Raw genomic sequence first — 115,343 nt, forward strand, 5'->3', positions numbered from 1 at the left:
CCCTATGCCAATCCCGACGCGCCGAAAGGCGGCCGCATGGTCCAGGGCGTGCTCGGCACCTTCGACAGCCTCAATCCCTTCATCGTCCGGGGCATCGCGGTGCCGCAGATGCGCGGCTATGTGATCGAAAGCCTGATGGCCCGCGGCCAGGACGAGGCCTTCACGCTCTATGGCCTGCTCGCCGAGAGCGTCGAGACCGATGACGCGAGAAGCTTCGTCACCTTCCGGATCAATCCCCAGGCCAAATTCTCCGACGGCAAACCCGTCCTGGCTGCAGACGTGCTGTTCTCCTGGCAATTGCTGCGCGACAAGGGCCGGCCCAATCACCGGCAGTATTATTCGAAAGTCGCCAAGGCCGAGGCGCTGGATGAGCGCACGGTGCGGTTCGACTTCGGCGGCCAGGCGGATCGCGAATTGCCGCTGATCCTCGGGCTGATGCCGGTGCTGCCGAAACACGCCGTCAATCCCGACACGTTCGAGGAAACCTCGATGGCGCCGCCGCTGGGCTCCGGGCCCTATACGGTGACGGGTGTGAAACCCGGCGCGGCGGTGACCCTCACCCGCAATCCCGCCTATTGGGGCCGCGATCTGCCGATCAATCGCGGGCTGTGGAATTTCGACGAGATCCGCCTCGACTACTATCGCGAGGCCAACACCCATTTCGAAGCCTTCAAGCGCGGCCTCTACGACTTCCGCGTCGAGAACGAACCGCTGCGCTGGCACGACGGCTACACATTCCCGGCCGCCATGTCCGGCGAGGTGATCCGCGACAGCATCAAGACCGGCCTGCCGAAGCCGTCGGAATTTCTGGTGTTCAACACGCGGCGGCCGATGTTCGCCGATATCCGCGTACGTCAGGCGCTGACGCTGCTGTTCGATTTCGAATGGATCAACCGCACCTATTTCTTCGGCCTCTATGCCCGTTCGGCCGGCTTCTTCGCGGGCTCGGATCTCTCCGCTTATATGCGCGCCGCGGATGATCGCGAACGGACACTGCTGCAGCCCTACGCCTCAAATATAGCCGCCAATATTCTCGATGGCAGCTACCGCTTGCCGGTCAGCGATGGCTCGGGCCGTGACCGTCCCGCGCTGCGAACTGCGCTGGCACTGCTGAAGGATGCCGGCTACGTGCTCGATAACAACGTGCTGCGGCGGCAGTCGGACAAAACGCCCCTCGCCTTCGAGATCCTCGTCACCACCCGCGATCAGGAACGCATCGCGCTGGCCTATGCACGCGATCTCAAGCGCGCCGGCATCATTGCCAATATCCGCTCCATCGATGCCGTGCAGTTCGACCAGCGCCGCATCAATTTCGAATTCGACATGATCCAGAATCGCTGGGACCAGTCGCTGTCGCCGGGCAACGAGCAGTCGTTCTACTGGGGCTCGGAAGCCGCCGACAATCCCGGCACCCGCAACTATATGGGCGCGAAGAATCCCGCGGTCGACGCCATGATCTCCGCCATGCTGGAGGCCCGCGACCACGGCCCCTTCGTCGATGCCGTCCGCGCCATGGACCGTGCGCTGATCGCCGGTTTCTACGCTATCCCGCTCTACTATGTCGGCGAGCAATGGATTGCGCGATGGAATCGGATAGAACGACCTTCGACCATCGCACTCTCAGGCTATTTGCCGGAGACTTGGTGGGCCAGAACGCTGCCAGCTTCGCCGCCGAACCGGAAGTGACACCGTGACCTCACCCACGCCGAATGCCTCGCCCACCCTCGACGGCCTGTTTCGCCGCATCCTCAGCCGGCAGCCGCAGGCGCTGGCGCTGGTCGACCCCGCCGACAAGCTGCGCATCACCGCAACCGAGCCGCAGCGGCTGACCTTTGCGGATGCCGACCGGGCGATCTCGGCACTGACGGCGCATTTCATGGAGGCCGGCCTCCCCGCCAATTCGGTCATCGCCGTCCAGCTGCCGAATACCGTCGAATTCGTACTGACCGTGCTGGCTGCGCATCGCGCCGGCCTCGTCGTCGCGCTGCTGCCGCAGCTCTGGCGCCAGGCCGACCTGACCATGGCCCTGAATCGCTGCAGCGCGCGGGCGCTGGTGACGTCGAGCAAGATCGACGGCGTCAGCCATGCCGACCTGATCATGAACGCTGCGGCCGAAGCCTTCTCGATCCGCTATGTCGGCGGCTTCGGCAGCGACCTGCCGGAAGGCATGACCCCGCTCGATGCTGTGTTGTCCAGCGAGTTCGTGGAGCCCACGCCCGTGACGCAGGACGCCCGCCGCGCGGCTATCGTCTCCTTCGATGTCACCTCCGATGGCTTCCGCGCAGTGCCGCGCACGCATCTCAACCTGATTTCCGGTGGCCTCGCCGTCTTCCTCGAAAGCGGCATGCCACAGGGCGCCACGATCATGTCGGCGATGGTGCCGTCGTCTTTCGCCAGTATCGCCTCGTCGCTGGTGACCTGGCTGCTGTCTGGCGGCGTGCTCGCTTTGCATCATCCGTTCGACAATGCGGTGCTGGAACGTAGCATCGCCGCCAATGCCTGCGACGTGCTGGTGGCGCCCGCGCCGCTGGCGCAGCGCCTCGCCGAAGGCGGACTGCTCGATCGGTCTCCCGTGCTGCGTTATGTGCTCGGCCTCTGGCGTGCGCCTGAACAGGTCGCCGCCTCGCCTGCGTGGCCGGGCTCGCAGGCATCGTTCACCGACATCTATCTGTTCGGCGAAGCCGGCCTGTTCGGCGCCGTCCGCGGCGACGACGGCTTGCCCGTCGCCGTCATGCCGGGCCCGCACGGCGCGCCGCGCGCCCAGCAAGGCTCCTCCATTGCCGGCGATATCATGCTGACGCCCAGGGGCACGCTGGGCCTCCGCGGCCCGATGGTGCCGGTGCTGGCCTATACGGCCCAGGCCGACGCCAGCAACGCGCTGATCCCCGCCCAGCCGCTCGATTATGTCGATACCGGCTATATGGCCCGGCTCGACCGCGCGACCGGCGCGATCAATATCACCGCGCCGCCCTCGGGCATCATGGCCGTCGGCGGCTATCGCTTCCTGGCGCAGGACCTCAACGAATGGGCCAAGCGGCTCGGCGAGAATGCGATGCTGACGGCGCTACCAGATCGTCTCAGCGGCTACCGCCTCGCCGGCCGCGCCAGCAATAACGGCCGCGCCCGCGACGCCCTCACCGAACTCGGCCTCAATCCGCTGATGGTCGAGGCCTTTCGCGACCGAGCGATGGCGGACTAGCTACCGCAAAGTCGTTGCTGTGCCATCTTCCGAAACACGGGGTGCCGCTACCGGCATCAACTGTTCAGCCCTTGTTCACCCGCCAAGGTTGCGCGATATTCCCTAGCGTTGGTGGGGGAGAATCATGAGTGAGCGTGTAGTTGGTGTCGTCGCTTCTGGTGACGCCGTTATTGTGGTCGATGCGGATGTTCCAAACGAGGGCGCAATCACAATAGTTGCTGATGCGACATTCAAACTCCAAAAGGGAGATAGGGCGGGTGCATATCAGCTAATGCATCAGCGAATTGCCGACTATGTCCGAGAGAAAAAGATCAAAAGGGCGGTAATCAAAGCGAGCGCGGTCAGTCAGGCCGGAAAACCGACGTTAGCACATTTCCAATCCGCAGAACTTCGGGGCGTAGCTATGTCTGCGCTACATCATGGCGGCGCTAACGTTGATATCCGTTCGAAGGCCAACATCAGCAAAACTTTCGGAGAGCGAAAGGCGGATGAATACGTCAAAGACGATGACTTTTGGGACGAGTCCATTACAGGAAAAGATCTACGTGGTGGCAGTCGTGAGGCGGCGCTTTTGATCCTCGCGAGTCGCGACAAATGAGCGATTTCAAATCTGGCCTCGTTCTCGGTAACGAAATTGCGTCAGGCTTCTTCGGCAAGGTGTTCGAGGCCACCGATCCGGCTCATGGCTTAGTAGCCGTCAAAAAACTCCATCAATATGACGGCGAAAGCGATAAGGCGTGGGCGATCAGGAAAGAAACGCTGCTCGATGAAGCTCAACGGCTAGTGCTAGCTGAACACGCAAATATCGTCAGGGTCCATCAAATTGTGCGTCACGCAAGTGATGACACTCTTTATCTGGTCATGGAGTTCTGCCACGGAGGCTCACTGCAACAGGCATTTGAAACGGGGCCCCTTTCTCTTCATACCGCTCGAAAAGTATCGTCCGAGACGTTGTTGGGCCTCGGCGCTCTGCACGCGCGCGATATGCTTCACCGAGACATAAAGCCTGGCAATTTATTGTTGGACAAGCATGGCGCGGTAAAAATCGGCGACTTCGGATTGGTGACCGACGATCTCATTCTTGGTTACGGTTCCTATGCTGGGTACCTCAACCATCTAGCGCCCGAGGTGTTCGAGAACAAAATTACAAGTATGAAATCTGATGTATGGGCTGTTGCCATGACGATTTATCGTCTGCTGCATGGCCGCCAATGGTGCCTAAGCAATATGGGCAATACAGCGGAGGACGTCAAAAGGGGCGGATATGCTCAGCGACTTAACTGGTTGCCTCATATCCCGGATAGCTGGCGACGAGTTCTGAGAAAAGCCATGCACGACGATACAACGCAACGATACCAAAACGCCGAACAATTCCTAAATGCAATCTCTTCTCTAGAGTGCGATCCCGATTGGCAATGCGTAGTTGGCGCTGGCCACACCTCGTGGGAACGGAAGAGTGCCAATCGGCACTTTAAAGTGAAGTGGACTGAACATTCTTCAAAAAAACATGAGTGGTCAGCCACTAGTTATCCCCTTGCAGATGGGAACAAGAGAAACCTCGGAGCTGCAATCGGTAGCAAAAGCGATTGCCTCCGCGCTCTCACAAATTTCTTTGCTAGCGCGTAATAGTTTTCTTCTGAGAGAATGACCTCGGCAGCACGTATCCACCAGCAACGCGCGTTGGCTCATCAGAACTTGAAAAAATACGTCGAGCTTTTTCACGCCTCTCGTTTGCGCACTTCGAACAGTATGCCTCTTCAGCACAAACCAGCTCAATCGGTCGCCAAGAGCGACCACAATGGCGGCATTTGGGCAATTTGAACATTTCGATGCCTCCAAACCACGACGGAACATAACAAGAACAACGATTCGGGCAAAGCGATAGTTCGACGTATAGTTGTGGAAGAGCTAACGAAGGGTTGCTGGGTTCCGGGGCCGTCAATTCTCTACGCTGGTCACGCATCCGCGCCATAAGATGCGTTGCAGGCTTGGTTCAACTGAGACGCGGCTGTTCAACATATCTTAGGCCAGATTAACCGCTGTCCACAAACGGTAGTCTTCAATAGCAAGACCTTGAATAGCAACAGCAACGTCTCTCTCTCACAATCAGTATGCGTCCCAAAAGGACATGAACCTCTCTTAGCGATGACACGAGCTGAATTGCTAAAAAACGAATGAAATCAATCTCAGAAGCTTGGTGCCGCATTGACCGCACATTAAGGACGTCGGGCTAGCCTGCCGCGATCAGTTTCGCGTCAGAGGTAGCAGCCAAGCATGTCCGACCAGGCCACGATCGTCGCCGTCTCCAACCAGCAGCCGGCCGCGTTTGCGACAGCCCTGGCGGAGAGCAACATCTTCCCGGTTGTCGATGCGACATGGGCCGAGGCACTGGATGCGGTGGCGCGGGTACAGCCGGCCGCCGTCGTGGTGTCGGCTTCCGCTGACGACATGCCGACCTTCCAGGCGCTGGCGAAGCGCCTTGGCGCCAAGCAACCTTATGTGCCGCTGATCGCGATCGATCCCGCCACGGACTTGCCCGGCCATGCGATCCCGCTCACGCAAACCGACGGCAATTTCGACCGGCTCAGCGCGCGGCTACGCAACGCGCTGCGTGTGCGCACGCTGCACGCCACGGTCATGCGACGCCTGACCGCCGAAAACCTGCATCGCATGTCCCTGCAGTCGGACCCGCTGGACGATGCGACGGTGATGCTGATCGGCCGCGGCGGTGGTTATGCCGCGCTGTCGGTTGCGCTCGGCGAACGCGTCGGCGTGGTCGGCGCGCTCAGCATCGAGGCTGCCGCCAAGCACCTCAATGCGCGCGACCTCGATGGTATCGTCATCGGCGAAGGCTTCAGCACACGCGTCGTTGACGCGTTTCTCACTGTCCTCACCGAGGACGCACGCTTCCGCAATCTGCCCGTTGTCGTCACCGTGCCCGGCCTGACGCCAAACTACGATCTCGCCAATCTCGAAATGGTCGTCGGAGACGCCGACACAGTCGCGGCCACGGCGCTCCCGCTGCTGCGCCAGCACGCCTTTGAAGCGCGTCTCGGCCGCACGTTGAAGTCGATCGAATCCGACGGGTTGCTCGATCCCGCCACCGGCCTGCTGACGACTGCAGCCTTCGAACGCGACATCGCGACCGCCGTCTATCACACCCAGACCCGCGGCGGCGGATTGTCGATGGCCCGGTTCGCATTCGACAATATCCCGCTACGCGCGCAGCGCGACGCTGCGCGGATCATCAGCCGGCTGATGCGGCGGATGGACTTCGGCACGCTGCAGAGTGACGGCTCGATCGTGGTCGCTTTCGCCGAAACCGACCAACGCAACGCCCATATGATCGCCAGGCGGCTCTCCAGCGTGATGAAGCACACCATGCACGGACCCAAGCGCGATGCGCGCAACGATCCCCACGTCACCGTGATCACGATGGAGCCAACGGATACCGCGAAGTCGCTGCTGGCGCGCCTGCATGGCGAGGACGCGCAACGCGCAGCGTCATAAGTTCCAGAAATAAAATCAGGAACGAAGTATCGAACGTCGCATTGTAGGTGCATCTGCAATGGAGACAACGATAATGAAAAAGCTCGCACTGATCACCGCTTCCCTCGCCCTTCTCGCCACGCCGGTTCTCGCGCAGTCGACAGTCACGACGGGCGCTGCACCCGCCGAGGCAAAGTTTTCGACCGTCTCCAAGGAGGAGATGTTCTCGTCCAAGCTCAAGGGCCTGAACATCACCAACCAGAAGGATGAAACGATCGGCGAGATCAGCGATCTCGCAATCAAGAACAATCAGGTCGACGCGCTGATCCTGTCGGTCGGCGGCTTCCTGGGCATGGGCGAACACTACGTCGCAGTCTCGCCGGCTTCGGTGAAGGTGAGCCTGAACAAGGACAACAAGTGGGTGGCGTCGATGAACACCACCAAGGAGGCCTTGAAGGCCGCTCCGGAATTCAAGTATCCGAAGTAAGCGTCGCTTAGTTCAACGAACGGCCGTCGGCAAGCAATGCCGTCGGCTGTTTTGTTTTGCGGCATGCTCTGTCCTCATCCTGAGGAGCCGCACTTTGGCGGCGTCTCGAAGGATGCGTGTTCGGCGCTGACTTCGCAGCCATCCTTCGAGGAGCAGCGCCATCGGCGCTGCTCCTCAGGATGAGGACGGAGCGAAAGCGCCTAAGCCGCCTTCTTGCTCTCCGCGAGCCCCGCCAGCGCGCGCAGGATTTCCGTTGCGCCTTCGAGACGTTCTTCCGGTGTTCCCCAATCCTGCAGGAACACCACCTTCATGTCCGGGCGCACCTTGGCGGCCTGGCCATACTGCTTGATGAAGAATACCAGCCTGTCCGGCTGCGCGAACGAGTTGTCGCGGAACGAGATGACAACGCCCTTCGGACCGGCATCGACCTTCTCGACATTGGCGCGGCGGCAATAGGCCTTGATGGCCGCGATCTTGAACAGATAGCGCACCTCGTCCGGCAACACGCCGAAACGGTCACGCAGTTCGGCGGCGAAGGCAGCGATCTCGTCGTCGGTTTCGAGATCGGCGAGCCGGCGATACAGCGACAGCCGCACCGCAAGATCGGCGACGAAGTCGTCGGGGATCATCACCGGCATGCCGAGCGTGATGGTCGGCGACCACCTGTCGGCGACCGGCTCGGAAATACCCGACTTGAGCGCCAGGATCGCCTCTTCCAGCATCGATTGATACAGCTCGAAGCCGACTTCCTTGATGTGGCCGGACTGTTCTTCGCCGAGCAGATTGCCGGCGCCGCGGATATCCAGATCGTGCGAGGCGAGCTGGAAACCGGCGCCGAGGTTCTCCAGCGACTGCAGTACTTTCAGCCGGCGTTCCGCCTGGCCGGTGATCTTGTGCGTCGACGGCAGCGTGAACAGCGCATAGGCGCGCAGCTTCGAGCGACCAACGCGGCCACGCAGCTGATAGAGCTGCGCGAGACCGAACATGTCGGCGCGGTGAATGATGAGCGTGTTGGCGTTGGGAATATCGAGACCCGACTCCACGATCGTGGTCGACAGCAGGATGTCGTATTTGCCGTCATAGAACGCCGACATGATGTCCTCGATGACCGTCGGCGCCATCTGGCCATGAGCGACGGCGACCTTCATCTCCGGCACGTGCTTGTCGAGGAAGTCCTTCACCTCGGCGAGGTCGTCGATCCGCGGCACCACATAGAACGCCTGACCGCCGCGATAGCGTTCGCGCAGCAGCGCTTCGCGGATCATCAAGGGATCATGCGGCGCGACGAAGGTCCGCACGGCGAGACGATCGACCGGCGCCGAGGCGATGATCGACAGATCGCGCACGCCGGTAAGAGCGAGCTGCAGCGTGCGCGGGATCGGCGTCGCGGACAGCGTCAGCACATGGACATTGGCGCGGAGCTGCTTCAGCCGCTCCTTATGCGTCACGCCGAAGTGCTGCTCCTCGTCGACCACGACGAGGCCGAGGTCCTTGAACTTGATCGACTTGCCGAGCAGCGCATGCGTGCCCACGACGATGTCGATGGAGCCATCCGCAAGGCCCTTCTTGGTCGCCGTCAGCTCTTTCGGCGCTACCAGCCGCGAGGCCTGCGCGACATTCACCGGAAAGCCCTTGAAGCGCTCGGTGAAGTTCTTCGCGTGCTGGCGCGCCAGCAGCGTGGTTGGCACCACGACGGCGACCTGCTTGCCTTCCATGGCCACGGCGAAGGTCGCGCGCATGGCCACTTCCGTTTTGCCGAAGCCGACATCGCCGCAGATCAGGCGATCCATCGGCTTGCCATGTTCGAGATCGTGCAGCGCGGCGTTGATCGCGGTCTGCTGGTCCTCGGTTTCCTCATAGGGAAAGCGCGCGCAGAATTCGTCATACTGCTCGCGCGGTACGACGATCCGCTCGGTCTCGCGCAGATGCCGCTCGGCGGCGATCTTGATGAGTTCGCCGGCAATTTCCTGAATGCGGTTCTTGAGCTTGGCCTTGCGGGCCTGCCAGCCCGAACCGCCGAGCTTGTCGAGTTCGACATTGGTCGCGTCGGAGCCGTAGCGCGACAGCAGCTCGATATTCTCGACGGGGAGAAACAGCTTGGTCTCGTTGGCGTAGCGCAATTCGAGGCAGTCATGCGGCGCGCCGCCGACCTGCAGCGTCTGCAACCCGACGAACCGGCCAATGCCGTGCTCCACATGAACCACGATGTCGCCGGCCGCGAGGCTCGTCACTTCCGAGATGAAATTGTCGAGCTTGCGGCTCGCCTTGCGCGGCCGTACCAGGCGGTCGCCAAGGATGTCCTGTTCGCTGATAACAGCGATCTGGTCGGTCTCGAAACCGCTCTCCATGCCGACCACGGCCAGCATGGTCTCGTTGCGGGGCGTCGCCTGCACCGCGCGCCAGGAATTCACCATCTGCTGGTTGAGCAGCTTGTGATCCTTCAACATGCTCGCCATGCGGTCGCGCGAGCCTTCGCTCCACAGCGCGACAACGACCTTCTTGCGCTCCGCCTGCAGCGCCTGGATATGGGCGACCACGCGCTCGAACACGTTCACATTGGCGTCGGCACGTTCCGGTGCGAAATTGCGGCCTGCCCGCGCACCCGCGTCGACCACGCCCGGCGTGCCGTCCGGCACGGCGAACGGCGACAACCGCGCCATTGCGAGATCTTCCAGCCGCTTGTGCCATTCGCTGTCGGTCAGATAGAGCCGGTCCGGCGGCAGCGGCTTGTAGATCGCGCCGCCGCCGGGGATGCCCATGGCTTCGCGGCGCGCCTCGTAATAATCGCCGATCTGCTTGAAGCGTTCGGTGGCGGCATCTTCGCCCTGCGGCTCGATGGCAACCGGCGTGCCCGGCAGATAATCGAACAGCGTGTCCATGCGGTCCTGGAACAGCGGCAGCCAGTGCTCCATGCCGGGATGACGGCGGCCTTCGCTGACCGCTTCATAGAGTTGGTCGTCGCGTTCCGGCGCGCCGAACTGCGCGACATAGCCCATGCGGAAGCGGCGGATAGTTTCGGTGATGAGCTGGAATTCAGACACCGGCACCAGATCCAGCGCGCGCATATCCATCAGCGTGCGTTGCGTCTCGGCATCGAAGGCCCGGATCGATTCCAGGCTGTCGCCGAAGAAGTCGAACCGCACGGGCTGGTCGAGGCCCGCCGGAAACAGATCGAGGATGCCGCCGCGCACGGCATATTCGCCGGGCTCGCGCACCGTACCGGAGCGGGTGTAGCCGTTGTGTTCGAGCCAGGCGACAATGGAGTCCATCGGCACCACATGGCCGGGCGCAACCGACAGCGCCTGCGCCGCCACGATCTCGCGGGCCGGCACGCGCTGGACGACGGCATTGACCGTGGTCAGCACGATCATCGGCTTGTCGCTGCCGGTGAGGCGCGACAGCCGCGCCAGCGTGGTCATGCGATGCGCGAGAATGCCGCCATGGGGCGAGACGCGGTCGTAGGGCTGGCAGTCCCAGGCCGGGAATTGCAGCACCGGCAGATCCGGCGCGAAGAATTCCAGCGAGCGCGCGAGCTGCTGCATCCGCGGACCGTCACGGCAGATCACGGTGAGGCTCACCGCCGGCGGTTTCGGCTTGGCCGCAACTGCGCGTGCCAGATCGGCAACGATCAGGCCTTCGGCACCCTCGGCGACATTGGCAAAGGTCAGCGCACGGCCGGGCGCAAGCTGCGCGGCCGGCGAGGCAACGGGGGATTTCATAGAGGCTTGTCCAGATTCCGGAACAGCTTGATGCGCTCGAACAGCGGCGTGCGGTACTGCTCGTCCAATTGGGTATCACCGACAAAGGCCGGATAAAGCTCGGGGTCTTCGAGGCCGATCAGGTCTTCGAGCTGCTTGAGTTCGAGGTCCGCCAGAATGCCGATCTCGGCATCTGCAAAGCGGCCTAGAATGAGATCCATCTCCCGCGTGCCGCGGTGCCAGCAGCGGAACAGCAGCCGCTTGCGGCGGTCATCCAGGCCATTGCTCGATCGTGTCGTTCCCGTCATCTGTCCATCCCGCCCAAAGCCCGCAAACGCAGAAAGCCCGGACGTGCCGGGCAGGCTCATATAGCCTCCGCTTCCGCCCCTGTCAGCACCTCATAACGCATTGCTTTCGCCTTGAAATGCATCCAAGTCTCGCAAATACCGTAGCTCTCTCGCCGTGCTGGCCACCTGAGTCGTCCTGATGCGCCCTGAAGTGCTCAATCCCCTGTTCGTCCCAGTCACCAGCATGTCGGGCATCGGGCCGAAGCAGGACAAGCTGCTGCGCTTCCTGCTGGACCGCGCCGAGACGCCGCGCATCGTCGATCTCCTGCTGCATCTGCCGGCCAGCGTGATCGACCGCCGCGACAGGCCGAAGATCAACGAGGCCGAGATCGGCGCCATGGTGACCCTCGAAGTCACCGTCGATCGCCATCGCGAACCGCCGCCCGGCCGCTCCCGCGCCCCGCATCTGGTCTATGCCCACGACGACACCGGCACGGTGATCCTGACCTATTTCCGCACTTATCCGGGCCAGATCGAAAAGCTGCTACCGGTCGGCGAGAAGCGCTACGTCTCCGGCACAACACAGCTGTTCGACGGCATGCTGCAAATCACCCATCCCGACCGTGTGGTCGACGAGGAAGGCTTCGCCAAACTCACGGGCATCGACGCGGTCTATCCGCTGACCCAGGGCCTCGCCATCACCTCACTGCGCAAGGCCATCGCGCAGGCGCTGACCAAGCTGCCGGCGCTGCCGGAATGGATCAGCCCCGAAGTGATCCGCCGCTGCAAGTTCCCGTCGCTGGCGGAGGCGCTGCAGCGCGTCCATGTGCCGGTGGAGATCACCGACGTCCTTCCGGAAGGGCCGTTCTGGTCGCGTCTCGCTTTCGACGAATTGCTCGCCGGCCAACTGGCACTGGCGCTGGTGCGCGCGCAACTCCGTCGCCCCGCAGGGGATCGCAATGCTGGCGATGGTCACATCCGCCGCAAGATCATCGACGCCCTGCCCTATGCGCTGACGCAATCGCAGCAGCAGGCGACCGCAGCCATCGCCGATGATCTCACCAAGCCACTGCGCATGCTGCGGCTGCTGCAAGGCGATGTCGGCTCGGGCAAGACCGTCGTGGCGCTGCTTGCCGCTGCGGCCGCCGCCGAGGTCGGCAAGCAGACAGCCTTGATGGCGCCGACGGAAATTCTCGCGCGCCAGCACATCAAGACCATCACGCCGCTGGCCGAACGCGCAGGCCTGCGCGTCGCCATCCTCACCGGCCGCGAGAAAGGCCGCGAGCGCAAGGATATCCTGGCGCGGCTCGCCGCAGGCGAGATCGATTTCATCGTCGGCACCCACGCACTGATCCAGGACGACGTCGAGTTCAAGGCGCTCGCGCTGGCTGTCGTCGACGAGCAGCACCGCTTCGGCGTCCGCGAACGCCTCACGCTCACCAACAAGGGCAGCGCGGTGGATGTGCTGGTGCTGTCGGCGACGCCGATCCCACGCACATTGGTGCTGACTTACTTTGGCGACATGGACATTTCCGAACTACGCGAAAAGCCCGCCGGACGCCAGCCGATCGAAACGCGCACCATGTCGGCGAGCCGGCTGCAGGAGGTCATCGACGGCATCGGCCGCGCCGTGGACAACGGCAAGCTGATCTACTGGATCGTACCGCTGGTGGAAGAGTCCGAGATGGACGGCCCGAAACTCACCAATGCGGAAGAGCGCTTTGAAAGCCTGCAGCAACGGTTCGGCGACAAGGTTGGGATCGTGCATGGCCGGATGAAGGGGGCGGAGAAGGACGCCGCGATGGCACGCTTCGCTGCCGGCGAGACGCAGATCCTTGTCGCCACGACCGTGGTCGAAGTCGGCGTCGACGTCCCAGCCGCCACCATCATGGTGATCGAGAATGCCGAGCGTTTCGGTCTCGCGCAGTTGCATCAGCTCCGCGGCCGTATCGGGCGCGGCTCCGAGGCGTCCACATGCCTCCTGCTCTATCGCGAACCGCTCGGCGAGATCGCCACCAAGCGCCTCAAGGTCATCAAAGACTCCACTGACGGTTTTCGCATTGCCGAGGAAGACCTCAAGCTGCGCGGCGAAGGCGATGTGCTCGGCACGCGTCAATCAGGCATGCCCGGCTTCCGCATCGCGCGGTCGGAGGTTCATGCACAGCTGATCACGCAGGCCCGCGATGAGGCGCTGCGGATCCTGCAGGACAATCCGAAACTGACAGGCGAGCGCGGCAAAGCGCTGCGCTGCCTGCTGTATCTTTACGAGCGCGACGAGGCGATCCCGTTGATTGGTGCAGGATAGCCGCTCCGGATCACCGACGTCGTTTCGTAACGTTGACGCAATGTTCCCCACCTAGGTTCGACGCTTGGCTTGAGGCGAAAGGGTAGTTGTGTGCGCGTGCTTCTCGTCGAGGACGAACCGGAAATGGCAGCGGCGCTCGCGGCCGCGCTCAAGGGCCACGATATGGTGGTCGACCGCGTGGCGACGATCGGCATGGCCGAGGAGGCTCTGCTCACCAACAGCTATGGAGCCATCCTGCTCGACCGCCAGTTGCCCGACGGCGACGGGCTCTCGCTGATACCCAAATTAAGAGCGAGTGGCGTGCAGGCGCCCATCATCGTGTTGACGGCGCGGGGCGACCTCGCCGATCGCGTGGCCGGGTTGGATACCGGCGCTGACGACTATCTCGGCAAGCCATTTGCGATCGAGGAACTGTTGGCGCGGCTGCGCGCCGTGCTGCGCCGGCCCAGCGACATGCCGGCCGAAATCCTGCAACTCGGCCGTCTCGCCTACAGCGCCGAACACCGGCAGGCGAGCGTTGCCGGTATCGCCCTCACCTTGCCGCGCCGCGAGTTGCTGGTGCTCGAAACGCTGCTGCGGCGCTCCGGCCGAACCGTCCCGCGGTCCGCGCTCGAAGAAGCGGTCTACGGCTTCGACGACGAAATCCAGTCCAACGCCCTCGACACCCATGTCTCGCGCCTTCGCCGCAAACTGGCCGATGCCAGCGCGGATGTAGAAATTCACGCCATTCGTGGCATCGGCTACCTGATCAAGCGCACACCATGAACCGAATTCGCGGCAAGTCATTGCGATGGTTGTTGGTCAGCCGACTCGTCGGCCTGCAGGCGTTGATGCTGACCGGACTGGTGTTGACGATCGTGGGTGTGTTGTGGGGCGGCGGCTATATCGTCTCACTGGAGCCCGAAGACGAGACCATCAATGTGATCGAAAACGCCATCGCGCGTGATCAGGCCGGCGTCATGATCGTGCGCGATACGCCCGCGCTGGCGCGGCAGCGCGCCAGAATGCCCGAGCTGTGGTTTCTCGTCAGAGACAAGGACGGCCATCGCGTTTCGCAAGGCGACGTACCGCCCGAATTCGCGCGCATAGGCGATGCGCTCGATGACGTCGGCCAGGCTCGTCTCGGCTGGAATATCGGCGATGCTCCGCGCGCCACGGCCCGCATGCGCTGGGTCGGCAGCGCCGCAGGCCGCGTTCAAATTCTCACCGGCTCCGGAGGCGCCGTGCCCTGGCATCGCTTCGCCGCCGCCATCGCAACGCTGTTTCTCAGCGCGGTGCTGCCGATTCTCGCCGTCATGGCCCTGACGACTCTCGTTGCCACGCCCATCGTGGTCAGGCGGGCGCTGCTCGGTCTCGGCCACGCGGCAGCGCAGGCCAAACGGATCGACACCGACAAACGCGGCGCGCGCCTCACGCTGGACCAGGTGCCTAACGAGATCGTTCCGCTGGTCGTGGCCATCAACGACGCGCTGCGCCGCCTCGACGAAGGATTCGATCGCCGCCAGCGCTTTCTGGTCGATGCCGCCCACGAATTGCGGACGCCGATTGCGATCCTGCAAACCCGGATCGAGTCGACCGAACCCGGACCGCAAACAGCACGTTTGCTCGAGGATGTCCGCCGTCTGTCGACGCTCGCCGACCAGCTGCTGGACACCGAACGGTTGAAGCAGACCGCCGCGCCGCAATCGGATATCGACCTCGTCGAGGTCGCGCAGCATGTGACGTCGGATCTTGCGCCGCTTGCCATCGCAGCAGGATACGAGATCGCCTTCGAGAGCAGCGTGAAGCAGGCCCCCTTGTCAGGAGATCAAGGGGCACTGGAGCGCGCACTGGCGAACCTGATTCACAATGCGATCGAATACGGCGGACGTCGTGGAAAAATAGTCGTCAGCGTCACCGCGTCTTCGGTCTCGGTGACCGATGAAGGCCCCGGCATCCCGCCGAACGATCGAGAACGCGTCTTCGAGCCGTTCTACCGGCTCAATAACGGCTCGCGCGGCGCCGGCCTCGGACTCAATCTGGTTCGCGAGATCGTTCGGCTCCATGACGGCATGATCGATATTCAGGACGGCCCGAACGGTGGCACGCGCGTCACCATGGCCTTCGGCATCCGGCATGCCCAACGCTAGCAGCGATGCACGTTGAATATCGCCGCCGCTTTATTGCAGCGTCAAAGACATCACGTCATGTTCTCTCAATCTCCACTGCACATACCACGGCACTGCCGACGACCGTCGGCGTCGATGCATTTGCAATGGATAGTTCACATGACTGCAAACGGCCTCCTGCTCTTCTTCCGATCGCTCGCCTCAGCCCCCCGAACCGTCGGGGCAATTGCGCCGTCGGGGTCTGCCCTCGCCGATATGATCACCCGCGATATCAACGGCGCGACCGGCAAGGTGCTCGAACTCGGCCCCGGCACCGGCGTCTTTACGAAAGCACTGCTGAAGCAAGGTGTGAAGGAAGGCGATTTGACGCTCATCGAATATGGCTCCGACTTCATGCGGCTGTTGCAGCAGCGATTTCCGCATGCGCGCGTGCTATGGATGGACGCTTCATGGATCGCGCCACAAAAGGTGTTCGAACCCGCGACGTTCGGCGCCGTCGTCAGCGGACTTCCGTTGCTGAACATGGCACAAAACAAGGTCGATGCGATCCTGGCCGGTGTTTTCAACAGCCTCCGCTCCGACGGCGTAATGTATCAGTTCACCTACGGCGTCCGCTGTCCGATCAGTCATCTGCAACTCCAACAATTCGGCCTCGAGGCGTCCTGTGTCGGTCGCGTTCTGATGAACGTTCCGCCAGCCTCGGTCTATCGCATCACGCGGCGCCAGTCCGCCGTCCAGGTGGCAGAATGAGCGTGATGGCCACAGAACTATCCGATCTTCTGATTAACTGCGTTCATGTCGGCCCAATCGGGATCATCGGGCTTGGCATCGCCGAGAAGCTGTTTCCGTTCGTGCCGTCTTACGTCGCGTTCGTGGTCATCGGCATCGTCGTCGCTGCAAAGCAGAGCGATCTCGCTTCAGCCATCCTGGCGCTCGCGATCGGCTCGACGGCCGGTTCGCTGTGCTGGTATGGCGCTGGCCTGATCCTGGGAGAACGACGCAGCGCGACATTCGTGAGACGCTTCGGTCCCTATATCGGACTGACCTCTGCGCGCTACCAGCGCGCAGCGGGTGCATTTCAACGAAACCTGTTCGTGATCCTCGCGGTCGGCCAGACGCTGCCCGTGATCCGAGTCTATATGGCGATCCCCGCCGGGGTGCTCGGCGTATCCCTCGCGCAATTTCTGCTGGGAACGTTTATCGGCAGTCTCGCATGGGCCGGGCCACTGCTCGCCCTCGGCTTCTGGATCGGGGACACCAGTTCGGACCCGGCATCTGCGGCGCTGATCGTCGTGGCGACATTGATCGGACTGGAAGCGCTGATCGTATGGGGCTGGCGCCGCTTCAACCGGCGCACATCACGACGCCGTCCGGCAGCCAGCTAGAACTATGTCATGGCCAAAACGGCCGTCCGAAGCAGGCTGGACTGAGCCCGGAATCTCGATCCAAGCTCGTCATTCCGGGGCGCGGCCGGCACTTGCCGGTCGCGAACCTCAGCCATTCCACTTGGAATGGTGGGGAATCCCGGAGTGTCTGGCTCTACGGTGACTCCCATGTCGGGATTCCGGGTTCGATCCCGTCGCCTTCGGCGCCGCTCCCGCCCCGGAATGACGAACGTGGGACAAGCCCGCACCAAACATTTTTTCCTATCCTCGGTTGACAGCATCTCCATCAGGTTTATATTCCCCTCCGTCCTGCCCCACCGAGAGGGGCGATCGCGATCGTCACGTTCGCGGGGCAGGATGCGGTGGACGCCGGAGATGCGGCGTCACGCGGTTCATGGGGGGCGTCTGTCTTCGGGCAGGACGGATCTGCGCCAGCACTGCCACTGGCAAGGAGACGTTTGGCCTTGGGATGGAAAGACTCCGGGACAGTGTGACGGACGACCAAATCGAAACGCGTTCGGCCAAGTGCTTTGCGGCTACCCTGTCCCTCCGCCCTGGGACATTAATTTTGGTGATGGGACCGTTCGCCATGGCAGATGTGCAAGCAACCGAAAAAACACCGCAGGCGGAACGTCGGGCACTTGCCTGACGCCTCCGAAAGTCCTGATGCACTCTCAATTGCGGAAGACCGCATTCGCATCAGGCCCAAGGGTGCAACGGGCACCCGGCGTTCCGCACGCCCTCTCACAGGGGGCAGGGAATGCAAAGGACGACGGCGCCCCCGCGCCGCAAACAATGGGGGCGATGACGCATGTCTGAAGGGTCGTGGCTGTTTGACAGTTGAATCTGAACTAGCGTGGCGCGCGAACGCTCAAAACAAACTCCGTCATGCCCGGCGCATGCCGGGTATCCACGCCTTGGCGACATCCACAGCACGGCGTGGATGGCCGGAACATCTAGCGAAGCTCGCTTCGCGCCATCCGGCCATGACGACCGAGAGCGTTACGAGGCATCGATTGATAGGTTTCGCGAAGACGCTCATCCCATCAACAAAGCCGTGGTGCCTCAATCCACCTGTGCTGGCTGCTTCGCTGGCGGAGCATTCGCGATACCCGCTGCCGTTGCCATCTGCGCCAATGCCGCGATCTTCTTCTGCGAATCGGAACCCGGTTGGACGACGCCCGCCGACATAATCAGCGTCGCGGCATCCTCGGCGGACATGTCGATGTCGATGATCTTGCTCTTCGGCACATAGAAGAAGAATCCCGTCGTCGGATTCGGCGCGCAGGGCAGGAACACCGAGATGTGTTCCTCCTGCCCCGGCAGGCTCTTCGCCACTTCGGTGCTCGGCGGCTGCGAGATCAGCACGATCGACCACATGCCCGGCGACGGAAACTCGACGAGGCCTACTTTACGGAAACTCGATCCCGAACCCGAGAACAATGTCTCGAACACCTGCTTCAGCCCGCGATAGATCGCGCGCACCACCGGCATGCGGCCGAGCAGGTTCTCGCCGAGATCGACCAGCGAGCGGCCGATCAGGTTGGCGGTGAGGAAACCCAGCAGGGTCAGCGCCACGAAAGCGACGATCAGGCCGGAGCCCGGAATACCGTAAGGCAGGTACTGTTCGGGCCGATAGGCCTCCGGTACCAGCGGCCGCACGATCGCATCGACCCAGGTGACGAACCACCAGGTGAGGTAAAAGGTAATCGCGACCGGACCGGCAACGATCAGGCCGGTGAGGAAATAGTTGCGGATCCGGGCCATGAAGCCGCGCGGCGCCTCGGGTGGCGGGTCGCCAACGGGCGGGGTCAACGGCAAATCGGGGCGTTCCATCAGCGTTTCAAATCCATCTGGCGCGGCGCGCGAAACCGCGCCGTCAGTCCTTATGGGTATCCTAGCAGGATTTCGCCAGTGCGGGGGAAGCCACTTGTGCGGCGCCAGGCGGCCAAACCGGCCGCCTGCGACAATCTTGCCGCCTCGCCGGCCTATTCCACCGTGACCGACTTCGCCAGATTGCGCGGCTGGTCGACGTCAGTGCCCATCACCACGGCTGTGTGATAAGCGAGCAACTGCACCGGCACGGCATAAACCAGTGGTGTGAAGGCTGCGTCCATGTCCGGCATCACAATGGTCACCATGGAGTCCACGGTGGCCTCCTCCGCGCCCTTGGCGTCGGTCATCAGAATGATGTTGCCGCCGCGCGCCGCGACCTCCTGCATGTTCGACACGGTCTTGTCGAACACCCGGTCATAAGGCGCGATCACGACCACCGGCATGGTCTCGTCGATCAGCGCGATCGGACCATGCTTGAGTTCGCCGGCCGCGTAACCCTCAGCGTGGATGTAGGAGATTTCCTTCAGCTTCAGCGCGCCCTCCAGTGCCAGCGGATAACTGGTGCCGCGGCCGAGATAGAGCACGTCCTTCGACTTGGCGATGTCGCGCGCCAGCTTCTCGATCGCAGCTTCGTGCGTCAGCGCATCCGTCATCAGACGGGGGACCTTGACGAGACCGTGAACCAGTTTGGCTTCGTCGGCGTCGGACAGTTCGCCGCGGGCCTTGCCGGCTGCGATCGCAAGCGTCGCCAGCGCCATCAACTGGCAGGTGAAAGCCTTGGTAGAAGCCACGCCGATTTCCGGACCAGCCAGTGTCGGCATCACGGTCTCGCTCTCGCGCGCGATCGTCGAGGTCGTGACGTTGACGACAGCGAGCGTGTGCATGCCCTGCTCTTTGGCGTAACGCAGCGCTGCCAGCGTATCGGCCGTCTCGCCGGACTGTGAGATGAAGATCGCCAGATCGCCCTTGCGCACGGGGGCTTCGCGATAGCGGAATTCGGAGGCGACATCGACTTCCACCGGCACGCGCGCAAAGCGTTCGAACCAGTATTTAGCGATGAAACCCGCGTAGCTCGCAGTGCCGCAGGCGGTGATAGAAATGCGCTGGATGTCCTTGAAGTCGAACGGCAGCGTCATCGGCAGCGCAACGCGCTCGTTCGCCAGATCAACATAACGCGCCAGCGTGTGACCGACGACTTCCGGCTGCTCGTGAATTTCCTTGGCCATGAAGTGGCGATAGTTGGCCTTATCGACCATAAAGGCTGACGCGCCGGATTTCAGCACGTCGCGCTTCACGACCTTGCCGGATTCATCGTGGATCTCGCAGCCCTTGCGGGTCAGCACCACCCAGTCACCGTCTTCGAGATAGCTGATGTCGTCGGTGAACGGCGCCAGCGCAATCGCGTCGGAGCCAAGATACATCTCGCCTTCACCATAGCCCACTGCGAGCGGCGAGCCTTTGCGGGCGCCGATCATCAGGTTGTCGTGATCCTTGAACACGAAAGCCAATGCGAACGCGCCCTTGAGCCTTGGCAGCGCCTGCTTCACGGCATCGACCGGCGATGCACCCTTCTGCAGATAGGAACTGACGAGATGCGCGACGACTTCGGTGTCGGTCTCGCTCGCGAACTTGGCGCCGCCCTTTTCGAGCTCGAGGCGCAATTCGCGGAAATTCTCGATGATGCCGTTATGCACGACCGCGACGCCTTCGGCGGCGTGCGGATGCGCATTGGCTTCGGTCGGCTTGCCATGCGTCGCCCAGCGCGTGTGACCGATGCCGATATGACCTGCCAGCGGCGACTTGCCTAGCTTGGCTTCGAGATTCTTCAGCTTGCCTTCGGCGCGGCGGCGATCGATATGCGCGCCTTCCAGCGTGGCGACGCCAGCGGAATCGTAGCCGCGATATTCGAGGCGCTTCAGCGAGTCCACGATCTGGTCAGCAACCGGACCGCGTCCCAAAATTCCGACGATGCCGCACATGCGGGGTTATCTCTCCAAGTGGTATCAAATTGCCCAGAAATACTGGAACTCTCTTAGCGAGAATCGCAAATCGACTGTTACTCAATAATTATTGCCGATTGAGACAAGTTACCGCGGTTGTAGGGGCATTTTGCGCGACGCGTTTAACAAACCATCAACGTGTTTGCGGAAGCATCTACGCCTGACCGGAGTAGACGTCCATGTGGGAGGAGCGAGACCCCAGAGCCCCCCGATCGATCGCCGGATCACGGCTGCGACATGTCGAGATGTCGCAGAGCAAACTGGCGCATTGGCCGCCGCCGCAGCGTGATATTGCGGTCAAACCGCATGTCGCCGAGCCCCATACGCCGCAGGAAGAAATTGTCGCCAAGCGTCCGATCCGTCGTGGCTGGCACCTGAAGACCCCGGTGACCTGACGTCATCGCGAACACGCGCGCTCACTTCGGCTTCTTGTTCGCCGCGTTCTTGTCGCGGAAGCGCTTGCCCCAGCCTTCCTTCATCGACACTTCGTTGCGCTCTACCGCAAGCGCATCGTCCGGCACGTCGCGGGTGATCACCGAGCCCGAACCGATGTAAGCGCCGGCACCGATCTTCACCGGTGCGACCAGCGACGAATTCGAGCCGACAAAGGCGCCGGCGCCGATGACCGTCTTGTGCTTGTTGAAACCATCGTAATTGCAGGTGATCGTGCCTGCGCCGATATTGGCGCCGGCGCCGATATGCGTGTCGCCTACATAGGTCAGGTGGTTGACCTTCACGCCCGCTTCCAGAATGGCCGCCTTGGCTTCAACGAAGTTGCCGATCCGCGCACCCTCGCCGACCGACGTTCCCGGCCGGATGCGTGCGTAAGGACCGATCGAGGCCTTCTTGCCGATGGCCGCCTGTACGATGTGCGAGAAGGCGTGAATAACAGCGCCGTCGGCGATACTGACGCCGGGCCCGATCACCACATACTGCTCGATGGTGACGTCGTTGCCGAACGTCGTATCGGCCGCGAGATGCACGGTCTCCGGCGCGACGATGGTCACGCCCGCATCAAGCGCGGCCTTGCGCAGCCTTGCCTGCATGATCGCTTCGGCTTCCGCGAGCTGCGCCTTGGTGTTGATGCCGCGGACTTCATCCTCACTCGTCTCGATCACACTCGCCCGCAAGCCCATGCTGCGCACGATCTCGACGGCGTCGGTGAGATAGTATTCGCCCTTGCTGTTGGACGTGCCGATCTGCTCGATGATTGTGAGCGCGGTCTTGCCGGCGAATGCCATCACGCCGGCATTGCAGAGATCCACCTCGCGTTCGGCCAATGTGGCATCCGCATGTTCACGGATCGCGACGAGCTGATCGCCTTCGACCAGCAGCCGGCCATAACCGGTCGGATCGGCCGCACGAAAGCCGAGCACGGTCAGCGCAGCACCTGCCTTCAAGGGCGCACGCAGGCGCTCGAACGTCTCGGCCGAAATCAGCGGCGTGTCGCCGAAGGCGATCAGCAGATCGTCCACGCCCTTTGCAATGGCGTCCTTTGCCGCCAGCACGGCATGGGCGGTGCCGAGACGCTCGCGCTGAACGAATGTTGCGGCATCGGGCCGCACTCGCCTGGCTTCATCCGCCACGTCCTGACGATCGGGACCGACAACGACGGCCAGCGCAGAGCCTGCGCCATGAGGCGCTGCCGCGAGCACATGGCCCAGCAGCGACTGGCTGGCGACCTGATGCAGCACTTTCGGCGTCGAGGACCGCATCCGCGTTCCCTCGCCGGCCGCGAGCACGATGGTGAGGCTGGTTCTGCCCGTCATCCGAATCCCCGTTGTGGCGACGCTCATGCGCCGCGGCCGTCTTAAATGGTTTTGGGCCAATCTGGAAACCGGTTTGGTTCGCCGTGTGGCCCGACAACCTCAGGTTCCCGCCGGTTTCCTGATAATGTTGAACTGTGATTCGCAGGGGCGATGGGGCGACGCAGACGTCGAATGGCGGATAAGCACGACAAGTGGGCCGATACTCTCTCAGCCGAGCATAGCGGTTGGCTGACCGGATTTCTGGCTGAGGAAGACAAGGTTGACCGCCGCATGATGTGGCGGCTGGGTTCCTGGGGCGTTGCCGCCGTGGGCGCGGTGGTGGTTGCCATTCTGGCCAGCCAGTCGCAGGTCCAGTTGCGTCGCGATCAGGTCGCCACAGCCGATACCTTTGCGCGGCAGTCGCAGCAGATCCAGGTCGTTGCCAAGGAGACCCAGGCCGAGGCCCGGCGCCTGACGCTGGCCATCGAGACGCTGAACAGCGATCGCGACCGGCTCTATGCCCGCGTCACCTCGGTCGAGCAGGGCCTGGATTCAGTCACCGGTTCGATCAAGCGTCAGACCATTCCGACGCCGACAGCCGCCACAACCACGCCAGCACCGCAGCCATCTGCCACCGCATCCGTCGTTGCCCCGCCGGCAGCCACCGAGCCAAAGCCGGTGGCAGAGCTTCCGAGCATTCCGTCGACGCCGGTCATCGGTCCCGTGGCCGCCATCGCGCCGCCTGCCGAAACGACACCCGCCAAACCGGCGCAAACAGCGGCTTCATCGATAATCAATCCACCAGCCTCTGCGCCGCTCGTTGCATGGAAATCGATGACGGCGCCGCCCGATGCCGCGGCCGCCAAATTGAGCGAACCGGCACCGACCATGGAAACTCCTCCGACCGCTCCGGAGACAACGGCATCGGTCCAACCGGCCGCGCCCGAGCCCGCCCCTGCAGTCGTCGAAGCCGTGGCGACGCCGGTCGCGCGCACGGAGTTCGGCGTTGATATCGGCGGCGCCAATTCGGTGGACGGCCTGCGCGCGATCTGGCGCGGCATGTCCAAGTCCCGCGCGCTGCACGGACTGCGCCCGATCATGATGGTGAAGGAACGACCGACCGGACTCGGCATGCAACTGCGCCTGGTCGCCGGCCCGCTCACCGACGCGGCTGCCGCTGCGAAGATCTGCGCCGCGCTGACCGAAAGCAGCCGGCCCTGCGAGACGTCGATCTTCGATGGTCAGCGCCTTGCTATGAAGGCCGAGACGGCGCCCGCGGAAGCTGCGCCTGCACCAGCCAGACCGGCGCCACGCAGGCGCGCCGCGCCGAAGCCACAGGAGCGCACCGAACAAGCGCCGCCGCCCAAACCCGTTGAAGAAGTTGCGCCGCCCAAGCCGCAATCGTCGCTGACCTCGTTCCTGGGGCTGCGTTAAGGATCAAAAGATCAGATTTTCAATCTCTTGGCGTGCGCGGCTGAAGTGTTATCTAGGTCCGACCTCTCACCGCGACCGCATGCCGGGTTGTTCCGCACCGCGTTTTGAACCATGGTTTCCGCATGAAAAAAGATCCGTTCAAGCTCACCGCCCGTCAGGTGCAATGGCTTCTCATCGTCGGCTTCCTGTCCGTCGGCTACGCCATCTATCTGCGTTATCTGGCTATCGAATTGTCGACGACGGCGCTCGCCTGCGACGCCGGCCTGCAGAGCACCTTGTGCAAGAGCCGGCTGGTGATGACCTATCTGTTCAAGAATTCGGTGTTCGGCATCGCCGCGATCGTCATTGCGACGCTGAATCTGCTGCGGCCATCGATCGTGCTCATCACTGTCGCGCTGATCGCAGCCGGTTTCGGGATCGTGCTCTATAACGTTGCCCTGTCGGGCATCGCGATCGGCCTGCTCATTCTGGGCTTTGCACGGCCCGCGCCCGCCACAGCGTGATGCCGAACAGCAGATAGATCGCGCAGGTCCACAGCGACTGCCAGTTATCCGGCCCTTCGTTGAAGCCGATATACAGGGCCGACAGTACGAGCACTCCGGCAAACACCGACTCGGCGATCGGCCGCACACCTTCCTGCGGACGGTTGACAGCCATCAGTCCGGCGAACGGCACCACCGCCATGGTCAGCGCCGCGAACGGAAAGTCGCGGTAACGCGGATCGAACACGAAACCGAGCGCGGTCTCGGCGCCGATCAGCGCCGCCACAGCCAAGGTCAGCCCGAGCAGGACGGTCGACCACGAACGGGCCAGGAACCGGCTCGGTCCGACCAGTTGGAGGAAGGTCGGTAGCGAGCGGCCGGACATCGTCGCATAGGCGCACAGCAGCGGCGACGCAACACCGGCGGCCAGCAGCGCGCTCCACTGGATCCAGCGGCCGACGCCATAGCTTTCATAGATCAGCTTGTCTGCGGCAACGCCCAGCAGGACGCCGGCCACCGTGGCCGATACGGCAACGGTCAGCCAGGCCGACAGACGCGGCGACCAAGGCCGTCGACGGAGCGTCAACATGCCCGTCACGAAAACCAGGAAGCTCAGGCCCATGCCGAGCCCCATCTGCAGCTTCCACGACGGATAATTGGTAATCGGAACGCCCGGCGGATACTTCAATTCGCGCGGCTCATCGTAGATCAGGCCCCAATAGCCGCCGACTGTACCTTCAAGGTCGCGCTTCCACGGCTGGTCATAGGCTTCGATCAGATTGACACGGAATCCCTCGCGCTTGGCCAGATCGAGGATTTCGGACACGACCCGTGCCTGGTTGGTGCGCGACGGCAACGCGCCATCACGCATCCGCCCGGCGCTCGGCCAACCTGTTTCGCCGATCAGGATTTCCTTGGATGGGAACGCCACGGCGAGACGCTTGCGGATCGAATCCACATGGGCGGCCGCGCTCTTCGCGCGAATTGGGAAGTCCTCCCAATAGGGCAGGATGTGGATCGTGACGAAATCCACCGCGTCATAGATCTCGCGATTCTTCAGCCAGAACTCCCAGACATCGGCATAGGTCACGGGGATCTTGCCGACCTGCGCCTTCACCGAGCGGATATTGCCGACGAGATCGGCCGCCGTCATCTCGCCGCGCAACAGCACCTCGTTGCCGACGACCACGCTGGTGATCACATTCGGAAAGCGCTTGGTGAGGTCCACGACGCCGGCGATCTGCGCCAGGTTCTTGAGCCGGTTGCTCCCGAGCCATACGCCCTGAATGACCTTCAGTCCGACCTTGCCGGCCAGTTCCGGCACCTGATCAAGGCCGTTATCGATCGAATAGGTCCGCACGCATTTGGTGATCTGCGCCAGCTGCGCCATGTCGGCGGCAATCTGGCTCGCCGGAATGATGGCGGTCGAGTTCAGCGGCGTTTGCTCGCCGCGGAACGGCGCATAGGAGACGCATTCCAATTTGGCGGCGGGATCGATCGGCGCGCGCACCAGCGTGACCGGCGTGGCGAGCCACCACCAAACCGCTGCGATCGTACCAAGGGAAAGGATGAGAAGCGCCAGCGGCGTGCGGGTGGAAATTGGTTCCGTCCTCCAAAGTCGTCCGTCGATTAGCCGGTCATCGCCAATCTGCCAAGTGCGTCATGCCGGCAATCACGGACTTGTCGGCCCGACACGCCACGAAAATCAGACAAACTTCCGGCGTTGCTGGACAAAATCAAAAATGTCCGTCATGGGATTCAGCCGTGGTCGCCGCCGTATTGGGGGCCCATTTGAACGGCATCTGGCGAGGGCGTCAGAACTGCCTGGCAGCCAACTTATCGGGGACTTTATGCGTCGACTGGTGTTCGGGTTCCAATCTGCGGTTCTGCGTTGTCTCGCCGTTCCAGGCCTTGCTCTGCTGCTGGGTGTTGGCTGCGCATTGGCCCAGAGCGGCCCAGTTCGCGCACAGGATCAGAAGCCTGCGGCAAATGCGCCCGTGACGCCTGCCGACGTTGCCCGTGAGAGCCAGAAGAAGTCTGACGAATTCGTCGAGGCGACCCAGGCGATCAATGGTCCCGCCGGCAATCCCGAATGCGTCTGGCTTGGCCGCCGCGTCGTGGTGCTGATGTGGCGCGACGATCTCGACACCGCGTTCCGTCACCTCGATCTCTACGACCGATTCGGTTGCCCCGGTGGCCATGTGCAGGCAACGTTCCGCTGCCTGGTCAAATTCGGCCCGCTCATTGATCCGAAAATTGCAGACAGCCTCAACAGCCGCGTCCATGGCTGCTGGATCAATCCGAATGCGCAGCCGCAGCCTGCCGCGCTGAGCCAGCCCGCAGCGCCTTTGCCTGCCGGTGGCGGCGCAGCAGCGCCGGCAGCCACTCCGCAGCCGGACGCCAAACCGCCTGCTGAAGCGCCGAAGTAATGTGGCGCGCTCTGTTCAGGCGGCATTCAGCTGGCGGCGCCTAATCGCATTTGAATAATGGTGCCGCCCTCAAAAGGCCACGGCAGCGTATGAGTTGTTAATTCGTGTGGCGGATATAGTCTCCGTTACCGTTGTACTGGTCGGACCTCGGGGACGGGTCCGCTTCCCGGCCACGCTCGCCCCGTTATGGTTCAGTTGCGATGCGCGCTGTCGTCGCCGTTTTATTGTTCGTGACCGCCGTTCATGCCGCCCTATGGGGCGTATTGCGCGAGAAGCAGGAAGCTCCCGATTTCAAGGGCATGATTCCCAGCCTCTCCTATGCGCCGTTCGAGGGCACGGCGCATCCCGACGTGGACAACATTCCGACCGTCGAGAAGATTCGCGCCGACCTCAAGAAGCTGTCGACCATCACCCGTGCCATCCGTCTGTATTCGTCGACCGGCGGTGTGGAAATGGTACCCGCCATCGCCAACGAGTTCGGCCTCAAGGTCACCGTCGGCGCCTGGATCGACAAGAACGCGGATCGCAACGAGCGCGAAATTGCCTCCGCCGTTGAGCTTGCGAAGAAGAACCCGAATGTCATCGGCATCGTGGTCGGCAACGAAACGCTCTATCGCGATGAACTCAAGCTCGAGGACCTCGTCGAATATATCCGCCGGGTAAAGCGCCAGGTCACCGTTCCCGTCACGACCGGTGAAATCTGGAACATCTGGCGCGACAATCCGCAGCTCGCCTCGTCGGTGGACTTCATCGCCGCGCACATCCTGCCCTATTGGGAAAACTTCACCGACACCCAGGCCGTCGACCAGGCCGTTCATCTCTACGGCGTGCTGCGCGAGACCTTTCCCGGCAAACGCATCGTGATCGCGGAATTCGGCTGGCCGAGCGAAGGCTACAATCTGCGCAGGGCCGTGCCCGGCCCGTTCAGGCAGGCCGTCGTGCTGCGCAACTTCGTGACCCGCGCCGAAGCGATCGGCATGGACTACAACATCGTCGAAGCCATCGATCAGCCCTGGAAATTCTTCGAAGGCGGCGTCGGCCCCTATTGGGGCGTTCTCAACGCCTCGCGTGAGCCGAAATTCCCATGGACCGGTCCGGTCGTGGATCCGGACCACTGGAAGAACGCCAGTATTGCGCTTCTGGTTGGCATCCTGCTGTCGCTGCCGATCCTGCAGATCGTTGGCGCGACAGCGATGCAGGCTCTCGTGCTCTCGGCCGCAGCCAATGCCGTTGGCGCCTGGGCAGCAACCATCTTCGCCTATCAGCAGACCCACTATTTCGTCTGGGGATCGGCCTTTGCCCTCACACTCGGCTGCATCCTGCTGATCCCGCTGCTCCTGATCGCATTGGCGCGCATCGAGGAGATTGCGGCCATCGCCTTCGGCCGGAAGCCATTGCGGCTGCTGACAGCCGAACGCAGCGAAAAGCTGCGTGCCGCTGCAGACGCCGAGCAGAACTACCCGAAGGTCTCGATCCACATTCCGGCCTATCGCGAACAGCCCGACATGCTGAAGCTGACATTGGATGCGGTTGCCCGGCTCGACTATCCGAATTTCGAATGCGTGGTGATCATCAACAACACGCCGGATCCGGCCTATTGGCAGCCGATCCAGGATCATTGCCGCATGCTCGGCGAACGCTTCATCTTCATCAATGCGGAGAAGGTCGAGGGCTTCAAGGCCGGCGCCCTGCGCATCGCCATGGACCGCACCGCGGCGGATGCCGAAGTGATCGGCATCATCGACGCCGACTATGTGGTGGAGCCGAATTGGCTGAAGGATCTCGTCCCAGCCTTCAACGATCCGCGTGTCGGCCTCGTGCAGGCGCCGCAGGACCACCGCGATGGCGACCGTTCACTGATGCACTACATCATGAACGGCGAATATGCCGGGTTCTTCGACATCGGCATGGTCCAGCGCAACGAGGCCAATGCGATCATCGTCCATGGCACTATGTGCCTCATTCGTCGCTCCGCGATGGACATGGCGGGCGGCTGGGCCGGCGACACCATCTGCGAGGACTCGGATCTCGGCCTCGCCATCATGCAGCATGGCTGGCTGACGCATTACACGAAGGAACGTTACGGCTACGGCGTGCTGCCGGACACCTATGAGGCGTTCAAGAAACAGCGTCATCGCTGGGCCTATGGCGGCTTCCAGATCATCAAGAAGCACTGGCGCCGTTTCATGCCCGGCGCGAGCCGCATGACCCAGGACCAGAAGCGCGAATTCGGCATGGGCTGGCTGAACTGGCTCGGCGCCGAAAGCCTCGGCGTCGTGGTGGCGATCCTCAACATCATCTGGGTGCCGATCATCGCCTTCGCCGATATCGCCATCCCCGACAAGATCCTGACGCTGCCGATCATCGCCTCCTTCGTGGTGTCGCTGGCGCACTTCATCGTCTTGTACCGGCTGCGCGTGAGGATCGGCCTGTGGCAGATGCTGGGCGCGATGATCGCCGCCATGTCGGTGCAGTGGACCGTGTCGCGCGCCGTCGCCGATGGCCTGATCAAGGATCACCTGCCCTTCACCGTGACGTCCAAGGGCGGCAAGTCGACCATGTCGATCGAATTCCAAGCCTTCTGGGAAGCCGTGATCGGAGTGCTTCTGCTGATCAGCTGCGGCGTGCTGGTGTTCTCCAACAACTCCAAGCAGGTCACCGAGATCTACATCTTCGCTGGCGTGCTGGTGCTGCAGAGCCTGCCGTTCCTGTCGGCGGTGATGATTGCCATCCTGGAGAATTCACGCGCCAACGACTTCCAGTGGTGGCGCAACACGACGGTCCGCACGGCCGAGCTGATCGGCCTTCGCCCGGTGGCGATGCCGCCGATCGACGTGTCCCGTCCCGAGGCCCAGCGCGAAGCAAGCTGAACCGCGCCAATGGGGCGCGGTTCATGTCCATAACATCAAGCCCTGCCCTTGACCCCGGCGGACCCGCCTTTTACACAGCCGGTCACGCGATACGCTGCATTGCGGGCGCCATCGCGGCCGTGGCTGATCGGCCTCACCGCGCCCCGCAAGGGTCGGTTTCCTCCGTTCAGCTTCGTCAATACGGCACTTTAGGGCGGGTAGCTCAGTGGTAGAGCATTCGACTTTTAATCGACTGGTCGAGGGTTCGATCCCCTCCCCGCCCACCATCGCCGCAATGAGCCACGCCGGAACTTCCGGTTTTCACACCATCCTCAGCCTCTGAACACCGGACATTCGAACATGCGGATTACCCTCGTCGGCTCCAAACACTTCGGCGTCACGACCCTCGATATGCTGAAGACCCACAACGTCGAGATCGCGTCCGTGGTGGTTGCAGATGCCGAGGACCGTCTCGCCGCAGCCGCCAAGGCTGCCGGCATCCCGGTGACCGTTCAGGCCAACCCGAAGCTCGTCGTGGCCTCCGAGATCGCCGAGGGCACCGAGCTGATCATTACGGCGCACAGCCACGCCCGCATCGGCAAGGATGCGCTCGCCGCAGCCAGCCTTGGCGGCATTGGCTACCATCCGTCACTGTTGCCCCGTCACCGTGGCATCGCTGCCGTGGAATGGACCATCAAGGAAGGCGATCCGATCGCCGGCGGCACCATCTATCACCTTGCCGATGTCATGGACGGTGGCGCCATCGCCGCGCAGGAATGGTGCTTCGTGAAAAAAGGCGAAACCGCTCGCGAACTTTGGGAGCGCGCGTTGGCGCCGCTGGGCCTCAAGCTGCTCGGCGAGGTCGTGGACTTCGCGACTGTCCACAAGCGTTTGCCCGCAACCTACCAGGACGAGCAATTCGCGACCAATGCGCCAAAATTGGCCTAGAAGCCTCCAAAACTGGTTAAAAAGGCGCCCGAACCCGCCCGAATCAACCAAATCTGTCAATAAAGGGAACCAATTTGCCCGTCGCGGCTTGCATCCCGTGAGTTGTTTTGGGTCTATGCGGCAACGCAGCAAATTTTGGACACATTACCCCCCAATAAGGTGGCCATCACAACATCGAGGATTTGATTCAATGCGTTTTGACCGCATCCGTTCCGCCTTGTCCGTTTCGCTGATTGCCAGCGCAGCGTTGATTTCGGCTCCTTCGTTCGCAGCCGACAATGCCTATGACGGGCTCTGGAATGTGACCATCGTTACCAAGACCGGCAGCTGCGAGCCGACGGCTCGCTATCCGTTGACCGTCACCGAAGGGCGCATCACTGCGCCCGGCGCCGACGTCAACGGCAAGGTTGGCCGCGAAGGCACCGTACGCGTATCGATCGGACCTGCTTTCGCCAACGGCCAGTTGTCCGGAAACACCGGATCGGGCAAGTGGAACGGCGCCTCGGGCGGCGTCCCCTGCAGCGGCCGGTGGGAAGCTTCGCGTCAGTAATCCCCAACCAGGAATGCTCCCCATGATGCCTACCTCGACCTCTCCGCGTTCGCTCGTTCGGACCGCGGTGCTCTGCGCGGCGCTCGGTCTGACGTCCGCGTCGGCATATGCCCAGTCAGCGCCGTTCGCCGGTATGGCCGGGGTGTGGTCGGGTAACGGGACGATCTCGCTCGAGGACGGCTCCAAGGAGCGCATTCGCTGCAAGGCGACCTATGCCGTGAGCGGCGACGGCGCGGGACTGAACCAGTCCCTGCTCTGCGCCAGCGACAGCTACAAGTTCGAGCTGAAGAGCGACGTGAAGGCCAGAGGCGGCGAGCTGTCTGGCAGCTGGGCTGAGACGACTCGCGGCGTGACAGGGTCGCTTGAGGGCCGGGCAACCGCCGGCAAGTTCAATGTTGACGTTTCATCGCCAGCCTTCAGCGCGAAACTGATCCTGACGACGACCGGCAACAAGCAGCAGGTCTCGATCACCTCCGAAGGCCAGTTCAGGGGCGCCAGCATTTCGCTCAGCCGCAGCTGATCGTTCCGCACGTTTGGAATTCGAACCCCGGTTGTTTCAAACAGCCGGGGTTTTGTTTTGCCGATATATCCTCTGCCTGAGAGCGTCCGCACGATCTCTCGCAACGCAGCCCCACCGGATTCGTCCGTTGCAAAGCCCGGCGATGTCGCCGATAGAGCCAGTTCTAAGGCTGACACCGCTGCGTGAATCATTGCAGCGCAAGAAACTGGTTCTCAGGGATTATGGATCGCCCCCCGTCGAAGGCCCGCGCCGCGCTGTGGATGTCCGGCTGGCTGCTTCTGATGCTGTTCGTCGCCATCGGCGGTCGCGAGACGCTGCGCGAACTCAATGTCTTCCAGGTGATGGAGATCCGATCCGTCTTCGGCTTCGTCATGCTGTTGCCGATCCTGTATTTCAACGGCGGCTTTGGCGCCATGAAGACCACTCGGCCGCTGGCGCATTTGTCGCGCAACCTCGTGCATTACGGCGCGCAGCTCGGCTGGTTCTACGCACTTACGCTCATTCCCCTGAGCCAGCTCGTCTCCATCGAGTTCACCATGCCGATCTGGATCGCGATCATGGCGGCGTTCTTTCTCGGCGAGCGCATGACACTCTGGAAGATCGTGGCCATCGTGCTCGGCCTGATCGGCGTGATCGTCATCGTTCGCCCGACCACGGGCGTCGTCAATCCCGGTCAGCTGATTGCGCTAGCCGCCGCATTCGGCTTCGGCATCTCGATCACATTGATCAAGTCACTGACGCGGACAGACAGCGCGCTGAAGATCATCTTCTGGATGATCGTGGTGCAGTCGGTGGCCGGCGTTTTCCCCGCGCTATACTCCTGGCAGTGGCCATCGGCCTATGTCTGGGGCTGGCTTGTCGTGGTCGCCTTCTGCGGGACGTTTTCTCACTTCTGCATGGCGCGCGCGATGCTCTATGCCGATGCGACGGTGGTCGTGCCGATGGACTTTCTGCGCGTACCACTCAGTGCCACCATCGGATGGTTACTATACTCTGAACGGCTCGACATGTTTACACTGCTCGGCGCAGCTCTCATTCTCGCCGGCAACACGCTGAACCTGCTCAGTACCGATCGACCGCCGGTGCGTGCGGCGGCCTGACGCATCGGGTTCCCCCTTTTTCGATTTTATTCTCCGAGTGCGTGTCTCGACATTTTGGCGCACGCCCGCAATTGGTACTTTTCCCAATGTGTCTAGGGTCGAATGACCGGATTCGTGGGGGAGATCGTATCGTGCGCCATTTCGCTTTTGCCCTGTCTGCGCTGTCCATCCTGTTCAGCGCGGATGCAGCGCTCGCCGACAAGCGCGTCGCTTTCGTCGTTGGCAATGGCAGCTACAAGAATGTCGATCCGTTGCCGAACCCGCCGATCGACGCGAAGGCCATGGCCAGCGCGCTGCGCAATGTCGGCTTCGACGTCATCGAAGGATCGAACCTGACGCGCGACGGCATGACCGAAAAGCTGCTCGATTTCGGCCGCAAGGCGCAGGGCGCCGATGTCGCGGTGTTCTTCTATGCCGGTCACGGTATCTCGGTGAACAACATCAACTACCTTTTGCCGATCGATGCCAATCTGAAGTCGGAGATGGACGTCAAGCTCGGCGCAGCGATCAATGTCGAGACCACCCTCGACCAGACCATGGGCGATGCCAAGGTGAAGCTGGTATTCCTCGATGCCTGCCGCGACAATCCGTTTGCCGCCAAGATCCGCTCCAGCGGATCTGCCACGCGTAGCGTCGCGGTGTCGTCCGGTCTTGCGGAGATGAAATCCGGCGAAGGCACGCTGATCGCATTTGCCACCAGCCCCGGCCAGACCGCCCTCGACGGCAAGAGCGGCGGCAACAGCCCGTTTACCCGCGCGCTGCTCAACAACATCACCACGCCCGGCGCCGAGATCCAGCAGGCGATGACGAAAGTGCGCGCACAGGTGCAGGAAGAAACCAACAAGGGCCAGCTGCCCTGGGGCCACACCAATCTGATCGGCGCAGTCTATCTCAATCCAGACGTGCAGGCGCAGGTCGCCGTTGCCGCGGCCAGCCCCACCGCCACCATGCCCGCAGCCGCCACCGCCGGTTCCGATGTCGAGCTTGAGTTCTGGCGCTCGATCAAGGACTCCAACCGGCCGGAGGAACTGAACGCCTACATCTCCATGTACCCGAACGGCCAGTTCAAGCCGCTCGCCCTCGCCCGTATCGCCGCGCTACAGGAAGCCGCCACTGCGCCGCGTACCGCTGCGCCGGGCGTCGACAAGGCCGTGTTTACCGAGGAAGCCAACCAGCTCACCGAGGACAAGATCGGCCTCGACAAGGTCAAGCGCCGCGACGTGCAGCGCCGCCTCAACGGCCTTGGCTTCGACACCCAGGCGACCGGCAGCTTCGATGCCGGGACCCGTGGCGTGATCACGCGGTGGCAGGCGGCACGCGGTTACCCGACGTCGGGCTATCTCAACAAGGTGCAGCACGCCGCACTGCTCACCGAGGTCGTCGCGCTGAAGGAGGAACCGGCACCCGCACCGAAGCCGGTGCGCCGCCAGGTGCAACAGCAGACCTATGAGGAAGCGCCCGTGGTCCGGCGCCAGGCCGCACCCGCGCCCGCCCCGGCCATCGATCCTGCCGGTCCCGGCCGGTTCATCGGCGGCGTGGTTGGCGGCTTCCTCAACCGCTAGCCCGCTACCTGGAACGGCAGCCTACTTGCCTGCCGCCTTGCGCAGCGCGTCGTTCATGCGGTCCTGCCAGCCCGGTCCGTCCTGCTGGAAATATTCCAGCACATCCTGATCGATCCGCAGCGACACCAGTTCGCGAACGCCGGGAACGGCTGCCTTGGCGACCGGTGCCTCGACCGGTTTGGTGGTCGTCTTCTTGAACGCCGCCTCCGCCTCGGTGCGGGCATCCTGGAGCGTGCGCGGGCGTCGCGGGGGCTGTGCCATCTCGGTCAGATTCCTTCCAACATTGCCGTCGAGAGATAGCGCCCGCTGAGCGGCTGCACAATCGCTTCCACGGTGTTGCCGAAGATGCGTCCGCACAAGGGGGCGACGTGGCGGCTACTCGCCTCTGCTGCACGACCGGCAATGTCGGCAAATTTTACAAATGTCATTCATCGTAACAGGCGCATTCTTCGTGACGCACGTGGCATCGCACAAAGGTGACCGCGCTGCGGCACAAACATGCGCTGACTTAAAAAACTTCAAAGCAACGCATTTGTGTTGCGACACGGTCAAACAAATCGGATTAGGATCGTGTCATGTCCGATGAGACGACGAAGGAGGTCACGATGTCAGCATCAGCTGAAGTCCGTACGACCAAAACGTCCCATCCCGCGCCGCGTGGCAGCGATCTTCCGACCTGCCCGGTTTGTGCGGACTCGATGATTGCTGCCGAGGCGTCAGCCTTTCTCACCGATGACGTCGTCAGCTATCTCTGGACCTGCGATACCTGCGGCTATGGCTTCGTAACTAAGCATGCCTTTCGCCGGACAGTCTGCAACTAGCTGTTGAGGCCTGACTAGTGCGTCCACCCTGCACGTGCAGACGACCTTTCGCGAAGCGATCTCGCTCCATAGCGAAGAGCTTTGAAGGGAACGCAGATAAACGTCGAGCCGCGATGGTCGGCTGCAGTCATCTATCCTGATCGCGATTGCTCGCGAAACTGCCGCGGCGTCACACCGGAAATTCGGCGGAAGGCGCGGCTGAAATGTGCCGGATCCGTGTAACCGGACGAAAATGCGATATCGATAATCTTGGAATTACTGTCGCGCAAAAGCTTGCTCGCATTCTCATATCTGACGGTGTCAAGCAGATCAGAATAGCTCAGGCCAACATGCGCGAGCTTGCGCTGAAAGCTGCGTGTGCTGACGCCCGCCATTTCAGCAACTTCAGCAAGAGCCGGAATTCCGTCGTCCAGATAGGACGGCAGCATCAGTTTCAGCAGCTCAACGATGTCGTAGCCGGAAGGGCCGTCCTCGTGAGCTTGCGGCGCTGGGCTCACGTCTTTCTGATGGTTGGCGAGACTGAGATACGAGATCGGCACGTCGATCCACGCCGCATGCTGGCCTGACAGGAACCGCACATTGGGCCACAAGGATTGCGTTGCGGGCCGCGGCGTGTAGCGCGCCTCAAACGCGATCGTCGCCGGCATCCAGTCCGCCCCCGCGAACTGCCGGACGATGTGTATCGAGAAGATGTTCTGGATCCATTGCAGATGCTCCATATGCAGGAGTCCGTTTGTCCCGGCGAGCGTGGTGCAAATCCGCGCGTGATCGTTGTCGTGCTCGATCCACATGCTCAGGATCGTATCCTCCCGCGGCGCCCATGTGCAGGCGTGCCGCAGCGCAACGAGCAGTGTCGGAGAGTGAGCGATCAGGGCCCGCGTTTTCTCGCGCATATGGGAGAAATGCAGCCGCTGGCTGGCCAGGAAGCCGAATTCTTCAATGCCCTGGCTTCTCCGGGCGGTTTCCATGAAGCGGATTGCCGGCATCAGCGGGACATAGAGATCGCTCTTGTCGACCAGAGACGACGGAAGTCGAAACTTTGTCAGAAGCGAACTCGTCGGCGCACCGGTCTCGTCGAGAATCCCGACGAAGGGCAGAAGAAACTGGCAGCGCGTCAAAGGGATGTTGGCCATTGGGTCTCGTTGCGATCATCAGTAGGTACTTTGCATCAGCCACAATTTCATTCGAATCGCTACTGGTGAGCCCGGAGAATGTCACCGTTCTCTTGCCGGCACCTGTCGGCCTCGAATTGCAACGGTCGCCGCGTCGTGTGCATGCGGCAAGAATTCACCTGCAAATGACATGATCGGCAGCGATTGGCGCGAGGTGGCAAGACGGCCGGCCCTCGTCTGTACGAAATGACCCGGACAGGGTGCACCTGTCGATCGGAAGGCAACCGGGCCGGGCGCAGGCCCCGGCTCCCCCAAGATTCCGCCCACGGAACGTCGGCACCGGCCCGGCTTTGCTTCCACCTTCACAATGAATCCGACAAGTAAACTGGAATCACCATATTGAGAATGCTGACCTGCGCCGAAACGGCTCAGACGGATTTGCGATCGGAGCGCGTACGAGACGGCATGATCTTCGTGAGTGCCGGAACGTTCTGGATGGGTTCGGATCGGCACTACCCCGAAGAGAGGCCGGCTCACCCCGTCAGTGTCGATGGGTTCTTCATTGACGAGACTCCTGTCACCAATACTCAGTTTGCCGAGTTCGTGGCCGCAACCGGATATCGCACGGTTGCCGAATCCGTGCCCGATCCAAAAGATTATCCCGGCATAATGCCGGAGATGTTGTATGCGGGCTCGCTGGTTTTTCGCGAGCCGACCGGGCGTGTCGGTCTTGATGACTGGTCGCAGTGGTGGTCGTTTCTCGAGGGCGCCAACTGGCGTCGTCCCTATGGTCCGGTTAGCAGCATCGAAGGACGAGATGATCATCCCGTCGTCCACGTCACCCACCAGGACGCGCTGGCCTATGCACGATGGAAGGGCAAGGATCTTCCTACAGAAGCCGAGTGGGAGTTCGCCGCCAGAGGCGGTCTCGAACAGGCCGAATTCGCATGGGGATCGGAGTTAATCCCCGCTGGCCGACATATGGCCAATACCTGGCAAGGATCGTTTCCGACGGTCAATCATAACCAGGACGGATACGCCCGCACGTCACCTGTGAAAGCCTTTCCGCCCAACGGATACGGTCTCTACGACATGATCGGAAACGTCTGGGAGTGGACATCTGACTGGTACTCTTCGCAGCACGAAGTAGACATGACGAAGGCCTGCTGTGTACCCAGGAATCCCCGCGGGGGGCTTGAGTCTGCCAGCTACGATCCATGTCTCCCCGAAATAAGAATACCGCGGAAGGTCCTCAAAGGCGGCTCGCATTTGTGCGCCCCGAATTATTGCCGCCGCTATCGGCCTGCAGCTCGCCATCCGGAAGCAATCGATACTTCGACAAGTCATGTCGGGTTCCGATGCATTGTTCGAGACGGAGAATCGAATGAATAAGCCTATTAACAATCATCTCAGGACACGCTGGTTGGGCGTGAGCACGACTCTCCTGTTGTTGGGAACGCCCGCTGTCGCCCAGGAATCGCTGCCGTTCCCGCCCACGCCATCAGGAAGCAAGGCTGGTCCGACGATCGCGCGGTCGACCTACAACCCGGTGCCGCCGCAATCGCGCCTTCCAGCCAATGCACCGAACATCGTCGTCATCATGCTCGACGACGTTGGTCCGGCACTCCCCAGCACCTATGGCGGCGTGATCAAGACAGACACGTTGAGCCGTGTTGCCGAAGGCGGCGTGTCGTACAATCGCTTCCACAATGCGGCGATGTGCTCCCCAACGCGCGCAGCGTTGCTGACCGGGCGTAATCATCACCGCGTGGGGTTTGGCCAGATCGCCGAACTGGCAAATGATTGGGATGGCTACTCCGGCCACATCCCGGCGACATCCGCGGCCGCGGGTCCCTATACGAACTGGCCAGCGGGGCGCGGCGTTGGTTTCGACTACTTCTACGGCTTCCTTGCCGGGGAATCCTCCCAATGGGAGCCCGCGGTCGTTGAAAACACGGTTCGCCTGGATCCATCCGCGGGCAAGAAAGAATATCACTTCACCGGGGACATGACCGACAAGGCTGTCTCATGGATCAAGCAGGTCCATGCGCTGACGCCGGATCGTCCGTTCTTCATGTACTGGACTCCTGGCGCCTCCCATGGTCCGCATCACATTTTCAAGAACTGGGCGGACAAATATAAGGGCAAGTTCGACGACGGCTGGGATGTCATGCGCGAGCGCGTCTTCGCCCGTCAGAAAGAACTCGGATGGATACCGAAAGACACCGAGCTGACGCCGCGGCCAAAAACGCTTGCGGCATGGGCCGATATCCCCGACGAGGAAAAGCCATTTCAGCGTCGGCTCATGGAAGTGTTCGCCGGATACACCGAGCATGCGGACGCCCAGGCCGGTCGACTGATCGATACGCTCGACGAACTCGGCATTCGTGAAAACACCCTCATATACGTCTGGGGCGACAACGGGTCGAGCGCCGAAGGTCAGAACGGGACCATCAGCGAACTTCTGGCACAGAATGGCATTGCTTCCGAGATGAAGGATCACCTCCGCACCCTGAAGGAGCTGGGCGGTCTGGATGTGCTCGGATCGCCCAAGGTCGATAACATGTACCATGCCGGCTGGGCTTGGGCTGGCTCTACGCCTTATCAGTCCACCAAACTGATCGCCGCGCATTTCGGCGGGACGCGCTCGCCGATGGCGGTTTCCTGGCCAAGCAAGATCAAGCCGAACAAGACACCGCATCCGCAGTTTCATCATGTCAACGATATCGTGCCGACGATTTACGACATCCTGAAAATCACTCCGCCGAAGCTTGTCGATGGCGTCACCCAGGATCCGCTCGACGGCATCAGCATGGTCTACTCCTTCGGGGCGCCAACCGCGCCCGGACAGAAAAAAGAACAGTATTTCGAGGTGATGGGCAGCCGCGCGATCTATAAGGACGAGTGGATTGCTTCCGTGTTCGGACCGCGCATCCCCTGGAAGGCAGGTCTCGATCCGGCGATCGCGCAATGGACGCCTGAGAACGATGTGTGGGAACTCTACGATCTTCGAAAGGACTTTTCGCAGGCGAAGGATATCGCATCTGCCAATCCCAAAAAAGTCGAGGAGATGAAGAAGACGTTCGATGCAAACGCGAAGGCCAACAAGGTCTATCCTGTCGGCGGCGGCTTGTGGTCCGTTGTCTTCCATCCCGAAGACGCGCCATCCAATCCGGCCAAGGTGTTCGACTATACGCAGGAAGTCGTTGCCGTTCCGGAGTTCACCGCACCGAAACTCGGGTCACGAAGCAGCCTTGTCAGCATCGACGCAGAACTGAAGCCGGACTCGAAGGGCGTGCTTTATGCACTGGGTGCGATCTCGGGAGGGATTTCGCTGTGGGTCGAAGACGGCAAGCTCAGCTTTGAGTACAATCTGTTCGAGATAGAACGGACAAGGCTCGATACGACCGCTCCGCTCCCGACCGGAACGGTCAAGATCGACGTCGAAACACGCGTGGCCAGCAGCGTACACGCAGGTCCTCTCGGTATCGTCATCCGCGTCGACGGCAAGGAAGTCTCCAAGGGCCGGGTGCCTCGCTCAACCTCGCTCGGGTTTACTGCCAATGACGCTTTTGACGTCGGCCGTGACAGCTATTCGCCGGTCTCGTTCGCTTACTACGACCGCAAGCCATTTGCGTTTAACGGAAAGATCAATCGCTTACGGGTTGAGTATCTGAACTGAGTGGTCCGTTTAACCACGTCGAGTAAGTCGGCTGGGAGCGGAGATCGAAGGTGTTCGCCGCTCCCGGCCGAGAACAAACGTCACCCCCTGCAGATAACGCCTGCTGAATCACGAAAGGAACGTTCAATGATGAAGCAACTTGCTTTTGTTCTTGCTGTTGCGTGCGCAGTACCGCTGGGCTCGGCTCAAGCCCAAACCGAGTTGAAAGCCTATGCCGACGCGGATGGTTACATCAACGTGCAGAAGCTGACTTGCGCGCAACTCGCCGGAACGTATCAGGAAGACGCGAACTTTCTCGGCGTTTGGTACAGCGGTTGGTACAATGGCCTCGGAAAGAAGTCTTCCATCAACTTGCCGAGAGTTCGAGAAGGGATTCACGAGTTGATCGTCTACTGCAAGGCCAATCAAGGCACGACGATCATCAAGGCCATCGATGTTCTTCTGAAGGCTGAAAAGGTCCGCACTGCCAAATGAATGTTGGTCTCCCCATCATTCCGACTTGTCGGCCCAGCTAACTAACAATAAACAGGACTCATCTCTTGAAAAGCCAATCCAGAACGCCCTTGAATGCGGCACGCCGTTCGATCCGCTCTGTTGCCGCACTCCTGATCGCGTCGGGTTTATCTGCGACATGCATCGGAGCTGGCGCTGCCCACGCGGATGATGCTGCATCGATCCTGCGCGCAATGTCGGACTACATCGCGAATCAAAAGAATGTTTCGATATCGTATGATTCCGATATCGAGATCATGACCCCGGACATGCAGAAGATTCAGTTTGCCAGTTCCGGGCAACTCACCCTCCATCGGCCGGACAAGCTCCGCGTGACACGGACCGGCGGCTACGCCGACGTTGAGCTCGTGTACGATGGCGCCAACTTCACCGTTTCTGATCGTGCCCGCAAAGTCTACGGGCAGATGCCAGCCCCCGGTACGATTGATCAACTCGTCGACAGCATTCGTGACAAGTCCGGCATCGAGGCGCCGGGTGCCGATCTTCTTCTCGCCAATTCCTATGCAGCCTTGATCGATGGGGTCTATGACGCCAAGCATATCGGCAGGGGCGTCATAGATGGCCATGAGTGTGAACACTTGGCTTTCCGTACGCCGGATGCCGACTGGCAGATCTGGATAGGTTCAGGCGCGACGCCGATTCCGCACAAATACATCATCACCACCAAAACGGTGACGGGCGCGCCTCAGTACACGCTCCGAATTAGCAGCTGGAAAACCAGCTCCGACACCACTGCCGATACATTCGCTTTCAAGCCGAGCGCAGACATGAAGAAGCGCGAGATTCAGAATCTCGGCCATATCGATGAGATTCCCCCAGGAATCAGCCCCAGCGGAGAGAAGAAATGACTGGATTGAAAAGCAAGTTGCTGAAGATCGCCCTCGGAACGAGCGTGGCCATCCTGTGTCTGTCGGTCAGCGAACAGGCGTCGCTCACGCGTGGCGGTACCTTCATGACCTCGGCTGAGGCACTCATCGGAGCTCCGCTCACACCCCTGAGTTACGCCGGCGTAGCACGGCGAACGACGCGCCGAGTCATCGTGGGTGGAGCCATCGTGGGCGGAGCAGTCGCGGGTGCAGCCGTCGTAGCCATGCCACCCTCTTGCGTTCAGGCGGTCGACGTCTACGGCCGAATTTATAACCGATGCTACTTGATCGCACTCTGACCGAGAGCTATTTCAGCAGGCCGTTGTTGTCGATCCACGTCGAACAGTGACTGCTACGGTGTTCTCAACGTTCCTGAAAATGCTGGAGCGCGTTCCCATCGGAAAGCGCTCCAGCTTTTTTGACACATCCCGTCTCAGAGCGAATGCGTTTGTGCTGGAATGGCCCGATTCAAGATCGGGTCCCTTAGCGTGGTGTAGCTTTTCGACGTAAACGCAACACCCTGCGAATAATGTAAGTAGCGCGGGAATTCGGTGTGACGAATATCGATTTGCGCGTATGTCGATCCAATTTTGATTTGTGCTGTTTTGCCACGCGGAGTTTGTTGATGCGCTTCTCTTTGACGATGACGGTCGCTGCCAGCGCCATGCTGTGCTGGTCACAAACGCCAGTCATAGCAGCCGAAGGCGGCGTAAGTGTCTCCCTCCTCGGGTCACACGCAACCGGCGCAGGCATTACGCCGCCGCCCGGCGTCTTCTTTCAGAACGACTTTTATTATTACGACGGCAAACTCAGCGGCGGTCGAACTCTGCCGACCGGTGGTCTTCTCGTTGCAGACGTCTCGGCCCAGAGCTGGATCGAATTGCCAACAACACTCTGGGTTACACCTGCCAAGATTCTCGGCGGCAATCTCGCATTCTCGTTGACGGTGCCTGTTGGTGAGCCGCGCGTGAATGCAAATCTGCTGGTGAACTCGCCGCGCTTCGGGCCGATCGGTGTCGGCGTGACGGACAAGAATGCTAACCTCAGCGACTTCTTTCTCCAGTCCTTTGTCGGGTGGCAGTCGGGCAATTTTCACTGGCAGCTCGGCGTCGGCGGTGTGATCCCGTCCGGAACGTACGTCGCCGGTCAACTGTCGAACGCCTCGCTGAACAGACCCGCGCTCGACGTCTTCGGCAATTTCACATGGCTAGATTCTGCCATTGGCTGGGATCTCTCCGCCGCGGTGGGCGTCACCTTCAACCAGACCAACACGGCGACCGACTACAAGAGTGGCGATGAATTCCACCTCGAATGGGCGGCAACCAAATACATCACCAAGGAATTCACGCTCGGGCTCGTCGGTTACTATTACCAGCAACTGACGGCGGACTCCGGAACAGGCGCGAGGCTGGGCGCCTTTGAAGGTCGTGTCATCGCACTCGGCGGCTCGATTGGGTACACGTTCGAGGTCGGGAAGCTCCCGATTTCAACGCGCCTGAAAATCTATCGTGAATTCGATGCCGTAAACCGCATGGAAGGCACTGCCGGATACTTTACCGTGTCTGTGCCCGTCGCGTTGGATACCAATGTAATGGCGCTCGCCGATGGGCGCTCGATAAAAACAAAATTCTAGCTCCTTCGACTGGGAAGCCTCCAGGCTTGTTCTTTGTCGATGTTCTGAGGAACGATGGATAGGATTGATGACGGGTATATCAGTCAGGACACACCGGCTCACAAATTTCGAAGAACTCAATGCCGCCGTTTATGGAGCACACATCAGCGGGACGTAGAGATCGCTAAATGGCTTGACCGGTCGCGATTGGCGCGAAGTGGCAAGACGGTTGGCCTTCGTCTGCACGAAATGGCCGGATAGGATTCGCCTGTCGATCAGAGGCAATCGGGCCGGACGCAGGCATCGGCGTCCGCGAACAATCCGCTCCACGGAACGTCGGCACCGGCCCGGCTTTGCTTCTGCCTTCCCAAGGATTCCGACAATTAAACTGGAACCACAATCTTTACCGCCTCCGCTTCGATTACTTTTTCACGGGGCAACTGGTTGTGCCGAAAAAGTCAGGTGGCAACCATGTTCAGAGCACTGATCATTGCAGCAACCTACCGTTTTTGATCGGCGGCTCTGACTTACCTTCTAAGGGGCGGCTCGGTCAGATGGCGGGAACCCGCATTCGAGGAAACTCAGTCGCCTGATGATCCCGGCACTCTTGAAATGAATAGAGACTATCCATGACCGCAAACCTGGTTCGATCCGCAGGCGCATCCATCTTCGTGCTGCTTATGATTTGCGGGCAGGCCGTCGCGCAATCGGACGAAGCCCAATCGAAGGTCACCGATCCCCATTTCAAAATAGCGCCCGGTTATCTGAAGCCGGCCGACCTGCCGAATAGCCTGGTCCTGCTCGGTCCGCCCCCCGAGAAGGATTCGGCCGCGCTTGCCAGGGACGAAGAAGCACGCAAGGTAACGTTCCCCCTGCGCGGCACCGACCGCTGGAAGCAGGCCTCCACCGACGCCGATCTTGCCTTCCCGCAGGCCGCCGATAATTTTTCCTGCGCGATGGGGATCAAGATCGACAAGGAACAGACCCCGCGCCTCTATGCCATGATGCAGAAGATGCTGTCCGACCTCGGACTGTCGACCTATGGCGTGAAGAACAAGTACAACCGCACCCGCCCCTTCGTCGTTCACAACGAAGCCACATGCCGGACGGATCAGGAAGCAATCCTGCGGACAGACGGCTCCTATCCGTCAGGCCATACGGCTGCGGGATGGGGATGGGCCCTCGTCTTCGCGCAGATCAATCCCGAGCGTTCCAATGAGTTGTTCACGCGCGGCATCGCTTTCGGCCAGAGCCGCGTGATCTGCGATGCGCATTGGCAGAGCGATGTCGATGCGGGCCGCATCATGGGGGCAGCGACCGTCTCGCGCTTGCAGACCAACGCGACCTTCCTTGCCGACCTCAAAGCTGCGAAGGTGGAGGTAAAAGCAGCGAGGGCGAGGCGCGCTGCACCGGCTTGTGCGGCCGAAACAACAGCCTTGTCCACGCAATAAGCGGGCCTCGACCTTGAGCAACGGACGTCTTCGACCGACCTATGGATGGCTTCTGGTTTGCGCCGTTTGCATCGGGGTGACCGATGCTGCCTTCGGCCAGGACGACAACGATCAAGCGGCTCAATTCACCCCGCCAAGCGTCTATCTGGATCTCCGAACCACCTACGCGACAGCCCCCAGCGGTGCGATCGGAATAGGCTTCGGCAACACGTCGCTGTTTTCGGTTCTGGGGGCGATCGCGCTTGCGGCCGGCCACACGCCATCGACCGTGCCGCCCCATAAAAAACTGCCGGCGGTGCACGCGGTCACAGTCGATATCCCGCTCACGGTCGACCTGAACGATCGGGTGTCGGTCTATGGCGGTATTTCAGTGAACGCCAACACGATGCCGCTCAGCGGCTGGACGGATATCGACATCGCGAGCTGGAATGTCGGATTTCAGGCCGATCTCTATAAGCAAAACGGTGGCATGCTCCCCACCACCACCGTGCAATCGACCATCACGCAATCACTGCCGAGCGGGCCGTTCGCGACGACGAATTTCAACAACGTTATCGAGTTCGACTATGCATTGGACGAGGATCAGACGAGGGGACTTCTCCTTGGCTTCCAAGACACCCGCGTCGCGATCCAAAGTGCAGCAGCGGAGGTCCGTCCGAGTATGATCGGATATGCCGGTGGCTACTACCAGTGGCCAAGCAACTGGAAAATTTTCGCGCGCGTCGGCGTGCAATCATTCGGCGGCGTTGAACTCCTGAACCGAACGCTGATCCAGCCCTTTACCCAGCCCGTCCTACGCCTTGACCTCGACCGAATGGACGACAACGACAATCGCTTGTTCGGTTTGATGTTGCAGATCCAATGGATCCCGCTGCCGTCTTATCAATTGACGTTCAGGACGCCGCTTTATCTGACGCAGAACTAGCCAGCGCGCCCCCCCACGCGGGGCCGGATGTCCATTGGCGCGAAATGGCAAGACAAGTGATCCGAGATGCTCGAAACGCTCGGAGGCAGTGCCTACCGATTACGCGTTGATCGCTTGGATGGCATTTAAGCATCAAGGGGCCGCGCCTGTGGAATGCCCCTGCGTCGCCAGTCAGATTGAATGAAGAGGTATGTCGATGTTTCGCTCGGTTGGGATTGGTTTCGCATTGGCTTCGGTCGCACTGGCCGGAGGAGCGTTCGCCCAGGCTCTGGACGGCAAACTGCCTGTCACCGTCGATAATTTTGCCCGCGCCGAGACCGACCGCTACCTCGCGGTGAATGCAACGGCCATCGGCGGACTCGGCAAATTCCAACACTCGCGAGAGCCTGTATCCATCGACAAACAAGCAGTGATCCGAATGAACCGGGATACGCTGTACTCATTTGCGGTGTTTGATCTTGCTGGCGGGCCCGTAACGCTCTCGCTTCCCGACACGGGCAAGCGCTATATGTCGATGATGGTGGTCGATCAGGACCACTACCTGCCAATCGTCGCCTATGGCACGAAGCCGGTGACGCTGACGCAGAAATCAGTTGGTACGCGATACGCCTTTGTCGCTGTCCGAACGCTGGTTGATCCCAACGATCCAAAGGATCTCGCCGAGGTTCACAAACTTCAGGATGCCATCAAGGTCAGCCAGAAGAAGATAGGCACGCTGGACCTTCCAAACTGGGATCAGGAGAAGCTAACCGACATCCGCAATGCGCTGCTCGCGCTGGCAAAATATCAGACGTCGTATCACGGTGCATTTGGAGCCCATGGCCAGGTCGATCCGATCCAGCACTTGATTGGCACGGCCTCCGGTTGGGGTGGCATTCCGGAAAAGGACGCCATGTATCCGAGTTTCACTCCCGCGAAGAACGACGGCAAAACGGTCTACACCCTCGATGTGCCAAAGACCGTGCCGGTGAAGGCTTTCTGGTCGATCAGCGTCTACAACGCAAAAGGCTTCTTCGAGAAAAACGCCTATAATGCCTATTCGATCAACAACATCACCGCGAAGAAAAATGCGGACGGCTCGGTCAAAGTCCAGTTCGGCGGCTGTGACGGCAAGATCCCGAACTGCCTGCCGATCGTTGAGGGCTGGAACTACACCATACGGCTTTATCGCCCTGAACAGCCGATCGTCAGAGGCAAGTGGAAACTTCCGGAGGCCAAGCCTTTAAACTGAGACTTATCGGGCATGCGGCGACCTGGCGAGAGCGCGGGCAAAGCGATAGACAAAATACGACTGTAACGGGACAATCGATCCGTCTTAGAGAACTGGTTTGCTACATCCAGACTGACACCGGGCGCCTCGCGCGGCGACTTTTCCCCGCACGCACACCACGCCGTTATGAATTGAATCGGTTCGGACGCGTCCGCACCTTGATGGAACGACGTCCGCTTTGCGCCAGGAGCGGACGTCGCGTATGCGGAACACCCCAATGGGAATCTGAACGAAGTGATGACGATAGGCGCGCTAGTGCGCGGTCGGTTATTCTCGATTCGGTTCGAGGTCGGTCAAGCGCTGGGCGACTACGAGCTGATCGCGGGAATATCTCCAAGGTCATAACATCTGGCACTAAGACCTTCGGGCGTGGGCGTGCCCTGAAGCGAATGACAGTTGCGAGACCGTGAAGAAGCCATGGCGGCAGCTTGGACAAACGTCACGGCCGAAACCATCGCCGCCGAGCGCTGGCGGCATGAATGGACCGCCAACAATTATACTCTGCACAATGCTGGTTACAGTGAGCCAGATTAGCCGTCGACGTCTCGTCAGAGTCCGAAATGCGACAGAAGCGGTCTTTTGGTCTGCAAGGGTTTGGTTCGCCTCACCTGCGAAAGCAGAAGCCCAAGAGTTTCGAAGCGTTTCGGCTCAGCGGCGGGTTACCGACATTTCGCCTTCTGCCAGATGGGGTACGCGGCCCCTGCTCAAATTTATCGTTGCTTAAACCGGCCGCTAATTCACCGTTGCCAAGTACAAACCGGAATCGAAATAATCCGTGGCCGGCGCCGCCGTCGTCACGCCAGATTCGGTCATGAAGAAGTCGCTGACCTGCTGGAGCCATTTGACGACTGTCCCGTCGGAATAGAGTCGCTTCCACTCCCGTGAAGAAAACATCTTCTGCGCCTTGAGCGCCTCGGCGATGTCGGCAATCGATGCCCGTTGGTAGTGCCGCTGCTGCAGCGCCTCGGCCGCTGGCTTGGGATTGCGGACCATGTAGTCGTTGGCGTCCACCCAGCCTCGGATGATCCGCTGCAAGACGCCCCTGTTGGCGGCATAATACTCATGCCGCGCAACCCAGCCGCCAACAACCGCCGACTGCGGATAGAAGGCGGAGGCATCCACTAGCTTGATAGCATCCGGCAGCTTGTCGCGGACGCTGAGGTTAAACGGCACCCACAACGCGACGGCAGGCACCTCTCCGGCAATGAACGCACCCACGGCTTGCGACATGCTGCTATTGATCACCTGAACATCGGTGAGGCCAAGGCCGTTGGCGCGCAAAGCGCGGTCGAGAAAGATATGCGCCGTGGTCTTTGTCGTTGTCGCGATGCGCTTGCCGCGGAGGTCGGCGAAGGATTTGACCCCGCGGTCCGGCCGAACCCAGAGCTGCGCGGTCGCGATCTCGATATCGTTGATCAGAAAGCCGCGACCGGCGCCGAGCGCGAGATAGTTTGAAATCACTCCGCCGGCCGACAGCACGTCCACCTCTCCCCGCGCCATGGCCTCAAATACCTCCGGCCCGGTATTGCACTCGACGAGCTCAAAGTCGATGCCCTGCTTGTCGAACGAGCCAAGATCAAGGCCGGTGAAGATCTGGCCGTCGACGGCGACGACATGAAGGTAGCCCAGCCGGACGCGTGTTCGCGCTTGTGCAATCGCAGGAGCGGCAAAGGCGGCGCCTGCTGCAAGCCCACCGGCCAGGACCTGACGCCTGTTGAAAGAACGGAGCACGCGCGTCATTGCATTTCTCCGCTCGCAACACGACGCGGCGCTTGCAATTCCACGCGAAGCCGTTTCGCATGGTATTGCGCAACACCGTCGTCGGGATACTGGGCAAGAAAGTCGGTGACGCCCACGAGTGCTGCGGCCGGCTGATCCTGCCGGATCGCAGCGTAGACGATTTCCCAGCGCTGGCAGAAGGCATGCTCCGAAGCCCCATCCGCCTCGCAACGCAGTTCAAAGATCCGTATGTCCTCCGCAAAGCCCTTCGGCTTGATCTCGTCGATGCTGCGGAAAGCAAAGCGTCCTTCGACGCGTTCCTTCACGGCGGCGCTGACCAACACCTGCGTCCCGTAATTTTTGTTGAGCCCCTCCAGGCGCGCGGCGAGGTTAACGGTCGCGCCGAGCGCGGTGTAGTTCATGCGGTCGGAGGAACCGACATTGCCGACGACCGCATCGCCTGCATGCAAACCAAAGCGGGTGCCATAGGCGGGCCACCCGGCGCCGCGGAACTGTTCGTTCAGCTCGCTATTGCGTTTAACGCAGGCAAGAACAGCTTCGCAGGCGTGGACGACATGATCGGGGTCATCATCGGGCGCGTTCCAGAATGCCATCACGGCATCGCCGATGAACTTATCGATCGTGCCGTGATGTTTCATGATAACCTCGGACAGCGCCGCGAAATAGCGCGACGTGAAGATCATGACCTCGGAAGGATCAGCCTTTTCCGTTTTGGCAGTGAAATCGGCCACGTCAGTGAAGAGCACGGTGACTTCCCGCCGCGCTCCTCCGAGCTCGATCGATGCTCCGGACTCAATGAGCTGCCGCACGATCGGCCGCGGCACGAAGTTTGAAAAATTGCGGATCGCCGTCCGCATCGTGAAGACCGACAGGCCGAGGTCGTTGATCTCATCGATGACCGAATGCAGGCGCGGACGATCCGCGAGCCGAAAATGCTGGATCTCGTCGGTTTGTTGGGCGAGGCTGCGCAGCGACCGCGCGAGCATCGAGCCAAGCCAGATCGCGAGCGGCAGCATGCCGAGCACAAAACCGAGAGCCAGCGCAAACAAGCCGCGGCGCTCCGAAAGGATCTTCGCGAAAAATTCGTCGAGCGGCGCGATCACGGCGAGCTTGATACCGGCATTGCCCGCTGTCTCGATGCCGTGGAAGGCGGCGACATGGGTTCGCCCGACATCATCCGCAAAAAACTGCTGAGACGCGCCGCCCTTTCGCCACGTCTCAACCGCCCGCGAAAGACCGGGCAGCCTGATCGCACTCATTGACGGCAGCTCGTTGCCGCGCTCGGGAATTTCCTCCATCAGCCGGCTCATCTCGGGATGCGCAACGATCCGCGCCGAATCATTGAATAGAAAGGCAACCCCGGAGTCACCGAGCCTTTGCTCGTCCAGCATCACCTCAAGGCGATTGAGCAGGAGATCGGCGGCCACCACGCCGCGGCGGCCCTCCTTCAGCGCTGTGCGGAAAGTATAACCGGGCTGGCCGGTCGCAAAGAACACATACGGCCCGGTCAGCAGTGTTTTCTCGTCCTTGAAGGCGTCGACGTACCAGGGCCGCTGACGCGGATCATAAGTCGCGGGGCCCTTGGTTTCGGCAACCTGGATCAGATTATCCGAAAGGAAGATGGTGACGGGCGACAGTGATGCGTTGCCGGTGCGTGAAATGACGACCACGCGGAAGGCGGCATCCACATCCACGCCGAGGCCTGCTCGGAAAGCCGGCTTGGCGCGGTCGATCACATCCATTTCAAGGAATGAGCCGTCCTCATAGCCGACATAGAGATTGAATATCTGCGGATTGTTGCGCAGCATCGAGGCCATCAGACTATAGAGCCGCGAATTGTCTTCGATTTCCGCCGATTGGATCGACGGAAGGCCGGCGAGAATTTCGAGGCTGTCGCGCACGTTGCGGAATTTCGAATCGATCCGGTCGGCGCCGAGCTGCGCCACCTTGTCGATGAAGGTAATTGCCGCCGTCTGCGTGATCAGCGAGACACGGCTGAAGCTGAGATAGACCAGCGTCAATCCGACAAGCAGCACCACCGCCACGAATAGCGTGACGATGGATGTGCGAAACCCGATACGAAGTGGGCGCCGCTCTGTTGGACGCTTAATGGTCATCTCGGGACTCAAAACGGATTGACATAGTTCAGGATCGCAATCTGTCTCAACAGGACCTTGCGAATGATATGCGTCGCCTTGACATGGTCGGTGAAGATCGCGGCCTCGCCGGCACTTCCCGCTGGCAACTGCGCCGCAATCCCGGCGTCGTCGAGCTTCACGCGGGCGACGAACGGCGCGGACTGGATTGCTTTCGGCATCACGGCAACGCCCGACGTCTGGGCCAGCCCCGTGGCAACAGCCTGCAGGATACTTTCCACTCGCCCCGTATAGATCTTGCCCGGGAGGAACTTGAACGTCACCTCGACCGGCTGGCCGCTTCGCAGATATCGCGCATCGTTCTGCGCGATTTCGACACCGACAATCGTATCCGAGGTGTCGATGAAAGCCATCACCGGCGTCAGCGGCAGGTTTGCCACCCGCGCGCCCTTGCGCAGCGCGAGATTGGTCACATAGCCATCGGCCGGTGCGCGCACGATGGTCTTGTCCAGATTCCACCGCGCGCTGTCACGCTGTGCACTCAGCTGATCGACCTCCGATTGCCGCTGTTCAACATCGAAGCCGCGCCCGGCATCGCGCTCAAACAGTTGCGTCATCTGGGCAAGGCGCACGTCCGATAATTTCAGTTGCGTTTCGATCCCCTTGACCTGGGCCTCGTAGGGCACCGGGTCGATCCTGAAGAGAACATCACCTGCCTTGAGCGGGGTATTGGCGACGACCGGCACATCGATTACCTCGCCCGCAACGTCCGGGACGATGGAGACTGAGTGGCGGACCACCAGCGCCGACCCCTGCGGCGCGCCCCAGCCCATCGGAATGAACAGCAACAGGTTCAAAAACAGAAGAACAATGAAAGGGGAGAATTTCCAGAAGAGGTTGAAGCGAACGATGCCGGTTCGCACAAGGACGAACAGCAGAACCAGATAAACTGCCATGATCGCGATCATCATGACTGTTGCTCCCTCTTGCTGGAGGCAGGCACATCGACATAGGCCCAGATCAAGGCAACCGGCCAGAGCGCGAAGCCGCAGATCAGCGTGACCCAGCCCACGACCGTCACTGCCTCCGCCTGCGGATGCCCGCGGGTTTTCGCGATATGTCCGGGCAACCAGCCGGCGATGCAGAACACGCCGATAATGCAGGCAGCCAGGATGATCAGAACGATCCAGGCGAAGATGTCGAATCCGCTCATCCAGGCCTCCTTAATTGACCGCTTGCGGCTCCGGGAATTTCCATTTCCCGCTGAGGATTTCGGCGCGCGGGCGATAGAGTCGCACGGTGTAGTTCCAGCCCTTCATGATCGGCAGGCAATTCGGGATTTTACCGTCACATCCGCCGAACTGGATGCTCACCGAACCGTCGGCATTCTTTTTTGAAGTGAGATTGTTGAGCGAATAGGCGTTGTACGGATTCTTCTCGTAATAGCCGGCGGCATTGTAGAGACTGACCGACCAGAACGCATCGACCGGCACGTCCTTGACGTTGAGCTTGTAGATCGTGTTGCCGTCATTCTTCGATGGCGAGAAGCTGAGATAGGTCGCGTCCTTATCGGGATTGCCACCCCAGCCCGCTGACGTACCGATCAAATGCCTGATAGGGTCGACCTGAGCTTTGGTGCCGAAGGCATGCGAGAATCCGCCTGCATATTTCGCCAGCACCAGAAGCGCGTCGTGGATATCTTTCCGGGCGGCCTGATCCCAATTCGGCAGATCGAGCTTCCCTTCACCTTTCTGGCTTGCCTTGATTGCATCTTGCAGATCGTGAACCTGCTTGAGGTCTTCGGGATTGTTTGGATCGACGAGCGTACGGACGCCAGCCACGGCGTACCGCGTGCCCACATTTTCCTTTGTCAATTTGTGCGATCCGGCACCGTAGTATACGGCCGGAACATAATGGTCCTCGTTAATAATTTGCAGCGACATAAAGCGCTTGCCCGCGTTCGGCATCGTGACGGTCACAGGCCCCGCGTCGAGGTCGAACACGGCGAACGAATAGAGCGTGTCGCGATTGAGGCGAATGATCGTCTGATTATCGATGCTCGCCGGCTCGCGGTTGTGCTTGAATTTTCCCAACTTGCCGTCTTTGAGAAGATTGCCGATATAGGCATCGGACTCGGCTCGGGCAAAGTTATCCAGTGTGACAGGCAAGGAGCCGCCCGCTGGCGATTGAGCCTGTGCGGCACTGCCCGCAGCGATCATGATCACAGAAACGTAGAACGCCTGCTTGGTGACAATCATTGTTTCACTCCCGTGCTTTCGTTTGAAGTTTTCTCGGCATCCGGCAGCTTCCACGTCTTGTCGAAGAACGCCTTGGCCGGCGCATAGGCGCGGAACATAAGTTCGAAGCCACGCTTGGGATCGGTGGGCACCCAATTCGCCTCCCTGCCGGCAGGCGCCGTGGGACCGAAGTAGACGTCCACCGAGCCGTCAGCATTCCTCTGCATCTCGGGGATCTGCGACGAGCGGCTGGCCCGCGGCATATCGCGGATCAGGGTGTGCGTTTGCCGGTCATAGGCGGTTAGCGACCAGTATTGTTGGACCGGGGGATTCGCGGGCACTGTCAGACGATAGGTCTTGCCGCCGTCGAACGGATTGCCCTCCTTGTCACGAAGGCTCACCAGATAGAACTGCCCGGCGCCAAGGCGCTTAAGAGCGACGAACGCGAAGGTATAGGTAAAGCCACGGGCATCGACGGGGTATTTGTCGGTATCATTGAAACCGTTTTGCGTCGCTGCAATGAGTTCGGGCACGGCAGGCACGACCCACCGGCTTTCCGGGTAGAAAGGCGGAAGACCGGTGTCGTATCTCACCTCGAGCCACGCCTGCGCTTCGCGGGCGCCGGTCTCCAAGGCAGCCTTGGTCCTAGCGTCCGGCTTGAACGGCTTGCCCTTCTCGATGCCGAGCGACCGCAGCACATCGATCATCGCCCGGTCGCGCGGCTGCCATGGCTCGTTCTGCACGACGCGGTCGAGAGACGTGAAGAAGCTCGCATCATAATGGATGGTGGAGTCGAACACCACGTTGGCCGCGTCGGTGAACACCGTCGGCGGCGGGGCCGCCGCAAGGGACAGCGGATAGACCCTGACCTTCTTGCCGTAGGCCACCGACTTGGCGACGTCCGCATCGCCATGGCTTTTCAGGTTCGAACGCAGCAGTGCATAGCCACCGAACGTCGAGGGACGCAGCACGATGTAGTCTTTGGGAACGGGTTTGGCGTAACCTGGCGGCAGCAACAGATACTTGCCGCCTTTTCCCGCGTCAGCACCTGAAGGGCCGGCGTCTTCCAGTGCAACTTGCCAGAAGTCGACGATGTTGCCGTTGAGAGATCCGTCGCTGCCCGCCGGAGGGATTTCCAGCACGACAGGTCCGGCATCCTTGGTATTGAAGAACATCATCAAATAGATGGCGTCCGGATTCGGCGTGAGCGTTTGATTGTGCCAATCGAGCGGGCGTGACCAAAAGACGATCTGGTTCACTTTGCCGGACGTCTTGTTGAGCATCTCTTGCAGCATCAGGTCGGTGTTGACCGCCGACATGCCCCAGTTCATCGCCTCGATCGCGCGGCGCTCGATAGTGCGTTGCGTGAGTTGTTCAGGCGTCCACGTCTGCGCGAAGGATGTCTGTGAGGCTATGGCAGCGAAAGCGACGGTGGCGATGAACAACATCTTCATCTTTCACTCCTCATTTCTCAAAGGGGAAAACTGTCTTCCAATCGCTCTTCATATCCACGACGGTCCACCCCTTTGCCTTCGCCTCGTCCCACGCCTTGTCGAGCTGCCCGATCTTCGACGGGCGGTCGTAGGCATATTCGCGCGCAGCGTCGGTATGGCGCACGATGCCGGCGAATCGCGGGCCGCTTCCCGCCATGGTCCATTGCAGCATCTGATGGTCTCCGTCGGAATTGCCGAAGGCGAAGATCGGACGGCGGCCAATTGTCATGTTGATGCCGGCAGGTTTCCCCGGCCCATCGTCGATGAACTGCACTTTCGCCGTCTTCAGCAGCGATGGCCTGCCCGCGGCGTCGAGCTGATATTTCGTGACGCCGGTTGAGCCGACCACTTGCTCGGGCGGAATGCCGTAAGCCTTTTCAGCCCATACCCGCATGAACTCGACGCCGCCGCCGGAGACGATGAACGTCTTGAAGCCATTGGAGCGAAGGTAGGCCAGCAGTTCGACCATCGGCTGATAGATCAGCTCGTTATACGGCCGGTTGAAGCGTGGATGTTTTGCGGAGGCCAGCCAGTCGGCGACGGACGTCGCGAATTCATCCGTGGTCATACCACTATGCGCCGCGGCCACCAGCGTCAGCAGGCCCTTCTCGCCCTGCTCCCCCAGCGCCTTCCTGTCGCCGGAGAGAAACGCCTTGAACGGCTGCTGCTGCTTCCATTCAGGATGCTGCACCTCCATGGCCTTGACGCGGTCGAGCGCAAATGCGGCCTGGAAATAGACCGGCTGCTCGCACCACAGCGTGCCGTCATTATCGAACACGGCGATGCGCTCGGCAGGCGTCACGAAATCCGCGTCGCCCTGCGTCGTGACGCGCCCGACGAAGTCTGTGATCGATTTCTTGACCGCGCCGTCGTTCCAGGACGGAAGCGGATCGGTTTGGGCAAACACGGCTCCGTGCGGCAACGCCACGGAAAAAAACACAAGAACTAAAAGCACAGCCGTGCGCAGAAGCACCGCAAAGGAAGATGCAAACATGCGAAACCTCACCGATTGGTTTGAGGCTGCAGGAAATCTATACCGGCCCGCCATGAGCAGGCCGGTCTCTATGCGGAGCGAGCTACTTGATTCCGCGCTGCTGGAGTTGCTGTTCAATCGCCCTGTTCAAACCACCGCGAATCCGGTCGATATCCAACCCTTCTCTCAGCGATTTCTTCGTCTTGATGTCGTCCATCATGCCTTCCAGAAGGTTCGCCGGGTTGAAGCTCGGCGGGAAGGAGCGTGGCGGGAACTCCTTGAAGGTCTCGATGAACTGGAAGACATCATCCATCATCCCGTAAGCGCTGCCCACGTGATTCATCTGCCAGTCCCAGAAGGTGTTGGATGTGATGTCTGCGCGCTCGAACGGGTCCTGCATCAGGTTGAAAATCTTCTGCAGGCGAAGCGTCGTGAAGGGCTCGGCCCATAGACCCATTGTTCCTTCCTTGCGCTGTTCGGAGAACACGTATTTGTAGTCGCCCTGCCGCATGCATACGAGCAAGCCATCATCGTCGGCATAGAAAAACTTGGTCCGGGCGCTCTTCGTGCCGTTGTTGTTTGCGGCCGTACCGCTCACGTTACGGAGGAAGCTAGACTGGTCGTATCCGTCCAGATGCACCTTGTAATTGATGCCGTTGGCCGTGTACCCCGCCTTGAGCTTGTTGACGATGTCGGGCTCTCCGGCCGCAGCACAGAGCGTTGGAATCCAGTCGTTGTGGCTCATGACTTCGTTACTGACCGTGCCGGGCTTGATCACGCCGGGCCAGCGCACCAGACAGGGCACGCGGAAGGCGCCTTCCCAGTTTGTGTTCTTCTCGGACCGGAACCAGGTCATGGCGCCATCCGGCCATGTGTTCATGTGGGGACCGTTGTCGCTTGAATAAACGACGATGGTGTCGTTCACGACGCCCATGTCGTCCAGCGCCTTGAGCAAGGAGCCGACAGTATCGTCGTGCTCCATCATGCCGTCGATGTATTCGCTGTCGCCATGGGTATACCGTCCGCGATGATCGGCGCGCACATGGGTGCGCAGATGCATCCTCGTACCATTGAACCACACGAAAAATGGCTTGTTCGCCGATTGTTGTCTCTTCATGAAGTCGATTGCCGCAGCGGACGTCTCGTCGTCGATCGTCTCCATGCGCTTCTTGGTAAGAGCGCCGGTGTCCTCGATGGTCTGTCTGCCTATCTTGCCGAAGCGAGGATCGACGGTCGGATCATCGCGATCAGTCGCCTTGCATTTCAAAACGCCACGCGGACCGAATTTGGCCTTGTAAGCCGGATCCTTGGGATAATCCGGCAACTCGGGCTCCTCCTCGGCGTTCAGATGATAGAGATTGCCGAAGAACTCATCGAAGCCATTCACGGTCGGCAGCGACTCGTTACGGTCGCCCACGTGGTTCTTGCCAAACTGTCCCGTTGCGTAGCCGAGGTTCTTGAGCAGGCCGCCAATGGACGGATCGAGCTGGTTCATGCCCATTGGGGCGCCGGGAAAGCCGACCTTGGTCAGGCCAGTGCGGATCCCGTGCTGCCCCGTTAGAAAGGCGGCGCGCCCGGCGGTGCAGGACTGCTCGCCATAGTAGTGCTGGAGCCTGATGCCCTCACGGGCGATCCGATCGATGCTCGGAGTTTCATAACCCATCAGCCCATTCGAGTAGGCGCTGATATTGGCGATGCCGACATCATCGCCCCAAATGATGAGGATATTTGGCTTACGACCGGACGGGGCAGCGGGTGCTGGCGCGGGTCCTGGAGTAGGTGCAGCTTTCTGCGTCTGAGCCTCTGCGGCCGACGTCATTGCCGCCATTGCCATGAGTGCCGATGAGCCGAGCAGAATATTGCGGCGGCTGAGAGCGTGATTGTCGGCCTCGCTGGATGGAGCTTCGAGTTGGTCCCGGTCTTTCGCACTGCTCGTCATTGTACTCTCCGTTCTTCACACAGAAGTTGAACGTCATTACGTAGCGAGTTTCCTTGTCACACAGCGAAATCCGACATGGCTGGTCGACGTGTCGACCGGTTCGGCGTGGCGCGCGGCCGGCCGATAGCGACGGCAATAGTTTGGCGCACACAGATGTGAACCGCCCTTGAGGACCTTGCGGGGAATTCTGATGTTCGGCTGACAGGCGTCGTAACTTTGGTCTTCACGGCCACCGCGCGGATTTTCAGGAATGCAGCAGGCCTTCGGCGCGTCAGTTTCGTGCTTCGGGGAATACCAGTCGCTGGTCCATTCCCAGACATTGCCGATCATGTCGTGAATGCCGTAACCGTTCGGCGGAAAAGCCGTCACAGGCGACGTGCGCTCAAAGCCGTCCTGACCGAGGTTTTGCCGCGGGAACTCACCCTGCCAGGTATTGGCCATATGCGCACCACCGGGCGTGAACTCGTCGCCCCATGCGAACTCTGCGCTATCGCGGCCACCGCGCGCGGCAAACTCCCATTCTGCTTCGGTCGGCAACTCCTTGCCGACCCATTTTGCGTAAGCGAGTGCATCCGAATACGAAACGTGCACGACAGGGTGATTGTCGTGCACGTTGATATTGGTCTTGGGTCCGTAGGGATGCCGCCAGTCGGCGCCCTTCACGAAGGACCACCACTCGGCCCAATTGCGCAGATCGATCGGCTCGCGCGGCGGGGTGAACACCAGCGAACCCGCATAAAGCATGTGAGGCAGTGCGCCGGGATAGTCCTTCGGATCCGGTGGAATTTCGGCGAGGGTCACATACCCGGTGGCCTTCATGAACTGCTTGAATTGCCTGTTCGTGACAGGCGTTTTGTCGATCCAGAAGCCGTCAACGGTCACACGATGACTTGGCGCTTCCTCTGGATAATGATGATCCGATCCCATGCGGAAGGTCCCGCCCGGAATCCACATCATCCCGTCCATTCGGAGATCGTCCGCTGATTGATCGCTTCGCTCGATGTCCGCGCGCAACATTGTCATGGCATCTCACCAACCATCGACTATTGGCAAACGTCCCAAAATCCCTGTCTCTGGCTTGGGTCCGTGTAGTACCAACAATAGCCGGGCGCTGGCGGAGACCCCGCCCACGCGGCCGCCGTCGCTGCTGTCACGAAACCGATGGCAGCACCTGCCGCGATCGCACCGCCGGGCGGCCACCTGTACCACCCGGGGCGCACCCAGCGACCAGGCCGAACGGCCGGGCGAACGGGACGAACGCCGGGGCGAACGACGGTTGAACGGCGCACAACAGCACCGCCGCGCGGACCGACGACGGCTCGGCCTCTGTGCACAACCACGACCGGGACAACCGCTGACGTGTCGTTGACTCGTCGTTTGTGCAATGCGCCATGACCGGGCATGGCGGCGGTCGCTGGCGCAAGTTGAACTGCGACGAAGAGTCCTGCCACGAAGAAAATCGCAGCGTTCCGGCGAAGCCTTGAATCGTTGAAGGTCATGGTGTCTGACCCTTCTTGTTCAACGCAAAGAATTTTTAGCAAAACAAACTCTGGCCGCGTCGAGCGATAACGCAGCTCGCTTGATGGCCAGCGACGAACACACTATGCGCAGGATCTGAAATTGGGATGTGCAGTTTGTGCCAAAGTTCTCGATCGTACCGTCAGGATTAAGGGGACACTCGTCGCGGCTCGCAATTTTCCTAAAAGTCAGCACGAGTTTTCACGCCTGACTTCGAGGTTGTTGTTCCGCAAAAACTCCGCTTAGATTGCAATCGGCCATATGCGCGGTCGCACGCTGATTCCTTTGGGCGGAGGTATGATGCGATATAGTTCTCGTATGATTTTTGGCTTCGGTGCGATGCTGCTTGTTGCAGCTGCCGCCGAGAATGCAAAAGCGGCAGAAGGCGCGGTCGGTGTTTATCTGCTCGGTGCTCGCGGCCCGATGGCCGGTTTTACACCGCCCCCGGGATTATACTTCCAGGACGACACGTATTTTTATGACGGCAAGATCGGCGGTGGGCGAACGCTCCCGTTCGGAGGCTTGCTGGTTGCGAACGTTAGCGCCACGACCTGGATGAATCTTCCAACCACGATCTGGGTGACGCCCGCGAAAATATTCGGCGGCGATCTGGCCTTCTCCGCCACCGTGCCGACATTTGGCGAACCGCGGGTGAACGCGGGCCTGCTGGTGAATTCACCGCGCCTGGGACCGATCGGCGCGAACGTTAGTGACTCACAACTGAATGTCAGCGACTTCCTCGTAAGCTCTTTTGTGGGATGGCATTCAGGAAATTTCCACTGGCAGCTTGGCGTGAGCGGAATCATCCCTTCCGGAAGCTACGTTGCGGGCCAGTTGTCCAATGCGTCGCTGAATAGGCCCGGGGTAGATATTTACGGCGCGCTGACATGGCTCGACCCGACAATCGGTATTGATTTATCCATGGCGATGGGCGCCACGTTCAATCAAACCAACCGGGCGACGGACTACAAAACCGGCGACGAATTCCATCTGGAATGGGCCGCCTCGAAGTATATCACCAAGGAATTCACCATCGGTCTCGTAGGCTATTACTATCAGCAATTCACCGGTGACAGCGGCAGCGGCGCGAGACTTGGATCGTTCGAGGGCCGTGTCGTCGCGCTCGGTGGAACCGTCGGACATACATTTGAAGTTGGAAAGTTGCCGATTTCTACGCGTATCAAAGTCTATCGTGAGTTTGATGCGCAAAATCGCATGGAGGGCACATCGGGTTTCTTCACCGTCTCGCTGCCCCTGGCCGCCGATTCCTCGGTGAAGCCGATGCCGTCAGCGATCAAGGCCAAGTTCTAGGCTGGTCTGAGCGGCGCTTCACCCTGTTGCTGTCCTATTGAAAGGGACGACAAGATGAGTGAGCTTTCGGTGACAACCGCCCGCGTGAATGACTTCGAGGGTTTTCGCGAAGCAGTTCACGGCTCCCACGTGGACGTGATGCAACTTGAGCGCGGCAAGCTTCGTGGTTCTCTGACCCACGTAGGAATCGGGAATTTCTCTCTCAGCATTGGATCATTCTCAGCCGGAATTCGAACGCAGCGAACGTCGAATGAGCAAAAGCTCATCATCGGAATGCTGCTGGGATCCAGCAATCGCGTAACGCACTGGTCGTACGACATGCAGCCCGGCGACGTTCTGGTTATTCCGCCGAGCATCGACCATGACGGCAGGTTTTTTGGCGCCTCCTCCTACGCCGCCATTCGTCTGGATTTGACGGACGTCGCCAGCATCTTCGGCGGCGCAACAGACTTGGCCGATCCCGCGACATGGAGTGTAAAGAACCACTATAAGGCCGATCCACGCCTCGGCGCGATAGCGATTTATAGATTGCGCAAGATTGCCTCGCGCCTCGCGGATTCGACTGGCGATTTACCTGAACAATCAGCCGATTTCTGGAGACGATCAATCACGGATGCCATGACGGCAACTGTCCTGCATTCACTGCCGTCTGACACCGCAAGGCTACACATGTCCGCCACCACGCTGGTCCGGAGCGTCGAAAACTACATCGATATGGCAGGCACGAGGCCAGTACATATCTCGGAGATTTGCACCGAGTTCGCTGTATCTCGTCGAAGCCTTCATCGGGCATTTGATGAGGTTCTGGGTATGGGACCGGTGACGTTCTTGCGCCACAAGCGCTTGTGCGACATTCATTCCATCCTGCGCGAAAGCGATCCGACGCAAACCACAGTGGCCAGAGTCGCAATCGAACATGGATTTATCGAGTTGGGGCGTTTCGCCTACTACTACCACACTCTTTTCGGAGAGCATCCGTCGAAGACGCTTGGCGCTCGTCCCTTTACGCGATCGCTCGCTGTTGCATGATATTACCAACTTTGATTCGCTTCATAAGTTTTGAGAGTTCTCTTCACAACACTATCGGCAGCGTACAGCAATCGCATCCGCGCTCTGAACGTAGCGAGACGTCATCGATTCTCCGCTATGACCTATTTGCGTTCCTATCGCAGGCTTCGAAAACCAGGAATCTTCATCGCGAGGCTCAGGCTGCTCGCTTATGGGTTTAAAGTTCACACCCAGGCCTTGCCGGAGTATATTCTCACGCCTGCGATGCCGGCGCGCAATGTCCCAGTTTCCGCTTTGCGCCAAGAGCCGCCCACAGGTCACGTCTAGTCCTTTAGGCCGTATGACCTGACCCGGCCAATTTGTGGGGCACGGGCTCAAAGTCGAAGCCCAACTTTCCCCGCGGGAAGAAATGTGCGACCGCGCCAACTTGGAGGAAGCGCGCGACCGCGGCGCCGCGAGAGCTACGACAGCCTCGTGGCGGACTACTTGCGGCGAACCGCTATCGTGTTTTGGGGCGAAGCCGGATTCGCTACCCAATGATCGCTTTGACCTCCAGATATTCTTCGAAGCCGAAAACCCCGAACTCGCGCCCGTTACCAGACTGCTTGTATCCTCCGAACGGAAGGCTGCGGTCGAATGCAGCGCCGTTGAGGTAAACACGTCCCGCGCGGATGCGATTGGCGACGGAGCGCGCGTGGTTACGGTCACGCGATTGCACGAAGCCCGCCAGTCCGAACGGCGTATCATTGGCGATCTCGATGGCCTCATCCTCGCTGTCATAGCTCATGATGGACAGTACCGGACCGAACACCTCCTCGCGCGCAATCCTCATTTGCGACGTCACGTCGCCGAACACGGTGGGACGAACGTAATATCCGCGATTGAGCCCGGCCGGCCGGCCCGTTCCGCCCGCTACCAGGGTCGCGCCCTCGTCGATGCCGGACTGGATCAGGTCTTGCACTTTCCCGAACTGTGACTGGCTCACCAAAGGCCCCATGGTGGACGCCGGATTGAGCGGATCACCGAGACGGATTCTGCTGACGGCTTCACTTGCCGCGGCGAAGGCTGCGTCGCGCTGCGCGCGCGGAATCAGCATGCGCGTGGGCGACTGACAATTCTGGCCCGTATTTGTGTAGCAGGCGTGAACGCCCTGTATGACAGCAGCTTTCAGATCGGCATCCGGAAGGATGATATTGGCGGACTTGCCGCCCAGCTCCTGCGCGACGCGCTTGACGGTATCCGCCGCCAGCTTGGCCACCCGAACACCGGCGGCTGTCGATCCGGTGAATGACACCATGTCAATCTCGGGATGGCCGGCGATTGCCTCACCCACCGTCGGACCATCGCCGTTCACCACATTGAACACACCCGCTGGAATGCCGGCGTCGTGCACGATCTCGGCGAACAGCATGGAGCTCAGCGGCGCGATCTCACTCGGCTTGAGAATGACCGTGCAGCCGGCGGCCAGTGCTGGCGCGACCTTCGAAGCCACCTGGTTCAACGGCCAGTTCCACGGCGTGATCAGGCCGCAGACACCGATTGGCTCACGGCGAACGACCCCGCCTCCCATCGGTTCTTCAAACCTGTAGTCCGCAAGCACGCGCGCAGCTTCCTCGAAATGAAACAGCGCAACGGTCGCCTGGCGTTCTGTCGCAAAGGTGATCGGCGATCCCATTTCCAGCGTCATCATCCGCGCCAGTTCCGGCAGACGTGCCCTGAAGCCCTCAATGATCTTCTGAAGATAGACGAGCCGGTCTTTCACGCTCACTTCGGAATAGGTTGCAAAGGCGCGGCGGGCCGCCTGCGCGGCCCGGTCCACATCCTGGCGGGTACCCAGGCTGATCCGCGCGAAGGCCTCCTCCGTCGCAGGATTGAAAATTTCAAGAGTTGACGGCGTGACCGGATCCACCCAGGCGCCATTGATATAGAACTTCAGCTTGTCCATCTTCTCCACCCGTGACGCCCATACGAGGCGTAGCCATTGTGTCCGGGTTTACGCCCCGCCGTCGCTGTCTCGCCGTAATTCCCGCTGCCGTGTGTTTTAAAGATGCCTGCCCTCGTCCACCGGCACGACGATCCCCGTTGAACTCGTCAGGTTGACGATGCAGGCCATCACCGCTCTTGCGACATCGTCGGGCGTCGTGATGCGGGCAAGCGGCAGTTTTTCGGCGACCCGCTGCAACTGTTCCCGCGTCCGGCCGGCGACGAAATCCGTATCCACGCCGGCCGGTGAAATGGAAAACACGCGTATCTTGGGTGCGAGCACTTTCGCGAGCGCGATAGTCAACGCGTCGACGCCCGCCTTGGCGGACAGATAGGCCAGGCTGCTTCCCAGCCCGGTGCGGGCGGCAATGGACGAAATGTTCACAATGGCAGCGCCGCTGCCGCGCTCCAGCAATGGACGGAAAGCGCGCACCATGGCGAAAGGCCCCCGCAGATTGATGGTCACGGTGCGGTCGAAGATCTCGTCGGTCAGCGCGTCGAGATCGTTCGCGGACACTGGCGTCGTGGCGCCTCCACAGTTGACCAGTACACCGAGCTGGCCATGCTCCTTCTCCACCCGCGCCGCGGCTTCGGCGATAGAGGATGGATCGTCGATCGCGATGCGCAGGGCAAGATGGCCGGTGCCCTGCAGCCCGCGCACGACATCCTCCGCCAGTTCCTTGCGGCTGTTGTAGCCGACCACGACAGCCGATCCGGCGGCGGCTAGGCGCGCCGCTGTCGCCTTGCCGATCCCGCTACTGCCGCCCGTGACGAGTGCCACAGCGGGAGTCGACAGCGCGGGAACATCGATGCGGATCATGTCGGTCACTCAATCACTCCCGATCGTCAGACGACGTGCCTGGACCAGTGCAACTGGGATAACGCTGCACTGCGCGGTGCCGGCCTCGCCGTTGCTACATTGCAATTTTTGCCGCCTCGATTACCGGCCGCCACTTGGCGAGTTCGGCCGCGACGAAGGCCTTGAGATCGTCCGGCGATCCACCGACGCCCAGCAATGCATTCTGCCCGAGAATAGCTTTTCCCTTTTCACTCTGAAGAAAGCTGTTCACGATGCTGTTCAACTTGGTGACGATTTCGGGCGATGTCCCCGTCGGCGCGACCATGGCGTACCACGCTGATGCCTCGAAGCCCTTGAAGCCCGTCTCCTGCACTGTCGGTACGGCCGGCAGTTGCGCGGCCCGCTGGCTGGTCGTGACGGCAAGCGCCTGAACTTTTCCCGAAGTGACCAGCGGCACATAGGTCGGCATGAAGTCGATGACGATGTCGATCTGACCGCCGAGCAAATCCGTCATCAGCGGTGATGTGCCGCGATACGGCACGTTGGTCATCTTGACGCCGACGGACCTCTGCACCAGTTCCGACGTGATGTGCCCGAGCGTGCCGTTGCCGGGATGTCCCACATTGACCTTGTCGGGGTTCTGCTTCGCATAAGCGATCAGCTCTTCGAATGTCTTCGCTGGAAAGTCGGCGCGCGCAGTTACAATGAGCGGGGACTTGGCGACGAGAACGACCGGCGTGAAATCCTTTTCGGAATCATAGGCCAGCCCCTTATACATCAGCTTGTTGAGCGCAATCGGCGCAGGCGTGCCAAACAGGAGCGTGTAGCCGTCAGCGCTCGCCTTGGCCACGGCCGCACCGCCAATGCTGCCGCCTGCCCCCGCACGATTGTCGACGATGAACTGCTTGCCGAGCGCCTCGCTCAGCGCCTGACCGACCGCGCGCGCGAGCGTATCGACGGCGGATCCTGCCGGAAACGGCACGATCATGGTGACGGTCCGTTCCGGCCATCCTTGCGCGGCGGCGTTGTGAATGGGCGTCAGGGCGAGCACGAGACCGCACAGGCCGACTAGCAATGCACGCATGTTTCCTCCGATTTTTACGATGCAGGCTGTGCCCGCTTGTTCAGCGCCATCTTCCGCAGCGCTTTCCCTGTTCGATGTCCTACAATCAAACCGCTATCGAAGTTGCGGAATGTGCCGCCGTTCCGCTGTACGGCATGGCTCGCTCACGCGCTTGCGTAAACAGTCCCCCGGCACGTCTGCCGGGGGCTCTTGTTTTCAACACCGCCCCAGTGGTCGATCAGGCTCAGAACGATCGCAGGATCTGAACCGCGCCGTTGTAGAGGTTCTGATCGCGCACGGCGTAGGATGTGCCCGCCGGCTTGCCCACGACGTTGCCGGTGTAGGTGCCACCCAGGCTCTGATCCATGCGGCTGTAGATGAATTCCGCCGAGAGCGTCAGATTTTGAACGGGCGTCCAGGCTGTTCTGGTGCCGACCTGCGTGGTGGCAAAGTCGAAGTTGTTGCTGGTCCCAGACAGAACGCCGGCGGACGAAGCCGCTGCCGAGGACGAACTGGTACCGAAGCCCCGCGTGGTCGAGGCGAATGCCCCTGCCAACAGAGCATTGCCCGCGTCGCCGTAAGAGATGTGGCTGTAGTTGGCGAACAGAGAGGTGCGCCACGCCGGGTTCCAGTAATGCTCGAAGAAGCCGCTGACTTCCCAGGCCGAGCTCTGCACGATCTGGCCGCCGGGCGCATAGACGCCATCGAGAACATAGCCGAAGCCAACGGTGTTGCCATCAAACTTGGCGAACCGCCCGCCGCCCAGCGTATCGACGGTGCCCGCGAAGACGTATTTCGCGGCGCCCTTGGCGTAGGAGGCTTCCAGCTTGAGGCTGTCGCCCGCGCCGGTTGGCAGGTTCTTGAACTCGACGGCGCCGCTCACGGCGAAGCCATAGGCATCGTCAGGGTGGCCGGAGGGTTCATTGGTGTAGTATTGCGCCGTCGCCTGATGAAGGGCTGCAGCGAAATGCAGCGTGCCCCATGCCTGATCGAGGCGCAGGTTGCCGACGACGTCCGGCATATGGTTGCCGCCGGCGGCATTGCCGAGGAAGGTGTTCGACGACGAACCGTAGAATGCGCCGGTGAACTGCGAGGCACCGGGCGCCACGATGAACGTGTTCACGTTCCACAGGCCGGCATTGCGATAGGGCGACGCGTTCTCGAGCGAGATGGTGCCGGAGACGCCGTTACCGAACGACGCCGTATAGGCCAGCTGCGGAATGCCCGTCGCATTGTTGGAGCCCGCGAAGAAACCGGACGCAATGGTCGGCTTGGCGAGCGCCCATTGCGGGTCGAATTGCGAGACGGCCTTGCCGAAGGTGAAACCTGCGAACTGGATGAACGCGAAGTCTACTTCGACGAAGCCGCCGGCGATGCTTTCACGTCCCTGTGCGAAGTCGAAATGAATGTTAGAGAATGTGCGAAGCAGACCATATTCGGTCGCCGTGCGCGTATCGGTGGTCAGCGTCAGGCGCGGCTTGGTGTTGAAATAGTCCTTCGTGTAAAGATTGTTACCGCCAGCGCCGCCGAACCAGTACGGCACGTCATAATTGCTCGCGGCATTGAACGCGGTATCGATGCGAAGTGCACCGCCGATCTTAATGCAGGTGTCGGTGCCCGGGATGTAATAGAAGCCTGCGCCGTAAAGTGAGCAGATCTTCACATATTCGACCGCCTTGGCCTTCACAGGAAGATCGGCTGCGTGTGCACCGCCGATCGCCAGAATCCCTGCCGCCGAGCCGAGAACAAGAGTCTTGATAGTCGTCATTATAGATAGCCCTCCGAATTGCCTTCGTTTCCTCAGTGAAATCTTACTTGGCCGCCCATCGCCAGCTCGCGCTTGATGTACGCGAGGGCGTAACGCCGTTTTGATATAAGATATTGATGGAGAGATCGGCCTGTCAACGACGGCGGCGAATTTCGGGCCAATGATGAACGGAGTGTGTCATTCGCGTTGCATTTACGCACAAATGAAGGGTGCCGTTTCGTCTTCGCGAACAACTATCGAAACGCATGCGCGTAGCGCGCCGAGAGCGATGATCGCGAGCCTACCAATGGAGCTCGTATCGCCTCGCTGCTGCATTGCCGGCGATCGCTTGAGTGAGTCGCTCCGCAAAATGGAGAGCATGCCGTGGGTCGCGCATGCATAGTGATATCATCGGGTGTGCAGGGCAGAGGGTCCGACATGGTCGGCGTATGAATGCCACCGAACTATTGTCGAGCTGACGTCATTCGATTCCACAGCGGAACTGTCAGCTCACGCCGCCATCGGCGATGATCGTCCGCCCGGTAAGCCATTTCGCATCCGGCGACGCCAGAAACAGCGCCACACCGGCGATGTCGTCGGTCTGCCCGATGCGCCCGAGCGGTGTCATCGCTGCGATCCCCGCGCCGCGCTCGGCGAGGATCTGCGTCGTCATGTCGGTCTCGATGACGCCGGGTGCGATCGTGTTGACCGTGATTCCGCGCGGGCCGAACTCCTTGGCGAGGGCATGCGACAGAGCAGCAACCGCCGCCTTGGAGGCCGCATAGATCGAGGTGGTCGGGATCGGCCGGGTCGCGAGCGCGGAGGAGAAATTGATGATACGCCCCCCCGGTGCGGTCAGATGCGGGAGCGCCGCCTGAATGACCGCGATCGTGCCCAGGACATTGGTATCGAAGGTGGCGCGAAACATTTCGGAGTCGATCGCCTCGAACGGCCGGTATTCGGCAATGCCGGCGCAGTTCACCAGAATGTCGAGATGCTCGAACTGCGCAATGACCTGCGCAACCATCGCCCGCGCGTCGTCCGGATAGGAAATATCACCGGCGACACCGATGCCCTGCGCGCCCAACTCGGCGATATCACCGAGTACCGCATGCGCCGCCGCGGACTCATTGCGGTAGCCGATCGCCACACGACAGCCCGCGCCGGCAAAACGCCGTGCGATCGCAGCTCCCATCCCGCGCGACCCGCCCGTGACCAGCACGACCTTGTTGCTCAACGAATCCCGGTCGGGCCACCCTTGATCGCTGGTGCTCATGGCCTGCCTGTTTCCGTGGGAGTGACCGCTGCGATGCCGGCGTGCGGCGCTATGTCTTCGACTGCCTTTTGCAATCGCAGGCTCCATTGCCGCAGATACACTTCGCGGCCTTCGGCATCCACGCGCGGCGCTGCGTAAGCGACGAACGGTTCAAGAGCTGTCATGCCAAGATACTCGATCATCAGGCGCTGTGCCGACCACAGCACAGTCTGGATATCGCCATAAGCGTCGCCAGCCGAGAACCGTTGCCGGGTGCCGCCGGTGCTGAGGCACAGCAGACCGCGCTTGTCGGGAAAGAAGCCGCTGTCGAAGCGGCGGCCATCGGCATAGGCGAAGCCAAAGGCAAGGACGCGGTCGAACCAGCCCTTCAGAATGGCCGGCATGCCGCCCCACCAGATCGGGTAGAGCCAGACGACAAGATCGGCGTCGCGAAGGCGCTGCTGCTCACGCACGAGGTCGGCCGCGAAACCGCCGGTGCCGTGCGCATGGGCCTGTTCGGTCTGATAGTGAAAACGTTCCGCGTCCGCCACGGCATTGAAGTCGTGTCGGCCGGCGACCGGATCGAACCGTTCGGCATACAGATCGGACACCACCACCGCGTGGCCGGCCTGCCGCAATGTCGCGACACCGGCATCCTTCAGGGCACCCGTGAAGGAGGTCGGCTCGGGATGCGCATAGATCATCAGGACGTTCATCGCGATACTCTCACAAGCGACATCATCGGATCAGGCGCTCTTGGCCCGGCCGGCGAACAACCCGCTGGGGAAAAACAGCAGCACGATGAGCAGCACCGTCAGCGCCACGATGTTCTTGAAGCCCGCGCCGAAGAACACGATGGCACCGGACTGGATGACGCCAAGGAAGATGCCGCCGATCAGCGCCGCCGGCGCACTGCCGAAGCCCCCGATGATCGCCGCGATGAAACCGTTGATGCCGAACGGCCCTCCGACGCTGTAGGCCGTATATTGCGTTGGCGTGATGAGAATGCCGGCGGCGGCGCCCAGCGCTGCACTGAGTGCGAAGGACACGATCAGCATGCGCTCGACGGGAATGCCGAGCAATGCGGCGGCCTCGCGGTTCTGCGAACAGGCCCGCAAGGCGCGTCCCATCCGCGTGCGGTTGAAGAATTGCGTCAGAGCGAACACCATCAGGGCGCCGCAGCCGAGCACCCAGAACAACTGATAGCCGATCGCGATCGGCCCGATCTTCAACGGCCCGCCGGATGTGAATTCCGGATAGGTCCGCGGCTGATCGCCCAGAGTGAGAATGACGACCTGTTCGATCAGAAGCTGGATCGCCAGCGTCGCAAGAATGATCGCGAACAATGGCGCCTTGCGACGCCACATCGGATTGATGATAGCGATCTGGACGAGAACGCCGATGCCCGCGACCAGGATCGTCGATAGCACCGCCGAGACATAGATCGGCAGGCCGAATTGCGTCAGCATCGTATGTGCGAACATGCCACCGAGCATGACGAACACGCCCTGCGCGAAATTGACGATGCCGCTGGCATTGTAGATGACGCAAAATCCGATCGCGACCAGTCCGTAGATCAGTCCGATACCGACGCCGTTGACGAGGCTCTGGACGAGTTCGACTGCGCTAGGCATGTGCTGCCTCCTCTACGCCGAGATAGGCGGCAATGACTTCGGGATGAACCTTGATTTCGTCCGGCGTGCCTTCGGCAATCTTCCGGCCGAAATCGAGCACGGCGATCCGATGTGCGATCCGCGTGACCAGACCGACATCGTGCTCGATCAACAGCACCGTGGTACCCTGGCGGTTGATCTTCTGGATGATATGCGCAAGCCCATCGGTCTCCTGCGTATTGAGACCGGCGGCCGGCTCGTCGAGCAGCAGAAGTCGCGGCCTGGATGCCAAGGCGCGCGCGACCTCGAGCAGACGTTGCTGGCCATAGGGCAGCAGCTCGGCATCCAAATCGGCCTGTGCGCCGAGCCCGACGAAATCGAGCAGTTCGCGCGCCCGTTCATGAACCTCGGCTTCCTGCCGGCGAAACCAGGAGGGCCGCAGCAGCGCCGCGGCGACGCCGCCTCGGGTGGCGAGGTGGCAGCCGACCTCGACATTCTCGGCGACGGACATCCCCTTGAACAGCTGCACGAGCTGAAACGTCCGGATCAACCCCATGGCGGCGATCTGATCCTGGCGCATGCGCGTGGTGTCGCGGCCATCGAAGGCGATGCTTCCCGAGGTCGAATTGAGGAAGCCGGAGATCATGCTGAAGAATGTCGTCTTGCCCGCGCCATTCGGACCGATGACCGCGAACAGGCTGCCTTGCGGCACGTCGAGATCGATCTCGTTATTGGCAAACAACCCGCCGAAACGCTTGGTAAGACCTTTGACCTTGAGGAGAGCCATGGTCACGCCTCCCCTTTGTCTTTGCGCGGGCGAAACAGTCCACCGAGTGCCGACAGGCCCTTGGGCGCATAGATCAGCATCAACAGCAACACCAGCGCGTAGGCGATGTCCTGGAAGCGGCCGGTGCTGCGGAAGATTTCCGGTAACAGCGATGCGACGATTGCGCCGATCACCGGACCGATCAGCGTACCGACGCCTCCGACATAGAGCATCGTAAAGGTTACGATGACCATCTGCGGACCGAACACTTCGGGGCTGATGAAGCCGACCGTATGCGCGAACAGCGATCCGGCGGCCGACGCATACAATCCGGCGATGACGAAGGCGATAAGCTTGAAGCGCGAAATCCGAATGCCGAGCGCAGCGGCGCCGTTCTCGCTTCCGGAAATGGCGCGCAGTCCGCGGCCAAAACGGGAATCGCGCAGACGCTGCGAGATCCAGAAACCGACCAGCAGCAGCCCGCCGAGACAGAGCAGCTTCACCCGTTCGTCTTCGACGGTCAGCGTTCCGATGCCGAGCGGTGGAATGCCGGCATAGCCCATATAGCCCTGGGTCAGGCTGGTCCACTGGACCGAGATGTCATAGGTAATGAGGCCCAGCGCGAAGGTCGCCATCGCGAGATAGTGGCCGCGCAGACGCAGCGTCGGATAGCCAATCACCAGCGCGGCTATTCCCGCCACGCCCATCGAGGCGATCAGGGCAAGCGCAGGCTCCCAGTCGTACTGCACACAGAGAATGGCGCTGCCATAGCCGCCGATGCAGGCGAAGGCGTTCTGGCCGAACGAGGCCTGCCCCGTATAGCCCATGAAGAAATTCAATCCGAGGCAGAAGATGCCATAGATCATCGCGAGCTGCATCACCGTCAGCAGATAGCCGCCATAGATCAGCACGGCGACAAACAGCAGCGCGCCTGCCCCAAGCAGGCCGATGGAGAACCGGTCGAGACGCGCAACCGGCTTAGGTGAAGTAATAGCGAGCAAGGTCATGGTGCGATTCAATCTCGTGCGTCGGCAACTCGGCCCGAACGCTTCCAGAGGCAAGAATGTAAACGCGCTGGGCGAGCTTGAGCGCCAGCGGCGCTTTCTGCTCGACCAGCAAGATACCCAGACCCTCCTTGTTGAGGGCGCCGAGCGTCGACAGGATTTCGGAAGCGACGCGCGGCGCAAGGCCGAGCGACGGCTCGTCGAGAATGAGCAGTTTTGGATCGGCCATCAGTGCCCGGCCGACAGCCAGCATCTGCTGCTCGCCGCCGGACATGGACGATGCGGTCTGGTCGATACGCTCGCGCAGCCGTGGAAACAGGGAGAACACCTTCTCCAGCTGCCGCTCGCTGTGGGCCTGCGGTCCGGACAGTTTGAAGGCGCCGAGTTGCAGATTCTCCCGCACGCTCATGTCACCGAACAGGCCCCGCCCTTCCTGCACCATGATGATACCGAGCCCGGCCAGCTCATGGGTGCGTAGATGAGTGACATCCCGGCCGTTGAACACAATCTGCCCGGTGCGGGCGATCAGCCGCGTGATGGCGCGAAGCAAGGTGGTCTTGCCGGCTCCGTTCGGTCCCAGAATGGTCACGAACTCACCGGGCGCCACATGGAGCGCGGTCGACCGCAGCGCTTCGATATGACCGTAGCGGGCCGTCAGATCGCGGACAGCGATCAGGGGGACAATATCCGCCATCGCCGTCACTTCTTGAGAACCAGAACGCCGTCCTTCACGGAGGCGATCACGTAGGGATTCTTGATAATCCCGATATGGTTCTCCGCGCTGAAGTCGTAGGACGCGCCCGCACCGTCGTAATGGCCGAGTTTCTCGAACGCATCGCGTACGGCCGTCCCATCGGTCGAATTCGCCTTCTTCATGGCGGCAGCCATCATCATGATCGAGTCCCAGGCGCGCGAGGCCTGCGCGTTGTCGGACTTGCCGAACTTCGCCTTCATCGCCTTGACGAACGGCTCCGCGGCCGCGCGGGCGGCGGGATCCGTGATGACCTTGATGTCGTCGGCTGCCACCTGAATAAGCGGCGACGGGACCAGATACTGGTCGCCAAGCACCTTGCCCGCCGAGAGCAGAATATCGAGCTCGTTGATACTGCCCAGCATCAGCATCTTGGTCAGGCCGAGGCTGCGGATGTTATTGACGACGGTTACCACCGCATTGCCTTGCCCCAGCATGATGATCGCCCCGGCGCCAGCCGCATTGATGCGCCCGATCTGAACGCTGAAGTCGGCGTCGTCCTGCTGGTAGGACTCATTGGCCACGACGGTCAGTCCGAATTCCTCGGCGCCCTTTTCCGCTAGGCCGCGCATCAACAGGCTGTATGGGCTCGGATCGGAGAGGATTCCGACCTTACGGATATCGGTCTTGTCCTTGAGATACTGATAGCGCGCATCCACCTCGAATTTGGGTGGCGGCAGGAACTGGAAGGCCCACTTCTGCTCGTCCGGCTGGCGCGGCAGAATGGAACAGAGAAACATCGGCAACTTGGCTCTGGAGACGAAGCTCGCGGCGGCAAAGTTGCCGGCCGAGATGCAGCCGCTGTCGAAGGCGGCGACCTTGTCGTCTGTCATCATTTTCCGATAGACGACCACTGCCTGCTGCGGCGTCGACTTGTTGTCTTCGATCACCAGTTCGAGCTTCTTGCCCAGGACGCCGCCTTGCGCATTGACCGCCTCAATGGCGATCTGCATCCCGTCACGCCAGTGACCGTCGGTCGCCGACCCGTATCCCGTCAAACCCAGCGACGATCCGATCTTGATCGTCTGCTGCGCTGACGCCGGCAGTGCCAGCGCGAGCGCGAACAGCGTGGCGCAAATTGACGCCTTGTGTGGTCTCATGTCTCCGTCCCCCTGTCTGTTTTTTCAGCTTGAGCGCTGATTGCAGATTGATCGATCTAACGCGTGCTCATCCAACCTTGTCCCGGACATCGCGCAGGGCGGCAGTCGCCGCCTGGCGCAGAAAGCCCTGATCCGACGAGAGCACGAAGACGTTGGCGCCGAGCGAATTCAACCAGGCGGCCTCGCTCGCATTGCCAACATAGACGCTGATCGGCTTGTTGGCCTTGCGTGCTGCCTCCGAGATGCGTTCGACTGCGCGCAACACATCGGGCGGATCTTTCGATTCATCGCCAAAGGCCGCGGTCAGGTCGCCCCGCCCAATAAACAGCGAGTCGACGCCGTCGACGGCGGCGATGGCGTCAATCTCGTCCAGCGCCACCGGATCCTCGATCTGGGCTACGAACACCATCCGGGTATCCGAATCCGCAATGTGCCGCCACATCGGTATGCCGGAATAGCGACCCGCACGCGTGCTGGTCGCAAAACCGCGGCTGCCGCCGCGATACCGCAACATTGCCGCCACCTCGCGCGCATAGGCCGCGCTCTTCACATGGGGGACCAGGACGCCGGTGGCGCCGCAATCCAGCACCGAGAGAATGGCCTCCGGTCCCGGCACCCGAACCAGCGCCGGCGTGTCGGTTGCCCGCGCAGCCATCAGCGCGATGTCGCTGCTGGTGCGATCGAATGGACCGTGCTCCTGATCGATCACGACGAAATCATAGCCGATATCGCCGAGGATTTCGGTGCCGTGACCGGTCGGTGTCTTCAGAAACGTGCCGACAAGTTTCTGGCCACCAAGCATGCGCTGCCGGAATGTGGAAGCAGTTGTCATCTTTGATAATCCTGTTGCCGTTGCTGGGTGGACTGCCGGTTACGGCATCGGATATTCATCGGCGTTCAGAATCCAGCCGGGCTTCTGCGAGAAGTCGAGCCGCGGCGGACAGAAGATGTCGACGAGCTGGTTGAAGTCACTTCCACAGGCCTCGGTTGTGTGGATCGAGGGGGGCGGAATGACTGCGATTGACGGGGTCTTGCACAGTTCGTGATCGTCCTTGCGCCAGTTCTTCTTGTTGATCGTCCAGGGCCAGCGCAAATGGTGAATGAACTCCCCTTCAACCGCGAGCGAGCACTGCTCGAAATCATCGTGATGATGCGGCGACAGTTTACTGGGATCGCGGGGGCCGTTATAGCCGTCGAGATAGTTCACCATGATGGTGGTGCAGCGCCAGATACGACCGAAGCGGCCCGGCTCCGGCGGCACGTCGAGGCTGTAGACGCGCAGACGAAAGCCATCTTTCGGCGCGGGCCACGGCTCCAGCGGTGCGACGTAAGGCTTGGCCGTGGCATATGATGCTGCATTGGCGCATTTCGCCGCAAGATCCTCCGACCGCGTGGTGAAGATGCGAACGATCTTGCCGGCTTCAATGATCTTGATGCTTGACCGTCCTGGCGGCACGAAGGCCAGCGACCGGCCGTTGACACGCTTCGTGCCCTCCGCCGTGGTGATCTCCACGACCACCTTGGGGTCGGACAACAGCACGGCGTATTCGTCCGGCTGCTCCTCACGCGCCAGCACACCGCCGGCTTTTCCCTCCGTATGCACGAGTAGGAAGTTCTGCCCCCGCCCATACCAGCTCCTGCCTGACGGCCCATCCTCCTGCGGCGGCTCGTCGTAGAAGCGGAGATATTCGGCCTGACCGAAAGGACCTGCCGGCGCGGCGCCTGCGGCTGCGGGCGCAAGCTTGGCCCTCGGATCGGTGGTGTCGTACATGTGGAATCTCCCTTGGTGTCAATTCTGGGAGCCGGCGTTTCACGATGCGCCGGCCTGAGCCTGTATCTTGTCCGGAAGGCTAACTGGCCCGCGCCGCAGCTACATCCGCTTCGATGCCAAGCGCGCGCGCGGTGTTGCTGGAGACCATCTTGCGGATCTGATCGTCGTCGTAGCCCAGATCCATGCAGAGCCTGATGCCACGGCGGAAGCCGTCGAGCGGGCTAAATGTTCCGGTCTGGCCGAGGTCGGAGCACAGCATCGTCTGCTCCACGCCCGCGGCCTCGATCTGGTCGCGCAGATCCTCGGCCTCGCGGCTCTTGAACTTGCAGCCGTCGAGAAACATGCAGAGCGAGTGTTCGACGAAGGCCCCCATTGCCGCGATGCCTTTGACGTCATTCAACGACGCGTCGACGATGTCCTCCGGATGAGTGAACACCAGGCGCTTGACGCCGCGGCGCTGCGCCTCTTCGAAGATCACCCAGGTCTCGCTGACATGCAGGTGGCCGCTGGCCAGCACCATGTCGTTGCGCGCGACGATATCGAGAATTTCCTTCATGTCGTCGCGTACCGACTTGTCGTCGTTCAGCACCGGAATGGCGGTAACCGGTCGCATCCGCTCGGTGGAAGCCGGGTGCACCCATTGAGCAGACGCCTGCCATCGCAGATGGTTTGCAGCGGCCAGCGTGGGAAGCCAGACGATCCTGCCACCCAGCGCAGCGGTGTGCTCAACCGCGTAGGGGTTGAGACCGCCCACCACATTATTGAGCACGATGCTGGAATAGATCTTCGTCTTCAGCTCGGGAAAGTGCTGCCGGATCAGCTCGGCCGTCATGACACCGCTGTAGTCGTGATCCTTGGTAACGACCGCGGCGAAACCCGCCTGCGAGGCCTGCCGAAGCAACGTGACGTGGTCGATGCCGCGCGGCGCGATGGACGGCCCGCTATGCACATGCGGATCAATCGCGCCTTTCAACAACGCGTCGATGCGCGCCTCGACCTTGGGATCAGCTAACTCTGTCATTCCCTCACCGCATTTTGTCCCGACTGCCTTGAAGACCGTCGACTTCGTTGACGTTCTCGAGAGCGGAACGCCGTTTCATTTAAAGATAGTGGTCGGCGCACGGTCGTGTCAATAGTTTCGGGGCATATGCCCGCGACGCTCAACGCATCAATCACATTGCACTTGCATTCCAGTTCGCTACGTTGTTCAGCACAGGCGAACACGAAATTGAGAAACGATGAGCGATTCAGCATCAACCGGCGTCCACTCTGTGCAACTGGCCATCGACGTACTGGAAGCCGTTGCATTCTCGGACGATGAACTGGGCGTGACGCAGATCGCCGACCGTCTGGGCATGACGAAGGGATCGGTGCATCGGCATCTGCAGACGCTGGTCGACCGCGGGTATCTCACGCAGAACTCCAGCACCTCGCGCTACAGCATCGGTCCGAAGGGCCGGTTGCTCGCCCGGCACGCGCCTGATGCAGATCTCATCCAGCTCGCGGAAGGACCGATGCGGCAGTTGCGCGATGCCCTTGGCCATTTCGTCGTTCTTTCCGAGATGACGCCGCGCGGCGCATTGATCCTGCACAAGCTGTCGGGCACGGCGGCGATTGAACTCGGCGTTCGCCCGGGGAGCGAATTGACGTTCCATGCGTCGGCGCAGGGAAAGGTCCTGTTGGCTTTCGCCCCCAGCCCCATGAGGGCGCGCGTCCTCGCGCAGCCCTTGCAGCGTTTCACCGACAAGACCATTGTTTCCGTCCGCAAGCTCGAACAGGAATATCTGGAGATCGTGCGTCTTGGTTTTGCCACGGCCCCAGAGCAGAGCTTGATCGGGATGAATGCGGTGGCCGCGCCGATCTTCGACGCGCAGGATGCCTGCATCGCCTCGGTCGCCATCGTGGCATCGATCCAGGTCCTGCCGGAGAAGACACGGCCGTCCGACGTCGCCCAGCTCATCGAGGCGGCACGCCAGATCTCGCACAAGCTCGGGCACGGACGCGGCGCTCATCAACCACCACCCGTCAAGCGCAGCGCACGGACGGCGCGCCCGCGTTAAAGCTGATCGGCAATGTATTTTCTCCAGTTGTCGGTGCGCAGCGGCATGTCGGCGAATGTCTTGCGCTGGTCTGCAGCCCTGCCAACCAGTTCGGCGGCGGTCATCCGCTTGCCGCGCAGGTAAGCGTCGAGTTCATCCAACGCGGATGACAGCACGGCCGCGCCGCGCAGCATCACCGCAGACGCCATCTCCACCGCGCTGGCGCCGGCGAGCATCATGCGCACGACATCGAGACCGGTGCGTGCGCCATTGGTCGCAATCAGCGGCTTGTCGCCGCCAAGCTGTTGCCGCGACACAGCCAGCCAGTGACACGTCAGCGGCAGATTCCAGTATCCTCCGACGCCTAGCGTCGTTCCCAGAAACGGCTGCATGGTCTCGACATCAGGCACGAAGCCGAGCAGCCGCCCGGCCATGACCACGGTTTCGCCGCCCGCGCGAAATGCGGCATCTGCCAGGTCCGGCACGCGCTCGCTCTGTCCGGTGATCTTGACCCATAGCGGGATGCCGATCGCCTGCCGTACCGCAGACACGATCATGGACACGCGCTCGGGATCGAGTTCGGTGGACACCACACCTTTTGCCTGGCTGGCATAGGGCGTGCCGATATTCAGCTCGAGGACGCGCAGGCCCGCCTGCTCGACCTGCATGGCCATCTCGACCGTTCGCGCGAGGTCCGCAACGATCAGGCTCGCGACCGCATAGGATTCGACCTGGCTGGCCTCGCGATCGAGCTGGACTGTCTGATCGAGCCACGCATCGAAGCTCTGCGGCGTCAGGCCAGAGCGACAGGCGATGAATGCCGTGTCAGGCGCATTCGGCGTCCACGCCATTTCGCGCCACTCGCTGTCGAGCAGCATGTATTCGGCGCGCTGCAGCTGGTCACGGCCGCGCTCGGATTCGTTGATGGACTTGACCACCACCGCGCCAACGCCGGCGCGCAGCGCACGACGTACGCCTTCGGGGTCGATATGATGCTCCGCGGATCCGGCAATCAGCGGATTCTTGAGGGCCGTTCGGCCGACGGTAACGTTGAGACGCGTCATCCGGCAGACCTCCGTTAGCTTGCCGCTAGGCGGGTGGGAAGGCCGATGATCTCCCGCCCCTCGCGTGGCGATGCGATCGCTCCGCCGAGTTCCTCGACGATGCGCCGGGCCTTCTCCACCATGGCAGCATTCGATGGCGCGAGTTGCCCGCGCGACAGATAGACGGCGTCTTCCAGACCAACGCGAACGTGTCCGCCGCACAGATAGGATTGCGCGACATTGTGGAATGACGTCTTGCCGATGCCGATTGCGGTGAACTGAGCATCCGGCGGCAGCATGTTGCGGGCGTAGATGACCGTCTCGGGACTTGGCTGGAAGCCATAACGAACCCCCATGACGAAGGAACAGAGTACGGGCCCGTCGAGTGTGTTGTCCTTCAGCAGATCATTCATCAGCGCGATATCGCCGGAATCGAACAGCTCGATTTCCGGCTTTACCCCGGCCTCACGGATCACCTTCGCCATCCGCCTGACATTGCCGGGCGTATTGATGACGACTTCCCTGCCCGAATTCATGGTGTTGAGGTCGAGGGTACAGATATCCGGGCGAAGCGCGGCGATGTGCTCGACACGTTTTTCAGGTGCGATCAGCGTCGTTCCCGCCGCTGCGACGCGTGGCTGGTCCGTGGATGGAACGAAACGGCCGCCGGGGCCCGTGGTGATGTTGAGGATCAGCTGGGCGTTTTTCGCGCGTATCCGGTCAACAACATCCCGGTAATATTCGAGCTCCATCGAAGGCTTCCCGGTGGAAGGCTCCCTCACATGGATATGCACGATGGCGGCGCCGGCCTCGGCGGCCCCGAGACAGGCCTCGGCGATCTCCGCCGGCGTGATCGGCAGATGCGGTGTCTGCTCCGGCGTGGTCAGATTGCCGGTGACGGCGCAAGTGATGAAAACCTTTTGACGCGGCGCCTGCATCGCCCGTGCTCCTGTCCGTTCTGCGGCCGTCGACATGACGGCCGGTCTCATTTCAATTTTTACGGTGATGCTTTTTGGCAGCGCGTACCGTTAAGACGGCAGACGCTTCGGCGATCCCATTTCCTCTGCCAGCGCGTTCAACGTCGCGGACAATGCGCGTGGAATATCGATCCGCCCGCCATCGCCCTGGCGCTTCGTCCAACTGCGTTCACCCGGCGTACGGGGCGGCACCTGCGCGCGCGACGCGCGAACTTTCGCGAGCTCGGCGGACGCTTCATTGCGGAAGTCTTCGGCCGGCCGGAAGTGTTCGATATCGATCGCCAGAAACAGCAGCGAACACAGAAACGGCTTCGAAAGGTCGCCATAGAGCGGCACAACCTCGTCGCCGCCGGGCCCCTGCGACAGCAGGCTGCACATCAGATTGATCGCCAGCGACAGGCCGAAGCCCTTCGCGCCGCCCGACGGCAACAGCATGCCGTCGATAGCGGCCTTGGCATCCGTCGTAGGCTCCCCGTTGCGGTCGACGGCCCATGTCGGCGGGAGCGGCTTCCCTTCCCGCTCATAGACACGGATCTTGCCGAGCGCAGCTTCACTCAGCGCCATGTCCAGGACAAACTCGGGCCCGTCGGACACCGGAAGAGCGATCGAGAGAGGATTGTTACCGACCAGTTTCTCCAGACCGCCAGGAGCCGGCATCATCGGCTTGGTGTTGCACATGGCGATGCCGATGCAATCACGGGCACTTGCCTGGCGTGTATACCGGGCCGCCGCGCCGAAGTGAAAACTGTTGCGAACCGCCACGACACCGACACCCGTCTCTTTACCGCGCTCAATGGCCATCTGCATGGCCGCGTCACCCGCCAGATGGCCGAACATGCCCTGCGCATCCAGCACAGCCATTGCCGCGCGACTCTCAACCACGATCGGCTTCACAACGGACGACACACTCCCGAGGCGAAGCCGGCGAATATACATGTCGGCCTGCGACAGACCGTGCGACGGCAGGCCGGCCACATCGGCATCGACCAGCGCGCACGCCATCTGCCCGGACGCCAGCGACGGAAGACCGGCGCGCTCGAACAGATCGGCGAGAAACTCCTCGGCCGCCGCGACCGGCATTGACAGGACATCACTCATCACGTCGTCTTTCGTGCTCTAGTTCGGTCGACCGTCCGGCACCACATAGGCAAGGGCCGGATCGACGATCAGCACGACCTTGCCGATCTGCTCATTGGCATCCATCAGGGCATGCGCCTTGGCCATGTCCTCCAGCGGAAATGCCGCACAGATGCTGAGCCGCATCCGCCGATCCTCGAGCAATGGCCAGACCTCGCGCATCAGGGCCTTGGCAATCCAGCCCTTGTATTCCGGCGGACGCGGCCGGATCGTCGACCCCGTCAGCGTCAGCCGGCGGCGCACGATCTGCCGGACATTGATGTCGGCGCGTTCACCGAGGTGGCTCGCGATCAGGACAAGGCGACCATCGAAGGCCAGCAGTTCCAGCTCCAGATTGGTGTAAGGACCAGCCTGCGAGTCGAGGATGACGTTGATGCCCTGCCCCTGCGTCGCTTCCACCAGCGGCTTGACCCAATCGCAGCGATAGTCGAGCGCGATCTCCGCGCCGAGATCGCGACAGATCTGACGCTTGGTTTCGGACCCGGCCGTGGCGAAGACACGCGCCGATCGCAGCAGCTTTGCGATCTGGATGGTCGCCATGCCGACACCGCTGGTGCCACCCTGTACGAGGATGCTCTCACCCTCCGCCAGCTTGCCGAGCAGAATGACGTTGTTCCAACAGGTGAACAGCACCTCGGGGAGCACCGCAGCCTGTGCGAAGTCGTATCCCCGAGGGATCGACATGCATTGCACGGCAGGCACGCTGCAATACTCCGCATAGCCGCCGCCGGTGACCAGCGCGCAGACCGCACTGCCGACCCGTGGCCAGTTCACATCCGGCGCTGTCGCGACCACAATACCGGCAATATCGAGGCCTGGAATCTCCGTTGCGCCGGGCGGCGGCGGATAGAGTCCGCGGCGCTGCTGGATGTCTGGCCGGTTCACGCCGGCCGCCACCACACGCACCAGCACTTCGCCGCGCGCCAGAGTCGGCAAAGCCTCTTCGCCAAGCGCCAGCACCTCGGGACCGCCGAAGCGGGCGATCCTGACCGCCCGCATGTCCGACGGAAGCGCCATCATGACACGACCTGCCGGCGAGCGGCAGCAGCCGCAACAGTGACCTCACTCTCGCCGTCCGTCTTCGGCAGGACGCGCCATGTCAGCAACATCGCGAATGCGCTGGCGGCCAGCAGACCCAGGCTGAGGGCGGGTACCGACATCGCAGCCAGCGCACTGCCCGACAAGCCCGCGACCCAGGGCATGAGATTCTGCGCGGCAAAGCCCCCGAGACTGCCGATCGTGCTGATGGCTGCAATCGCCGCCGCCGCATGCGCCCCCTTGAAGATCTGCGACGGCAAATACCAGAAGCATGGAAACATCAGCGAGACGCATGGGGTGCCGACCGCGAGCGCCACATAACGCATCCAGTTCTCGGTCAGCAGGGTCGAGGTGAAGAACGCCCCCATCCCGCACAAAGCGATCACCGCCATGCCGATCAGCACTGTGCGGTGCTCGCGCAGATGGCGCGGGAGCCAGACCAGGACCGCGGCAGCCACAGCCCATGGCAGTGCATTCAAGATACCATTCTGCGTGCCGGTCGTGCCGAATCCTTTGACGACCGTTGGCAACCAATAGATGATTCCGTAGAGTGACAGCGTGATCAGCGTGTAGACGAACGAAAACCACCACACCCTTGCGTCGATCAGGACGCGGAGCGGACTGGTATGCATGGTGGTGGCGATTTCATCGCGGCCGAGCGCGGCCGCCAGCCGCTCCTTCTCCTCGGACGACAGGAAACCGGCCGTCTGCGGGTTGTCGGGAAGATAGCGCATCACCAGAACGAACAGGATAGCCGCAGGCGCGCCGGTGGCGATGAAGACCCATTGCCAGCCGGCGAGACCGAGCATCCCGTCGAAATCCAGCAGGATGCCGCCGAACAGCGAGCCGAACATGTTGCCGAGCGGACTGCCGATGGTGAGAAGCGCCACGGCCTGCACGCGGTAGCGCTTGGGAAACCAGAGCGTGAGGTAGAAGATGATGCCCGGATACGCGCCCGCTTCGGCCACGCCGACCAGGAAGCGTACTGCCGCAAACATCGAGCCAGTCATGCTGAAACCCAGCAGCACCGTCAGCATGCCCCATGTCAGCAGGATACGCGCAAACCAGAGCCGCGCACCGAACTTGTGCGCGGCCAGCGCGCTCGGGATTTCAAAGAACGAATAGCCGATAAAGAACAGCGAGGACGCCAGTCCGTACACGGTCTCGGACATGCCCAGGCTGCTGGCCATCTGCAGTTTGGCGTAGCCGACATTCGACCGGTCGATCACGGCCAGCATCATCATCGCCATCACAAGCGGCATGACCCGCCACATGATGCGATTCATCAGGGCTTCTTCGCTTTCGCGATCCACGTTCATGGTTTCCTCGTCGATCTTGTTGGCCGACCTTCCCCGGTCGTTCTTGTCGGTCAGGATTCTATTGAGCGGCGCGCTTCGCCGGCAGATCGAGAAATGCCGCCGCGTTCTCGCTGATCAGTTTCTTGATCGAGGCGTGCGGCATCTGCAGATCGAGCAGCATCTGCGTGATGCTACGGAAACCATCTACCGGACGCTGCGAACCGAGCAGGCCCAGATCGGACGACAGAATGGTGCTGTCCACGCCGGCGACCTCGATGAGGTGGGCCAGATCGTCTCCGCTGAACTTCTTCGACTTGCCTTCGATGAACATGCAGATGGAATGTTCCATCGTCACGCCGAGCGCGACCAACTGGCGAATATCGCTATCGGCAAAGCCGACCACGTAGGTCGGATGATTGACCATCATCTTCTTGACGCCGCGGCGTTTGGCCTCCTCGAAGAGGACGTGCTGTTCCGAGACGTGGAGGTGACCGCCAGCCAGGATGTTGTTGGCCTCCGCGATCAGATCGATGACCTTCTTCGTGTCATCCGTGAGCTTGCCGTTGGCGTCCAGCGCCGTGAGCGGGATCGGATCCAGCATCTTCTGGGATGTCTTCGGGAATGTCTTGGCCTGACCGCTGGCCTGAACGTTGATATGGTTCGCCGCCGAAAGTGTCGGCATCCAGACGATCTTGCCGCCGAGCTTGATCGCATGATCGACCGCGTGCGGGTTGATGCCGCCCGACGCATTGTTCAGCGCCACGCCCGAATACAGGCGGACGCCGGACTGCGGAAACAGTTTTTCCAGAATGATGGCATGCGCCATCCCGGGATAGAAGTGATCCTTATACAGCACCGCGCGAAAACCCGCAGCGGCAGCGTCCTGCATCTCCTCATAGTGATCAAGTATCCGCGGCATCGCGGCAGGCCCGCTGTGGCAATGCAGATCGATCGCATCGACCAGCAACTCCTCGACCTCCTTCGGGCGCGAGAGCGGCGGGAGCGCGACAGTGTCAGGATATGAAGCGGAATTCTCGGCCATGATGACTGCCCTTCAGTGGATGCTGGTTTCTGAGAAAATGGCGATCTGCCGATGAATGGCTGGGCCGCAGCCCACGCCTCATCGCGCGGCACGCCGCCTGGGTCGGCGCGTGCGCGACAGATCGCGGCAACGCCTGACGTTTTCCGGACATCGCAGGTGAACTGACCGCCACGCGATATTGGCGCGGCGCGACGACGCCATCGGCGCCCTGACCTCTCCGCAAGACACGGCACTTTCTCCCACGACACGGTTTCGCTTCGGTGGCCTGAACGGACACCGGCGCATTCTGTTGGGCCGATATTGCAACCAGCCGGGCCATTTGCCATATCTATTCGCCAGCGTTCCGCAGAGTGGAATCTTGGTATGGCCCCCCGTTCACCGAAGGTCGAAGCGGCAGCCCGCACGCTCATCCTGCTGGAGGAGTTGAACCGGCATCGCGTCGCCTCGATCCAGATCCTTCATCTCGCGACGGGCCTGCCGAAATCGACTATCGTTCGGCTGATGAAATCGTTGTGCGCCATGGGTTATGCCGCCAATGACCGCAGGCAAGGCGGCTACACGGTGGCGTCGCGCGTCAAATCCCTGAGCAACGGCTTTCATGGTGACCCGCTGGTGGTCGAAGCGGCGCGACCGTGGGCGCTGTCCTTTACGTCACAGCATCAGTGGCCGTTGGCGATCGGCGTTCTCGACCACACGTCCGTGGTCGTGCGCTTCAGCACCATTGCGGACAGTCCGGTGTCGCCGTTCCACGGAACGATCAACATGCATCTCAGCCTGCTGCGTCGCGCACTGGGTCGCGCCTATCTGGCATTCTGCCCTATTGAAGAGCGCTTGATGTTGCTCGATCTCCTTTCGCGATCGACGGATGATGAAGATCAACTCATCGGGGATCGCGCACAGACATTGTCGATGCTGAGATCAATCCGGAAGCAAGGCTATGCCGAGCGGGATCGCGCCGTCGACCCTCGCTCATCCGGGACGATCGCCATCCCAATCATGAGTGGCGACAAGGTGCTTGCGACCGTTGGCATGACTTATTTCATGTCTGCAATCGATCGACGTGAGTTGCTAAAAACCTTCCTGCCCAGCCTTAAGACCTTGGCAGAGAACATCTCTCGAAGCGCTGCTGTCCTCAAGTGAATACGATCAATAACAACCGCGATTTCCACGAAGGTCGCTGGACCCGATGATGGCTACGCCACGTCAAATACGGGTCAGATCAAATAGGTCAAATTTGCATCTCGACGTCAGCTCTGCGCCATGAGCCGCCGTCGCTTATTTCGCCTTTCGCCATCGCCGGTCAAAAGTGTTCACCCCAGTCCAATACGATCTTGTGCCCAACCGCTATTTGCTAGGCGTCGCCGGAAGCACAACGCCTCCACTGACGCCACACAAGCAACAGCGGAGGAGACAAACAGTGGGTAATGTTCCAACCAAGGTCGTCATCGTAACGGGAGCATCGCAAGGCATAGGGGCAGGCTTAGTTTTGGGGTACCGGAAGGCGGGATGGGGCGTCGTTGCGAACTCGCGCTCGATCAAGGCCGAAAGCTATGCTCCGGACGATAGCATATTGGTTGTTGACGGCGACATTGGGAACGATAGCACCGCCGACCGGCTCGTCGCTCGCCCCCTGAAGGAGTTCGGACGGATCGACGGCTTGGTCAACAATGCCGGCATCTTCACCGCCAAACCGTTCACCGACTATACGGAGACCGACCTCACCTCAAATCTCTCCGTCAACGTCGGCGGCTTTTCGCTCCACGCAGCGGGTGATCGCGTACGCCGTTCCGGATCTCCACCATCTCCGTCGAGGCGGCGTAGGTCGTCACATTCGACCGATAGATTCGCGACCACGCATCGGCGCCAGCGAGCGTGCACTATCTCTCGCGAAACGCTTTTGCGATCTGGTCGTGCAACGGCTTCACCAGATAGGACAGAACTGTTCGATCTTCGGTACGGACGAAAGCTTCGACCGGCATGCCTGGCAGCAGTTTGAGGCCTGCGAGCTTCGATAGCTCAGCCGACGAGAGGGATACCCTGCCAAGATAATAACTTACGCCCGTCTTTTGATCCTGAGAGATATCGGCGGAAATCCGGCTGAGTAACCCCACGATTTCCGGCGTCGTCCGTTGATTGAATGCTGAAAACCTCAGATTCACCGGCTGCCCTAAGCGTATCTGATCGATGTCCTGAGGAGCGATCCGAATTTCCACGGTGAGGGCGTCATTCTCGGGAACAATCAACATGAGCGGCTCACTGGGCCCGATGACGCCGCCGACCGTATGCACTGTGAGTTGATGAACGTTGCCGTTCTGTGGCGACCGGAGATCGATGCGTTTCAACTGGTCTTCCGCCGCGACCTTCCGTTCGACGAGCTCCGCTGACTTTCCCTGAATCTCCCGCAACTCCTTGGCGACCTCACTGCGTAGATCTTGATCGATCTGGATGATCTGCAGCTCCGTCTCCGCCTTCTTGCCTTTCGCTTGGGCTGCGCTTGCGACGTACTGGTTGCTGTCGCCATCAAGCCGCACAGCCTCTCGCTCAAGCATCATGACCCGATTGATCGGCACCAGCTTCTTGTCCCAGAGATCCCGGAGACCGACGAGTTCGCGGTTGACGAACTCGATCTCGCGACGTTTGGAAGCTGACTGCCCGGAAAGGCCGGAGATCTCCTCCTGCAACTGTAGGATCCGCTCACGTAACTGAGCCGTCTGTCCCGCGCGCGCCGACTTGCGCAGTTCAAACAGGCGTCGCTCTCCCGCGATCACACCCGCGAGCTCATACTGATCCTGCTGGGCGACAAGCTCTGGGGGAAAGACAACGCTTTCTGCCCCGTCGCGCTCTGCCTCCAGTCTGGCCTGGCGGACCACCATTTCGTTGAGGCTCTTGATCACGATGGCCAGGTTGGCGCGCGTAACCGTCTCATCAAGCCGGATTACGACGTCTCCCTCGCGTACTCGATCGCCGTCCTTTACCCGGATCTCTCCGATGACGCCGCCGGTCGGGTGCTGGACCTTCTTGACCTCGGACTCGACGACAACCACGCCTGAGGTCACCACGGCGCCGGAAAGCTCTGTGAACGCAGCCCAGCCACCGACGCCGACCACGAGCAGGAGGAGCACCGCCCCGCCCCAAATCCCATGGGCGCGGACCGATCGATCGGCAGGTGTCCAATCGCTTCGCTTCACGTTCCCCTGGGTCATGCGCGTCGCTCTGCATCCACAACCGCAGGCCCAGCCCGCAGAGCCGGTCGCGCGGGTTCCAGGACCTGTTTCAGGACTTCATCCTTCGGCCCGAAGTTTTGCACCTGCCCATTGGACATCATCAGGACGAGATCGACTGCGGCGAGCGCAGCCGGACGATGTGCGACAACAATGACGATACCTCCCCGCTTTCGAACCCCAGCGATTGCCTTTGTAAGCGCTTGGTCACCTTCCGCATCGAGGTTCGAATTGGGTTCGTCTAACACAACCAGGAACGGCGAACCGTAGAGCGCCCGGGCCAAAGCCACGCGCTGCCGCTGGCCCGCAGAGAGAGCGGACCCGCCTTCCCCGATCTTCGTGTCGTAGCCTTCCGGAAGGCGCAGGATCATGTCGTGTATCGCCGCTTGATTTGCGGCATCGATAACGGCGGCTGGATCTGCCTCAGCCGCAAACCTTGCAATGTTCTCTGCGATCGTGCCGTCGAACAGCTCGACGTCCTGAGGCACGTAGCCGATATGGGCCCCTAAAGCCTCAAGCTCCCATTGCTCTAAGGCCGCACCGTCGATTCTGATCTTGCCGCGCGCGGCCTGCCAGACGCCGACGATCGAGCGGGCAAGAGTAGACTTACCAGACGCACTCGGCCCGATAATGCCAAGCCCCTGACCTGCCTCTAGCTTAAAGGTCGCGTTCTGCACCACCAGCCGCTGGACGCCCGGTGGCGCCACGCTAATTCCCTCGACAGACAGGGACGTATGCGGTGCAGGCAGCGCCATCGGCGCTCCTATCGCTCCAAGCTTGTCGATCACTCCCGTCAGGCGGCGCCAGCTCTGCCTCGCGGCCGCAAAATTCTTCCAGTGCGCAATGGCAAGCTCGACCGGCGCCAAGGCCCTCGACGTCAGGATCGAACTGGCGATGATGACCCCACCTGACGCCTGCTGATTGATGACGAGATAGGCACCCACGGCCAGCACCATCGACTGGAGCAGCATTCGCAGCACTCGCGAAGTCGCACCCAGACCGCCACCGACATCGGAGGCCTTTTGCTGGGCATCCAGATAACGGTCGTTGGAGATGGACCAACGGGCAGACATCCTCTTCGTCATGCCCATGGAGCGAAGGACCTCCGCATTGCGCCGACTTCCCTCCGCCATTGCCATCCGGATGGAGCCGAATCCGGACGATGATTTGACGGGATCCCGCGTGAGGACCTCCGTGCAGATGGTGAGCACGACCAGAAGGATCGCCCCGACGAGAGCCGTTATGCCGATCCAGAAATGGAAGACAAAGCAGAGGCCCAGATAGAGGGGCATCCACGGCAGATCGAAAAGAGCCGTCGGTCCCAAACTCGACAGAAAGCTCCTAACCTGATCCAGGTCGCGGACGGGCTGAAGGCCGTCCTTGCCGCCGTTCGGTCCCAAGGGAAGCTCAACGATCGCTTGGTAGGCGTATGAACCCAGCCGTTCGTCAATTCCACGGGCCGTCCGGACCAGCAACCTCTGACGGATGAAGTCAAGAATACCTTGGAAGCCGTAAAGCATTGTCACGAGCACGATCAGTCCGATCAATGTCGGAACGCTTCGGCTCGGTATCACCCGATCATAGACCTGCAACATGAAGAATGAGCCGGTCAACATCAGAAGGTTTATCGCGGCCGTGAAGACCCCGATGGCGAGAAAGGCCCGGCGGCAAGCCGCCGTCGCTCCCTTCACTGCGTCGCTGATGCGAGTCGGCGGATTACCCGCTTCTGCTTTACTCACTACTTCCCACCAGCGTTAGTTATGCGACCCGGAAATCGTCCACGTGCAGGTTCGCCAAAGCGACGTTTTGCAGCAGAACGGTCGTTGACGCATCTATCGTAATAATCGTGTCGCTCCCTTGGGCACTTGCCGCAGCGAATGCGGCCGCCGCATCGGAGAACAATCCATCGCCGAATTCGAGCTTGTCGTGCCCCACGCTGAAATCGGAGATGCTGTCCTGACCGAAACCAGTCCTGAACACGAATAGATCGTCACCAGCCCCGCCCGACAATGTATCGTTTCCCGCACCGCCGGAAATGGTGTCATTCCAGACCGTGCCCGAAATCGTATCGTTGCCAGTGGTCCCGTGGATCCAGGCCGCCGCATCAGTGATCTGACTGCCCTCCCAAACCGTTCCATCTGCAAAATGCACTTGCTCGATCCGCGGATGGCCATCGAATTGGCCTTCGACCATGAGTTCTTCGTTTGACGAATTAATCTTGATGAGGAGATCGCTGCCCGATCGGCCAAATGTAACGTCCGAAACTGCGAGCGCAGAGAGATGCACCACATCGATCCCGGAATCGGTACCCGCCTCAAGGATCAAGTCGTTACCTGAACCCACCCCAAACTTATAGGTGTCCCCGCCGCCCAAACCGCGAAGGGTGTCGTTGCCGCCGAGTCCGCTAAATACATCTTCTTCAGACGTGCCTGTCAGCGTTTCAGACTCCGCAGTTCCATCCAACGTCACGCCAGCAACGTCAGTATCAGCACTATTTTCTGTTACCGTTAGCGATTCAACTCCTGGCTCGAACTCCCCGATATCCATCGTGCTGCCATCGCTGAACTGGAGTTGCTGGATCGCGCTTGACGTTCCCCCTTCATGGGCCGTTAAGCCCTCGTAGACCAGAATTTGGTCGTCAGTATCTCTTATGAGGATTATGAGATTCGAACCGACCGTTTGAAGTATTATATCGTCGGCCGATATTCCTGGCGCGAACTTGATGACGCCGGTGCCGCCATTTGCCCAGATATAGCTCTGCCCCCCGCTGTATAGAACAGTGGTCTGGCCGACAGTGTCGAAGCCCCAGCCTGACCCTGAGACCATCTCGAAGACGTCGTCCCCGTAGATACTGCCGTTATAAACTGAAGTGCTGGTTCCAACCCAAGTGAAGGTGATGGGTGATCCGAGTCCTGGCGCGGGCTGCCCGATATTCATCGTGCTGCCATCGCTGAACTTGAGCTGCTGGATCGCGCTCGACGTTCCCCATTCGTTAACCGTCAGATCACCGCTTATACGGATGCTGTCTTCGGTCCCCCGCACGAGAATTATAAGATCCGAACCTTCAGATTGAAGGATGATATCACCGGCAGATATTCCGGCTCCAAACTGAATGATACCTGTGGCTCCGTTTGGATCGATATTGTTTTGACCTCCGCCGAATACAACTGTGTTTTGGCCATCGTTCTCATTGTTAAATGTGAGGTTCGTCCCGGGAGGGAGTTCAAAAACATTATTCCCGTAAATGCTTCCGCTGCCAGGCTCCAACCACGTGAACGTAATGGGCGATCCAACGCCTGCCGCAGGCTGCCCGATATCGATCGTGCTGCCATCGCTGAACTGGAATTGCTGGATCGCGCTCGACGTTCCCCATTCATTGAGCGCCAGGCCACCATAGATCTGAATTCGGTCTTCGGTGCCTCTTATGAGGATCATCAGATCTGACCCCGCCGATTGAAGTATTACATCGTCGGCCGATATCCCTGGAGCGAACTTGATGACGCCAGTGCCGCCATTTGCCCAGATATAGCTCTGCCCCCCGCTGTATAGAACAGTGGTCTGGCCACCCGTGTCGAAGCCCCAGCCAGATCCTGAGACCATCTCAAAGACATCATTTCCGTAGATGCTGCCGTTATAAACCGAAGTGCTGGTGCCAACCCAGGTGAACGTGATCGGTGATCCAACGCCTGGCGCAGGCTGCCCGATATCCATCGTGCTTCCGTCGCTGAACTGGAGTTGTTGAATCGCACTCGACGTTCCCCAGTCATTGGCTGTTAGGCCGCCATAGATCTGGAGGCGGTCGTCCGTCCCCCTCACGAGAATTACGAGATCCGAACCTTCGGATTGAAGGATGACATCGCTCGCCGATATGCTTGGCCCGAACTTGACTACACCTGTCCCCCCGTTGGCCCAGATGTAACTCTGCCCACCATTGAATAGAGCGGTCGTTTGACCACCGGCGGCGTCGAAGCCCCAGCCTGATCCCGAGACGATCTCGAAGATGTCATTCCCGTAGATGCTTCCATTATAAACAGAAGTGTCCGTTCCAACCCACGTGAACGTGATTGGTGATCCAACACCTGGCGCTGGCTGCCCGATATCCATCGTGCTGCCGTCGCTGAACCGGAGCTGCTGAATCGCGCTGGACACCCCCCAATCATTGATCGTCAAGCCACCACCATAGATCTGGATGCGATCGTCCGTACCTCTCACGAGGATTACAAGATCCGAGCCCTGCGATTGAAGGATGATATCACTGGCAGATATTCCAGCCCCGAACTGGATGACGCCCGTGGCTCCATTTGCATTGATGTCATTTTGACCTCCACCGAATACAACGGTGTTCTGGCCACTGTTAGCGCTATTGAATGTAAGGCTCGCACCTGGAGCTATCTCAAAAACGTTGTTCCCGTAGGTGCTTCCGTTACCAGCCTCAAGCCAGGTGAACGTGATTGGAGATCCGACGCCTGGCGCCGGCTGCCCGATATCCATCGTGCTGCCGTCACTGAACTGGAATTGCTGGATTGCGCTCGACGCTCCCCAGTCATTTAGCGCCAGGCCTTCATAGACCAGAATTTGGTCGTCAGTATCTCTTATGAGGATTATGAGATTCGAACCGACCGATTGGAGTATTACGTCGTCGGCCGATATTCCCGGGGCGAATTTGATGATGCCGGTGCCGCCATTTGCCCAGATATAGCTCTGCCCCCCGCCATAAAGAACAGTGGTCTGACCACCAGTGTCGAATCCCCAGCCAGACCCTGAGACCATCTCGAAAACGTCGTTCCCGTAGATGCTCCCGTTATAAACCGAAGTGTCAGTTCCAACCCACGTAAACGTAATTGGCGATCCGACACCTGGCGCAGGCTGTCCGATATCCATCGTGCTGCCATCGCTAAACTTGAGCTGTTGGATTGCGCTCGACGTTCCCCAGTCGTTAATCATCAGATCACCGCCAATGCGGATGCTGTCTTCGGTCCCCCGCACGAGGATCACCAGATCCGATCCATCTGATTGCAGCAGGATATCGCTGGCAGATATCGACGAATCAAAGATTATGGAAGTGAAATCCCCTACTATGTTGACTTGCCCATCACCCCGAGCGAACGGATAGCTCTCACCTTCGCCATCCTGTGTCAGCGCAATCGTCAGCGTCTTGTCGAAGGACAACCCGCCCTGATCGACGACGCGTACCGTGATCGCGTGCGAGGGCGCGGTCTCGTAATCGAGCAGCAAGCCATTGGCGACGGTGATAGCACCAGTGCTCGCATTGATCGCGAAACGCCCCCCGGCATTGTCGGTCAGCGAATAGGTCAGTATCGCTCCGGCATCCGGATCCACGCCGGCTACCGTCCCCACCACTGTGCCGTTCGCCGCATTCTCGACCACCGAGCCACCGGTCAGCGTCGCATTGCTGGGCGCTTCGTTGACGTTGTTCACGGCGACGGTAAACGTCTTGTCGAAGATCAAACCGCCTTGGTCGGTGACGCGAACCACGATGCCATGCGATGTCGCCGTCTCGTAATCCAGCAGCGCTCCATTGGCCACGGTAATCTGCCCCGTTGCCGAATTGATCGCAAAACGACCGCCCGCATTGTCGGTCAACGCATAAGTAAATGTCGCCCCCGCATCCGGATCTACACCTGCCGCCGTTCCGACCACCGTGCCGTTTGCCGCATTCTCCGCAACCGATCCTCCGGTCAGCGTCGTATTGGTCGGCGCTTCGTTGACGTTGGTCACGGTCAGCGTGAATGTCTTATCGAGGCTCAAGCCGCCTTGATCCATCACCCGTACCGTCACGCCATGGGAGGTCGCGCCTTCGTAATTCAGTAGCGCCCCGTTTGCGACCGTGATCTGTCCGGTCGATGCATTGATCGCGAACCGTCCTCCGGCATTGTCGGTTAGTGTGTAGGAAAGCGCCGCACCGGCATCCGGATCGACGCCGGTCACCGTACCGACCACCGTGCCATTCGCCACGTTCTCCGCAATCGTCCCGCCAGTCAACGTCGCATTGGTCGGCGCGCGATTGCCGCTCTCGTTCACATCCGAGACCGCGATCGAATAGGTTTTGTCGATCGCCAGGCCGTCCTGATCCGTGACCCGGGCAGCGATCGTATGCGAGGTCGCTGTCTCAAAGTCCAGCAGCGCGCCATTGGCCACCGTGATCTGGCCGGTCGTTGCGTTGATTGCGAACCGCCCCCCCGCATTGTCGACCAGCGAATAGCTGAACGTTGTTCCCCCGTCGGGATCGACACCGGCCAGTGTTCCGACCACCGTCCCGTTTGCCGAATTCTCAGCAACGACGCCCCCCGTGAGCACCGCATTGGTGGGAGCTTCGTTGACGTTGTAAACTCTGACGCTGAACGTCTTGTCGATGCTCAGCCCGCCCTGGTCGGTGATACGAACTGAGACATCATGCGCTGCAGCGCTCTCATAATTGAGCAGGGCGCCATTGGCGACGGTGATCAGTCCGGTTACCGCGTTGATGGCGAACCGCCCACCTGCATTATCGAGCAACGCATAGGTGAATGTCGCACCGGCATCAGGATCGACGCCGTAGACCGTGCCGGCAACCGCCCCGTTCGGAGCGTTCTCAAAAAGAACGGCGGCAGACAGTGTTCCTCCCGTCGGCGCGTGATTGCCGGCACGGTTGGCGATAGCCGTACGGTCCCAGACGGTACGATCACTGAACAGGATCTCCTCGATGCCTAGACTGCCGTTGGTATTGAACTGGTCGACAATGGTAATTTCCGCGCCGCTCGCATTCACATGGACGATTAGATCGTTGCCCGACTTCAGCAGGCTGATCTGCGACGCCGTGAAGTCGCGCAGTTTCAGTGTGTCCGTATCGCTCTCGCTATTGACCTCGGTGATGACATCGTTGCCGTCCCCCGCATGATAGATGTAGATGTCCTCGCCATATCCGCCTGATATGGTGTCGTTTCCAGCCTTCGAATCGAACGTTTCGGCAAATTCGGTACCGGTTATCGTTTCGGATGCGGTCGTTCCGTTCACCAGGCGCGCATCGGCAGCGGCAGCCTGCGCATTGGCCAGGATCGTGGCGTAGTTCCACACCGTATTGTCGGAGAAGCGGATCTGGTCGGCGCTGTATTGGGCACCGATGAGCCGTCCCTGCAGCACGACCTTGCCGTCGGTGCTGCTGGATGCAGTCGTGATGATGAGGTCGTTTTCATTGGCCGCCCGGATGATCCTCACATCGGCAGTTGAGATATCAGCAAGCTGAAGCGTATCGATATCGCCAACAAGACCCGCGTCCTGGATGATCTTGGTGTCGGGCGCCCGCCAGAAAACGTAGGTGTCATTGCCAGCACCGCCAATCAGTGTGTCGTTGCCGCGTCCGCCATCTAGTGTATCGTTGCCGAGACCGGTGCTGATGGTTTCACGGGCCATGAATCCGATGACGCTATCGTTGCCACTAGTCGAATTCTGCTCCAGATAACGCGCGCCAAGGCTGGCGCCTGACCACGAGGCGGAATCGCCACCGAACTGAATCGACACGAACTCGTCGGCTTCGAAGCCGAATTCGGCGCCTGCGACAATCAGCTTGTCCGTGGTTCCCGCAATCGAGAAGACGGTGTCGATGACCCTGTGATTATTGGCGTCGAAATAGCTCGACCTTGACAGCCGGATGTCGGTTGATGAGACGCTGCTGTTGAACGCGATCCGGTCAACGACGTTCTGGAAGATGCCGTCAAGCCTGTCATAGATTGTGTCTATTCCGTAGCCGCGACCAAACACATAGGTGTCCGCGCCAGTGTGGCCATAAAGTTGGTCATCACCGGCACCACCATCCAGAATATCCGCACGGTTCGGGAAGCCGTGAAGAACATCGTTTCCTGGCGTCGAAGTCAGGAAGGTTGTGATCAACGACGTCGGCGTCCAGACCGTGCCGTCCACGAAACGGAATTCCTCTATGGTCGGGTAGAAAATGCCATTGGCACTCGTGTTGAACTCCCACTCGACCGTCAGGACTTCGCCCGTCGTCGTGAAGGTCAGATAAAGCTGGTAACCGGCCGCCTCGTTTCCGTACGGGCCGATATGCGACAATGTTACGTCTTGTGGACGAATGCCCGCTCCGAACTCGACGACATCGAAACTGGTGATCGTGTATTCAGAGATGACGTCGTTGCCATCGCCCAGATTCCACACATAGGTGTCGTTGCCGTCCATCCCCTGCAGAAGGTCATTCCCCTTCCGGCCGTTGATGCGCTCATTTGCAGCGGTACCAGTCAGCGTTTCGCTCGCATTTGTGCCCTGAATTAGATTGCCCGGATTGACCAGTTCATCGATCTGCGCACGGCTCAGGATGGTCCCATCCGCGAATTCGAAACGATCAATGCCGCCGGATTGATCATTGAAGATCGTGTACTGGCGATACAGCCTGATGCTGTCGTTGGTCCCAGCGATCTCAATCAGCAAGCTTCCAGCCTCGGCGGAGCCAGCATATGAATAGGGATCTTCGGTGTTTCGCGTGAACAACAAGTCGCTCGGCCTGATGCCGGCGCCGAACTTCAGTGTGTCGAATCCGTTGCCGCCGAACGGATCGCTGCTGTCGATAATCCGATCACGGCCATCGCCGAGATTGAAGACATATGTATCGTTGCCTTCCCAGCCATAAAGGTCGTCGTCGCCGGTGCCGCCAATGAGCGTGTCGTCGCCATCCAGACCGAGCAACCGGTCATTTCCGCTCCCGCCCGACAAGACGTTGCCCGACCCATCACCGACGAGAAGATCCGCCCCATTACCGCCGCTGGTGAACAATCCCGTGAGATAGGCAGCGCTCCAGAAAGTCCCGTCCGCGAAGCGCACTTCCGAAATGGTATGGCCGGCATTCTGGCTCGGGTTATTGAGTTGCTGGTACTGTAGCAATACCGAGTCGTTGGATCCGGCAACGGTCAGCAGGAGATCGGACTTGGAATAGCTCTCTATGATAGTTTGATCTCTGGAGTAGTAATATATCCCGCTACCTCCGAACTCCGGGAATGAATATACCAATTGTACCGAGATGTCCGATGGAGCGATCCCCTCGCCAAAACGGATGATGTCGTCTGCCGATGTGACCTGAATTCCAGACTGATTTGTATAGGTCGCGGAGATCGTATCGCGGCCGAACCCGCGATCTAACACATATGTGTCGACCCCTTCTCGCCCCTGCAAGACGTCGTCGCCACCGAGTCCGACGATGGTGTCCGGCCCGGCAGTCCCTCTCAGGCTGTCGATGCCTTCCGTTCCGAGCACCAGGGTCCCCGGATTCGGGCCGCGAATGGCGATATTCAGAATCGTGGTGGTGATGGCGCCGTCCGAGTCCGTGGCAGCCAATGCGATGCGATAGATGTGGATGCCCTCGTTTTCACCGACCGAAAACTGATCCGGCGTGCCCGAGAAGGTCCGCGCCAGCGGATCGAACGTCATCCAGGCCGGAAGCGCCGAGCCGTCCTCCATCCGTGCCGTCAGGCTGACGCCACCGCGGTCATCGGAGAATGTTTCCGCGGGAACCGCGAAAGTGAAATACTGGAGGGGATCGACCGCAATTCCCGCGAGCGGGTGCCGTACGACGGGCGCATCGTTGACGCCATCAACGATGATGTACATGTCACGCTGGACGCTGGCACCCGAACTGTCCTTCGCAACAACGCGGATATTGAGCATTCCCACATCCGGATCGTCAGGTGTCCCGGAGAATGTGCGCGTTGCAGCATTGAAGGTCAGCCAAGCCGGCAGCGGCGCGCCATTGGCCAGTGTCGCCGTGAGGGTCAGCGTATCGCCAACATCGATGTCAGTGAAGAGGTTTTGGGGAATCGTATAGCTGAAGGCGCTGTCCTCATGGGCGACGAAGCTTTCCAGCGCGCCATTGGCTTGCGGAGCGTCATTGACGTTCCCGACGTTCAGCGTGAAGTTTGCTGCGACCGACGATCCCAAAATGTCAGTCACAGTAATGCGTATCGTATACTGAGCGACGTCGCCATTCGCCGGTGTGCCGGAGAACAGCCCCGTCACGGGGTCGAGCGTGAGCCAGGTCGGGAGCGCCGCGCCGCTCAGAAGCTTGGCGGTGTATCGCAGCCGGTCGCCCGAGGTGCTGTCCGAGAACGCATTCGTGGGGATCTGGAACGTAAATGCAGTATCTTCGGTTGCCGTCCGCGTTCCGATGGCAGTCCCCACGGTCGGCGCGGTGTTTCCCGTCGTGCCGACGAATATCCCGAAACGTGTCGTCGTCGTGGCGGTCCCGTCCGACGCCGTAATGGCGATATCGAGCGCGCCTCGGTTGGTCGTTGTCGGCGTGCCCGAGAATGTCCGCGTTGCAGCATTGAACGTCAGCCAAGAGGGCAGCGCGGCGCCGCTTCCCAACGTCGCCGTGTAGGTCAGCGTTTGCGTTGACACCCCGGGCAAACCATTGTCCGGGTCGACAAACTGGTTGGCTGCGAACTGGAACGAGAAGGCCGATCCGACCGTGGCCGTTTTGTTGGTGATCAAGGTCGCCAATACCGGCGCATCATTGACATTGGTGACGTTGATAGTGAAGTCCGCGCTCGCGGTGTCCCCGGTGCCGTCGATCGCGGTGAGTCGCACTTGGATTGGCGTGCCAACGTCGGCGTTGGCCGGCGTTCCTGTAAAAGTAGTTCCATCAAAGCGAAGCCAGGTCGGCAATGCCGTCCCGTCCGCGCGCGTCGCTTTCAGGACCAGAGTGTCTCCGACATCGCTGTCGGCAAAGGTATTGGCCGGCACGGCAAAGGTGAACAGAGCATTCTGCGCGACGGTCTTGCTGCCGATCGACGTCGCCAGCGTCGGCGCATGGTTCGCGGCCATCGCTTCGATATCCGCCAGGAACAGCACGGTATGATCGGTCAGGACAATCTCGCCGATCTTCGCCCCGCCGGCTGCAAAATGATCCTTTACCGTTATGCGGTCGGTGGTGCCGCGGATTGCGATGACCAGATCGTTCGGATTGCTGCCATGGGCGAAATCGAGATCGGCAATCGTAATGCCAGCTCCGAATTCGAAGCGGTCGAGCCCGAATCCAGCCCCGGTGTCCGCGATCGTGTCCTGACCGTCGCCGCGATTGAAGACATAGATGTCGGCACCATCTTTGCCGTCGATCGTATCGTTTCCAGTGTTGCCGACGATGCGATCGGCGGCACTCGACCCCTTAATGGTGTCAGCACCTGTCGTCTGCGAGAGCACCATGATCTTCTGATCGATATCGACACGCCCCCACATCGTGCCGTCCACAAACTGGATCGCTTCGATCCCGTTCGTACCTTCCGCCAGTTGGCCCTTGATCGTGACCGTCTCGCCCGCTCCGATATCGACGACCAGGTCGGTCGCATCGACCGAGCCCTTCCGCAAACTCACCTGCGAGGTCGTGATACCAGTGCCGAGCTTCAGTTTATCCGCACCGTCCGTTGCAAGTTCGACAATCGTTTCCTGTCCATCGCCGCGGTTGAAGATATAACTGTCCGAACCGGCACCACCGGTCAGGATATCGTTACCAAGGCCACCGGAAAGTATGTCGTCGAGGAACGTCCCCACGATCGTATCGCCACCGCTCGTGGCTTTCGCCGCCAGAGCCTTGTTCGCGAGATCGGTCTTCCTCCAAACCGTTCCATCCGCGAACACCACGCCGTCGACGCCGCCGTCGGCACCGGCAAACACGCCTTTGAGTGTGACAACGTCAGTGGCAGACAGGGTCAGGATCGCATCATTCGCATCGGTGGCGGATCGGGTCACGACAACATTGGCCGGGCGAATGCCTGCACCGAATTCCAGCCAATCGGTTGTGCCGGCAGAATCCGAGATGATGTCCTGGCCATCCCCCGTGTTGAAGATGTAGCGGTCATTGCCGGAGCCGCCATTGAGCGTATCGTTGCCGACACCACCGATGACGACATCGTCAGTGTCCTCAAAACCCGCAATAGTATCGTTGCCGACGCTGCCAGCCTGGGACATCACCCTGGTTTTCAGATCTGCTGACGACCAGACAGTCCCATCCTCGAACCGAATGCTGTCGAGGCCGTTGAAGCCATTGCCGAACTGTTCGGTCACATCGATACGATCGGTGCCTGAGGTAAATGCGATCCTCAGATCGACACCGCCCGTCCCGGCGCGGGACAGGATCACCTCTGCTGGCGTATATCCGTTCAGCACAAGATCGTCGGTCCCCGACTTGAAGAAAGGTCTTGGACTGTTGACGCGATCCTGTCCGTCCCCCTTGAAGAAGACATAGGTGTTGCCTTGGTCGCTGCCCGTCAGGGTGTCATTCCCTCGCCCGCCATACACAAGACTGGTATTGTTGGTGACCGGGCTAGGCACCACGTTGTCCACGCCTGCCGTGGCGCCCGATAGCCCGTCCAGAATCTGAGCAGCCGTCACCGTGACTGAACCGATCACGATGCTGTTGAGAATGCCGGCGCCCAGGAAGTCCTTGATGGTGATCTGGTCGGACGGTGTTGCGACAAAATTAAGAACGAGATCGGTGCCGTTCAAGGAATATTGGACATCTGCCGCCGTAATTCCACCGCCCAGCACTAACGTCTCGGTCTCGCCTGAAAGCCTGTCGACGCTGGCACGTACCGTGTCCTGACCGTCACCGCGGTTGAAGACATAGGAGTCATTGCCGATGCCACCGATCAACACATCGGCACCGGCACCGCCGGTCAGCGTATCGTTGCCGAGGTTACCGTTGAGCGTGTCGTTGTCGGCGCCGCCGTTGAGCTGATCGTCGCCACTTTCGCCGTAGAGCGTATCGGCGCCGGCATCACCGGTGACCGTGTCATTGCCCGTACCAGCATAGACGATGTCGTTCCCACCACCGCCGCCGAGATTGTCGACGCCCGCGCCGCCGAGGAGAATATCATTGCCGGCACCGCCGGCGACGATATCATCGCCGTCGCCGGCATAGACCAGATCGTCGCCATCGCCGGCGTGAATAGTGTCCCCCCCGGTGCCCGCCATGATCCTGTCGCCGGTGGCCGTACCGGTCATCGAATCTGCCGCAGCCGTTCCATTGATCACATTGGTTGCGGTCGCCATGCGGTCGGCAATCGCATTGATCTGGTTGTAGGCGAGCATCGTGCCGTCCTGGAACAGGACGTTTTCGATACTGCCACCCGGCGGGACGCTGTATCTGGTGATCGTCACCTGATCGGTCGATCCTATGCGGGACATCAGCAGATCGTAGGATCCGCTGCGAGCGATCGTGAAGTCAGCGAGATTGTAAGCCTTGAACTCGATGCGATCGCGATGCGCATCAGCGTCCGGGGGGGGATAGCTAAACTCGTTGGTCGTGTCGTGCACCACGTCCTGGCCAAACGCCGATCCAAACCGGAAGATCACTGTGCCATTACCAATAAGCGTGTCGTTGCCGGCTCCGCCGTCCAGAATATCCCTGCCGCCCCTTCCTTCAATCGTATCGTTTCCGTTACCGCCATTGATGACATCGGCCTCAACGGTTCCCACGATGGTGTCGTTTCCGCCGGTTATCTGCGTATTCAATAAGCGCTGATTGATATCCGCCCGGGTCCAGACCGTGCCGTCGGCGAACACAATCCTGTCGAAACCGCCAGCGATGATTCCGCCATTCTCCCCGGCAACGACCAAACCCTGCGACATCGAGAAGCTGACGTCCGACGTCGTTATTCCCGATCCGAATGCGAGCCGGGTGAGGTCCTTGCCTCCCCCCAGAGAAACGACGGTATCGTTGCCATCACCCCGGTTCCATACAAAGGTGTCGTTGCCCCCATTGCCGTAGACGACATCGTCGCCAAGGCCGCCCTCGAATGTCTCGTCATTCGGCGAACCCAATATCTCGTCGGCGGAGCTGGTGGCGGCCTGCGCCGCGTACATGCGCAGCAGATCTTCGCGACTCCAGATTACCCCGTTGTCGAACACAATGCGCAGCGGCCCGATTGAATTCATGTCCGCATTGGCATCTCCGAGACCATTCAGTACATAGCTGTTGCGGAAGGTGATCTGATCGTCCGTCCCCGCGATCCTGATCACCATGTCGCCGGCGAGGCCCTTGTTTGGATACATAGGGTCGATACGCAGCATCGGCCGCAAAATCATGATGTCGGACGGCAAGATGCCCGGTCCGAGCCTCAAGGTGTCGGAATTGAACGCCGACGCAATAATGTCCTGGCCATCCCCGCGATTGAAGATGAAGGTATCGTTGCCGTTGTTCTTGTTCTCGATGTAGAATTGATCATTGCCGCGACCGCCGATGAAGACGTCGTCGCCGGCCTCGTCGACAATGATGTCGTCGCCATCGCCGCCGGCGATGTGATCGTCCCCGAGGCCGCCACGTATAGTGTCGCTACCCGCACCACCATCGACGATATCATTGCCATCGCCCGCATCGATGGTATCGGCGCCGCCGTACGCATTGATGACGTCGTCCCCACCCTGCCCATTAATCCGCTCGTCTATATCAATACCATCGAGAACGTCTGCTCCCGCGGTACCTTCTATAAGCGTCAGCGCCACCCCACCGACTTCTTCCGGCACCACTGACAGATCTGGCTCATCGGCTGAATTGGCAGGCGTGAACTTTCCGGTCACGCTTTCGAACGTCCAGAGCGCTTGTTGTTCCGGGGAGAGCGTCGACCAGTCCTTGATCAGGATCGTATCGCCCTGTCCATAGGTTATCAGCAGATCCTGATTGCCGCCGCTTCCGGCCACCAGCTGTTTCGTGATCAACGACACGTCGAGACCTTCGACAAATCGGATTACGCCGCCCTCAGGGGACAGGTCTTCAATTGTATCGTGGCCGTCGCCCACCGCAAAGACATAGGTGTCGACGCCCTCCTCCCCGAGCAGATAGTCATCGCCGGCGTATCCGCGCAGCAGATCCGCGCCCGCACCGCCAGCGATGTCGTTGTCCGCCTCGTTCCCGACGCGCACCAGTGAGATCGGCCCGTCGTCCTCACCGTCGTCGTTCGCCTCGACTGCACGCGCCGCAACGGGCGGGACCGGCTGGTCTTTCGCCACGATACCGACCTCGGCAAGACGCGCACGTATCACGTCCAGCGACAAGGTTTGCCAAGCGTCCACTTTTCCGTTCTTGTTCGTGCCGCTGTCTAGTCCTTGACCATAGGCGTACTGGTTGATCTGGATGCCGTAGTCGCCCTGCTTCCAATTATTGATAACGATCGTCTGGTTCGCACCATCAACCGACGGATTGAGCGTGATGGTGAGCTTACGGGAACCATCACCGGCCAGCGGCCCGAGGTCATAGCGCTCGCCATACGCGCCGACGATCGTCTGCGTATAGGCGCTGATCCATTTGTCGACGAAGCTTGCGAATTGCGTGTAGAGGATCGGGACGAATGCAAATCCGGCCAGGCTCCCGCTGATGCCGCTGAAGAATTTCATGGTCGCTGCAAATTGCGCATCGATCCACCGCTGGACTTGGTCGGCGCTGGCCTCAGTCGGAAATGTCTGCTTGCTGTTTGCCGCCCAGACGGCCTTCACGTCGCCGTTATTGCGATAGTCGAACTTGTCAAGATCGAACGTCGCGCCGCCGACGAGCTGATGGCCGTTGACGACAATGAGGGCGTTAGCACGCTCCTTCTGGTCGAACTCGGCTGCAGTCGTCAATGTCTGCACCTGCGTCCCTGTCGGAGCGCCCGTTGCATCCTTAGTCAAGAATTCGAGTTTGAGGAAAGCACCTTTCTTCTGTATCTCCGGCGCAGACGGTGCCGGCGCCACCTCCTTCACTCTCTCGACGTTGTTACTCCCCTGCGCGAGGGCAATCGTGATATTGTAACCCTTAGCGGCTTCCGACATTTTCACGAAGTCGTCGCCGCTTCGCAGTTCGATTCTCTCGATGCCGATCAGTGTATCCGCTCGGCTGCCCGCCGTAGCATAGGATACTTCGACCCCGAATCCGTTGGATACGTTGGCTATCCGCGAGCCGTTCAGGCTGAGGCCGATGTTGGCAAAGTTGCTGCCGTAGACCGCTGTGTCGATGCCTTCGCCACCGAGGAACGTAACAGAGTCGTTGTCCGTCGGCCCGGTGCGCGCAACGTAGCGATCGTCGCCGGCGCCGCCGATGATGAAATCCTTCCCGCCTCCGCCCTCGAACACGTCCTTGCCGTCACCACCGAGTATGAAGTCGCGCTGCGTTGATCCCTTGATCGTGTCGGCTCCACCGCCACCAATGATCACATGGGCGCGCGAGGCGTCAGCAGTTACGGAGGATGCGTCGTAGGTCAGAGCGCGATCGGACGCCCCCCCGGCTCCAGCCTGAACGATGAGCACCTGCCAGTCCGACAGCGCCTTCGTTCCTTCCTTGACTTCTTTGGCGCTCGCGCCAAGCAGAGTGCTCAGGGCGGCGAAATCGCCGAGCGTGACGTTTGCGCCGAGGGTCGACATCAGGGATTTTTCGGCCGCATCAGCGATCACATGATTGATGTCGCGGACGCCGAAGAGCTGCTCCACCCCGTTGGCCTTCAACTTTTCCTTTTGAGCCGATCCGCCAGGCGCAGTGATCTGTGCGAGATCAACGCGAGCATAAGGGGCCGTTGGGCCATCGGCGTTTCCAGCGCCGAAGACGTTAAGACCCACACTGCTGACGACGTTTCCGGCGGCCGTGCTCAACGCATCACGGACGGTCTGAAGTCCCAGCTTGACGACGCCCGAGTGAATCGACATCCCGTCGGATGTCGGCGACTTACCGTCGCCGACGGCTCCCGTAGATAACCATTTTCCGAAACGCGCGTGAAACTCGGAATAGAAGTTCAGGTCGGAAACAAGCGCACGGAGCATCATTCCGGAGTCGGGACCAGTCGATGTGTCGTCCGTGGTTGTCGTGTGTATCCGTCCGGTAATGGCCGGTGTGATGAGAAACGCATTCCGCAAGGCGGCATCGTTTGTGAGAAGACCTTCCGCGCCGCCAATCGGCTTCGAAGTCCAAGCCGCTTCGTCGTTTGTCCGTGCATCTGTGCGTGCCATGAGAGCATGCAAACTAATGCTGTGCTTGGCTAAGGCCTCGTCGAGGCCCGATCCACCACCAATTGTGAACGACACATCCAACGATGAATCAAAATGTTGAGCTCCGGACAGACCCAATATGAACGACGCCGCCGAGGCACCGGTTTGAGTAAATTTCTGCAGAATCTCATCGCTCAATCCGTAAGAGTGGATCTTCGCATAACCATCAGCAACAAGTGCATCGCGTGCCGCCTTTGCAACATTGTAAACCTGTAGTTGTGCCTGATAAGCGGGGTCGTTGATGTTCGGGAGGCCGTTCGCCCCCGTTGGGGGAATTGGTGGACCAGCCAGTAACAATGAGGCTTTGTCAGATGCCAGCCCCTCTGGAATGAAATTCCCCGCATCGCTCGTCGCCTTAAAAGGCGCCGCCGCATATACGTAGGCATCTTTGTTGTACTTCGCCGCCATCAAGCCGGCGAGCCCGCCCCCGAGCGAGTGACCGGTAAAAACAACATCTCCGAAATCAGCACGACTTCTGAACGATTCCACAAACGCTACTGCAGAAAGCAATTGCGCGGCTTGCGGATCTCCGACGCCGAGAGAAATGTTCGCATTGGTCCAATCTTTAATGTTCGACGCATTAAAGTCTGTTCCCCGAAAGGCAATCACAAGCTTTCCACCGACGGTCCAGGCTTCGGCATACATTCCGCTTCCGGCATCCATCGAACCGACGAGGACTGCCCCCGTCAGGCTATTGAGCTTGATATCGAGATTGGCCGCTGTTCGCGAGTAGACTTCATCGCTGAGCAACGCATAGATCGTTTCGTTCTTCATTGCATCCTCGCAAGCTCATGTGTCAGCGGAAATGGAAGGAAGTCTGGCAGCCAGAGATATTCGTCGCGCTCGACGATCACCGCTGCGGGCGCGGTCCAGATTGCGGCGGGCAAGGTCGCAACGAGTTGGCCATCGATGAAGAAGCGCTGATCAACGGGGCGAACTGTGCTGACAGGACCGGGACTCTTTAGATAATAGCTCCACATGTCGCGGAAGCAGTAGGCAAAGCCGTGATCGGCGCCGTTCGCCACATCGAAATTGATGTCTAGTGTCTGCTGGGCCCGCAGCCGGTCGCTGGCCCAAGGATAACCGGTCTCGACACGATACGGAATCCTTAGGCCTCGCCCCGACGCGATGTCGGATGGCAGATCCACGATGTGACCCACCCCGGACGCCCGGTTGATACCGAGAGCCTTCGAGAAGTTCGGCTGGACACCCGGTATTTCGCGATCCCACTGCGGGTTGTTTTGGACTCTGGTGCCCATTTCTTCTGGATATTGCTCGCGCAACGCATTGACCGTCGGCCAATCGAGTAGCCAGTAGCGCGGCCTCTCCGCCGGCCACCGCTCGCGTATCGCTGTCAGCACGCCAGCGGGTAGCGGCACTCGCAGCACGGCATGGCAGGATATCTCGCGCATTAGTTCAGTTCGCGGATCTCCTTTTGGAAAAAAGCCTTCACCGTGGAAGAAGTTACTCTTCCCATCATACTCATTTTCGCGACTTTTCAGCGGGACGATGTTGTCTTTCCATCCGGACTGGCGCCAGGCCTCGTAGTCAGACTTTGACGCTTCAGTGAACGTCGCCTTTTGAAAGGTGAGCTTCGAAATCGGCTGCAGATAGGCCTGCTCGTTCAGATAGGCCACCATAAATTCCAGATTGCCGGCATCGGGAGCCCAGAACACGACCGGCAGGAAATCTGCGGGCATCGGCTGCTGGTCGAGTTTGCGGTCGCAGATGTTCGGGCTCTGCACGAGCACGCCCTCACCATTGCCGGCACGGATGCCGAAGATGTAGGGCGCCCAGATGGAGCGCGCGCTTCGCGCCTCGCCGATAATCTGCCGGACCTCAGACCCGCATCCGATCACAACATCGATCGTCAGCGGCTGGCCCGCATGGGATAGTTCGACGACCATCCGGTAGAACCAACCGAATTTGATCGTGTCTCGCCCGGTCGGCCCGCAACCGGTAGTAACGAGAGCGAGGCCAGCTAGGACGACCATCAGTAAGATGCGCGCAGCGGCAGAACAAGTTGGTGCTACCGAAGAATGTATTGCCGCCATTGAGGAAGTGCCTCAAGGGCCGCCGTCTAACTGTTTCGTTAGTTCACTTCATGCCCAGATACGAACAGTAACAATCTCGCTAAGATTGTAAAGACGCAAGACTCCAATTTATTCTAGAACAATTTTACACCGCGCTCAGTTCACGGCAACTCTCCCTTCAGGAAAGTTGAGAGCATTTCTATCAGAGAAGCCTAGGCAGCGTGGGTATGGAGAGCGGAGATGCGCGACTTGCGCTAGCACTGTTCGCGCGGACCGGCGTGAACCGATCTTGGATTGCTCCGCGATCCGAGGGAGACGCCGATTGTGACTATCACGTCGGGCAGCATCGGCACACGTCAAGGCCAGCGATCTGCGCAAACGATTTGCACCGTCACACGTGCACCAGGCAACGACCACGCCGCAGTCACACCTTCGCCATTTCTGATGTTCCCAAGCCGTGCTAACCAGCTGTCGGGTCTACAGCGGAGAGGCCGTCTCTCGGGTCGAGGGGATACCCGCACTGGAGTCGGTCATGACCGGTCAAATTCCCTTCTTCGTGCCTAAGCGCACGATCGCTGCAAGTGAGGTCGCGGGCATCGCGGGCTTGCTTTTTGTTACAAAGGATTTCCTCATTTCGGCTGGAGCAGCGCTAGAGACAGCGCGCCGCGGCGAGCTCAGCTATATGGACAATCACAAATATCTTGAGGCCTTGAGGCAGACGAATGCAGGCGCTTGTCTCGTCTCCCCGCGCTTCAGCGCATCCGTTCCAAAGGAGACCTACTCTTTTGTGACACCTCAGCCGTATTTGATTTACTCGAGAATCCTCGCCTTGCTCTATCCAGGAGCGGCTATCCCGGGGTCACTTTTCGAGACCGTCGGCATTTCTCCAAATGCCACGATTCATGCTTCAGCCATCATCGATTGCGGAGTTACCATCGATCCCGGTGCAGTGATCGGTCCTCGGGCCAAGATCGGTGAACGCACTTATATCGGGTCAAACGTCGTGATCGGTCCAGACGTCACCATCGGGAGCCATAGCTCGGTCGGCGCCGGCGCTATCATTGCGCACGCAACCGTCGGCAATCACGTCATTGTCCATCCAGGCGTATCGATCGGGCAGGACGGCTTCGGATTCGTGCCCGACAAAGGCGGACATATAAAAATTCTCCAGGTCGGAGGCGTCATTATTGAGGACTGCGTCGAAATAGGCGCAAACACGGCCATCGATCGCGGGTCGACCCGCAACACGTTTATCGGCGAAGGCACGAAGCTCGATAACCTCGTACAAGTCGCCCACAACGTGACGATTGGCAGGCACTGCCTTATCGCCGCGCAAGTCGGAATTGCCGGGTCCGCAACTCTCGGGAGTTTTGTTGCAATAGGCGGCCAGACTGGAATTGCTCCTCATCTGACGATCGGCGACGGCGCACAGATAGCCGGTGCAAGCGGCGTCACGCGCGACGTGCCTGCGGGAGAGCGGTGGGCAGGATTTCCAGCCCGGCCCAGCCGCAGGTTTTTCCGGCAATACAAGGCCATGGAAATGCTTGCGGCCGGTGACCGCGAGACAAACGATCGATGAACCTGACAGGGTGATGGACAGGTTAGTGTTTTCTCCACACGCGACGAGCGGTTACCGCGGCGGAATGTCGCCGCGCGCCCAGCCCTCACGCGTGCGCGCCCGAAACTCTTCGAAAGTGCCGGCATCAATGGCCGCGCGGATGCCCTGCATCAGGCTCTGATAATAGGCGATGTTGATTTCAGACAGCAGCATCGCGCCGAGGGTCTCACCCGATCGCACCAGATGATGCAGATAGGCGCGCGAATAATCTCGCGCGGCCGGCCAGGTGCTCTCTTCATCCAGCGGACGCGGATCGTCCTGATGCCGCGCATTACGCATGTTGATCTGGCCGTGGCGTGTGAAGGCCATGCCGTGGCGGCCGTTACGCGTCGGCATCACGCAGTCGAACATGTCGACGCCGCGCGCCACTGCTTCCAGCATGTCGTCCGGTGTACCGACGCCCATCAGATAGCGCGGCCGGTCCAAGGGGAGGATCGGAACCACCTCCTCGATCATCGCCAGCATCACGGCCTGCGGTTCGCCCACGGCAAGACCGCCGATCGCATAGCCATGAAAGCCGATATCGATCAGCCCCTGCGCGCTGGCGCGGCGCAGTTCCGGCACATCTCCGCCCTGTGCGATGCCGAACAGCATATAGCCTTCAGGCGCCGTCTCGAAGGCGCGCTTGCAGCGTTCGGCCCAGCGCAACGACAGCTGCATGGCGCGGTCGATATCGGCATGTTCCGCTGGCAGCCGGACGCATTCGTCGAGCTGCATCGCGATGTCCGAATTCAGCAGCCGCTGGATCTCAATGGCCCGTTCCGGCGTCAGTTCGAACTTCGCACCGTCGATATGTGAGCGGAACGTGACGCCCTGCTCGGTCACCTTGCGCAGCTGCGCCAGGGACATCACCTGGAAGCCGCCGGAGTCGGTCAGCATCGGCCCGTTCCAGGTCGTGAATTTCTGCAGACCACCGAACGACGCGACGCGTTCCGCACCGGGACGCAGCATCAGGTGATAGGTATTGCCGAGCACGATATCGGCGCCGGCATCGCGCACATCGCGCCAGTGCAAGCTCTTCATCGCACCGAGGGTGCCGACCGGCATGAAGGCCGGTGTGCGCACCACGCCATGCGGCGTTGTCAGCTGGCCCCTGCGTGCCGTGCCGTCAGTGCGCAGCAGTTCGAAATGATTGGCGACGGTCATTGATTTCGTGTGTCCCGAAACAGCAGACTGGCGTCGCCGTATGAATAGAAACGATAGCCGGTCGCGATGGCATGGGCATAGGCCTGCTTCATCGTATCCATGCCGGCGAAGGCAGAAACCAGCATGAACAGCGTCGAACGCGGCAGATGGAAATTCGTGAGCATGATATCGACGGCGCGGAAGCGATAGCCGGGCGTGATGAAGATCGCAGTCTCGTCGGCGAATGGATGAATAACGCCGTCCTCCGACGTCGCGCTTTCTAGCAGACGCATTGAGGTCGTGCCGACGGCAACGACGCGTCCGCCGGCCGCATGCGCTGCGTTCAGCGCATCCGCCGTTGCGCGCGAGATCGTACCCCACTCGGAATGCATCTTGTGCTCTGCGGTGTCGTCGACCTTCACCGGCAGGAACGTCCCTGCTCCGACATGCAGTGTGATGCGATGCAGGCCGACGCCGCGCGCCTTCAGAGCGGCTTCCAGTGCCGGCGTGAAATGCAGTCCCGCCGTCGGTGCGGCGACGGCACCGTCATTGGCGGCGAACATGGTTTGATAATCGGCCGTGTCACGCTCGTCCGGAGCGCGTTTTCCGGCGATGTAAGGCGGCAGCGGCGGCGCGCCGAGTTCGGCAATCGCCTGATCCAGCGCCGGGCCGTGAAACGAGAAAGAGAAGATGATTTCGCCGGCATCGCCCTTGTGCTCGACTTGCGCGTCGAGATGACCGAGCAGGCAGACACGGCCTTCATTGCCGAAGCGAACCGTGTCGCCTTCGGTCAGCTTCTTGGCGGGCCGCACCAGCGCCTGCCAGCGCGAACCGTCGAGGCGCTTGATCAGCGTGGCGTCAATCTTCGGTTCGGTCTCGCGGCCAATGCGGCGGCCGCTGAGCTGCGCCGAGATGACCCTGGTGTCGTTGACGACCAGCTGATCGCCGGGCTTCAGCCATTGCGGGAGATCGGCGACGACGTGGTCCTGCACGTCCAGACCCGGCTGAACGACAAGCAACCGCGCAGCATCCCGCGGGCTGGCAGGCCGCAGCGCGATGTTCTCAGGCGGAAGTTCGAAGTCGAAGATATCGGTACGCATGGGTTTGTAGTTATTCCCACTCCGTCATGGCCGGGCTTGTCCCGGCCATCCACGCCTTGGTGTTGATGCCTATAAAACGAGGATGCCCGGGACAACTAGCGAAGTTCGCTTCGCGCTGCCCGGGCATGACGAACGTGAGGGAGGAGCTTAACTTAGGCAGCCGCGTCGGCAGCCATATGCGCCTTGACGATCTTGTCCGGGTTCTGCACCGGCTCGCCGCGCTTGATCTTGTCGACGTTCTCCATGCCCTCGGTAACCTTGCCCCACACAGTGTACTGCTTGTTGAGGAAGGACGCGTCGTCGAAGCAGATGAAGAACTGGCTGTCTCCGGAATCCGGGCTGGCCGCGCGCGCCATCGACAGCGTGCCGCGCACATGCGGCTCGTTATTGAATTCGGCCTTCAGCTTCTTGCCCGAACCGCCGGTGCCGGTGCCCTGCGGACAGCCGGTCTGCGCCATGAAGCCGTCGATGACACGGTGGAAGACGATACCGTCGTAGAAGCCTTCGCGCACGAGCTCCTTGATACGGGCGACATGGCCCGGTGCCAGATCCGGGCGCATCTCGATGGTGACGGGACCCTGGGTGGTTTCAAGGATCAAAGTATTCTCGGTAACAGCCATGCTCGTCTCTCTACTGGTTTGGGTTGGTTTCGGCGGTCGTCAAACCGCACTCGGAAGGGGCGTCCAGCGACCGCGTCGCCCAGGCCCCCGGTAAATGGCATCGGCGTGCAATGTTGCAATGTCTCCATCACAGCCGTTCGATAGGCAACGCTGTCTGCCTCGGAGGCATCCGGCGTCTCGAAGGTAATTCGCGGCCTTCCGAGAAGTTCACCGGATCGCTTGAAGCTGAACAGCACCGTGATCTCCATGCCCGGATGGCCTCGCGGCAAGGCGGGCGGATGCCAGCACGCTTTCAGCCTTCCGAACATGCCCTCCAGCGTGCTCACGGCTTCAGACTGAGCCGATGCCAGATGCGCCTGAAGGACGCCAGACAGTAATAATGCCGCGAGCAGAGCAATCACCCTGCATCGCGGCATCATGATGCTCACTTGATGTCGGAAGCCACCTGAACCTTGACCATCTTGTCGGGGTCGGTCACGGCACCGCTGGCCGAACCGGGAGGCGCCTTCTTGAGCTTGTCGACGACGTCCATGCCGGCGACGACATCGCCAACCACGGTGTACTTGCCGTTCAGCGACGAGCCCTCCGCGAACATGATGAAGAACTGCGAATTGGCCGAATCCGGATCGCCGGCACGTGCCATGCCAACAACGCCGCGCTTGTACGGCACCTGCGAGAATTCGGCCTTCAGGTTCGGATACTTCGATCCGCCGGTGCCGTTGAAGTTCTTGCCGTCACCGGTCTGCGCCATGAAGCCGTCCATCACGCGGTGGAACGGTACGTTGTTGTAGTAGCCTTCGCGGGCGAGCAGCTTGATGCGCTCGGCGTGCTGCGGGGCGATATCGGTGCGCAGCTTGATGATGATCCGGCCCTTGGTCGTGTCGATCACGACCGAATTGGCCTTGTCGAGGCCAGCCGGAAGGGCTGCCGGAGCCTGCGCGAAAGCGGGAGCCGCGAACATCAGCGCGGCAGCAAGTGCGACTATACGGATCATGGAAACTCCGGATCAGAGAAAGCCGGTCAGCCGGCCAGGATACTTATTTGGGTTTATGCGGCGAATTTGGACTTGAGGCTCTTGGCGACCGCGTCCGGGACGAAAGCCGAAACGTCGCCGCCCATGGCGGCGATTTGCCGGACCAGTGTGGCGGTGATCGGGCGGACGCTCACCGAGGCCGGAAGAAATACCGTCTGCACATCCGGCGCCATGGTCTCGTTCATGCCGACGATCTGCATCTCGTAATCCAGATCGGTGCCGTCGCGCAGCCCGCGGATCATGATGGTCGCACCGATCTGCTGCGCCAGTGTGGTGGTGAGATTGTCATAGGTCGTGCAGTCGAATTCGCAGCCGGCGGCTGAGGCCAGCGGTCCGAACACCTGCTTCACCATCTCCAGCCGCTCGTCCGTCGAGAACAGCGGCTTCTTGCCAGGGTGGACGCCGATCGCGACCACGAGCTTGTCGCACAGGCCAACGGCATGGCGGACCACATCGAGATGGCCATTGGTGACGGGATCGAATGAACCGGGATAAAGCGCGATACGGGGCATTCCCCCTCCTACCCCGCCCCCGTTCGAGCCGCAAGCCGACTTGGTTCCGCCCGCTGGGGCCGAATGGCCGATGTTTATTTTCGGACAGGGCTCGAACCGGATGCCGGGTCAGCGCGTCTACTGGGTACGCAGCAACGATATTGAAAACATTGGGCTTTCGAGCCTCATGTGTCGTCATGTGCGTACGGACGAAACACAAACCGGGCCGGATGAAACCACTTTGCCTGGACACGACAACTTCCTGAAACCGGACCTGATTAATCAGGCAAGCACAGGAAGCGACAAACAAACCGGGCCAAAACGGCCCGAATGACAGGGGACCGTCATGATCAAGACTCTCTCAGCAGTTGCCGTCGCAGCTTTCATCGCAGCCGCCCTCACCGTTCTGCCGGGCTTTGCCCCGAAGGTCGAGGCGTCGGTGCCGGTGGCCCTCGCCAAGGCCGACCGTCTGGACATCCACACGGTAGGTCGCAACTGCTCCGAGCAGGCCTGGCCGAACTTCGAGGCCTCCTGCCTGCGTAACGCAGCCAGCAAGACGATCACTGTCCGCGAAGTCCGCCTCGTGACCACCGAGCGTCGCTAAGCGGCAAAAGATACCGCACCCCGGTCAGAGCCGGGGTGTACTGATATTCAATCTGGACAATCACGATCCACTCACCGAACCCGCACGACGCATAGTTCAGTGAAACTCTCGCGACAGCTACTTCAACTAATTTCATAGCAATTCGCGACGCAACGTCGCAGACTGCCGGTCAAGCGCAATTGTCAAGCGCGAGTCCCGTGAGGGCTGCCAGTGACCGCCATCCCAGCCGCATCGCCAGGCCACTCTGGCGGACTTCCTCTCACGGCAACGATCGGCGCGCTCGGCGTCGTCTATGGTGATATCGGCACCAGCCCCCTTTATGCATTGAAGGAAGCCGTGAAGGCAGCGGCCCATGGCGGGCCTCTCACGTCCGAAGCAACGCTCGGCGTGGTGTCGCTGATCCTCTGGGCGTTGATCCTGATTATCTCCCTGAAATACGCACTTCTAATTCTGCGCGCCGACAATCGCGGCGAAGGCGGCATCGTCGCCCTGCTGGCACTGCTCCACGCGCGCAACGCAGAGCCGGGCACATGGCGCGTACATTTGCTGATCGTCGGCCTTGTCGGCGCCGCGCTGCTCTATGGCGATGGCGCCATCACGCCGGCGATCTCGGTCCTATCAGCCATTGAAGGCCTCAAGGTCGATGCACCGTCGCTTGCGCCGGCCGTGGTACCGCTCACCGTCATCATTCTGATCGGGCTGTTTCTGATGCAGAGCAAGGGCACCGGTTTCATCGGTGGCATCTTCGGGCCAGTGATGCTGGGCTGGTTTGCCGTGCTGGCGCTGCTCGGCATCCATGGCATCGTGCAATCGCCCGGCGTGCTCGCTGCCGTCAGTCCGCTCTATGCCTTCGAATTCCTGATCCACCAGGACTTCCACATCAGCTTTGCCATTCTCGGCGCTGCCTTCCTTGCCGTGACCGGCGGCGAAGCGATGTATGCCGATATGGGCCATTTCGGCCGGATGCCGATCCGGCTCGCCTGGTTTGCCATCGCCCTGCCGGCGCTGGTGCTGAACTATTTCGGCCAGGCGGGACTGCTGATCGCCGACCCCACCGCCATCAACAACCCGTTCTATCAACTGGCGCCGGACTGGCTGCACTACCCGCTGGTGGCCTTTGCGACCGTCGCGACGGTGATCGCATCGCAGGCTATCATTTCCGGTGTGTTCTCGCTGACTCAGCAATCGATCCAGCTCGGCTTCCTGCCGCGGATGCAGATCCGGCACACCACCAGCCACGCCATGGGCCAGATCTATGTGCCGCTGGTGAACTGGCTGCTGGCGGCGGCGACGTTGGCCGCCGTGCTCAGCTTCGGCACATCGGACGCCCTGGCAGGCGCCTATGGCATCGCCGTATCGCTGCTGATGGCGATCACCACGCTGCTCGCGGCATTGGTCGCGCTGCAATGGGGCTATCCGCCGCTTCTCGTCGTGACGGTGAACGGCTTTTTCTTCATCATCGATTGCATCTTCTTCGCCGCCAATTCCACGAAGCTGTTCGAAGGCGGCTGGTTTCCGCTGTTCTTGGCGGCTGCTGTCGCGTTCCTGATGTTGACCTGGCGCAGCGGTGTCAAACTCGTCGAAAGCGCCCGCGCCAAACTGCGTCAGCCCGAAGAGGACCTGATCGAGACAGCCGTCAGTCGCTGCCATGCGCGCCTCAATGGCACCGCGGTGTTCCTGGCATCCATGCCGAATGGCGTGCCGCTGGCACTGACGCAATTCGTCAAGCACAACCACGTCCTACATGAGCGCGTCATTCTGGTGACTGTGCTGATCTCCGAAGTGCCGCGTGTCCCGGATGCCGATCGCGCCGAGGTCATAGAAGTGATCGAAGGGATCACGCGCGTCATCCTGCATTACGGCTTCATGCAGTATCCAACGATTTCGGACGGGCTCGGTCTGGCCTCCGAACAGGGCAAACTGCCCGGCATCGACCTCGCCGAGATCACCTATTACATCGGCCGGGAGACCATCATTCCCAGCGACAAGGTCGCCGGGATGGCGGTGTGGCGCGAAACCGTATTCGCGTTCCTGCAACGTAACGCCGAACGCTCCGCAGCGTTCTTCGGCGTGCCGTCCAAGCAAGTCGTCGAGTTCGGCACCGAAATCGAGATTTAAGCCGCGCGCACCTTTTCAAAACACGCGATCAGCAATTCGGTGAGGACCTTTACCTTCCGTGAGGGATGCTGACTTGGTGGGCGGATGACATAAACACCTGCCGGCGGTGGTGGATAGCGTGTCATGACCACAACCAGCGCGCCGGAGGCGATGTAGTCGTCGGTGATGCCACCCGGGAGCCAGGCGATACCGAGTCCTGCCAATGCGGCGGCGACAAGAGCTGCGCCGTTGTCGGCCTTGAATCGCCCCTGTGGACGCACCGTGATGATCTTGTCGCCATCCATGAATTGCCAGGCTTCGGTGCCCTGCATGAGAGCCTGATGGTCGACGAGTTCGTCCGGCGTCTCGGGTGAACCATGCGCTTTGATATAGTCCGGGCTCGCGACTAACTTTCCATAAAAGGGCCCGACGTGCCGCGCGATCAGGTTCGAGTCCTGAAGATAGCCAAACCGGATCGCACAATCGAAACCTTCGGCGATGAGATCGACGAAGCGATCACTGTAGACGGTGTGGACGTGGAGCTGCGGATGACGTCGCGCCATGTCCGCGAGCACAGGCGCGAGGTGAGTTGGGCCGAAAGTCAGAGGCGCCGCAATGCGCAGCCGGCCGGAAAGCTCGCCGTTAGGCAGAATCAGTTCCCGGGCTGCGTCCATCTCAGCGCAGGCCCGGGCCGCATGGTCGCGAAATATGACCCCGGCCTCGGTGAGCGCGGCGCCGCGCGTGTTTCGTGCAAGCAGCTGAACGCCAAGGTCCGCTTCAAGACGGGCGAGTTGTCGACTGACAATCGACTTGGAGACACCGAGCCGGCGCGCGGCAGATGAAACGCCACCCGCATCGGCCACTTCCACAAACGTCCTGAGCTCTTCGATATCCAATTCGGCGTTCCCCGTTCCGCGACACAGCTTGGCACGAGGGGGCACTATCGCATTACCGATACGAACGGCAATACCTCCGTCGGGCAACG

General features: G+C 60.8%; 89 protein-coding genes and 1 tRNA gene (1 of these 90 running past the window's edge). 41 read left to right on the forward strand and 49 right to left on the reverse strand.

Features of this window, described 5'->3' with window-relative positions; genetic code table 11:
• The 6 genes from BLW80_RS15335 to BLW80_RS15360 form a co-directional block, all read left to right on the forward strand.
• Positions 1-1,686, forward strand: partial view of an extracellular solute-binding protein gene (locus BLW80_RS15335; RefSeq protein WP_093759107.1) — the 3' portion only. The gene continues 42 nt to the left of window position 1, outside the view; the window shows 1,686 of its 1,728 coding nt (coding positions 43-1,728); its start codon lies beyond the left edge, outside the window; it ends in the stop codon at positions 1,684-1,686.
• 4 nt (positions 1,687-1,690) lie between these two features.
• Entirely contained in the window at positions 1,691-3,199 is a 1,509-nt protein-coding gene (locus tag BLW80_RS15340) for a class I adenylate-forming enzyme family protein (protein ID WP_093758619.1), read from the forward strand.
• Positions 3,200-3,323: 124 nt separating this feature from the next.
• Positions 3,324-3,797, forward strand: a complete 474-nt coding sequence (locus tag BLW80_RS15345; protein ID WP_093758620.1) for a hypothetical protein — start codon at positions 3,324-3,326, stop codon at positions 3,795-3,797.
• Positions 3,794-4,825 (forward strand): serine/threonine-protein kinase, encoded by a 1,032-nt coding sequence (locus BLW80_RS15350; RefSeq protein WP_093758621.1) that lies wholly within the window; start codon positions 3,794-3,796, stop codon positions 4,823-4,825. Before BLW80_RS15345 ends, BLW80_RS15350 begins: the two co-directional genes overlap by 4 nt.
• Positions 4,826-5,473: 648 nt before the next feature.
• A complete protein-coding gene (locus tag BLW80_RS15355) occupies positions 5,474-6,709 on the forward strand; it encodes a hypothetical protein (RefSeq protein ID WP_093758622.1) in 1,236 nt (411 codons plus the stop codon).
• A gap of 73 nt (positions 6,710-6,782) precedes the next feature.
• Entirely contained in the window at positions 6,783-7,175 is a 393-nt protein-coding gene (locus BLW80_RS15360) for a PRC-barrel domain-containing protein (protein ID WP_093758623.1), read from the forward strand.
• Between the two features lie 200 nt (positions 7,176-7,375).
• On the opposite strand, the gene mfd is transcribed toward BLW80_RS15360, so the two are convergent.
• Both mfd and BLW80_RS15370 read right to left on the reverse strand, forming a co-directional pair.
• Entirely contained in the window at positions 7,376-10,894 is a 3,519-nt protein-coding gene (gene mfd / locus BLW80_RS15365; protein WP_093758624.1) for a transcription-repair coupling factor, read from the reverse strand.
• Positions 10,891-11,181: an FAD assembly factor SdhE gene (locus BLW80_RS15370; protein ID WP_089264393.1), complete on the reverse strand. Its 291-nt coding sequence runs from the start codon at positions 11,179-11,181 to the stop codon at positions 10,891-10,893. Before BLW80_RS15370 ends, mfd begins: the two co-directional genes overlap by 4 nt.
• A 178-nt stretch (positions 11,182-11,359) precedes the next feature.
• Between BLW80_RS15370 and recG the strand changes: the two genes are divergently transcribed.
• The 5 genes from recG (at position 11,360) to BLW80_RS15395 (ending at position 16,958) form a co-directional block, all read left to right on the forward strand.
• Positions 11,360-13,465, forward strand: a complete 2,106-nt coding sequence (gene recG, locus BLW80_RS15375) for an ATP-dependent DNA helicase RecG (RefSeq protein WP_093758625.1) — start codon at positions 11,360-11,362, stop codon at positions 13,463-13,465.
• Positions 13,466-13,555: 90 nt separating this feature from the next.
• Positions 13,556-14,230: a response regulator transcription factor gene (locus BLW80_RS15380; RefSeq protein WP_093758626.1), complete on the forward strand. Its 675-nt coding sequence runs from the start codon at positions 13,556-13,558 to the stop codon at positions 14,228-14,230.
• Entirely contained in the window at positions 14,227-15,594 is a 1,368-nt protein-coding gene (locus BLW80_RS15385) for a sensor histidine kinase (protein ID WP_093758627.1), read from the forward strand. Before BLW80_RS15380 ends, BLW80_RS15385 begins: the two co-directional genes overlap by 4 nt.
• 12 nt (positions 15,595-15,606) lie before the next feature.
• A complete protein-coding gene (locus BLW80_RS15390) occupies positions 15,607-16,323 on the forward strand; it encodes a class I SAM-dependent methyltransferase (protein ID WP_349633103.1) in 717 nt (238 codons plus the stop codon).
• Between the two features lie 5 nt (positions 16,324-16,328).
• Positions 16,329-16,958 carry a DedA family protein gene (locus BLW80_RS15395; RefSeq protein WP_170849675.1) on the forward strand — a complete coding sequence of 210 codons (630 nt, stop codon included), beginning with the start codon at positions 16,329-16,331 and terminating at the stop codon, positions 16,956-16,958.
• Between the two features lie 1,065 nt (positions 16,959-18,023).
• On the opposite strand, the gene BLW80_RS15405 is transcribed toward BLW80_RS15395, so the two are convergent.
• Together BLW80_RS15405 and glmS are read right to left on the reverse strand one after the other, a co-directional pair.
• Positions 18,024-18,797, reverse strand: a complete 774-nt coding sequence (locus tag BLW80_RS15405; protein WP_374725664.1) for a DUF502 domain-containing protein — start codon at positions 18,795-18,797, stop codon at positions 18,024-18,026.
• A 149-nt stretch (positions 18,798-18,946) separates the two neighbouring features.
• Positions 18,947-20,773 (reverse strand): glutamine--fructose-6-phosphate transaminase (isomerizing), encoded by a 1,827-nt coding sequence (glmS, locus tag BLW80_RS15410; RefSeq protein WP_093758631.1) that lies wholly within the window; start codon positions 20,771-20,773, stop codon positions 18,947-18,949.
• Between the two features lie 266 nt (positions 20,774-21,039).
• Here glmS and BLW80_RS30350 point away from each other — a divergent pair, with 266 nt between their 5' ends.
• Positions 21,040-21,189, forward strand: coding sequence for a hypothetical protein (locus BLW80_RS30350; protein ID WP_158550328.1), 150 nt, complete (start codon positions 21,040-21,042; stop codon positions 21,187-21,189).
• A gap of 21 nt (positions 21,190-21,210) precedes the next feature.
• Here BLW80_RS30350 and glmU read toward each other — a convergent pair whose 3' ends face one another.
• Positions 21,211-22,563, reverse strand: a complete 1,353-nt coding sequence (glmU, locus tag BLW80_RS15415) for a bifunctional UDP-N-acetylglucosamine diphosphorylase/glucosamine-1-phosphate N-acetyltransferase GlmU (protein WP_093758632.1) — start codon at positions 22,561-22,563, stop codon at positions 21,211-21,213.
• A 171-nt stretch (positions 22,564-22,734) separates the two neighbouring features.
• Between glmU and BLW80_RS15420 the strand changes: the two genes are divergently transcribed.
• Together BLW80_RS15420 and BLW80_RS15425 are read left to right on the forward strand one after the other, a co-directional pair.
• Positions 22,735-23,976 (forward strand): hypothetical protein, encoded by a 1,242-nt coding sequence (locus BLW80_RS15420; RefSeq protein WP_093758633.1) that lies wholly within the window; start codon positions 22,735-22,737, stop codon positions 23,974-23,976.
• A 122-nt stretch (positions 23,977-24,098) separates the two neighbouring features.
• Complete coding sequence (locus tag BLW80_RS15425) at positions 24,099-24,479, forward strand: hypothetical protein (RefSeq protein WP_068730752.1); 381 nt, start codon at positions 24,099-24,101, stop codon at positions 24,477-24,479.
• Here the strand turns inward: BLW80_RS15425 and BLW80_RS15430 are convergent.
• On the reverse strand, positions 24,439-26,106 hold the full coding sequence (locus BLW80_RS15430; protein WP_093758634.1) for a glycoside hydrolase family 17 protein: 1,668 nt from the start codon (positions 26,104-26,106) through the stop codon (positions 24,439-24,441). The two genes, BLW80_RS15425 and BLW80_RS15430, sit on opposite strands and share 41 nt — an antisense overlap.
• Positions 26,107-26,308: 202 nt before the next feature.
• Here BLW80_RS15430 and BLW80_RS15435 point away from each other — a divergent pair, with 202 nt between their 5' ends.
• The 8 genes from BLW80_RS15435 (at position 26,309) to BLW80_RS15470 (ending at position 34,416) form a co-directional block, all read left to right on the forward strand.
• A complete protein-coding gene (locus BLW80_RS15435) occupies positions 26,309-26,887 on the forward strand; it encodes a beta-1-3, beta-1-6-glucan biosynthesis protein (RefSeq protein ID WP_093758635.1) in 579 nt (192 codons plus the stop codon).
• Between the two features lie 200 nt (positions 26,888-27,087).
• Complete coding sequence (locus BLW80_RS15440; RefSeq protein ID WP_093758636.1) at positions 27,088-29,757, forward strand: glycosyltransferase; 2,670 nt, start codon at positions 27,088-27,090, stop codon at positions 29,755-29,757.
• A gap of 191 nt (positions 29,758-29,948) precedes the next feature.
• A tRNA-Lys gene (locus tag BLW80_RS15445) sits at positions 29,949-30,023 on the forward strand.
• A 73-nt stretch (positions 30,024-30,096) separates the two neighbouring features.
• Positions 30,097-30,684: a formyltransferase family protein gene (locus BLW80_RS15450; RefSeq protein ID WP_089264406.1), complete on the forward strand. Its 588-nt coding sequence runs from the start codon at positions 30,097-30,099 to the stop codon at positions 30,682-30,684.
• Positions 30,685-30,874: 190 nt separating this feature from the next.
• On the forward strand, positions 30,875-31,234 hold the full coding sequence (locus tag BLW80_RS15455; RefSeq protein WP_068730757.1) for a hypothetical protein: 360 nt from the start codon (positions 30,875-30,877) through the stop codon (positions 31,232-31,234).
• Positions 31,235-31,256: 22 nt separating this feature from the next.
• Entirely contained in the window at positions 31,257-31,754 is a 498-nt protein-coding gene (locus BLW80_RS15460) for a hypothetical protein (RefSeq protein ID WP_089264707.1), read from the forward strand.
• A 221-nt stretch (positions 31,755-31,975) separates the two neighbouring features.
• Positions 31,976-32,854 carry a DMT family transporter gene (locus BLW80_RS15465; protein WP_093758637.1) on the forward strand — a complete coding sequence of 293 codons (879 nt, stop codon included), beginning with the start codon at positions 31,976-31,978 and terminating at the stop codon, positions 32,852-32,854.
• Between the two features lie 131 nt (positions 32,855-32,985).
• On the forward strand, positions 32,986-34,416 hold the full coding sequence (locus tag BLW80_RS15470) for a caspase family protein (protein ID WP_244528247.1): 1,431 nt from the start codon (positions 32,986-32,988) through the stop codon (positions 34,414-34,416).
• Between the two features lie 21 nt (positions 34,417-34,437).
• Here BLW80_RS15470 and BLW80_RS15475 read toward each other — a convergent pair whose 3' ends face one another.
• Both BLW80_RS15475 and BLW80_RS30355 read right to left on the reverse strand, forming a co-directional pair.
• Positions 34,438-34,677 (reverse strand): BrnA antitoxin family protein, encoded by a 240-nt coding sequence (locus BLW80_RS15475; RefSeq protein WP_068730761.1) that lies wholly within the window; start codon positions 34,675-34,677, stop codon positions 34,438-34,440.
• Positions 34,678-34,682: 5 nt separating this feature from the next.
• Positions 34,683-34,844 (reverse strand): hypothetical protein, encoded by a 162-nt coding sequence (locus BLW80_RS30355; RefSeq protein ID WP_170849676.1) that lies wholly within the window; start codon positions 34,842-34,844, stop codon positions 34,683-34,685.
• A 177-nt stretch (positions 34,845-35,021) separates the two neighbouring features.
• On the opposite strand from BLW80_RS30355, the gene BLW80_RS15480 reads away from it, so the two are divergent.
• Positions 35,022-35,237, forward strand: coding sequence for a helix-hairpin-helix domain-containing protein (locus tag BLW80_RS15480; RefSeq protein WP_068730943.1), 216 nt, complete (start codon positions 35,022-35,024; stop codon positions 35,235-35,237).
• Between the two features lie 131 nt (positions 35,238-35,368).
• On the opposite strand, the gene BLW80_RS15485 is transcribed toward BLW80_RS15480, so the two are convergent.
• Complete coding sequence (locus BLW80_RS15485) at positions 35,369-36,370, reverse strand: helix-turn-helix transcriptional regulator (protein ID WP_093758639.1); 1,002 nt, start codon at positions 36,368-36,370, stop codon at positions 35,369-35,371.
• 444 nt (positions 36,371-36,814) lie between these two features.
• Here BLW80_RS15485 and BLW80_RS15490 point away from each other — a divergent pair, with 444 nt between their 5' ends.
• The 9 genes from BLW80_RS15490 to BLW80_RS15530 all read left to right on the forward strand — a co-directional run bounded on the left by BLW80_RS15490 (position 36,815) and on the right by BLW80_RS15530 (position 46,629).
• A complete protein-coding gene (locus BLW80_RS15490; protein ID WP_093759108.1) occupies positions 36,815-37,741 on the forward strand; it encodes a formylglycine-generating enzyme family protein in 927 nt (308 codons plus the stop codon).
• The gene (locus BLW80_RS15495) at positions 37,734-40,031 is read left to right on the forward strand and encodes an arylsulfatase (protein WP_170849677.1); all 2,298 of its coding nucleotides are present in this window, start codon (positions 37,734-37,736) and stop codon (positions 40,029-40,031) included. Before BLW80_RS15490 ends, BLW80_RS15495 begins: the two co-directional genes overlap by 8 nt.
• A 126-nt stretch (positions 40,032-40,157) precedes the next feature.
• Entirely contained in the window at positions 40,158-40,505 is a 348-nt protein-coding gene (locus BLW80_RS15500) for an HdeA/HdeB family chaperone (RefSeq protein ID WP_093758640.1), read from the forward strand.
• Between the two features lie 65 nt (positions 40,506-40,570).
• Positions 40,571-41,392, forward strand: coding sequence for a DUF2092 domain-containing protein (locus BLW80_RS15505; RefSeq protein WP_244528249.1), 822 nt, complete (start codon positions 40,571-40,573; stop codon positions 41,390-41,392).
• On the forward strand, positions 41,389-41,709 hold the full coding sequence (locus BLW80_RS15510; protein WP_244528250.1) for a hypothetical protein: 321 nt from the start codon (positions 41,389-41,391) through the stop codon (positions 41,707-41,709). Before BLW80_RS15505 ends, BLW80_RS15510 begins: the two co-directional genes overlap by 4 nt.
• A gap of 254 nt (positions 41,710-41,963) precedes the next feature.
• Positions 41,964-43,043, forward strand: a complete 1,080-nt coding sequence (locus BLW80_RS15515; protein WP_244528251.1) for a SphA family protein — start codon at positions 41,964-41,966, stop codon at positions 43,041-43,043.
• A gap of 608 nt (positions 43,044-43,651) precedes the next feature.
• Positions 43,652-44,473: an acid phosphatase gene (locus BLW80_RS15520; RefSeq protein ID WP_093758642.1), complete on the forward strand. Its 822-nt coding sequence runs from the start codon at positions 43,652-43,654 to the stop codon at positions 44,471-44,473.
• 76 nt (positions 44,474-44,549) lie between these two features.
• A complete protein-coding gene (locus tag BLW80_RS15525; protein WP_093758643.1) occupies positions 44,550-45,398 on the forward strand; it encodes a hypothetical protein in 849 nt (282 codons plus the stop codon).
• Between the two features lie 190 nt (positions 45,399-45,588).
• On the forward strand, positions 45,589-46,629 hold the full coding sequence (locus BLW80_RS15530; RefSeq protein ID WP_502688604.1) for a DUF1254 domain-containing protein: 1,041 nt from the start codon (positions 45,589-45,591) through the stop codon (positions 46,627-46,629).
• 771 nt (positions 46,630-47,400) lie between these two features.
• On the opposite strand, the gene BLW80_RS15535 is transcribed toward BLW80_RS15530, so the two are convergent.
• The 9 genes from BLW80_RS15535 to BLW80_RS15575 all read right to left on the reverse strand — a co-directional run bounded on the left by BLW80_RS15535 (position 47,401) and on the right by BLW80_RS15575 (position 58,163).
• A complete protein-coding gene (locus tag BLW80_RS15535; protein ID WP_093758644.1) occupies positions 47,401-48,408 on the reverse strand; it encodes an ABC transporter substrate-binding protein in 1,008 nt (335 codons plus the stop codon).
• Entirely contained in the window at positions 48,405-50,216 is a 1,812-nt protein-coding gene (locus BLW80_RS15540; protein WP_502688605.1) for an adenylate/guanylate cyclase domain-containing protein, read from the reverse strand. The genes BLW80_RS15535 and BLW80_RS15540 overlap by 4 nt, the downstream gene beginning before the upstream one ends.
• A 317-nt stretch (positions 50,217-50,533) precedes the next feature.
• Positions 50,534-51,475, reverse strand: coding sequence for an HlyD family secretion protein (locus BLW80_RS15545; RefSeq protein ID WP_093758646.1), 942 nt, complete (start codon positions 51,473-51,475; stop codon positions 50,534-50,536).
• The gene (locus BLW80_RS15550; RefSeq protein ID WP_093758647.1) at positions 51,472-51,717 is read right to left on the reverse strand and encodes a DUF3302 domain-containing protein; all 246 of its coding nucleotides are present in this window, start codon (positions 51,715-51,717) and stop codon (positions 51,472-51,474) included. Before BLW80_RS15550 ends, BLW80_RS15545 begins: the two co-directional genes overlap by 4 nt.
• A gap of 10 nt (positions 51,718-51,727) precedes the next feature.
• Positions 51,728-52,723, reverse strand: a complete 996-nt coding sequence (locus BLW80_RS15555; protein ID WP_244528323.1) for a DUF1254 domain-containing protein — start codon at positions 52,721-52,723, stop codon at positions 51,728-51,730.
• A 35-nt stretch (positions 52,724-52,758) separates the two neighbouring features.
• Positions 52,759-54,195, reverse strand: a complete 1,437-nt coding sequence (locus tag BLW80_RS15560) for a DUF1254 domain-containing protein (RefSeq protein ID WP_093758649.1) — start codon at positions 54,193-54,195, stop codon at positions 52,759-52,761.
• A 10-nt stretch (positions 54,196-54,205) separates the two neighbouring features.
• The gene (locus BLW80_RS15565) at positions 54,206-55,228 is read right to left on the reverse strand and encodes an HAD family hydrolase (protein ID WP_210185335.1); all 1,023 of its coding nucleotides are present in this window, start codon (positions 55,226-55,228) and stop codon (positions 54,206-54,208) included.
• Positions 55,229-55,310: 82 nt separating this feature from the next.
• A complete protein-coding gene (locus BLW80_RS15570) occupies positions 55,311-57,146 on the reverse strand; it encodes an arylsulfatase (RefSeq protein WP_210185329.1) in 1,836 nt (611 codons plus the stop codon).
• A gap of 36 nt (positions 57,147-57,182) precedes the next feature.
• On the reverse strand, positions 57,183-58,163 hold the full coding sequence (locus BLW80_RS15575; protein WP_170849717.1) for a formylglycine-generating enzyme family protein: 981 nt from the start codon (positions 58,161-58,163) through the stop codon (positions 57,183-57,185).
• A gap of 819 nt (positions 58,164-58,982) precedes the next feature.
• Between BLW80_RS15575 and BLW80_RS15585 the strand changes: the two genes are divergently transcribed.
• Both BLW80_RS15585 and BLW80_RS15590 read left to right on the forward strand, forming a co-directional pair.
• A complete protein-coding gene (locus tag BLW80_RS15585) occupies positions 58,983-59,975 on the forward strand; it encodes a SphA family protein (RefSeq protein WP_244528253.1) in 993 nt (330 codons plus the stop codon).
• A gap of 54 nt (positions 59,976-60,029) precedes the next feature.
• Positions 60,030-61,004, forward strand: coding sequence for a helix-turn-helix domain-containing protein (locus BLW80_RS15590; RefSeq protein WP_093758652.1), 975 nt, complete (start codon positions 60,030-60,032; stop codon positions 61,002-61,004).
• Between the two features lie 508 nt (positions 61,005-61,512).
• Here BLW80_RS15590 and BLW80_RS15595 read toward each other — a convergent pair.
• The 14 genes from BLW80_RS15595 to BLW80_RS15660 all read right to left on the reverse strand — a co-directional run bounded on the left by BLW80_RS15595 (position 61,513) and on the right by BLW80_RS15660 (position 75,856).
• A complete protein-coding gene (locus tag BLW80_RS15595) occupies positions 61,513-62,928 on the reverse strand; it encodes an aldehyde dehydrogenase family protein (RefSeq protein ID WP_093758653.1) in 1,416 nt (471 codons plus the stop codon).
• Between the two features lie 96 nt (positions 62,929-63,024).
• Positions 63,025-63,786: an SDR family NAD(P)-dependent oxidoreductase gene (locus BLW80_RS15600; protein WP_093758654.1), complete on the reverse strand. Its 762-nt coding sequence runs from the start codon at positions 63,784-63,786 to the stop codon at positions 63,025-63,027.
• 94 nt (positions 63,787-63,880) lie between these two features.
• Entirely contained in the window at positions 63,881-64,849 is a 969-nt protein-coding gene (locus BLW80_RS15605) for a Bug family tripartite tricarboxylate transporter substrate binding protein (RefSeq protein ID WP_093758655.1), read from the reverse strand.
• A 223-nt stretch (positions 64,850-65,072) separates the two neighbouring features.
• Positions 65,073-66,596 carry a porin gene (locus BLW80_RS15610; protein ID WP_093758656.1) on the reverse strand — a complete coding sequence of 508 codons (1,524 nt, stop codon included), beginning with the start codon at positions 66,594-66,596 and terminating at the stop codon, positions 65,073-65,075.
• A 484-nt stretch (positions 66,597-67,080) separates the two neighbouring features.
• Positions 67,081-67,851: an SDR family NAD(P)-dependent oxidoreductase gene (locus BLW80_RS15615; protein WP_093758657.1), complete on the reverse strand. Its 771-nt coding sequence runs from the start codon at positions 67,849-67,851 to the stop codon at positions 67,081-67,083.
• The gene (locus BLW80_RS15620; protein ID WP_093758658.1) at positions 67,848-68,546 is read right to left on the reverse strand and encodes an NAD(P)H-dependent oxidoreductase; all 699 of its coding nucleotides are present in this window, start codon (positions 68,544-68,546) and stop codon (positions 67,848-67,850) included. Before BLW80_RS15620 ends, BLW80_RS15615 begins: the two co-directional genes overlap by 4 nt.
• Positions 68,547-68,576: 30 nt before the next feature.
• A complete protein-coding gene (locus BLW80_RS15625) occupies positions 68,577-69,464 on the reverse strand; it encodes a branched-chain amino acid ABC transporter permease (protein WP_093758659.1) in 888 nt (295 codons plus the stop codon).
• Complete coding sequence (locus tag BLW80_RS15630) at positions 69,457-70,230, reverse strand: ABC transporter ATP-binding protein (protein WP_093758660.1); 774 nt, start codon at positions 70,228-70,230, stop codon at positions 69,457-69,459. The genes BLW80_RS15625 and BLW80_RS15630 overlap by 8 nt, the downstream gene beginning before the upstream one ends.
• A 2-nt stretch (positions 70,231-70,232) precedes the next feature.
• Positions 70,233-71,216, reverse strand: coding sequence for a branched-chain amino acid ABC transporter permease (locus tag BLW80_RS15635; protein WP_093758661.1), 984 nt, complete (start codon positions 71,214-71,216; stop codon positions 70,233-70,235).
• Complete coding sequence (locus BLW80_RS15640) at positions 71,188-71,907, reverse strand: ABC transporter ATP-binding protein (protein WP_244528255.1); 720 nt, start codon at positions 71,905-71,907, stop codon at positions 71,188-71,190. The genes BLW80_RS15635 and BLW80_RS15640 overlap by 29 nt, the downstream gene beginning before the upstream one ends.
• Before the next feature lie 5 nt (positions 71,908-71,912).
• A complete protein-coding gene (locus BLW80_RS15645; protein ID WP_093758663.1) occupies positions 71,913-73,064 on the reverse strand; it encodes an ABC transporter substrate-binding protein in 1,152 nt (383 codons plus the stop codon).
• A gap of 67 nt (positions 73,065-73,131) precedes the next feature.
• Entirely contained in the window at positions 73,132-73,896 is a 765-nt protein-coding gene (locus BLW80_RS15650; RefSeq protein WP_093758664.1) for an HpcH/HpaI aldolase family protein, read from the reverse strand.
• Positions 73,897-73,935: 39 nt separating this feature from the next.
• Entirely contained in the window at positions 73,936-74,835 is a 900-nt protein-coding gene (locus tag BLW80_RS15655; protein WP_093758665.1) for a cupin domain-containing protein, read from the reverse strand.
• 79 nt (positions 74,836-74,914) lie between these two features.
• Complete coding sequence (locus tag BLW80_RS15660; RefSeq protein WP_093758666.1) at positions 74,915-75,856, reverse strand: DUF6282 family protein; 942 nt, start codon at positions 75,854-75,856, stop codon at positions 74,915-74,917.
• 217 nt (positions 75,857-76,073) lie between these two features.
• On the opposite strand from BLW80_RS15660, the gene BLW80_RS15665 reads away from it, so the two are divergent.
• Positions 76,074-76,895: an IclR family transcriptional regulator gene (locus BLW80_RS15665; RefSeq protein WP_089265626.1), complete on the forward strand. Its 822-nt coding sequence runs from the start codon at positions 76,074-76,076 to the stop codon at positions 76,893-76,895.
• Here BLW80_RS15665 and BLW80_RS15670 read toward each other — a convergent pair.
• The 6 genes from BLW80_RS15670 to BLW80_RS15695 are packed head-to-tail and all read right to left on the reverse strand — an operon-like array spanning position 76,892 to position 83,409.
• Entirely contained in the window at positions 76,892-77,938 is a 1,047-nt protein-coding gene (locus BLW80_RS15670; protein ID WP_093758667.1) for a tRNA-dihydrouridine synthase, read from the reverse strand. The two genes, BLW80_RS15665 and BLW80_RS15670, sit on opposite strands and share 4 nt — an antisense overlap.
• A 14-nt stretch (positions 77,939-77,952) precedes the next feature.
• Complete coding sequence (locus BLW80_RS15675; protein WP_502688606.1) at positions 77,953-78,891, reverse strand: beta-keto acid cleavage family enzyme; 939 nt, start codon at positions 78,889-78,891, stop codon at positions 77,953-77,955.
• A gap of 54 nt (positions 78,892-78,945) precedes the next feature.
• On the reverse strand, positions 78,946-79,992 hold the full coding sequence (locus tag BLW80_RS15680) for an Ldh family oxidoreductase (protein ID WP_093758668.1): 1,047 nt from the start codon (positions 79,990-79,992) through the stop codon (positions 78,946-78,948).
• An 18-nt stretch (positions 79,993-80,010) separates the two neighbouring features.
• Positions 80,011-81,051 carry an NAD(P)H-quinone oxidoreductase gene (locus tag BLW80_RS15685; protein WP_244528257.1) on the reverse strand — a complete coding sequence of 347 codons (1,041 nt, stop codon included), beginning with the start codon at positions 81,049-81,051 and terminating at the stop codon, positions 80,011-80,013.
• Positions 81,048-82,388 carry an MFS transporter gene (locus BLW80_RS15690; RefSeq protein ID WP_093758669.1) on the reverse strand — a complete coding sequence of 447 codons (1,341 nt, stop codon included), beginning with the start codon at positions 82,386-82,388 and terminating at the stop codon, positions 81,048-81,050. The genes BLW80_RS15685 and BLW80_RS15690 overlap by 4 nt, the downstream gene beginning before the upstream one ends.
• Positions 82,389-82,446: 58 nt before the next feature.
• A complete protein-coding gene (locus BLW80_RS15695) occupies positions 82,447-83,409 on the reverse strand; it encodes a DUF6282 family protein (protein WP_244528259.1) in 963 nt (320 codons plus the stop codon).
• Between the two features lie 300 nt (positions 83,410-83,709).
• Here BLW80_RS15695 and BLW80_RS15700 point away from each other — a divergent pair, with 300 nt between their 5' ends.
• Both BLW80_RS15700 and BLW80_RS30785 read left to right on the forward strand, forming a co-directional pair.
• Complete coding sequence (locus BLW80_RS15700; RefSeq protein WP_139285839.1) at positions 83,710-84,549, forward strand: DNA-binding transcriptional regulator; 840 nt, start codon at positions 83,710-83,712, stop codon at positions 84,547-84,549.
• A gap of 277 nt (positions 84,550-84,826) precedes the next feature.
• Complete coding sequence (locus BLW80_RS30785) at positions 84,827-85,405, forward strand: SDR family NAD(P)-dependent oxidoreductase (protein ID WP_139285840.1); 579 nt, start codon at positions 84,827-84,829, stop codon at positions 85,403-85,405.
• Here BLW80_RS30785 and BLW80_RS15710 read toward each other — a convergent pair.
• The 4 genes from BLW80_RS15710 to BLW80_RS15725 are packed head-to-tail and all read right to left on the reverse strand — an operon-like array spanning position 85,287 to position 105,544.
• Positions 85,287-86,612 carry an HlyD family type I secretion periplasmic adaptor subunit gene (locus tag BLW80_RS15710; protein WP_093758671.1) on the reverse strand — a complete coding sequence of 442 codons (1,326 nt, stop codon included), beginning with the start codon at positions 86,610-86,612 and terminating at the stop codon, positions 85,287-85,289. The two genes, BLW80_RS30785 and BLW80_RS15710, sit on opposite strands and share 119 nt — an antisense overlap.
• Positions 86,609-88,369 (reverse strand): type I secretion system permease/ATPase, encoded by a 1,761-nt coding sequence (locus BLW80_RS15715; protein ID WP_502688607.1) that lies wholly within the window; start codon positions 88,367-88,369, stop codon positions 86,609-86,611. The genes BLW80_RS15710 and BLW80_RS15715 overlap by 4 nt, the downstream gene beginning before the upstream one ends.
• A gap of 19 nt (positions 88,370-88,388) precedes the next feature.
• Positions 88,389-104,411, reverse strand: coding sequence for a calcium-binding protein (locus BLW80_RS30930; RefSeq protein ID WP_093758672.1), 16,023 nt, complete (start codon positions 104,409-104,411; stop codon positions 88,389-88,391).
• The gene (locus BLW80_RS15725; RefSeq protein ID WP_093758673.1) at positions 104,408-105,544 is read right to left on the reverse strand and encodes a hypothetical protein; all 1,137 of its coding nucleotides are present in this window, start codon (positions 105,542-105,544) and stop codon (positions 104,408-104,410) included. The genes BLW80_RS30930 and BLW80_RS15725 overlap by 4 nt, the downstream gene beginning before the upstream one ends.
• Before the next feature lie 658 nt (positions 105,545-106,202).
• On the opposite strand from BLW80_RS15725, the gene lpxD reads away from it, so the two are divergent.
• Positions 106,203-107,249 carry a UDP-3-O-(3-hydroxymyristoyl)glucosamine N-acyltransferase gene (lpxD, locus tag BLW80_RS15730; RefSeq protein ID WP_093759117.1) on the forward strand — a complete coding sequence of 349 codons (1,047 nt, stop codon included), beginning with the start codon at positions 106,203-106,205 and terminating at the stop codon, positions 107,247-107,249.
• Between the two features lie 51 nt (positions 107,250-107,300).
• On the opposite strand, the gene tgt is transcribed toward lpxD, so the two are convergent.
• From tgt to coaD, 6 genes are all read right to left on the reverse strand, one after another.
• The gene (gene tgt / locus BLW80_RS15735) at positions 107,301-108,434 is read right to left on the reverse strand and encodes a tRNA guanosine(34) transglycosylase Tgt (protein ID WP_093758674.1); all 1,134 of its coding nucleotides are present in this window, start codon (positions 108,432-108,434) and stop codon (positions 107,301-107,303) included.
• Positions 108,431-109,513, reverse strand: a complete 1,083-nt coding sequence (gene queA, locus BLW80_RS15740) for a tRNA preQ1(34) S-adenosylmethionine ribosyltransferase-isomerase QueA (protein ID WP_093758675.1) — start codon at positions 109,511-109,513, stop codon at positions 108,431-108,433. Before queA ends, tgt begins: the two co-directional genes overlap by 4 nt.
• A gap of 152 nt (positions 109,514-109,665) precedes the next feature.
• Positions 109,666-110,133 carry a peptidylprolyl isomerase gene (locus BLW80_RS15745; RefSeq protein WP_089264447.1) on the reverse strand — a complete coding sequence of 156 codons (468 nt, stop codon included), beginning with the start codon at positions 110,131-110,133 and terminating at the stop codon, positions 109,666-109,668.
• Positions 110,109-110,552 (reverse strand): UCP034077 family protein, encoded by a 444-nt coding sequence (locus BLW80_RS15750; protein ID WP_093759118.1) that lies wholly within the window; start codon positions 110,550-110,552, stop codon positions 110,109-110,111. The genes BLW80_RS15745 and BLW80_RS15750 overlap by 25 nt, the downstream gene beginning before the upstream one ends.
• Positions 110,553-110,557: 5 nt before the next feature.
• A complete protein-coding gene (locus BLW80_RS15755; protein WP_089264448.1) occupies positions 110,558-111,127 on the reverse strand; it encodes a peptidylprolyl isomerase in 570 nt (189 codons plus the stop codon).
• Positions 111,128-111,180: 53 nt separating this feature from the next.
• The gene (gene coaD, locus BLW80_RS15760) at positions 111,181-111,678 is read right to left on the reverse strand and encodes a pantetheine-phosphate adenylyltransferase (protein ID WP_089264449.1); all 498 of its coding nucleotides are present in this window, start codon (positions 111,676-111,678) and stop codon (positions 111,181-111,183) included.
• Between the two features lie 70 nt (positions 111,679-111,748).
• On the opposite strand from coaD, the gene BLW80_RS29920 reads away from it, so the two are divergent.
• The 3 genes from BLW80_RS29920 (at position 111,749) to BLW80_RS15770 (ending at position 114,379) form a co-directional block, all read left to right on the forward strand.
• On the forward strand, positions 111,749-111,991 hold the full coding sequence (locus BLW80_RS29920) for a hypothetical protein (RefSeq protein ID WP_139285842.1): 243 nt from the start codon (positions 111,749-111,751) through the stop codon (positions 111,989-111,991).
• Between the two features lie 12 nt (positions 111,992-112,003).
• Positions 112,004-112,261: a hypothetical protein gene (locus BLW80_RS15765; RefSeq protein WP_089264450.1), complete on the forward strand. Its 258-nt coding sequence runs from the start codon at positions 112,004-112,006 to the stop codon at positions 112,259-112,261.
• Between the two features lie 210 nt (positions 112,262-112,471).
• Positions 112,472-114,379 carry a potassium transporter Kup gene (locus BLW80_RS15770; RefSeq protein WP_093758676.1) on the forward strand — a complete coding sequence of 636 codons (1,908 nt, stop codon included), beginning with the start codon at positions 112,472-112,474 and terminating at the stop codon, positions 114,377-114,379.
• Here BLW80_RS15770 and BLW80_RS15775 read toward each other — a convergent pair.
• Positions 114,376-115,254, reverse strand: coding sequence for a LysR family transcriptional regulator (locus BLW80_RS15775; protein ID WP_093758677.1), 879 nt, complete (start codon positions 115,252-115,254; stop codon positions 114,376-114,378). The genes BLW80_RS15770 and BLW80_RS15775 overlap by 4 nt on opposite strands.
• Positions 115,255-115,343: the final 89 nt, after the last annotated feature.

Source organism: Tardiphaga sp. OK245, assembly GCF_900108575.1.
Taxonomy (GTDB): Bacteria; Pseudomonadota; Alphaproteobacteria; order Rhizobiales; family Xanthobacteraceae; genus Tardiphaga; species Tardiphaga robiniae.

Coding starts and splice junctions, on each gene's coding strand:
- BLW80_RS15685 (WP_244528257.1), bottom strand. CDS start 81,051: ATGATGGCGCTTCCGTCGGACATGCGGGCGGTCAGGATCGCCCGCTTC.
- BLW80_RS15665 (WP_089265626.1), top strand. CDS start 76,074: ATGAGCGATTCAGCATCAACCGGCGTCCACTCTGTGCAACTGGCCATC.
- BLW80_RS15545 (WP_093758646.1), bottom strand. CDS start 51,475: ATGATGATCGCGATCATGGCAGTTTATCTGGTTCTGCTGTTCGTCCTT.
- BLW80_RS15595 (WP_093758653.1), bottom strand. CDS start 62,928: ATGGACAAGCTGAAGTTCTATATCAATGGCGCCTGGGTGGATCCGGTC.
- BLW80_RS15450 (WP_089264406.1), top strand. CDS start 30,097: ATGCGGATTACCCTCGTCGGCTCCAAACACTTCGGCGTCACGACCCTC.
- BLW80_RS15690 (WP_093758669.1), bottom strand. CDS start 82,388: ATGAACGTGGATCGCGAAAGCGAAGAAGCCCTGATGAATCGCATCATG.
- BLW80_RS15535 (WP_093758644.1), bottom strand. CDS start 48,408: ATGACGCGCGTGCTCCGTTCTTTCAACAGGCGTCAGGTCCTGGCCGGT.
- BLW80_RS15725 (WP_093758673.1), bottom strand. CDS start 105,544: ATGGTCGTCGAACTATCCCATGCGGGCCAGCCGCTGACGATCGATGTT.
- BLW80_RS15440 (WP_093758636.1), top strand. CDS start 27,088: ATGCGCGCTGTCGTCGCCGTTTTATTGTTCGTGACCGCCGTTCATGCC.
- BLW80_RS15350 (WP_093758621.1), top strand. CDS start 3,794: ATGAGCGATTTCAAATCTGGCCTCGTTCTCGGTAACGAAATTGCGTCA.
- BLW80_RS15745 (WP_089264447.1), bottom strand. CDS start 110,133: ATGGCTGTTACCGAGAATACTTTGATCCTTGAAACCACCCAGGGTCCC.
- BLW80_RS15585 (WP_244528253.1), top strand. CDS start 58,983: ATGATTTTTGGCTTCGGTGCGATGCTGCTTGTTGCAGCTGCCGCCGAG.
- BLW80_RS15575 (WP_170849717.1), bottom strand. CDS start 58,163: ATGTTGCGCGCGGACATCGAGCGAAGCGATCAATCAGCGGACGATCTC.
- BLW80_RS15640 (WP_244528255.1), bottom strand. CDS start 71,907: ATGGCGGATATTGTCCCCCTGATCGCTGTCCGCGATCTGACGGCCCGC.
- BLW80_RS15435 (WP_093758635.1), top strand. CDS start 26,309: ATGCGTCGACTGGTGTTCGGGTTCCAATCTGCGGTTCTGCGTTGTCTC.
- BLW80_RS15765 (WP_089264450.1), top strand. CDS start 112,004: ATGATCAAGACTCTCTCAGCAGTTGCCGTCGCAGCTTTCATCGCAGCC.
- BLW80_RS15385 (WP_093758627.1), top strand. CDS start 14,227: ATGAACCGAATTCGCGGCAAGTCATTGCGATGGTTGTTGGTCAGCCGA.
- BLW80_RS15460 (WP_089264707.1), top strand. CDS start 31,257: ATGATGCCTACCTCGACCTCTCCGCGTTCGCTCGTTCGGACCGCGGTG.
- queA (WP_093758675.1), bottom strand. CDS start 109,513: ATGCGTACCGATATCTTCGACTTCGAACTTCCGCCTGAGAACATCGCG.
- lpxD (WP_093759117.1), top strand. CDS start 106,203: ATGACCGGTCAAATTCCCTTCTTCGTGCCTAAGCGCACGATCGCTGCA.
- BLW80_RS15645 (WP_093758663.1), bottom strand. CDS start 73,064: ATGAGACCACACAAGGCGTCAATTTGCGCCACGCTGTTCGCGCTCGCG.
- BLW80_RS15695 (WP_244528259.1), bottom strand. CDS start 83,409: ATGGCCGAGAATTCCGCTTCATATCCTGACACTGTCGCGCTCCCGCCG.
- BLW80_RS15755 (WP_089264448.1), bottom strand. CDS start 111,127: ATGATCCGTATAGTCGCACTTGCTGCCGCGCTGATGTTCGCGGCTCCC.
- BLW80_RS30930 (WP_093758672.1), bottom strand. CDS start 104,411: ATGAAGAACGAAACGATCTATGCGTTGCTCAGCGATGAAGTCTACTCG.
- coaD (WP_089264449.1), bottom strand. CDS start 111,678: ATGCCCCGTATCGCGCTTTATCCCGGTTCATTCGATCCCGTCACCAAT.
- mfd (WP_093758624.1), bottom strand. CDS start 10,894: ATGAAATCCCCCGTTGCCTCGCCGGCCGCGCAGCTTGCGCCCGGCCGT.
- BLW80_RS15590 (WP_093758652.1), top strand. CDS start 60,030: ATGAGTGAGCTTTCGGTGACAACCGCCCGCGTGAATGACTTCGAGGGT.
- BLW80_RS15360 (WP_093758623.1), top strand. CDS start 6,783: ATGAAAAAGCTCGCACTGATCACCGCTTCCCTCGCCCTTCTCGCCACG.
- BLW80_RS15655 (WP_093758665.1), bottom strand. CDS start 74,835: ATGTACGACACCACCGATCCGAGGGCCAAGCTTGCGCCCGCAGCCGCA.
- BLW80_RS15635 (WP_093758661.1), bottom strand. CDS start 71,216: ATGACCTTGCTCGCTATTACTTCACCTAAGCCGGTTGCGCGTCTCGAC.
- BLW80_RS15750 (WP_093759118.1), bottom strand. CDS start 110,552: ATGATGCCGCGATGCAGGGTGATTGCTCTGCTCGCGGCATTATTACTG.
- BLW80_RS30355 (WP_170849676.1), bottom strand. CDS start 34,844: ATGACATTTGTAAAATTTGCCGACATTGCCGGTCGTGCAGCAGAGGCG.
- BLW80_RS15675 (WP_502688606.1), bottom strand. CDS start 78,891: ATGTCGACGGCCGCAGAACGGACAGGAGCACGGGCGATGCAGGCGCCG.
- BLW80_RS15550 (WP_093758647.1), bottom strand. CDS start 51,717: ATGAGCGGATTCGACATCTTCGCCTGGATCGTTCTGATCATCCTGGCT.
- glmU (WP_093758632.1), bottom strand. CDS start 22,563: ATGACGGGCAGAACCAGCCTCACCATCGTGCTCGCGGCCGGCGAGGGA.
- BLW80_RS15425 (WP_068730752.1), top strand. CDS start 24,099: ATGAAAAAAGATCCGTTCAAGCTCACCGCCCGTCAGGTGCAATGGCTT.
- BLW80_RS30350 (WP_158550328.1), top strand. CDS start 21,040: ATGTCGCAGAGCAAACTGGCGCATTGGCCGCCGCCGCAGCGTGATATT.
- BLW80_RS15710 (WP_093758671.1), bottom strand. CDS start 86,612: ATGACCCAGGGGAACGTGAAGCGAAGCGATTGGACACCTGCCGATCGA.
- BLW80_RS15555 (WP_244528323.1), bottom strand. CDS start 52,723: ATGATCGCTGCGGGCAGTGCCGCACAGGCTCAATCGCCAGCGGGCGGC.
- BLW80_RS15455 (WP_068730757.1), top strand. CDS start 30,875: ATGCGTTTTGACCGCATCCGTTCCGCCTTGTCCGTTTCGCTGATTGCC.
- BLW80_RS15495 (WP_170849677.1), top strand. CDS start 37,734: ATGAATAAGCCTATTAACAATCATCTCAGGACACGCTGGTTGGGCGTG.
- BLW80_RS15565 (WP_210185335.1), bottom strand. CDS start 55,228: ATGTTTGCATCTTCCTTTGCGGTGCTTCTGCGCACGGCTGTGCTTTTA.
- recG (WP_093758625.1), top strand. CDS start 11,360: ATGCGCCCTGAAGTGCTCAATCCCCTGTTCGTCCCAGTCACCAGCATG.
- BLW80_RS15615 (WP_093758657.1), bottom strand. CDS start 67,851: ATGAGCACCAGCGATCAAGGGTGGCCCGACCGGGATTCGTTGAGCAAC.
- BLW80_RS15570 (WP_210185329.1), bottom strand. CDS start 57,146: ATGACGAGCAGTGCGAAAGACCGGGACCAACTCGAAGCTCCATCCAGC.
- BLW80_RS15560 (WP_093758649.1), bottom strand. CDS start 54,195: ATGAAGATGTTGTTCATCGCCACCGTCGCTTTCGCTGCCATAGCCTCA.
- BLW80_RS15465 (WP_093758637.1), top strand. CDS start 31,976: ATGGATCGCCCCCCGTCGAAGGCCCGCGCCGCGCTGTGGATGTCCGGC.
- BLW80_RS15510 (WP_244528250.1), top strand. CDS start 41,389: ATGACTGGATTGAAAAGCAAGTTGCTGAAGATCGCCCTCGGAACGAGC.
- BLW80_RS15625 (WP_093758659.1), bottom strand. CDS start 69,464: ATGCCTAGCGCAGTCGAACTCGTCCAGAGCCTCGTCAACGGCGTCGGT.
- BLW80_RS15600 (WP_093758654.1), bottom strand. CDS start 63,786: ATGATCCGCATCGATGTTCCCGCGCTGTCGACTCCCGCTGTGGCACTC.
- BLW80_RS15540 (WP_502688605.1), bottom strand. CDS start 50,216: ATGCTGCGCAACAATCCGCAGATATTCAATCTCTATGTCGGCTATGAG.
- BLW80_RS15680 (WP_093758668.1), bottom strand. CDS start 79,992: ATGAGTGATGTCCTGTCAATGCCGGTCGCGGCGGCCGAGGAGTTTCTC.
- BLW80_RS15520 (WP_093758642.1), top strand. CDS start 43,652: ATGACCGCAAACCTGGTTCGATCCGCAGGCGCATCCATCTTCGTGCTG.
- BLW80_RS15490 (WP_093759108.1), top strand. CDS start 36,815: ATGATCTTCGTGAGTGCCGGAACGTTCTGGATGGGTTCGGATCGGCAC.
- BLW80_RS15420 (WP_093758633.1), top strand. CDS start 22,735: ATGGCGGATAAGCACGACAAGTGGGCCGATACTCTCTCAGCCGAGCAT.
- BLW80_RS15620 (WP_093758658.1), bottom strand. CDS start 68,546: ATGAACGTCCTGATGATCTATGCGCATCCCGAGCCGACCTCCTTCACG.
- BLW80_RS15650 (WP_093758664.1), bottom strand. CDS start 73,896: ATGACAACTGCTTCCACATTCCGGCAGCGCATGCTTGGTGGCCAGAAA.
- BLW80_RS15605 (WP_093758655.1), bottom strand. CDS start 64,849: ATGCGTGCATTGCTAGTCGGCCTGTGCGGTCTCGTGCTCGCCCTGACG.
- BLW80_RS15370 (WP_089264393.1), bottom strand. CDS start 11,181: ATGACGGGAACGACACGATCGAGCAATGGCCTGGATGACCGCCGCAAG.
- BLW80_RS15630 (WP_093758660.1), bottom strand. CDS start 70,230: ATGGCTCTCCTCAAGGTCAAAGGTCTTACCAAGCGTTTCGGCGGGTTG.
- BLW80_RS15610 (WP_093758656.1), bottom strand. CDS start 66,596: ATGACGACTATCAAGACTCTTGTTCTCGGCTCGGCGGCAGGGATTCTG.
- BLW80_RS15500 (WP_093758640.1), top strand. CDS start 40,158: ATGATGAAGCAACTTGCTTTTGTTCTTGCTGTTGCGTGCGCAGTACCG.
- BLW80_RS15530 (WP_502688604.1), top strand. CDS start 45,589: ATGTCGATGTTTCGCTCGGTTGGGATTGGTTTCGCATTGGCTTCGGTC.
- BLW80_RS15660 (WP_093758666.1), bottom strand. CDS start 75,856: ATGACAGAGTTAGCTGATCCCAAGGTCGAGGCGCGCATCGACGCGTTG.
- BLW80_RS15475 (WP_068730761.1), bottom strand. CDS start 34,677: ATGGCACAGCCCCCGCGACGCCCGCGCACGCTCCAGGATGCCCGCACC.
- BLW80_RS15395 (WP_170849675.1), top strand. CDS start 16,329: ATGGCCACAGAACTATCCGATCTTCTGATTAACTGCGTTCATGTCGGC.
- BLW80_RS15355 (WP_093758622.1), top strand. CDS start 5,474: ATGTCCGACCAGGCCACGATCGTCGCCGTCTCCAACCAGCAGCCGGCC.
- BLW80_RS15345 (WP_093758620.1), top strand. CDS start 3,324: ATGAGTGAGCGTGTAGTTGGTGTCGTCGCTTCTGGTGACGCCGTTATT.
- BLW80_RS15480 (WP_068730943.1), top strand. CDS start 35,022: ATGTCAGCATCAGCTGAAGTCCGTACGACCAAAACGTCCCATCCCGCG.
- glmS (WP_093758631.1), bottom strand. CDS start 20,773: ATGTGCGGCATCGTCGGAATTTTGGGACGCGGTCCGGTTGCTGACCAG.
- BLW80_RS15485 (WP_093758639.1), bottom strand. CDS start 36,370: ATGGCCAACATCCCTTTGACGCGCTGCCAGTTTCTTCTGCCCTTCGTC.
- BLW80_RS29920 (WP_139285842.1), top strand. CDS start 111,749: ATGTTTATTTTCGGACAGGGCTCGAACCGGATGCCGGGTCAGCGCGTC.
- BLW80_RS15670 (WP_093758667.1), bottom strand. CDS start 77,938: ATGACGCGTCTCAACGTTACCGTCGGCCGAACGGCCCTCAAGAATCCG.
- tgt (WP_093758674.1), bottom strand. CDS start 108,434: ATGACCGTCGCCAATCATTTCGAACTGCTGCGCACTGACGGCACGGCA.